Raw genomic sequence first — 115,343 nt, 5'->3', positions numbered from 1 at the left:
CCTCTCTTTAGATATGTTTGTCCTGATGTTAGGTCAGAAATTCTAACAGCTTCAATTTCTGCGATGACATCAATTAAGTTATCATACTCTTTGCTATCAGGTAGTATTTTATTGTAAACCTCTACAAATCCCTTTAATTGTTCAAAAGGGATGTCTAAGTGGCTTTTACTTTGTGTAAAATATCCTTTTAGACTTATTAATTCTTCAGAAACAGATGTTTCATTTTCTAATTTTACTCTGATTTGAAAAAATGCTAAATAAAATTTAGCAAGTAGAGATGTTGACGGTTTATTTTGATTTTGACTGCACTTCGTTAAAAAAGATAACAAATCTTGATCTTCTTTTTCATAATCGACTATAAGTGCATATTTAGCTTCTTCAACATTTGATATTGTTTTAAGAATATTGGATAGATTTAGATAAAATTCAATATTGTTAATGTTTGGTTCTAGGTTTACTAATTCCTTTACACTTAAGAATTCATTGTAAAATAATTTGTATTCGTCGTACCAATTGATTAGTGTCCATCCAAGTTGATAATGAACTCTAATTCTTAATTGAATATTATTGAGTTTGTTTGCAAACTTCAATGCACGTTCAAACTTACCAATTACTTCTGCTTTTGGAAGCTCTAGCATTCTAGAAATTATTGCACTTTCTAGGCAATCTTCGACTAATTGAAAGTCGATTTCAAAAAAACGATTTGGAGAATTAATTTGACTTTCTAATTCTTCTAGTTCTTTAATTCTTTCAGCATCCTTTGATCCAACGTTTTTTTCCTCTAAGTATGTTCTTGAAAGATTTAAGGATTCTATTACTATGTTTAATAATTGATTGCTGTAAACATTTTCTAAAATCCATTCCGCATCCAAGATAATTAATTCTATATCATAATCAATTTTAATTTGGTCTTGAACTGCTTTTTTATTCTTACTAGAAATTTTCTGATTAGTGAAAAAGAATATTTTAGTATAACCTCTATTAGTGTCGATTATTTTTTTCACATCAGATTTTACTTTTGGCTTCCAATCTTTTTTTGCACTTATTGCAAAAGCCCAATTTTCACTTTCATTCCATTTGTTATCACTTATGTACCATCTGTTTGAAATAAAGTTAGATACAGGATAAGTTTCAGAATCAGTTTTTCCATCTCCACCACCAGTTGGTCCAACTTGGGGAATTAAATTTGGAGAAATTAGTTTTTCGGCAAATTTTCTACATAGAGTTTCAAAACTATCATGCTTTTGATTTGTAGAAATTTGGCTTATTTCATAATCTAATTGTTCTCTTGGTAAAATAACTTTTGCAATAATTTTAGAATCAGAGAAGTATTCAGGTCTTAGATTTCTGTAAAATTGTGAAGGTGTCGGAAATTTTCGTTCATTCATTCTGATACGATTGTTGGTTAGTATGTCGCACAACGGGCCACGCATTGGCGATGGTGGCGGATTAGAAAGCCTAAACTTTCAATTTTGCACTAACCTATGCAGCAGCCTTTATTATTTTCTAAATTTATGAAAAAAGGAAATATAAAAGGCTGTTGCGACAAAAAAAGGAGAAACTTTCAATTTCTCCCTTAAATCGCCATTTCGCCAATACGATGGAACTGTTGCACAACCTCAATTTTATAGCAAAACACAAGATATCCGACCTCGTTTAAGCCTTTTTAAGCGAGATTTATTCTATTTTTGATTTAGTTCACATTTAAGCAAGCAAAAGTTAGGCATAGCCCTACTTTTCTTGTTATACGCCCTGTAAAGGGCATTTAAGGTATCCTCCAGGGATACCTTTGTTGTTTTATGTAGCAATTAATTGGCTTTTTAGTATACTTGAGAGTATACCTTTACAAGCAATTTGGACATTGAAGGCCAAATAGCGCCTTTAAGTCTCACTTTGAACAATTTCATATTTCTATGATATAGATTAGTTTAACTGATGCAATGTAGCATCAGGTTTAATACTAATTATTATGGAAATAAATCTAGTAACAAAGGAAGATTTAATCGTCTTCAAAGCAGAAATGTTAGTGGCAATTCAGGAAGCACTAAACAAAGCATCTGAAAATGGTTTAGCTAAAAAACAGTGGTTTCGCAGCGCTGATGTAAGAAAAATGTTAGGGATTTCTCCTGGCACATTACAAACCCTACGTATCAATGGCAAACTGTCCTATCGAAAAATTGGAGGTAGCATATTTTATCACGCCAGTGATATAGAAAAAATGTTGAAGGGAGGTCAGTATGGCTAGTAAAAAGATTTTAAGTAGACAGCTTTTTGAAGAGTTTTCAAAGCGTCTATCAGAAGATACAAGAATATTGCAGTCCCATGTTGCATTAGTATCGGCGCTGTTTTATTACCAGGATAAAAAACAACCATTAGCCGCTTTCCAGGGTAGCCGCAGTAAGTTAATGCGACATTCCCATATTCGATCTACCGCTACCTATCACAAACGACTATCGGATCTGGTGAAATATGGGTACCTGGAGTATACGCCATCGTGGCATCCAACTAGCGCGAGTAGATTCCGCTTTGTGATCGTGGATAAAAAAGGTAGTGATGTCAAGGGTAGATGAAAACAGGAAATCAGTCCGCTTTTCTAGTCAGACAGATGGCAAGCTTGGACGCACGAAACGTGATCTTATTGTACAGATGATAGATTACTTCTACAAAAGCAAGAAAGATCCAGCTGATCTAAACGACGAGTTATTGAAGAAAGAACTATCTAACGGAGTTGGGCGTATTCTAGCCTTTATTCGAAAACAAGAAAGTGATTTGCTCGCTCCTATGTTTAGATTATCAGATGAAGTTTCAAATCTTTTAAAGTTAGATGTAACCTTAACGAATAAGATACTAGAGAATCAGTCCAAGTTAGGAGCAATATCCAATGAACACAAGAATAAACTTATAGATCAAACAAAGCTACTAGAGCAGCTTGTCATTGGATTATCGAGCAAACAACAGCTCAAAAAAGAGTTTCGGAAAATCTTAGCGCATTATATCAGTAATCGATAAACCTTAGGCTGGCATAGCTCTGTGCAAAAGAAAGAAGAGCTCGTACAAGAAGTAAGGTTTGCACTCGACCAGCTGTAAACGAATAAGCTTTAATTGAGCTAATTATGCTTTTACGCTTTTATATACATATGTAAAAGTGTAAAAGCATTTTTATGTAAAAGCAAATAGCTAAATGTATGTACTTAAATATTACATCCTCGGAGGTAGGGAATAATAAAGGTAGTTGTGGCATCTTGGTTCATTACCTTGAAAAGGAAAATAGAGCAACCCCGAAACTTGATGAAAGATGGTTCAATGGAAGTCATCAAGGTATCTTTCCACATGAGGTACGCATGCAAATAGATGCTAATGTTGCAAAACTTTCAAAGGATGATAGTAAATTTTTTTAGTTAATATCAGTCCCAGTCAGAAAGGAATCCAGCATCTCATTAATATTTATGGTGAAGATGGTATTAAAGATGCACTTAAAGCCTATACTGCTAAGATGATGGATGCTTATGCAAAGAATTTTAAAAGAAAGGGAGTCGATGGACAGCAGGATTTACTATGGTTTGGCAAGCTGGAGCAGTTCCGATACTACAGTTATCAAGATAAAGAAGTTAAAAACGGACGTAAACAGCGTGGTGATAAAAAGGAGGGAGATCAGTTTGCAAGGTATATGTATTTTAAATCCCTAAATTAAGTATTTTTTCAATTTTCCCCAAGTATTCCGCTTGATCCCTTTTTTATGCGAATTTTCAAGAAAATGATAAAACCTGTAAAAAGCAAAAAAGCTGCAAATCATTGATTTGCAGCTTTTTGATAACATTTTTCGTAGCCCGTAGGGGAATCGAACCCCTGTTTCAAGAATGAAAATCTTGCGTCCTAACCCCTAGACGAACGGGCCTTATTGCTTTGGTGATGCAAATATAATGTCTAATCGTAATTATCCAAAATATTTTTAGCGCCAAAGCTATAAAGTCCTGTATATGAAAACAATATTTTTATATTAAATCAAAGCCAATATCTGTACGGAAGTATTTACCTGGATAAAATATGCGTCCAGCATCTGCTGTAGCCTGTTGCAAGGCCGTAAAAAGGTCATCCTGCAATGTTGTTACTGCAATAACACGGCCACCATTCGTAACCACCTGTCCATCGATTTCTTTTGTTCCCGCATGGAAAACAATAGATTCTTTAACATTTTCAATGTTCGATATTACCTTCCCATTTTCGTAATCCCCCGGGTACCCACCAGAAACCAACATAACCGTAACGGCAGTTTTCGGAGAAACGGTAAAAGAGCGATCCGCTAAATTACCCTGTGCTACCCCCTCAAGAAGGTCCACTAAATCCGATTCTATACGAGGCAGTACCGATTCCGTTTCAGGGTCACCCATACGAACATTATATTCAATAACAAAAGGTTCACCATCTACATTCATTAAGCCAATAAAGATAAACCCCTTATAAGGAATATTATCCTTTTTAAGACCCTCCACGGTAGGTTTAATAATACGCTCCTCAACCTTAGCAAGGAAAGTTTCATCGGCAAAAGGCACAGGCGATATAGAGCCCATTCCACCCGTATTTAGGCCCGTATCACCCTCACCAATACGTTTATAATCTTTAGCCGAAGGCAGAACCTTATACGACTCGCCATCCGTTAAAACAAAAACCGAAAGCTCAATACCTTTTAAGAACTCCTCGATTACCACCACACGGCTAGCGTCGCCAAATTTTGCATCCGCAATCATAGCCGTAAGCTCCGTCTTGGCATCCTCCAACGTTTCACAGATCAAAACACCCTTACCCGCCGCTAAACCATCAGCCTTCAGTACAATGGGTAATTTCTGTGTCTCCAGGTAAGCCAAGCCATCCGCGAGGTTAGTTTGGTCGAAAGATTTGTACGCCGCTGTAGGCACATTATGGCGGAACATAAACTCCTTAGAGAAGTCTTTGGAACCTTCCAGCTGCGCGCCTAATTGCTGCGGACCAACAACAGCGATATGCTTACAGTCTGCCCGGTTTAAGAAATAATCGTGGATACCTTTTACCAAAGGCTCTTCAGGGCCTACCAAAATAAGGTCCACAGCATGCGCCAAGGCGAAGCTTGCAATAGCATCAAAGTCGGTAACCTTAAGGTCTACATTTTTTCCATATTTCCCTGTTCCAGCATTGCCCGGAGCAATATACAGGTTCGAAAGTTTTGGGCTTTGTGCAATTTTATATGCAAAGGCAGACTCCCTTCCGCCTGATCCAACGATTAGAATGTTCATATTGCAAATATACAATGTGCAGCGTAAAACTTAAATTTTTACCATACGCAATCTATTATTGCTCAATATTTTTTATCTTTCAGCCTAAATTATGATGACATGTCTAAGCAACTACACCCTGTGTTTGCGACTTTATTGTTTTTGTTCGGAATTCAATGCACCATGGCGCAAGATGTACAAGCGCTATTAGCGCATATGGAACAACAAAGCCAACAATACCCACAGGAAAAAATCTATTTACAGCTCGACAAATATGCCTACAGCGCTGGCGAGTCTATATGGTTTAAAACCTATACTACGGTTGGCATAGGCAATCTTTTCTCCAATATAAGCGGTATTGCCTATGTCGACTTAATAGATGCGTCAAAAAAAGTGGTGCATACCATGACTATTCCCTTGGTAATGGGCTTAGGTATGGGCGACATTAAATTAAACGACACCATCACGGAGGGCTCCTATAGATTGCGCGCCTATACCAGCTGGATGCGCAATTTTGACGATACGTACTTCTATGACAGGACCCTACAGATTGCGAATGGGCGTAGTGATAATGTGCTGACAACAACTCGTTTGGAGTCGGTTGATAAGGACAACAACTACCGCATAACACTGCAGAGCCTGGCGGGGGTAGCCCTACAAAAGACGGATGTACGGTATGAGGTAATACAGCAAGGGAAGTCTGTAGAAAGGAAACGTGCAACAACCGATGCATCGGGGCAGCTACTTTTGCCGATTAATAAAAAATATGCCGATGCCTATATTCGTTTACAATTTGAAAATCTGGAAAAACGTATGGTCACCAAGCTGCTGAAGGCCCCAAGCCCTACGTTGCTGAATAGTGTACAGCTATTTCCTGAAGGGGGAAAGCTGTTACAAAATAAAATGAATACTATTGCGGCGAAGATTATCAACCCACAGGGTTTAGGTATTCCGGGGAAAGTGTATTTTATAGCCGGAAAAGATACAGTAACAGTTATTGAAACCAATGCCTTGGGGATGGGTGCCGGATATCTGTTCTTTGATGCTGCTAACCCGCTTACGGCAATAGCTAAGTTTGAAGATGGCACCTCCATGGATGTTCCTATGCCACCGGTGTATAGTAGTGGCTATTCGATGGCGGTAAACAGCCAAAGTGGGACTAAGCTGTTTGCTCAGGTAAGTGTATCCGACGATTTGCTAAGTGATAAAGACCTTTATTTTGTAGTGCACCATTTAGGAACGGTCATACATGTTTCCAAACAAAAGATGAATAAGGCTGAAATGATGTTTACTGTACCCAAAGATGCGCTGCCTACTGGAGTATTAACCCTTAGTGTCGTTGACGACCGGATGCTGCCGGTCATGGAAAGAGCAGTTTTTAATTTCCATGAAGCGTCTTTAGTGCCGGCAACAGTAAATTTAAATAAAGCTACCTATGGCACACGTGAAAAGGTTTCTGTGGATATAAAAGTCGGCAATGCAACCGATAGCTTGCGCATGGGCGCTTTTTCGGCTTCGGTTTTAGATCTGTCTAAGATTCAAGATGCCTCAGCAGATGAGCCCAATATTTTGTCTACACTACTGCTGAGTAATGATATCAGTGGGTATATTGAAACTCCAGGTTTCTATTTTCAGCAGGGAATGGTAAATATCAAAGACTTGGACCTGTTGATGCTTACGCAGGGCTGGCGAAAGTTAGATTGGACTACTTTGGATAAGCCTCATCCACCGAAGTATGCTGTCGAGAAGAACTTAAAAATTTCGGGGTATACCAAAAAATTGGGTCGTACAAAAGCGGAGCCTCATGCCCGTATGCAGCTGGTGTCTACGAAGAATTTTATGGATTTTATGGATACGACCTCCAATGCGGAGGGGTATTTCGAGTTTGATCTTTTGTACCCCGACTCGGTTAAGTTTTTAGTAACAGCAAAGGATAGCGTAAAGGGAAAGAATAATATTGATATTCTTATTAATCCATTGGAGCGTGCTGCTGTGGGCGATAATAGAAATCGTGGCGATGAACGCTGGGATATAAATAGCTTATATATTGATGAGATTCATAATGCGGCGCGTTATTTTTCGGAGTTGGAGAATAAGGGGCTTATGGATAAGGTTATCTCCATTGATGAGGTGGTTGTACGGGCTACACAAAAGAAAAAGATTGCCGAAAACTCGCGAAATCTGAATGGTCCTGGAAATGCAGATCAGGTGCTTACAGCCGAAGAGCTGTCGAGCTGCCCGACCTTAGATATTTGCTTAAATGGCCGCTTGGTGGGGGTAATGTTTCGCAATGGTGTGCCTTATAGCATGCGTGGAGGGGGGCCAATGCAGGTGGTGCTTGATGGCATGTATGTGGAGGCGGATCAGTTGTCTATGATTAATGTGCAGGATATTGAAAGTGTCGAGGTTTTGCGTAATGTCAATTATACGACGGTTTACGGCTCCTACGGCGCCAATGGTGTTATTATCATCACCTCAAAAACGGGGCAGGCATCGATGCATAGCTATGTGCCTAAGGGCATAATAACGGTGGAGCAGCAGGGGATTTATGTTAATAAAGTTTTCTACAAACCGATGTATGATGTAGCTGATGCGGTAAAATTAGCACAAGATTTAAGGACCACCATTCATTGGGAGCCTAGTATTGTGGCCGATAAAGATGGGCATGCAACCTTTGATTTCTTTACTTCGGATGGCACAGGAAAGTATAGCCTCATACTGGAGGGATTGGATCTTAACGGAAGAATTTTAAGAAAGGAAGTTATTATTGATGTTCAACCATAGCGATACCAGCGCTTAACAGCATATGTTCCCTGCTGCGGCATACCAATGGGGCCTGCCGCAGCTGGGCTTTTCCCGACCGGAAGGTCTGTTTATGGGGGTGTTTTTTCTCCGTTCTGGGTAGCGCGCTGTCGTTTCTTTTATACAGGCCTCTTCACCCGGTTTTTATTCTCTATATCCTATCCACCTTCTTTGGGTAGGTTCCTTGTTGTCGTTGTTTGCGGGAAAACACTTTTGAGTACCTGTTATAAATATGTTTTCTGCAGCTATTATCCCTAACCTACAGTATAATTTTCTTATATTGTAGTTCATAAATAAGAAGTTATGGAATTTTTAAAGACAAAAACCGAAGACCATATTTATCATATTCTATTGGATAGAGGGAAATCTAATGCCATGCATAGTGCCGTTATCGATGAACTGATCGAGGCCTTAAATTATGCCGAGTCTGATCCTGCAATTGAAGGTATTGTGCTATCTGGAAAAGAGGCATTTTTCTCCTCGGGTTTGGATTTGATAACGTTATATCAGTACGATGAACTGCAGATGCGCCAATTTTGGCAGCGTTTTATGCAGCTTGTCCTGCAATTGGCATCCTTTCCGAAACCCTCCGTTGCCGCCATTACCGGGCACAGCCCTGCAGGTGGCTGTGTGCTGGCCTTATGTTGCGATTATAGGGTTATGGCAGCGGGTGATTTTATTATCGGGTTAAATGAGGTGCCGGTAGGTATAATTGTTCCGCCGGGAATATTTTCATTGTATAGCTTCTGGATTGGACAGGCGCTGGCTTACCGAAGTCTGCTGGAGGGTAAACTTTTTAAGCCTGAGGAGGCTTTAAAAATAGGTCTTGTAGACGAGATTACGCCTTTCGATCGTATTCAAGGTGCCGCATTACGCCGTATAAAAGTGCTTACGCAATTTGAACGCAATGCCTGGTCGGCCACAAAACTTAACCTGCGGCAGCAGCTTATTCAGGCGCTGGCAGCTACGACCGACGATACCATTGAGCAGGTGCTGAAGCAGTGGTGGAGGCCGGAAACGCGCGCAATTTTAAAGACAATAATTGATAATTTAACAGCTAAAAAGTAGAGATTATGAGTATTCAGGGTGCTTTAAAGGAAAATGCTCTTCAGGGAAAAACTATTGTTGTTACTGGGGGTGGAACAGGTTTAGGGAAAGCTATGGCTTTATATTTTTCGCAGCTGGGGGCCAACCTGGTAATTAGCAGTCGCAAATTGGAGGTTCTGCAACATACCGCAGAAGAAATAGAGCAAAGTACTGGCAATCCGGTATTGGCGGTACGCTGCGATGTGCGCGATATTGAGTCGGTTGAGAATATGCTTAAAAGTAGTGAGGATCGTTTCGGAAGGGTAGATGTGTTGGTAAATAATGCCGCCGGGAATTTTATATCGCCAACAGAGCGTTTGTCGGCCAATGCCTTTGCTACAGTTATCGATATTGTACTGAAGGGTACGGCCAATTGTACGCTTACCTTTGGCAAAAACTGGATCGCCAAGAAACAGACGGCGAATGTGTTGAATATCGTTACAACCTACGCTTTTACGGGCTCGGCATATGTGGTTCCGTCGGCAGTGGCAAAGGGTGGAGTGCTCACCATGACGCGCTCCCTAGCCGTAGAATGGGGGAAGTATGGTATACGGCATAATGCTATTGCTCCGGGGCCTTTCCCTACAAAAGGAGCATGGGATAGGTTGTTTCCGGGGGAGCTCGCAGAAAAATTTGATTTTAAGAATAAAGTTCCGCTAAAAAGAGTAGGAGATCACCAAGAATTGGCTAATTTAGCGGCGTTTCTGGTATCTGATTTTGCCGGCTATATAAATGGCGAGGTGGTAACAATCGATGGTGGCGAATGGTTGCAGGGGGCTGGACAAATGAATGTACTGGAGGAGGTGCCTGCAGCGATGTGGGATTTGATTGAACAGACAATTCGTAAAAACAGTAAATAATACTATGTGTAGATTTTCTTTTCTCAGTTTAGCCGTGCTTTTGATGTTGGTGGGATGTAATACGCCTACAAAGAATAACGAACAAAAACAAAATACTATAGCTCAGGATACTTTATCTGTAAATGATATACAAAAAGTCGATTCTTTGACTACGGTTATTAAAGGATTTGTGAAGGCGTATAGTAGCAAGGATGCTAAAAAAGTGAATTCCTACGTGCATCCCGAATTAGGGCTTACTATAATTTACCGCCCTGGTGTAGCGGATCATTTTACCAAGGTCTCGGGAATAGATTTTGATAAGCCTGTGCCTGAAAATTTTCCATACCCTATTCTTACCAATAGCTATGCTTTGAAGTATGAAAAACTACCGGAGTACGACTGTGGAACAGAGAAGTGGGATAAATTTGGTTTTTTTTGTGATACAACTTCGCATCCGAACCAAGTGTCTACTATTGTAGCCTTTCAGAAAGAATTTAATGAGCAGGTAGTGAGTGCGAAGGAACTGCAGGATATCGAGGCCAATGAGGAGCATAGCTACCGCGTTATTATAACCCTGTCGGACCCCCTGGTGTTTCACGTGCAAAACTTTAATGGAAGGTGGTATATTACCACATTAGATAGAGCCTATGCAGGCTGCGATGCCTAAGGTTATCGCCGTTTTGCGGGTTGTTGTATAGTTAAAAGAATTGAAAATCAACTTAAATAACGATAATTAGAATAATAATAATGAGCCTGATAGATAAAGAAACTCAGTCAAGAATTGATCAGTGGTTAACAGCTGAATATGATGAAGATACGGTGGCTAAAGTTCAAGCACTAGTCGATGCGCATGAAGAAACGGAATTGTTAGACTCCTTTTATAAGGAACTAGAATTTGGTACAGGTGGGTTACGTGGTATTATGGGGGTAGGATCGAATCGTATGAATAAATATACTATCGGAAAGGCTACGCAAGGTTTAGCAAACTACCTGAAAAAGCAGTTTCCAGGGCAGCAGGTTAAGGTTGCGGTATCGTATGATAGCCGCAATAACTCGCAGGCTTTTGGGAAGCTGGTAGCGGATGTTTTTGCAGGTTCGGGAATTCAGGTGTTTTTATTTAAGGAATTGCGCCCGACACCTATGTTGTCGTTTGCGGTGCGCCATTTTGGCTGCCAGGGGGGCGTTATGCTTACGGCATCGCATAACCCTAAGGAGTATAATGGCTTTAAAGCTTATTGGAATGATGGCGGACAATTGGTTGCGCCGCATGATGAAAATGTAATCGCTGAGGTGAATGCTATAGCATCGGTTAAGGACATCCGTTTGGAAGGAAATGAGGCTAATATTACTTGGGTAGACAGTGATTTTGATGCCATCTATATCGACGCCAATAAGGGCTTAAGTATTCACCCGGAAGCGGTGCAGGCACAGAAAGATCTTAAGGTTGTGTTCTCACCGATCCACGGTACTGGCATTACGGTGGTTCCTAAAATATTGGAAACCTGGGGTTTTACAAATGTGCATGTGGTAGAAGAGCAGGCGCGTCCTGATGGGAACTTCCCTACAGTGGTATACCCTAATCCGGAGGAGGAAGAGGCTATGTCTATAGCTATGAAAACTGGACAGCGTTTGGATGCGGATGTTGTTATGGCGACAGACCCTGATGCTGACCGTGTTGGATTGGCGGTGAAAAATAATAAAGGCGAATTTCAGCTGTTAAACGGTAACCAGATTGGTAGCCTTTTGACCTATTATGTATTGTCGTCTAAAAAAGCTAAAGGGGAATTGAAAGACAATGATTTTATTGTGAAAACAATTGTTACCACAAATTTAATCGCAGATATTGGTGCTAGTTTTGGGGTTAAAAGCTATGAAACATTAACCGGATTTAAGTTTATCGGTGAGATTATTACTGCCCTGCAGGGTAAGGAAAATTATCTGGTTGGTGGCGAAGAGAGTTATGGCTTCTTGACGGGTGATTTAGTTCGCGATAAAGATGCTGTAAACTCCTGTGCTTTTATTGCGGAGATGGCAGCATACTTTAAAAATCAAGGCAAAACACTTTTTGAGGTGCTGTTAGATTTATATGCTCAATATGGTTTTTATCAGGAAAAACTGATTTCCTTAACGAAGAAAGGAAAAGCTGGAGCCGACGAAATTAAACAGATGATGGTGGACTTACGTGCTAATGCTCCTCAGGAATTGGGCGGTGTTGCCGTAAAGGAAATACGCGATTATGAAAACCAAATTGCCGTGGATTTGGCTACCGGTAATACGGAGAAAATTAATCTCCCAAAATCGGATGTCCTGCAGTTTATTACTGTAGATGGGGATGTGATCTCGGCACGCCCCTCTGGCACAGAGCCGAAGATTAAGTTTTACTGCTCGGTACGGGAGCTGCTGAAGGATGCTGCAGCCTATGAAACGGTGGCTGTATCGCTGGAGGATAAGGTGAAACGCATGATGGCAGATATTGTAAAAGATTAAACTTTAACTATGCAAACCTGGAAAATCTTAGATTCTAAATACATTATTCAGCGCCCATGGGCCACGTTGCGGGTAGACAAGCTGCAGATGCCTAATGGTAATATTAAAGATGAATATTATGTGTTAGAATACCCGACATGGGTCAACATGGTGGCTGTAACGGAAGAAAATAATATTCTTTTTGTAAGACAGTATAGGCATGGTGCCGAGCAAATTATGGTCGAGTTGCCTGCGGGTGTTGTCGAGGAGGGTGAAGATCCTGAAGAGGGGGCGCGCAGGGAGCTGTTGGAAGAAACGGGTTATGCTTTCGACGATATCAGCTATGTTTGTAAGTTATATGCCAATCCGGCAACGAGTGCAAACTTAACGTACACCTACCTCTTGACGGGAGGGAGGAAGGTGCAGGAGCAGGACTTGGATAGCTCTGAAGATATTGAGGTCGTTGTGATGAGTATAGAAGAGGCTAAAAATTTTCTCTTTGAAAATCAACTGGGACAGGCACTGCATAGTGCGGCACTGTTTTATGCCTTCAAAAAAATGGGACTGCTTTAAACAGTCCCATTTTTTTAATATAGAATAGTAAATTTAAAGGCTAAAGGGTCAAAATGCTTAATGAGCTCCTGCACGAGGCTATCGCCGTATTTTACATACAGGGTAGCGAAATTCTCAGAGCGTTCCTGAAGCCCACCATTAGGGAATAGTTTCTCCTTCACCCTTTCAATCTGCACCAACGCTTCCTGGTGGTTCTTTTTATCGGCCTTTAGTAGTTTTTTCTCCAGGTTGTTTATAGCCTTTTTAAGTCGTGCTTTAACCGCTTCGGCGCTAGCCCCCAGGCTGGGGTCAATTTTGTGTGAGCGTAGTTTTAATTTGCCGAATATGGCATTAAACTCCATCCACTCGTCGCGAAGGTTTAAGCGATGTGTTGTATGGCGGCGTACATATTCATTCTGTAGTGCCGTGGTCGACTTAAATATGCTTTTAAAGGTTAAATCCAGTCGGTATATTTTTCCGGCAATGCTGTCGTCGGTTATCATCGCAGAATTCCGAGGCACCAGTATTGGAAATGGGATTTTAAACTGATCAAAGTTGGCCTTAAACTGAAGCCAGTACACAATTTCAGCTCCTCCGCCGATGTAAGCAAGGTTAGGTAATATTACCTCTTGGTATAAGGGGCGCATAACCACATTGGGGCTAAAGCGTTCAGGTCTATTTTTGATCTCCCGTTTCAATTCGTCGGCCGTAAAAAAGATGCTTTGGTGTAGCACTTCATATAAGCCATCTTCATTTTTAACAATACGCTCACGGAACTCATCCGTAAGGTAAAAGAAGTTACATTCGCGCGCATGTACCTGCGTGGAGAACCCGAGCTCTTCTAAAGCTGTCGTTGTGGTAGATATCGCTCTCAGGCTTTTTTCGTTAAGGATATCGTCTTCGATTATTCCAGCGAAAAGCTTTTTAAGCTCCGGTTTATCCGCATCAACGATAACTAAGCCATAGTCCTTAAACAGTGCATTAACCAGCACACGGGTAGCATCGGCAAGCTTACGGTTTTGTAGGTAGGCATCTTGTACAATGGCTGTAAGTTTTGTGGAGTTGTCGGATAAGCCCAACATGCCGCAATATTCCTTAACCACCTGCCGCATGGTGTCGGTATCCATACGCCCGGTACCTGAAATACGGGGCACATCCCAGGATATCTTTTTACCAAATACGCGGGTATTGTTTATTTCTTCAAAGTCGTGGTCTTCGGTTGCCATCCAGTACACCGGAATAAACTCCTTGTCTGGAAATTTGGCTTTTAAATCCTGAGCCAGTCGTATTGTAGAGGCAATCTTAAAAATAAAATATAAAGGACCTGTAAAAATATTAAGCTGATGCCCGGTAGTTACGGTAAAGGTATTAGTATCGGCCAGCAGTTGAATATTGCGTTCTACCAGGGCAGCATCCTCCAGCAGGCCTGTGTACTGATGCGTTAACGCATCAACCAAGGGTTTACGGTGCTTAAAGGAAGCCTTTTGTTGCAGTTGTTTTTCGAAACCTGCCATGTCCGGACTGTTGCCATAAAACGGTTGAAGTGCTTTATCGCCAGCCAAATACGCCAATAATGTCTTCGAAAAGCTGTTGGTGTCTTTATAGTCTATGTAGGTTGCTTTCATCTATCGTTGTTAAATCCCAACAAATGTATAGTCTTTTGCTATACAAAGTACAGGTTTTGTAAAAAACCAGGCCTTAAGCACTAAATTATAGCGATTATCTGACAAAAAAAATAGCAGCCTAAAGATTTTTAGACTGCCTTATTTTTATTTTAAACCTTGGACCTTGGGGTTACATTAAACTGTTTTTACAAATCTCTCATCATACTCTTCAATATCAATAATATAGTGGTTCTGTATTAAAAAGTCGTATAATGGTTTAGCTTCCTCCGAAACTTTCAGGTTTTTCGTTGTAATAATCTCATTGCTTTTTCTATTCAGGTAAGGGTAGGCATAGAGCTTCACATCCTTACTGAACATGCCCGATATATAAGAAAGTAACTCGTTGGTATAATTGGCTTTATTATAATTCTCGGAGTTGAAGATATTGCGTAAGTTGGATATGTTTGTGGCAATACCCACATGCTTAGGCTTAAAGGTTTTAACAAACTCAGCCAAATGATTATTCCTTCTGAAGTTAGACACCATGATGTTGTTTCCTGTGGAACACAGCTCCTCCGCTCTTTGAGCAAAGTACTGTAAATCCTCGTGCGTTAAGTCCAACTCATCGTCGAGCACATTTCCCATCAACACCTCAATCAATACCACCGTATTTTCCGGGTCGGCATTGGTATTCTTTTTAAACTGTTCTACGGCAAGGTTAAACAGGTCAAAATTAGGCAGCGATTTTTGACGGTATTTTGTGCGGAGCACAATAATATCTTTTTTATACAAATAATCTTTAATCTGCGCGGCTTTACCATTGGGTTTAAAAATGGCGGCTTTAGCATAACCTTTGGCAATTAGGTATAAGTTTAATAGGCGCTCATTGGCATGTTCAAATACCGGCCCACTAACCTTTACCAGGTCAATCTCTACAGAACCTACAGCCAGGTTGTCTACCAATGATTCGATCATTACCTGCGGGTCATAGGAGTAATAATATGCAGCGAATACTAGGTTTACGCCTAGTATACCCAATACCTTAGCTTGTAGCTTACTATCGCTATCCAATAATCTTACGTGGATAATAATATCGTTCACCGGGCCCCCCACCTTATCTTGAAACCGTATGCCCAACCAGCCATGCGGGTCATTTGTCTTGGTAAAATTTAAGGTAGTCACCGTATCGGCAAAGGCAAAGAATTTCTTGTTTTCATACTTCTCCATATGCAAACGCTCGGTCAGTAAATCGAACTCGTGCGTCAACATCTTGGTTACTCTCGTACGGCTTACATAACGGCCATCTTCTTCAACACCATAGATGGCATCACTAAATGCCATATCGTATGCCGACATGGTCTTTGCTATAGTGCCTGAAGCTGCTCCTGCTTCAAAAAAATTGCGCGCTACCTCTTGGCCAGCACCAATTTCGGCGAAGGTGCCGTAAATTGCCGGGTCCAAATTAATTTTTAATGCTTTTCGTTTTGTTTCGAATATCTCTCTTGCCATGATACAAAGGTACAAAATTTTGTATTTAGATACCTCCAGCTAAGCTCTTGTTCATTTGCTTATAAATCGAATTAGGCCATACAAAATTCTGCTAGCAAAAGCTTCGGCACCAGGATAGGCATGGCTTGACAAAAAAAGGATCAATAAAAAATTTCTGCCATCATGCAGCGTGCACTACCGCCACCATATTTTTCAATGGTATATAAAGGGAAGTGCAGTATTTTGCCAAATGTTTCCAGCTGCTCGAGCTGGGCAGTGGTAAATGCCTTAAATGCCTGTTCGCTCATACAGATATAAGGCTTTCCCTCGCTGTTTGCTACTTCTAAAATATTGCCAGCAAAATGGTTCATCTGTGCTTCTGATATCGCAATTATTGTTTTTTTTGTCGCCTTCAATCGGGTAATAACCTCTGCTTTCTGTGTTTCATTGCGGATGCATTCTAAACAAATAACACAAAAATGTGTTCCTAAAGCCATTAATACGTTGGTATGATAGATCGGGTAGTAGCTATCGTTTATCTTTTGGGTGGCTTCAAAAACCACCGGTTTATAATTGTTCTCTTCACAATACACTAAAAGAAGCTCGTGGCTTGCTCTTTCCGACAGCGAACAATAGATGATGCGGTGTTGGTGGTCTATAATAAGTACGCCCGTACCCTCCAGATAAAGGTCCTGCGCTTCATACGTGCTGTAATCTTTTAGCGTGTTGAAATGAAGATTATTTTTTTCTAGTATTCCGATGACGTTTAATTGACGTTCCTTCCTGCGGTTGGGGGCATACATGGGGTATAAGATGGCCGTATTCGAATGAAAGGAGATCACATTATTCGGGAAGATACTGTCAGGGGTGTCGTTTATACCATTATCGTCGACTACAATAACACGAATATGTGCTTCCCGTAAAGCCGCCAGCATATGGTCAAATTCTGCCTGTGCCAGTCTGTTGGTATCGGCTGTTGCTGTCTCGTCACTTTGAAAAAGATTATCTACGGCCGTTTGCTCATTTTTTCTAAAAGCATTGGGGCGCACCATTAAAATAGTATCGGTATGTTGTTTTGTTGTCATTATTCACGTAATAAGGGTAATGTAGAGCAGCGTAATAATCCTTCCTGTTTACCAATTTCATGGTACGGTATCTCTTCGACCGTAAATCCCTGTAAGCGCAGCCAGCTGTTGAGACGTGTAAACTGCTGCTCCGAAACGACAATATCTTTGGCTATAGAAAATACATTGGAGTACATTGCGTACATTTCCTCTGCTGTAATATGGAAGAGGTTATCCATGCCAAAAAGATCAACCAAATACTGGTAGTCGGCAATATTTCTAAACCCTTCTTTAAGGATAATGCCCTTACGATCACCGACCGGTTGAAAACAGCAGTCCAAGTGTAATGCATTGGCGCGTGGGTCGTGCATAGACTTAATTAAGTCGAAGGCCTTAACCTCTTTATCTGGAAATAGCGTCCTTATAAAATCTACTCCTGCTTGATTTGTTCTTGCGGTATTGATTAGAGGGTAATCTTTGCCGGTATAGGTACCTACAAAAATATGATTGTTCCATAACATCACATCGCCACCTTCAATATGAACCTCCTCAGGCGGAAAAATTAATTGTTGGGCCGGTATTTGGTCTACAATATATTGTATGGCATTCCATTCCTCGGCCCTATCTGGGAGTATGTTGGCTTTTATAAAATACCGGTCGATAACAAAGCCAATATCGCGCGTGAATAGTTGGTTTAGGGAGGCGATAACCCTTGGCCGGAATACTTTGACCTCATATTTTTCCAATACCTTCAGAAAGGCGGTTGTTTCGGCAACCATATCCTTTTCTATCGGATAGGTTCCCGCCAAGATATGTGCTAATGATTTAGGGTCGTAGGCCTCTGCGGCCGTTGGCGTAGGTCCGTTATCTTGGGCAATTCCTAAAATGACTGATTTTAGTCTGCTGGTTTCATCTTTAATCTGTAGTTCTAGCATAAAAAAAGTTTTTGTTGGTGCCCTAAATTAGTAAACATTTTTAAGGCTTTCAGGTGCTTTATAATTATTGCAAATAATTAATTTATAAAGGTTTATAGGTAAAAATAATGAATAAAAACATAGGGTTAATAATAAAAATGTTAAACAAATGCATGTTCTCCTTATTGCCCTTATGGTTTACGTTATTAAGGCATGATTTGTTATTTTTGTTAACCTAAGTGGGGCTGGTTTAATTCTTTTTAATTCCTATTATTTAAGATTATGTAATCTGAAATAAAACACCTAAACATTTAATGTTTTTGTAAAAGTATTTGTGCGTTACTAACCCTTAAAAATATGCTGTAATAATCGTATATTTGCACATCAAAATTCAAACAATTGTTGTTAAGTAAATAAATTGTTTGTCAAAGAGTTAATTACTATAAGGTACTTGCAATTTTTAAGCCAAATGAGTAACGTATATTACCAAGAAAAATTTGAAGACCGTCACAACGGTCCTAGTTCTACTCAGGTAGATGAAATGTTGAAGTTTTTGGGCGTCGATTCTTTAGACGAATTAATCGAGCAAACTGTTCCTGCACAGATTCGTAGACCGTCTTTAAAATTGCCGAAAGCTTTGAGCGAAGTGGCATATTTAGAAAAGATTGCACAGATTTCTGATAAGAACAAGGTATTCAAATCTTTTATCGGACAGGGGTATTACAATGTTGTATTACCGGGTGTCATTCAGCGGAATGTTTTCGAAAATCCAGGATGGTATACCCAGTATACGCCTTACCAAGCCGAAATTGCACAAGGTCGTTTGCAGGCTTTATTGAATTTCCAAACCGTTGTTTGTGATTTCACGGGTTTGGAAATTGCCAATGCTTCGCTATTGGATGAGGCTACTGCGGCAGCGGAGGGTATGTTTATGTTGTTCAGCGCACGTAAAAATAAAAATGCCAATGTGTTTTTGGTAGCGCCGAGTATATTTCCACAGACCTTGGATGTTTTAAAAACTCGTGCCGTGCCTTTTGGTATTGAGCTGCGTATGGCCGATGTTGCCGAGGCGGAACTTACAGAGGATGTTTTTGCGGCTTTTATCCAGTATCCTGCGGCAAACGGTACAGTTGCCGATTATAAACAGGTTGCAGATGCAGCACACGCTAAGGGGATTACAATTTGTGTGGCTGCAGATTTAATGTCGCTGGCTTTGTTAACGCCTCCGGGTGAGTGGGGCGCTGATGTGGTCGTAGGTACCACACAACGTTTTGGTATTCCGATGGGCTTTGGTGGCCCACATGCGGCATACTTTGCTACTAAAGATAGCTACAAACGTAATATCCCGGGTCGTATTATCGGGGTTACCTCGGATGCGAATGGGGAGTATGCTTTACGTATGGCCTTACAAACACGTGAGCAGCATATCCGTAGGGATAAGGCTTCTTCAAATATCTGTACAGCACAGGCCTTATTGGCAATCATGGCCTCGTTCTATGCGGCATACCATGGTCCGCAAGGCATAAAAAATATCGCTACACGCATAAACGACCTGGCGAAATTAACGGCTAAGGGCGTTGAAGCATTCGGCTATACCCAACTGAATGAGACGTATTTTGATACCTTACGTTTTAAAGTTGGCGCCGAGGCTGCCGGTATTAAGTCGGAAGCCTTGAACAACGAAATGAACTTCTACTATGAAGATGATATCGTTGGTATTTCTATTGATGAGAGTACAACTTATGAGGATGTGCAGACTATCGTTAAGATTTTTGCCAAAATCAAAGGAAATGCTGTTGCTGATGTAGATTTGGCAGATTTTGTTAACAACTTGGATACTTCTATTCCAGCAGAGTTGTTGCGTACCTCGCCTTATCTTACCCACCCTAATTTTAACAGCTACCACTCGGAGCATGAGATGTTGCGTTATATTAAATCTTTAGAGGCGAAAGATCTTTCTTTATGCCATTCTATGATTCCTTTGGGTTCTTGTACCATGAAGTTAAATGCAACAACAGAGATGGTGCCGGTAACATGGGCTCGTTTTGGTGCTTTGCATCCTTTTGCTCCTGCAGATCAGACTTCAGGTTATATGCAAATGATCAATGAGCTTAACGATTGGTTAAGCGAGATCACGGGTTTTGCAAAGATGTCGTTCCAGCCTAATTCTGGTGCTCAAGGTGAGTATGCGGGTTTAATGGTAATTCGTGCTTACCACGAAAGCCGTGGTGAGAGCCACCGTAACGTATGTTTAATCCCCGCGTCGGCACATGGTACTAACCCAGCATCGGCTTCTATGGCCGGGTTGAAGGTGGTCGTTGTAAAATGCGATGAGCGTGGTAATATTGATGTGGAAGATTTAAGAGCAAAAGCTGTAGAACATGCGGCAAACTTAAACTCGTTAATGGTAACGTATCCATCCACACACGGTGTGTTTGAAGAGCCTATTATAGAGATCTGTAATATTATCCATGAAAATGGAGGTCAGGTGTATATGGATGGTGCGAATATGAATGCTCAGGTTGGTTTAACCAGTCCAGGTTTCATTGGTGCGGATGTGTGTCACCTTAACTTACATAAAACCTTCTGTATTCCACATGGTGGTGGTGGTCCAGGCATGGGTCCAATTGGTGTAGCGGCGCACTTGGTGCCTTTCTTACCAAACCATACGGTAGTTGATGTTTCGGGCGAGCAGGGTATTTCTGCTGTTTCCTCGGCTCCATTTGGTTCGGCTTCCATCTTATTGATCAGCTATGCATATATCGCAATGATGGGTGGGGAAGGGTTAACCAACGCGACACGTACAGCTATCTTAAATGCAAACTATATTAAAGCACGTTTAGAAGGTCACTATCCGGTTCTTTATGCTGGAGCAAATGGCCGCTGTGCGCACGAAATGATTTTGGATTGTCGTGGCTTTAAAAACGTAGGTATTGAGGTTGCGGATATTGCTAAACGTTTGATGGATTATGGTTTCCATGCACCAACCGTATCATTCCCGGTGGCCGGAACTTTAATGGTAGAGCCTACAGAATCGGAATCTAAAGTTGAGGTTGACCGTTTTTGTGATGCTTTAATCGCTATCCGTCAGGAAATTGCTGCGGTAGAAGCAGGGCAGGCGGACTCGGTGGAAAATGTATTGAAACATGCTCCGCATACGGCAGCTGTTGTTACGAGCGACGATTGGAATAGACCTTACTCGCGCGCTACGGCAGCCTATCCTTTACCGTACTTGAAAGACAGAAAATTTTGGCCTTCAGTTGGTCGTGTAAATGACTCGCAAGGGGATAGAACTTTAATATGTTCATGTCCTTCGATTGAAGCGTATGCAGAAGCATAATTTTTAGTCAATTTTATATTCGTGAAAAGCCAAAACTCGTCGAGTTTTGGCTTTTCATATTCATTTAATTAGGTTTGCAGTATGCAAAAAGGCAAATTATATCTTATTCCTGTACCCTTGGCCGAGGGTGCCGAGAGGGCTTCTTATACAAATTTACATCATGCTGTAATTGAACATATAGCGGAGTATGTCGTAGAAAATGAAAAAACGGCACGTCGGTTTTTGAAAGCTGCAGGTTTACCTATTCCACAGAGCCAGCTTATCATCCACGATTATGGCAAACATACGCGCGAAAAGATGGATTATAATGTGGTTTTTGCGAATGTAAATAAAGGCCACGATATCGGACTGATGTCGGAGGCCGGCTGCCCTGCTGTGGCTGACCCTGGCGCAGATGTGGTGTTGGAGGCGCATCGCCGGGGTATACAGGTGGTGCCTTTGGTAGGGCCTAGCTCTATTTTGCTGGCGCTTATGGCTTCGGGCTTTAATGGCCAGAAATTTACTTTTCAGGGGTATTTACCTATTGATAAAGTTGATAGGGGTAAGAAAATCAAGGACTTGGAAGGGCAGAGCCAGCGCGAAAAGATGACGCAGCTGTTTATTGAAACGCCGTTTCGTAATAATCAGCTTTTTAATGAAGTGCTGCGGGTATGTAAACCGACAACACGTTTGTGTATTGCGGCTAACTTAACGGCTACGGATGAGTTTGTGTATACTAAAACTATTGGCGAATGGAAGAAACATCCTGTTGACTTGCATAAAATTCCGGCCATCTTTGTCTTGTTTGCTTAGTTGTTTTACAGCTCAAATTTGCCCTTACTCTTTTCCGTTAAGGTTTTCAATTATGTAATGTGCTGTGCTATGGTGTTTTGTTGTTTATAGGCTACCTTTTGTGTGCGTATGGGTTTAGATAGGGTTGTGTTTGGGGTGGGCGGCTGTTGGTGGTTCTTTCTATATGTCGCGCTTCCCTGCATTTTAAGAGGTGTTAGCGCAACAAAATAGGCCCTCAGTACCGGTTGATTTGGTATAAAAAAATTATCTTTATGGCATTGTGAATTTTAGCGTTTAGTCGTAGCAAAATAATAGATATAATATGGATGATTTTTTGAATGCTGTTGATTTGGAAAAGGTGGAGTCAATAATTGTAGTCGCCTTTATTTTTCAGGTTATTATTAAACTGTTGTTTGCCAATACAATTCGTGTTACACTGAAGCGGGTGCGCAAAGCCAACCAATGTATTATGCCTAATCAGGCATGGTTTTTGGCCATTCCATTATTTGATATTTACTGGAATTTTGTGGTGGTACGGCGATTGGCAGACTCTTTGAATAATGAGTTTTATGACCGTAAAATTGCGGTAGAAGAGAACCCTACAGCCAAACAGGGGTATTGGTTTGCGGGCAGTAATTTAGCCGCCAACTTCCCTACACCGTTCTTTGTGCGGTACTTATTGTCGGTGCTTAGTCTGGTTAGTTTTGTTGTGTATTGGGTTAAAATAAATGAATATCGTAAACTGCTGAAGACTACATCCGCAAGTTTGGAGGTACCTCCTCTACCGGCTGATGATGCTAAAGCGCTAGAAAATAAAGATTAGTTAGTGTTTTATCGATTTAAAAATACGAGCGTATGAAAATTAAAGAACTTACCCAATATTTGGAGTCCATTGCGCCATTAGCTTACCAGGAGTCTTATGATAATGCTGGCCTTATTGTTGGCGATATGGAGACAGCCATAACCCAGGTTCTTATTTCTTTGGATTGTACGGAGGCTGTAGTGGATGAGGCTATCGCAAAAGGCTGTAACCTTATTGTTTCCCATCACCCTATTGTTTTTAAAGGCTTAAAGAAGTTTAATGGGGCTAATTATGTCGAGCGTACAATTATAAAAGCAATAAAACATGGTATTGCCTTATATGCGATACATACCAATCTTGATAATGTTACGGGGGGTGTTAATTCGAAGATTGCAGAAAAATTAAGCTTGGAAAATCAAGCTATCTTAAGTCCTAAGCCGGGCTTGTTAAAGAAGTTGGTTGTTTATGTGCCGCGTACGGATGTGGAGCAAGTGCGGCAGGCATTGTTCGATGCGGGGGCTGGTCGTGTAGGTGATTATGACCAATGTAGCTATAACACGGCGGGGTATGGTACCTTCCGCCCGCTGCCGGGAGCAAATCCTGCTATCGGACAGATAGGCGAGCAGGAGCGTGTGGAAGAGACAAAAATTGAGGTTGTTTTTCCAGCTTTGCTGCAACGCCAGATTGTGGTGGCCCTGTTGGCGGCTCATCCTTATGAGGAGGTTGCTTATCAGATTTATGCGCTGGAAAACTCCCTGCAGGATGTCGGTGCCGGTATTATTGGTAATCTGGCAGAACCTATGTCGGCGACAGCCTTTTTTGCTTATTTAAAGGATAGGCTTCATGTTAAGGTAATACGCCACAGCCAAATTTTGGATAAACCGATTTCGCGTGTTGCGGTTTGCGGTGGCTCGGGTGGTTTCTTGCTGAATGATGCCAAGCGCTCGGGCGCGGATATATTTATTACCGCCGATTATAAGTATCATGAATTTTTTGATGCCGAGGGGAAGCTGGTGATTGCTGATATTGGACATTTTGAATCTGAACAATTTACACAAGAATTATTGTTGGAGATTATTACGAAAAAATTTGTTAACTTTGCTGTCCTATTGACAGAAATAGACACAAATCCCATAAAATACTACAGTTAATGGAACAGACCGTAGAACAAAAACTAAAGGCACTGTGGTCCTTGCAATCGATCCACACAAAAATAGATAAGATCCGTCAGGTACGTGGCGAGCTTCCTATCGAAGTTGCTGACCTTGAGGATGAAATCGCAGGCTTAGAAACTCGTCTTGAAAAAATTCGCGTTGAGTTAGATGACTTTGAAGATTCAATTGTAAAACGTAAAAACATGATCAAAGATGCACAATCTGCGATCAAAAAATACGAAGGTCAGTTGAACGAGGTTAAAAACAACCGTGAGTATGATGCGATCTCTAAAGAAATTGAAATCCAAGGTTTGGAGATTCAAGTATGTGAGAAACGTATTAAAGAGTCGGAATTTGAAATAAAAAACAAATCCGAGTCTTACGAAAAGACACAAAAAAATCTGGACTTTTCTAAAGGAGAGTTAGAGATTAAAAAACAAGAATTAGATACCATCACTGCAGAGACTCAAATCGATGAAGAGGTTCTTTTGGCGAAAGCGGAAACGGCTTCTGAAAACATCGACGAACGTTTATTGAAAGTTTACAACAAATTGCGTGGCTCTTTCCGTAATGGTTTAGGTGTTGTTTCTATCGAGCGTGATAGCTGTTCTGGATGTCACAACAAGATTCCACCTCAGTTACAATCGGAGATCCGTCAACGTAAAAAAGTTATTATTTGCGAGCACTGTGGTCGTGTATTGGTAGATGAAGAAATAGCATCTGAAGATTAAAAAAAAACCTGCGTTAATTAACGCAGGTTTTTTTAATTTAACCTTGTGGGTTAATTAAGACCTCATCCGTAGGGATTGGAAATGTATAACGATTATCACTAAACGGAACTGTTCTACCCGTCCCAACGGCAGGCAGCGGCTGTAACCTACGCTGTAAATCTGGAGCTCTAAAACCCTCACCTAGTAACTCTATTCTTCGTTCTAACAAAATAGCATCAATAATCTTTTGCTTATCGGATAGATCTTTAAATTCATAACCTGGATTTGAACGATGGCGTATCGCTTCTAAAAGCGCGATAGCGCGTTTTTCATCCCCAACCTCTGCTTCCGCCTCTGCCACATTTAAAAGGACCTCAGCGTATCGTATTACAGGTACCCAATCTAAGAATGGTGCTATACCCCATTTTGTCAATAAATTCCATGTAGAGTTTGGATATAACGTCGTTAGCTGTGATTTTCTGCTGTCTTCACTCGGCCAGTTTGGATTGCTAAATATTCCTGTGCTTCCGGTATTTAAGTAATACTCAATATTTCCAGCATTGTAATAAAACCCCAATTGGTTCTGTGTTCCTGGCGCATTATTGGCTGCATAAGGAAAGGAGAAGATATTTTCTGCTGTTTTATAATTTTTGAATACGTCAACAATATTAGGTGCCAAAGCGTGTGTTATGCCTGATGGTGCTTGGAATGGAGCTGTAGCGGAAACCAGTTTTTTGCCTTCAACTAGCACTTGTTGGTAATTTGCCATCGCTAAGAATACCCTTGTTTTTAAGGCTATTACGGTGTTTTTATGCGCTCTAGTGAAAGCGTAATCCCCAGCACGTGGAGCTGAAATAAACTTTTCTGCATCCTCTAAATCTTTTAATATCTGCGCATAAATATCTTTTACCGGCGAACTAGGATGGCTATTGTTAGCAATTGTCGTCTCTGGATTCAATCGTAATGGTATACCCTTAGATGCCCCATTATCCAATGTGTACGGTTTAGCAAATAGTTGTATTAAGGCATAATAGGTTAAGGCTCGAATAAATTTTGCTTCACTAATAAATTCGGACTTTTCAACATCTGTAATAATCCCTTCTTTTACCAACTCAATATCATGCAGAAATTTGTTTATTCTATTAATGGTCAGATAGCCCTGAATCCAGAAGTTTGCAACATACGTGTCGCTGGGGTCGTTGGTAAACATATAAACACCAAAGCCCGTAACCACGTTATTGGTTCGATTTATAAATTCATCCCCTCGGATATCGTTGTAGATCTGATACCTGCCCGCATAAAAATTTCCATTTTTTAAAGAAGCATATAAACCAACCGTCTGTGCTTCGATACGCGCTTTAGTATCCATGGATACATCTTCAGGTAAATTTAAAATCGGTGGTGCATCTAAGAAATTTTTACCACAAGACCCTAAAAATATGGATGCTGTTAAAATCCCTAAAAAACAATATCTGCTGTATTTTCTATAAATTTTCATAATGTGCTAATTTTTTTAATTTAAAAAGTTACGTTTACACCAAAAGTGAAAGCCCTTCCGTTCGGCATTGCGTTACGCTCGATTCCAGACCCAATATTTGAATTTCCATTGGAGGAAATTTCAGGATCTACACCTGTATATTTAGTAATAATAAAGGCATTGTTTACAGAGGCGAAAACACGTAAATTGCTAATTCCTGATCGTCCTAATGCGGATGTTGGCAATTTGTAGCCCAAAGTGGCGGTCTGTAAACGTAGAAAATCTCCCTTTTCAACATTTTCTTGGATTAAGAAAGCTGAACCATTTGAAATATTGTCGCCATATATAGCCCTAGGGATATCACCATTTTTATTTGTTTCTGTCCATGAGCCTAGAACATCTGTTGAATTGTTCCAGATACGTTGGTCGCGAAGACCTGCACGTGAGCCATTATAAATGTAATTCCCTCCGGAGAAGGTAAAATTAAGTGCGGCATCAAAATTTTTATACGCAAAGGTATTATTGAAACCACCATACCATTTTGGAAGTGTATTCCCTAGCATAATCGCCTGATCTGAGATGCTATTTACAGGAGTACCATCTAATAATGTCCAAGTCGATTCACCGCCAAGATACTGAAACTGTACTTTACGCCCCTCTCTATCGACAAAAATACGCCTTCCGTTTTCAGGGTTTATTCCCGCGGTTTGTATGCCATAAATCTGAGCGGCCGACGAACCCACTTTTGTAATATTTGTTAACTCTAGGGTACTGGTGTAGCTTAATAATTGGTTTACACCATCAGCTAAGGCTGTAACTTCATTTTTATTAATCGAGAAATTTAATGAGCTATTCCATTGGAAGTTTTCCTTGCGTATAGGCGTAGCATTTAAGGTAAATTCCCATCCCCTGTTATACATAGATCCTACATTCATCAAGATACTATTATCTGGTATGCCTTTCGATGGTGTTTGCGGTACGTCGAGGATCAAGTTGTCAATATCTTTTCTATACCAATTTATTTCGGCAGAAAAGCGGTTGTTTGGTAAAGAAAATTCCAAGCCAATATTTTTCTGACTACTGGTTTCCCATTTCAGGTTATCGTTTCCTGCTTGGTTAAATACAAAAGCATTACCACCGCCATAAATTGTGGCTCCATAGGTGCTATAGGCCGCGTAAAGTGCGTTTAGGTTTCCATTTCCGACGCGTCCCCAGCTACCTTTAAGGCGCATCGTAGGGAAAATATCCCCTAGGCTAGAGTTTTTGAAGAAATCCTCTTCCGATAGGGTCCAACCTACCGATGCGCCACCAAAATTACCCCAACGGTGCTTTGGTGATAATGCGGAATTTCCGTCTCTCCGGTAATTACCACTAATAAAATACTTGCCTGCATAGTTATAGTTAATAGATCCTAAATACGCTTCGAAAGCTTGAAGTGTTAAATCATTACCTGCAGCAGCGTCAATGGTAAACGACCCTTGGAAATGTGTGAAAAAATCGTCTGCAATATTTTGGCGTTCTGCACCCCAGTTATCGGATTTTGTTTTCTGGGCATCATTACCAATAAGGATGTTAAAGTGGTGTTTGTCAAACGATTTTTTGTAATTTAAAGTATTGATAATGTTCCAGTTGTTGATTTTTGCTGCGTTATTGTAGGCCTGTCCCATAACACCAATACCATCTCCTTGTATAGGATTCCAGAATCGGTTGTTATCCGTATTCCGAAGGTCCCAGGTAAAGTTAGTATTAAAAGTTAATCCTTCAAGTAGTTTTAACTGCGCTCCAATTGTTGAAAATAAACGGTTTGTTTCTGATTTGTTTTTATCCAAGTCTATTAGTGGCATAGGGTTGGGAAAAGTGGGTTCTAAAACATTATTACCACTGCCAATTGCTGCCCCATTCAAATAATAAGATCCATCTTCGTTGTAAGCAGGTACATTAGGAGACTGTGCTATAGCAATACGTGCTAAACCGGAATAAGCAAACGCACCCCCCGTAAAGGAACCGCTATTAGGGGCATTATTCAAAGAGTTTGTATAGGCGAGGGTAGCGTTGAACTTCAGCCAGTCTGTAGCTTTATGTGCAATATTAAATCTTCCTGATTTACGGCTAAATTTATTTGCCCTAAGGATACCTTCCTGCTCAGATAGTCCTGCCGAGAAGTAGTATTGAGTTTTTTCAGTACCTCCAGATAGCGTTACATCATGATTATGAGAAAAACCAGACCTATAAACTTCTTTATACCAGTCTGTTTCAATCATGTTGCCCTTGTCGTCATACATCGGGAAGAAACCACCTTTGGAGGGATAACTGCTTTCAGGAAGCGAGGGGGAGAGCTCCCGTGCATTGGCAATGGCCTGGTTTTTATAGTCCATATACTGCTGAGCATTTAAAACTTTCGGCAGTCTTACAGCATGGGTTACCCCAACCCAACCATTATAGGTCAATTTAGTAGATCCAGATTTCCCTCTCTTTGTAGTCACGACCAATACCCCTGCGGCAGCCCGAGAACCATATAAGGCAGCCGATGCGGCGTCTTTTAAGATGTCAATAGATTCTATATCGGCTGGGTTAATATCTGCTAAAGGGTTGTTTGCAGCAGCATTTTCTGAAACATCATTAGTGGATACAGGAATGCCGTCTATAACAACCAAGGGAAAGGAACTTAATGAAATGGAGCTTAAACCCCTTACGCGGATCACAGGAGGGTTGTTTAATAATCCTGTGGCTTGCACAATGTTAACCCCCGCAGCTTGCCCAGTAAGTCCTTGACTAAAGCTTTGTAAGGGGCGCTGGGCTAATTTTTCGCCACCCACCCTTTGGGATGCGCCGGTAAATTCTTTTTTAGTTAATACCGAATAACCAGTTACAACGACCTCGTCTAAACTCTGATCAAGGGATAACAATCTTACGGTAAGATTGGACTGACTGCCAAGTTTTACCTCTTTACTTTTGAAATTTATGTAGGAAAAAATTAAGGTATTATTTTTGGATGCAGAAATGGAAAATTTACCAGAGGAATTAGTCTGTGTGGCGGTGTTTGTGCCTAAAATGGAAACAGTTACACCAGATAGCGGCCTGCCGTCGTCGTCTGCAATAACATGGCCTTGAAATAAAATTTCTTGTGCATAGGCGCTTATATTAAGCCCAAATAGCACCAATAAGATACTTAGAAGTTTTTGTTTCATATGTTTGTTTAGTTAGTGAATAAAAAAGCAATTATGGGGGAATAGCTTTTTTAATCTGGTTAGTATATTTTATTTAAAATATATTTGAGCAATTCTAGAGTTTGCACCTTAAAGAACTTTTTTTAATTGTAAAAACGGTAGTATTTATAATAAATAGCGTTTTATTAACAATAAGTCCTTTTTATTTCCTGCAAGATAACATTATATTTTCTTTATGTCAATATTTTTGACTCTTTAAATTAATTAATTAGCGGTATTTTGAGTGTATTTTGCTTTTTTTGTTCAATTTTTAATGCTTATTAATGCAATATTATTGTAAAATAGGGTGTTTTATCTCAAATTATTTATAGAATACAATATATTTGTATAGTTAACCTGAGAATTTCAATATATATGTTTCAAAAAGCAACCCGTTTATTAAGTTTTGCCTTGGCTCTAGGGTTTTTCGGCACTGCTGCAGCGCAGGAGGAGACACTTTTACTCCGTAGCCCTAGTATAAGTAAAGACCATATTAGTTTTGTGTATGGGGGTGATATATGGATCGCCGATAAGAATGGAAAAAATCCAAAGCGTTTAACGACAAATCCTGGGGTAGAAATGAACCCAATTTTCTCTCCTGATGGAAAACAGATTGCCTTCACGGGTAATTATGATGGTAATACGGATGTGTATACCATTCCGGTTTATGGCGGTGAACCCAAAAGGATTACTTACCATCCTGCTGCAGATTTGGTAAGAGGCTGGTTAAATAATTCTGAAGTGTACTTTCAGAGCACGCGGGAGTTTCAGTATTCCTTAGGTGCTCGTTTGTATAAAACAGGTTTACAGGCCGAAACTTCAACGCCATTATTGATGCCTGAGGCTTATCAGGGTTCGTCATCGGCCGATGGAAGGTATTGGGCATATATTAAAAACTCGGACCCTACGGAGCGTGATAGGGTGGCCTTCAAGCGGTACCGTGGTGGCGGTATGCCTTCTATTTGGATCTTTGATACCAAAACTAAAAATGTAGAGGTAATCCCGGGTGAGCGTTGCAACGATGTAAAACCGCTATGGTTGGGGGCTAAGGTTTACTTTCTTTCCGATAGGGATAAGATTGTAAATATCTTTAGTTATGATACCCAAACAAAAAAAGTAGAAAAGCTTACCAATTATACGGATTACGATGTTCGTACGTTACATGGTGTCGATAATGAGCTGACTTTTGAGTATGCAGGGCGTTTGCATATCTTAAACGTTGCCAATAAACAGGTTAATACCTTAAAAATTTCGGTGCATGCCGACCCGATGTTTAAGCGTACGAAGTACGAGGAGATGAAAAATGATATCCGCAATTTTGATATTTCGCCGACAGGGCAGCGGGCATTATTTGAAAGCCGTGGTGAGATATTTTCCGTTCCTAAGGAAAAGGGCGATGCCAGAAATATTTCTGCTTCTCCGGGTAGCCATGAGCGCTTTCCGGCATGGTCCCCTAATGGGAAATGGGTTTCTTACCTTTCGGATAAAAATGGTAAATATGAATTGGTATTGCGTGATCAGAAGGGAACAGAGGCGCCGACTTATATTAATTTAGGTACGGGTTTATTTTATTTCGAACCTGCATGGTCGCCAGACAGTAAGAAGTTGTTTTATAATGATGCGCACCTTAATTTATATTACGTAGATGTAACAACCAAGCAGGTGGTTTTGGTAGATTCCGATAAAATGGCTTCCATTACTGGGCGTACACGTAATCATTTTGAACCTTCCTGGGCATTTGACTCCAATTGGATAGCCTATGTAAAGAGCCTGAACAATGGTGTGCGTGCCGTGTTTATGTATAACCTTACCAGTAAACAAACGCATCAGATTACGGACGGTATGAGTGCCGTTGCGCAGCCGACTTTCAGTCGGGATGGCAAATACCTGTTCTTTACGGCTAGTACTAATACAGGGCTTACCAATTCGGGATTACATATGTCGGCCTATGAGCGCAACCCATCGTATAATGTGTATGCCTTTATTCTATCGAAGGCTACACCTTCACTCTTCAAAAATGAAAGCGATGAAGAGACTGTGAGGGAGGATAAAGCTGCCGATGAAAAAAAAGATCCTAAAACGGAAGACAAGAAAGATGCGCAGAAAAAATCTTCTTCTAAGGGGGGGGCTAAACCTGAAGAAAAACCAAAAGCTGTAGAAAAGAAGCTGGAGGTTGATTTCGATGGTATAAATAGACGTATTGTGGCTTTACCGTTACCAAGCGGCTATTACCGTCTGGATGGTTCGGTTGAAAATATATTGACCTATCAACGTGCTGGTACGATAGGTGCGTATGATTTAGCCAAAATGGAGGATAAATCTTTGGTCGAGGGGGCACGTGCGTTTCGTGTTAGTGCTGATGGTAAAAAAATGCTTTACGCCAGTGGGCGCGATTTTCATATTGTAAATGCCGGGCAGAAGCCTGCACCTGGTGCAGGCAAGCTAAATATCGATAATATTAAATTTGAGGTAGACCCTGCGGCAGAATGGGAGCAGATATTTAATGAGGTATGGGCTATGCAAAAGGAGTTTTTCTACGTAGAAAATATGCACGGCGCAAATTGGGAGGCTGTAAAGGCGAAGTATAAGAAGTTTCTGCCGTATGTAAACCACCGCTCTGATTTAGGATATTTGTTAAATGAGATGATGGGCGAGTTGGTTGTAGGGCATGCCTATATTTATCCTGGAGACCAGCCGTCGTCGCCATCGGTGAGTACGGGGGCGCTGGGTGCTGATCTTGAAGAGGTGAATGGGGTTTATAAAATTAATAAAATATTTACGCGCCTGGATTGGAACCCTTCCTTTAAAGCGCCTTTGGCAGAGCCTGGTGTTTCTATTTATGAGGGTAATTTTATTGTCGGCGTGGATGGTGTTAATCTTGCCTTGGGTAATAACCTTTATAAATTGTTGGAAAATAAGGTGGGTAAACAGGTGGTATTGCACCTAAACACAAAACCTAGTTTCGATGGCGCCCGCCTAGTGACGGTAAAACCAATTTCATTCGGCGATGAGATTGAGCTGCGCCGTATGGATTGGATCGAATCGAATCGTAAAAAAGTCGATGCGTTAAGTAAAGGGCAAATTGCTTATGTGTATATGCCAAATACCGCACAAGAGGGGTATACTAATTTTAATAGATACTACTTCTCGCAGATGGATAAAAAGGCCCTCTTAATCGATGAACGTAATAATGGCGGTGGCTCTGTTGCCGATTATGTAATCGATTTGCTTTCCCGCGAGCTTATCGCAGGGTGGGGGATTCGTGATGGCCGTTCATTCACGACACCAGGAAATGGCATTTTTGGCCCTAAGGCTATGATTATAAATGAAAATGCTGGCTCAGGAGGTGATATGATGCCTTATATGTTCCGCTACCGTGGTATAGGTAAGCTCGTTGGTCGTACAACGATGGGAATCTTAGTGGGTATTTCGGGGTATCCACCGTTATTGGATGGCGGTAGTATTACATCGCCGAATTTCGGCGTTTACGATCTTAAAGGCAATTACATTATCGAAAATGAAGGTGTGGCACCTGATATTTTTGTAGAGCAATTGCCAAAGGACCTTCTGGAGGGGCGCGATCCACAGTTGGAGCGTACGGTAAAATTACTTCTTGAAGAGATTAAAACTTATCCTTACCAAGAGGTGAAAAAACCTGCAGACCCGATTCGGGTAAACTAAAAAAAATAAAGTTAAGGGGTGGGCTTTCTGAAAAGATAGCCCATTTTCTTTTGATCGGTTTTTAATTTTTATTTTTAACACATGATTGAATATATGAAGGACGATAAATCCCCCTGGGCATCCTTGGGGTTGTTGTTAGTTTTAACGGTTATTTGTAGTGTAGCAGCACAGTTCGTGGTTATTCTGCTGGGGCTTTTAACTAGCGGCAGCTTGCATGCTGCGCAGCAGGATGGGGTTGCTGTGGCGGCATTTACGGAAAAACCATTTTTTATGTATGCCTTGTTGGTCGCCAGCTCATTCGGTACATTTTTACTCCCTGCCATAATATTGCAGCTGCGCGAGCCTTTCAGGTCGTATTTTCCGACAGAAAATAAGGGTAACCTGGGGTTTTATGTCTTAGCTGTATTGCTATTGGTGGCCTTTGGCCCCGTGATGCAGTGGGTAGGTGCGTTAAATAGCGAGATGTCGCTGCCTCCGGGTTTAGCAGGTATTGAAGCGTGGATGCGCGCGCAGGAGGATAAAATGGCTGTATTGACGGAGCAAATTGTGATGGTAGATCATGTCGGGCTTTTGCTGTCGAATATTTTAGTGATGGCGGTTGTGCCCGCAATTGCCGAGGAGTATTATTTCAGGGGCTCCTTAATGCAAATTATTCAGCGTTTAACGCATAACCATCATATTACGGTGTGGTTAACGGCCGTTATTTTTAGTGCAATACATGTGCAGTTTTTTGGTTTCTTTCCGCGGCTAATATTGGGTGTATTTTTTGGGTATATGTTTGTTTGGTCTCGAAATATATGGGTGCCCATATTGGGGCATTTCGTCAATAATGCTACCGTAACGGTTATTGCGTTTGTCTATACAAAGCAAGGAAAAACATTCGATGACCTACAACATAATGAGACCTATTCAATATTTGTGTATCTTGGCAGCTTAATTATTACGGGCGCTTTGGCGTTTTATTTTTATAAAAAATCAAAACAACAACAACAGATTATTCATGGAGAAAGGTTGGATTAAATTACGCACATATACCAATGCGTTGCAAGCAGAAATTGTAAAACAAATGCTGGAGGAAAATGGTGTTCCTGCCGTTTTATTGAATAAGCAAGATTCTTCCTATTTATTTGGCAAAATTGAACTCTTTGTCTCGGAAGAGGTAGAGCAGCAGGCTTTGGCTTTACTTGAGGACAGTGAAATAGAGACCGACGGAGGGGATGATGTTAACTAGAGCGATTACAGGTTTTTTCTTTATTGCCGTATTAATTGGCGCCTTACTTTTGGGGGAGTATTCTTTTGTCGCCTTTTTTAGTTTTGTCGGCATATGGAGTATGTATGAGTTTTATGGTATTGTTCGTTCAGACCAAGTGCAGCCCAATGTAGTTTTAGGTTTGTCGGCCGCTGTGACACTATCCGCCAGCATAGGGGCTTATTTTTTGTTGGATACCCCATTGCAGTTTATCTTTTTAACGGTACCTTTTGTATCTTTTATTTTTATACGTTCGTTATTTCAAAAACGAGCACTGCCATTTCATGACCTTGCCTATACCTTTGCAGGTGTTATCTATGCCTGTGTGCCCTTTTTATTTTTCGTGGCTTTAGGTTTTATTCAAGGTACCTACAATTTCCAAATCCCCTTAGGTTTTATGGTTATCCTGTGGGCCAACGATACTGGCGCCTACCTGTCGGGAAGAGCGCTGGGAAAACGCAAATTATTTGAGCGTATCTCTCCCAACAAAACATGGGAAGGCTTTATTGGAGGGGTGTTATTTGCGATAGCATTTGCCATGGGCTTAGCGTATTATTTTGATTCCTTACCGACATGGCAGTGGGCTACGGTTGCTTTATTAATTGCGGTGTTTGGAACCTTGGGCGACCTGGTGGAGTCTATGCTGAAGAGAAGCCTCGGCGTTAAAGATTCTGGCCATATTTTACCGGGGCATGGTGGTCTGTTGGATCGATTTGATGGTTTGTTGGTTGCAGCACCTTTGGTGTATGTATTTTTAATCCTCGTACAGTGTTATGGAAATTAAAACAGCGACATTTGATTTTTTAGCTCGCCTGAAGGAGAATAACAATAGGGAGTGGTTTCAGGAGCATAAGGCGGAGTATGATGCTGCGCATCAGAATGTTATTGCTTTTGTAGACGCAGCCATTGCCGAGTTGGCGCAGGTAGATCCTCATATAAATACCGATATTAAAGCCTCAAAATGTCTGTTTCGGATTTATCGCGATGTACGGTTTTCTAAAAATAAATCGCCCTACAAGAACTGGCTTGCAGCGGGTATATCTGTCGATGGCAGAAAGCTGGATGGCCCAGAATATTACCTGCATATCGAGCCGAATAGAAATATTATTGCGGTGGGGTATTGGATGCCCAAAAAGGAACATTTAGATGCCATCCGTCAAGAAATAGATTATAATTATAAGGCCTTTGAAGAAGCATTGCAGCAGGGCGGATGGACTGTTAAGGACTTATCTCAAGAGGATAAGCTAAAAAGGCCACCTGCTGGATACGCTGCCGATGACCCGCATATCGAAGTTTTGAAGTTAAAGAGTTTTATCCTGCAGAAGGAGCTCTCCAATGCGGAGATGTCTTCTCCTGACGCCATACAGCATGTTATGGCGATTTGTAACCGTGTGTTATCTTTTAAAAAGTTTATACATCAGGCTATCGATATATAGTGCTAGCAAGCACATGGCACAATCCATCTGCTTGCTCCTATATTTTTTATTGGGGCAGGCTGATTTTACCCATACATACAGCTGGCGCATTTTCCAATAACGCCACGTGTTCAATATTTCCTGCCAGTGTTTCATTGGCGAGTACCGAAAATAAACAAGCCTCTTTGGCGTCGGGGTTGATGCCTAATTTACTGATGCTACTTACTTTAATATGCGGTAATCCTGCCTTTATATTTTCCATCAGCAAGGGGTTATGTAGCCCCCCTCCACTAATATAAACAGCTATAGCGTCCAAATCTTTTACGGCAGCCTGTATACCTTGAATGATTGCTGTAGCGGCGAATGCATTTAAGGTTGCCATAACATCTGCATGGGAGAGTTGCGTAGTCTGTGTCAATTGTTGTTGCTTTTCGAGGTAGCTGAGGTTAAAAAGCTCTGGCCCCGTTGTTTTGGGGAATGGATAGCTTAAAAAGCGCTCCTGCAATAAGCCCGCTAGTAAAACAGGGCATACCTGTCCCTGTTTGGCCAGGGTGGCATCTTCGTCCATTTCTAAGCCAACATATTTTAACATATATTGGTTCATCAGGGTATTTCCAGGGCCTATGTCTGAAGCAAATGCCTGGTGTGCCGATTCTCTTTTCGGCAGGAAGGTAAAGTTGGCTATTCCGCCGATATTCAATAGAATACGGTTTTCTTCGTTGTCGCTAAAGAGCAAAAAATCGCCATAAGCAGCCAATGGTGCCCCCTCGCCGCCAGCAGCAATATGTTTCTGGCGGAAGTCTGATACCGTTATAATACCCGTCTTTACGGCAATATGATCGCCGTCGCCAATCTGCAGGGTACCATTTGGCAGCGAGAAATCTTGGGTTAAGATTTGTGGTGCATGGAATACCGTTTGCCCATGACTGGCAATGATATCAATCGTGTCCGGAGGTATTTTCCAGCGTTTTAACGCGTCCAAAACTAGCGATGCATGCACTAATCCAACGTAGGCATGTAAGCCTGTTAAAGTCTGCTGGTTGCAATTTTGTTTCGCAAATACCTGGCGTATTTGCGTTCGGAATGAGGCCGGGTAGGGCATAGTTACAAACTGTAAAACCTCTACTTTAGTATCCCTTCCTGCGCCTTGGATTTTACACAAGGCAATATCCAACCCATCCAGTGAGGTTCCCGACATGAGACCTATAATATATCGATGGTCTTGTTTTGCAATACGATAAAGCTGCTGTATATGCCTGTTCATAAGCTAAAATTACACATATATGCTTTTGGTAATGTCAATGGATAATGATATTTTTGGAAAAAAAGATAAATATGAATTTTCCAGCAGAATTGAAATACACGAAAGACCACGAATGGGTTCGTGTAGAGGGCGATGAAGCCGTAATTGGTATTACTGACTTTGCTCAGCGTGAGTTGGGCGACATTGTTTTTGTAGATATTAACACAGTCGGAGAAGAGGTAACAGCTAATGAGGTGTTTGGCACAATTGAAGCCGTAAAAACTGTTTCTGATTTGTTCATTCCAGCTACAGGTACTGTTTTGGCTGTAAATGAAGCAATCGATGCTTCTCCAGAATTGGTAAATGCCGATCCTTATGGGGAGGGATGGATTATTCGTGTTAAATTAGCAAATCCTGCGGATGTAGATACGTTATTGTCGGCAGAAGATTACAAAGCCGAAATTAATGCATAAATAAAAAACCCGTGTTTTTAGCACGGGTTTTTTTTATGTCTATGGTAGGGCTTAGACTTATTTAAGTTTAAACTCCGCCGTAGAAGATACTTTGTTACCTTGAACTTCAATAACAGTATTTACAGATGAAAATTTGGTAGAAAAGGTTTTAGGGTCTAAGATATAATATCCCTTAACATTTCCTAAACTGTTACCAGATTCGTCTGTATAGGTACCTTCGATATTGATTTTATAACCCTCAGCAGTTTTTTCTGCAAGGGTGTTTTTTGTATTTCCTTTCGCATTTAAAGCGGCCAATTCAACATTACTTTCCCAGGATTCGCCAATAGCAATAGGGTGCTCTGGAAATGATACCGTAATATTCTGCATGCTCGATTTATCAAATGCCTGTTCGGAAACATTAGGGAAATCAATCTGTGTAACCTTACCTTTTTTATCCATCGTTAGGGTAAGTGCATTTTCCAATAGAGGTTTCAACTGCGACGCCATCATTTCCTCCATTTGATTGGCAGGTTCTTTAGACGAATCGTAGGCCATATTAATTATTCCCGCATTTACATCCGCCGTAACCTTAGTATATTTTGTTTCATACTTAATGCTGTTGTCCGAAATATCAACCGCAGTCATATTCATGTTCATTTTCATGTCCATAATTAGACTTTGTGCACCTTCAATATCCGTCTTTAGCGTCATCTCATAAGGAATAACCTTTCCTTTTTCGGGGTTTAATTTAAAGTCAATTTTTTGCTGAGCCTGAGCCTGAACAAACACAGTAGATGCAATGAATAGGGTAGTAAAGAGTTTTCTCATTTTATGTTTTTTAGATTTATATAAATATCGAAAAAATAATAGCTAAGAGATTCAAAGCTTAAATCTCTTAGCTATTATCTTACTATATATTAAGCAACACCTAAAATAAAAAAAGCCAGCGAAATTTCGCTGGCTTTTTTTTTATTTTTTGATGTAAGTAACTTCTTTTACAGCTTTTATTACCTTTTCCACGCTAGGTAATGTCGCTTCAACTAAGGTTGGGGCATAGGCTAATGGCACATCCGCAGATGTAACGCGTGTAACCGGAGCATCCAAATAGTCAAATGCATTTTTCTGAATATGGAACGATATTTCCGAAGAGATAGAAGCCAAAGGCCACGCTTCTTCAACAATAACCAAACGGTTTGTTTTCTTAACCGACTCGATGATTGCCGGGAAGTCGATAGGGCGTACTGAACGAAGGTCGATAAGATCTACACTGATGCCTTCTTTTTCCAATTCTGCAACTGCAGGGATTACTACACGTGGAAGCATTTTCCCGAAAGATACCACCGTAACATCTGTACCTTGCTGTATGACGTTAGCCTTTCCGATCGGTAAGTAATACGGTTCTTCAGGAACTAAACCTTTATCTCCGTACATGACCTCAGACTCCATAAAAATAACTGGATCTGGATCGATAATCGCTGATTTCAATAAACCTTTAGCATCGTAAGGGTTTGATGGAACAACAACTTTTAATCCCGGCGTATTTGCATACCAGTTTTCAAAGTTCTGGGAGTGCTGTGCTGCAAGTTGTCCCGCATTTCCAGTAGGGCCACGGAATACGATAGGGCAAGAAAACTGACCACCCGACATTTGACGAATCTTAGCTGCAGAGTTGATCACCTGGTCAATAGCAACTAATGAGAAGTTAAAAGTCATGAATTCAACAATAGGTTTTAAACCGTTCATTGCTGATCCGATAGCGATACCTGCAAAACCTAACTCGGCAATTGGTGTATCGATAACGCGTTTAGCGCCGAACTCATCAAGCATACCTTGACTTACCTTATAAGCTCCGTTATACTCGGCAACTTCCTCGCCTAATAAAAATATAGTTTCATCTTTACGCATTTCTTCGTTCATAGCTTCACGAAGCGCTTCTCTGAATTGTATTTCTCTCATCAGTTTTAAAATAGTGTCTTTTCAAAGTGAATATGCAAAACTAATATTATTTAACGACATTTCGCAATCTAAAAAGCAGTTAAATGGCTATTGGTTTGTCATTTGAAATTAAGGATTTAGCACCTTTTTTAAAAAGCTTTGTATCCAAATGTTCAGATTTTTTATGGACAGTGGAATGTTCCATGTCGATTTATCACGTTTTTCAACATAGTTTGAAAGGGCACGTATCTGAAGACAAGGAAGGTTTTCCTGCTGGCACACATAAAAGACAGCAGCACCCTCCATGGTTTCAATCTGTATATTTTGAAATATAGATTTTACGGCTTCAATAGAAGCCTCCTTACCATGCACCTTATTTACCGTTATGCCCTGGCATGGGGGTAAGCCCGTGTCCAAGCCTGCATACTGTTTTGGGGTGTAGGTCGATTCGCCAAACCCTAACTGCACTAATGTTAAGAAGCTGTCGCCGTCTTCCGCTCCCAATTCAGCAAAGGTATCCTTCGTAATTTCTACGACAGTACCTAAAGGAAAATCCTTATTAAAGGAGCCTGCTATACCTACATTGATAACAATATCGGGTTTGTAAAGCGCTAAATATCGGCCTAAACTATAGGCAGTGGCGGTCATTCCTACGCCGGTAATAAGGAAAGGAATTTGCACACGTTCTAAAAAAGGGATGCTACTGGCTATTTCTTCGCGTGTAGCGGCAACAATCAAAGGCTTCATTTTCTTTAGTTTTCAGCTGCTAAATTATAGTTTTTTAAGGTATATTTGCCATTATGATACATATAACCCGACGTGAACGATTTTGCGCAGCACATAAACTTTACCGTGCCGATTGGTCGGTATCGAAGAATGAGGCTGTATTTGGCTCTTGTTCCAATCCAAATTGGCACGGGCATAATTATGAATTGTTTGTAACTGTTAAAGGTAATATAGACCCTGAAACGGGTTTTGTAATAGACCTGAAAACAATGAAACATATCATAAATGAACAGGTTATTGTAAAGGTAGATCATAAAAATTTAAACCTCGATGTAGATTTTATGCAGGGGAAAATGGCATCAACGGAAGTGATTGCTGTGGAGATTTTTCATGTGCTGAAACCATTTTTTGATAAGGAAGGTGTCCTCTTGCATAGCGTAAAGCTGCACGAAACGGAAAACAACGCTGTCGAATATTTCGGCGATTAATCACAACATATAACATATAAAAATGAGTAATCCTACGGATTTCAATGAAGAAGTGGATGGTTATAAAAAAATAGACCTCTATAATAGTGCTCAAGTTGAACGTATTGGTGCACACTATACAGACATCCTGGCGGCTATTGGTGAAGATCCACAGCGGGAAGGGCTTTTAAAAACGCCCGAGCGCGTTGCTAAGGCCTTGCAGTTTTTAACCCATGGGTATAAAATTGACCCTTCGGAAGTCTTAAAAAGTGCGATGTTTGAAGAAGACTACAGTCAAATGGTCGTGGTGAAGGATATTGAGGTATATTCTATGTGCGAGCATCATATGTTGCCTTTCTTTGGAAAAGCGCATATCGCTTATATCCCGAACGGTCATATTGTTGGGTTAAGTAAGATTCCGCGTGTCGTGGATATTTTTGCCCGCAGGTTACAGGTGCAGGAGCGGTTAACAAACGAAATTCGCGATTGTATACAAGAAACCTTGAACCCGGCAGGAGTTGCCGTTGTCATCGAATGTAAGCATATGTGTATGGCGATGCGTGGTGTACAGAAGCAAAATTCGGTAACCACAACCTCAGCATTCACGGGTGAATTTCAGAATGATGTTACAAGATCTGAATTTTTAAGGCTTATAACCGCCTCGTTACATTAAAAAAAATATACCCTAAAAATGGGCTGTTTTGCTAGCAAAACAGCCCATTTTTTATTTTTATACGCCTACTTTTCCGAGTCTGCGTAACAAATCTTTGAAAGAAAAGTTTGATTTTTTAAAAATAAGTTCTGTAGATTCGCAGTTATGTTTCAAAATGAGGAAAAGGTAAACGTCTATTTAGAAGAGACTTGTGATGCAGAGGGTGCTTTGTTAAAGTCCATAAACAGAGAGACTTATCTTCGGGAGACAATGCCACATATGATGTCTGGGCATTATCAAGGCAGAGCTTTGGCAATGTTTAGCAAAATGGTTGCGCCAAAAAAAATTCTAGAGATAGGTACTTTTACCGGTTATGCAACGTTATGTTTGGCGGAAGGTTTACAAACTGATGGGGTATTGCATACCATTGATATCAACGAGGAACAGTACGAGCGTGTATCGGGTTACTTCGAGCGTTCGGCATATGCCGGGAATATTCGTTATCATATTGGGGATGCCTTTGAAATTATACCCACACTAACAGGTGATTTTGATTTGGTCTTTATTGACGCAGATAAAAAAAGAAACTTGGTTTATTACGATATGTTGATAGATCGGGTTCCTTCAGGTGGAATTATTTTAATCGATAATGTGCTGTGGAAAGGAAAGGTGTTTGACGATAAACACGACAGCCAGACTAAGCAGGTTATCGAATTAAATAAAACTTTGGCAAATGACAGTCGTGTAGAAAAACTGATTTTGCCAATTCGAGACGGGCTTTTTGTGTTACGCAAAAAGTAATTGTTGAACTAAAAAATAGATTATGCAAAAGTCATTAGTAAGCAGAATGTTGCTTATACTAGTATTGTGCATCGTATCGATATCATTAGCTTTGGGACAAAAGAAATTTACCCCTAGCAGCTATATCGAGAAGCACAAGACCGTTGCTCAGCAACTAATGCGAGAAACCGGTGTCCCAGCATCGGTGATTTTAGCAGTCGCTATTCATGAAAGCGCTTACGGCAACAGTCGAATTGCCACATACTTAAACAACCACTTCGGCATCAAAGGTAAAAACAACAGCAAACAAATTCGTTCGGCGTACAAGGGTTATGGATCTGTTATGGCCTCCTACAACGACTTTGTTGATTTCTTAAAAAGACGTAAATCTACGCAAACACTTTTCGACGATTATCCTGCACAAAATTCTTCCGCTTGGGTCAAAGGGATTGCCCGCTCGGGGTATTCCGCAACTAAGGGCTGGAGTACGCAGGTATTAAGTACAATCGATCGCTACAATCTAAATGATTTTGATGTAATTTAGTGCTCAACATATAATTTATTTGAATTGTAATGAGAGCGCTAGTTGTATTTTTTATGGTTATAGCATTGCTATCTTCTTGTAGTAGCAAGAAGCGTACGGTATTAGCTAATCCGAAACATTCTTCTTCAACCTGGAAAAAGCCGGATAATAGACCTGCTGGTGGCGGTAGAGCTGGAGGGACAATCTCGGGGCAGCATTATATTGAACGCTATAAGGATATTGCAATTCGCGAAATGAACCAGTATGGTATTCCTGCCAGTATAAAATTGGCACAGGCCCTGCTGGAGTCTGGAAACGGAAATTCCTATCTTGCGAAGGAAGCGAACAATCATTTTGGTATTAAATGTGGTGGTACATGGCGGGGCAAATCTGTGTCGCGAGCCGATGATAGCCCTAATGATTGTTTTAGGGTGTATGATAATCCTGAGCAGTCTTTCAAGGATCACTCTCAATTTTTATTGCGTAAACGGTATGAGAAGCTTTTCTCCTTAGCCAAGAACGATTATAAAGGTTGGGCTCGCGGGTTAAAGGATGCAGGCTATGCGACAAACCCACGATATCCGGAGCTACTTGTCGATCTTATCGAACGGTACCAATTATACCAATATGACCGGGCAGAGAGCTTTGTGGAACGCGAGGTGCGCGAGCATAAAGTTGAAACCGTTATTGAACAAAAGATAGAAACAGAACCTCCTGTGGCTGCAGAACAGATAAAATCGCCTGTAGCTATGGTAATTCATCAGGTAAAAAACAATGACACCTTATTTAGTTTGGCGCGTCAGTATAATGTTACAATAGATCAAATTAAGCAGTTGAACGGCATGTCGAACGATAATTTGGCTCTCGGTCAGCTTTTAGTGATTAGTAAATAAGCGTGAAAAGTTGTTAAACCGTATATAGTTAGCGTGTAAAAATGTAGTTTTACATTTATAATGACTAAACATTCGGTATTTTTTTTTACTGTTTTATTTTATTTACTATCACTATCTGTTTATGCGCAGGAAGCCGTGGAGGGTATTGTCTTCGATAAAGACAACAAACTACGGGTCGCTCATGTATTATTAACCAACATTAATTCGGGGGTTACGGTATATAACAATTTGCGGGGCGAGTTTTCCTTGCCTATGCATATAGGTGATCGTATTGTTATTAGTAAAGATACTTACCATAAGGATACCATTGAATATAATGGGGATAAAATTTTAATTATACAGTTAAAAAAGACCGCCATACATATTGCTCCTGTAACGATTATAGCGAAAGAGAGCCCTGAAAGAATATTTGAACAAAGACGTGACGAATATAATACCGCCTTTCGTTTAGCAAATCCAGGAGACTACCTTAGCGTTGGGCCTACAGGTGTAGGGCTTAGTATCGGTGCTATATATAATTATTTCAGTAAATCGGGGCGGAATGCCCGCCGACTGACGCAATACTTTCAACGGGAATATGAAGAAAATGTAGTGGATTTACATTTTTCAAAACCCCTGGTGAACTCAGTTACAGGCCTCGAGGGGCAAGCTTTAGACAATTTTATGGTCCGTTACCGGCCCTCTTATGCTTTTGTTATGCAGGCGACAACCTATCAAGTGATAAGTTATATAAAATCTAACTACGAATTTTTTAAATTTGTGCCATATATAAAACCGTTGCCCGATTTAAATAAGTTTAATATTGAGCCTTAATACTAGCATTTCTATGAATAAAATTTTACTTTTTTTTATGACTGCTGCTGTAGCGTTGTCTGTGGGGACTGCTGTGGCGCAGGAAAATTTAAAGGAACTCCGTGAAAAACCGGATACCCGTATCCTTAATCAAGATACAACAAAAGATATCCGTATTAAACAGATAGTTATTCCTATTCCTAAATTAGGCCTGGAAGTTAACTATTGGAAACACTGGTCAAAATTTGGTATTAATGCCAACCAGGCTACCTTTAGTGACAACTGGAGCGCCGGTGGGGTAAACTCCATTGCAGTGGGTGGAACAATTTGGCATAAGTCGGAATATAATAAGGATCGCTTTAACTTTACCTCAGAAATCGATTTAAGGTATGGTAAACAGCAGGTTTGGGATAATAAAAAAGAAGAAAAAAGAAAGTTTTTAGCTAAAAAGAATAATGACCGTATCTTCTTTGATAATAAGCTTGCCTATAAATTTACAGATAGATGGGCGGTTTATTTTGCCCTAACGATTGAGTCGCAATTTGATGTGGGTTATAAATACGATATCGATAAAGAAACACGCGAAGAAATAATTGTGGATACGATATCTGCATTTATGGCTCCCGGATATTTTACCGAATCCCTGGGTTTGGAGTATAAACCCGATAATACATTCTCCTTACGCTTGGGTACGGGTACAGCGCGGCAGACCTTATTGGCAGATAGCCGAATTGCACCCAAAGAAAATGAAAAAGAAGTGTATGGTGTGCAGCCGGGAAAAAAATTCAGAAATGACCTCGCCTTTCAGATAACAGCAAATTTGGATAGAAATCTGTCTAAAAATTTGAACCTTAAAGCGCGTTACAACCTATTTGCTGATTATAAAGATATCACTGATCCCGATCATCGTTTAGATGCTACATTAACCGCGAAAGTTACAAGCCTGGTAAACGTTACCCTTACAGGGATATTGGTATATAGATCGCAAGAATCAAAACGCATTCAGTATAGCCAGGCGTTGGCATTGGGCTTAATCTATGCATTGCCAAGATAATAAAGAAAATTGATAGACTAAATATAGGGGGAAACGATGGGAAGAACGTCGCTATGCTGGGTATTGTTGCTGCTTTTAGGAAGCAGCTGTGGAACATCAAGAAAAACATTGGTAGCGCCAAAGGCGATTCCGATGAAAGATGAGGCTAGGGTAGAAGAGCTATCGAATGCTAAGCTTACCACAGAGCCGGTTGCTGAGGTTAAAAGTCCTTTACTGCAGGAAGCTGCGGCAATCAAGGCCGAAATGACGCCCGAAGAAAAGGTCGCTGAACAAAGGCGCACAGGGGTTAATAAAAATGCCGATTGGGCCAGTGCCGTCCATTATGACCTGCGCAAGCCTAATTTTGTTATTATTCATCATACGTCGCAGAACAGCACCGCGCAAACTATACGTACCTTTCAAGTGCCCCACTCGAAGGTTAGTGCGCATTATGTTATCGGCCGTGATGGGCAGCTCGTACAAATGTTAAACGATTACGAACGTGGTTGGCATGCAGGACGTTCAAAATGGGGGACTGTTACTGATATAAATTCCGTGTCTATCGGTATAGAGCTCGATAACAATGGTCGAGAGCCATTTCCAGATGCGCAGATTAATACCCTGTTGGTATTACTGGAAACCCTAAAGAGCAAATACCTTATTCCGCAGTTAAATTTTATTGGTCACGGTGATATTGCCCCGACGCGTAAAGACGACCCTTCTGTATTGTTTCCATGGAAAAGATTGGCGCAAAAAGGTTTTGGAATCTGGTACAACGAAGAATTTCTGGTAGACCCTCCTGCAACGTTCAACCCGATCGATGCCCTAAAGATTATAGGCTACGACATGAGTAATCCAGATGCCGCTATACGCGCCTTTAAGCGTAAATATATCGTGACTGAGGTAAATGGTACGCTTACCACACGTGATAAAGCCGTACTATACGATTTATATAGGAAATATTATTAATCGTAAGACGATGCACCATATGTAAGGTCCGCAGTCTCGAGGCGGGCCTTTTTTATGTAGTTGTATTTTATCTTAGTGGTTACTGCTGAGCGGCTGTTTCGATTATGTTGAGGAGATGAAGCGTGGTTTTAAAAGTTTTTGTATGCCCATAGCGATCACAATAACGGCAAAACAACCGATTGGATTTAACCACAAGAAGGGAATAAGATCCGCCTTAAAAATCCATAATGCAAAAACTATAACCTCCGCTAAAAGGGCCGCCATAAATACCGCCTTGCCACCGATTTTCTTAAAATAAAAAGCAATTAAAAATACGCCCAGTATAGTGCCGTAAAATAAGGAGCCTAAAATATTCACCGCTTCCAGTAAGTTGCCGAGTTTATTCGCATATAAGGCTACGACTACCGTAAAAATACCCCAACCTAAGGTAAATAATCGAGAAGCCTGTAGGTAGTTTTTATCGCTGCCATCGGTATGGATAAAGCGTTTGTAAATATCAATTACCGACGTTGATGCCAGCGAATTAATGGCACTAGCTGTAGCCCCCATCGAAGCCAGCATAATAATGGCGATAAGTAAACCAATAAAACCTTTTGGGAAAGTGGAGGTAACAAAGGATAAAAAAATGTAGTTGTTGTCGTTGGTATCTGCATGAGGGTCATTTTCCTTGATCAGGGTAATAACCGCTGTACGAAGTTTATCGTTTTCTTTGTTTATAGCTGCAAGCTGCTCGCGTTTACTATCGATTAATACCGTATTGTCGGCAGTGATAGCCTGTTTTAGTTCGTCAACGGTGTTATTTCTATGCAGCGTTAACTGCTCTTGCTGCTTCAGGATCTGATGATAAGCATCCTTATGAAGGCTATTTTCCAGCTTTTGTATTTCTACACGATTAAAGAATAAGGGAGACGTATTAAATTGGTAATAAGAAAATACGAAAACACCAATCAGCAGGATACAAAATTGCATCGGAATTTTAAGTAAGCCATTCATCAATAAACCCAATCGGCTATCTCGAACCGAGGAGCCCGTGAGGTAACGTCCTACTTGGCTTTGGTCTGTACCGAAGTACGATAGCTGCAAGAAGAAGCCACCAATTAACCCGGTCCATACCGTGTATTGGTTGTCTAAATCCAAGCTGAAATCAATCGCCTTCGTTTTACCCGATTTGCCGGCAATATGCAGTGCTTCGGAGAATCCAATTTCCTGTGGGAGTAGGTGTAGCACCATAAAACCTGCCCCTAACAATCCGGCAAAGATAATGGCCATCTGTAAAAGTTGGGTGTAGGAAACGGCTTTTGTGCCACCATAAACGGTATACAATATAACAACAGTTCCGATTACCAAGGTGGTGTAGCTGGTGTCAATCTGCAATATTGTCGATAATATGATGGAGGGAGCGAAGATGGTAATCCCCGTTGATACGCCGCGTTGTATAAGAAAGAGTGCTGCCGTTAAAGCCCTTGTTTTGATGTCGAAACGTTTCTCTAAAAACTCATAAGCAGTAAATATTTTTAACTTATGAAAGATGGGGACAAAGGTTATGCACAGCACAATCATGGCTAAAGGGAGCCCAAAATAAAACTGCACAAAACTCATACCCGAAGTAAAAGCCAATCCCGGTGCCGCTAAAAATGTGATCGCACTGGCCTGCGTTGCCATAACCGATAAACCGACATTATACCAGGGGAGGGATCGATTGCCGAGTAGGTAGCCATCGATATTATGGATATTCCTGCTCTTGAATACGCCGTAGGCGACAATCAAAAGCAGGGTTATAAAAAGTACTAGCCAATCTGCAGTACTCATGCGTAGTATTTCGTGAATAAATACATGAAAAGGATGCATACCAGCAGCCAAACGATGAGCAGTATATAAAACTGTCGCCAGCTGCGAATATATGGAGGCAATCCCTTATCTGTCATGTGATTTTTGAGGTAAAAGAACATTAACGAAGAAAATAGCTAGAATTAATCCACCTACTAATCCACCTACAATACTTAAAAAAGTGCCTTTTACAGCGAAAGAGATAATTGCGCCAAAGATAGTTCCGATTAATATAATCAGACCTTTTGCGTTGATTTCTTGTGATTCGTTTACTTGATTTGCCATGATTGAGTTTTATATTACTTTTCTTTTGTCAACAAATTTACAAATAATCTATAAGCTCCGGGCACTCCAGCAGGTAATTGTCTAAAAAAGGATAACGAGGTATAAACAAATTTACCCTTACCGTAATTCGCTATCAGCAAAGCTCCATTATGGTAAGGCTCCCCTTTGTCGTGTATTTGTAAAGGGCTGCGGTAGTTTTTATCTATTTGCTCGGCAAAGTAAAGTCCACGCTCCTGAATCCATCCCTCAAAATCCTGTGCGGTGATTTTATTCGGATAATTAAATGCCACATCCTTAGCGTCGAAGGTTAGCGGCGAATTTTCTTCGGTTACCCGTTCGCGACCTATCGCAAACGGATAGGGGCCAATTTTTTGGGCGTTTATCCCCCCGTTTACGTTATATTGATACAGGACTACGCCCCCCTGTTTCACGTAATCCAGCAACAGCGCTATTATCGCCTCGCTCTGGGGCTGTACATTAAGAAAACGTACCCCTACAAGTATAGCGTCATACTGCTGTAAACTATTAAAGTCTATTTTTTGAGGGTCTAAAATAGTCGTTGTAATGCCTATATGTGTTAACGTATTTGGCAACAAGTCGCCCGCCCCCATCAGGTAAGCTACTTTTTTTACGGGGTTGTTAAGCTGCACATTTTGACAAGTTATGGTTGCAGCAGGAAACCAGGTTATAGCAGGGATATGGTCATAGGCCAAGGTATGCATAGCAGGTAAAGGCATGCTGTCTAACATTAAGCTTACAACAGCCTTTGTACTGGTATCGGCAGACGGTTTAACCTGTATTTCTTTAGTCAGCGTATTATGCTCGGAAAAGTCAAGCGCCAGAACTGCAGGCGTAACCGTCCAACCCTCAGGCTGTGAAACCTTAATTTGGTATCTTTTAGTGCTCCTGCTGTTATTGGTAAAGTTGACGGTGACCGTTTTTGCTGTCGCGTTTGTATTTAGCAGCATAGTCGATGACAAGGATACGGTTACAGGCGGAACGATTGCCAGAGGCTGATAAACCTCTCCTCGAACAGGATCTACAAAACGATAATGAACATCGAATTGACGGGTTATCTCCTCGCCGTTAATGCGGAAAGTAAATGCTACGGCAGGCTTATCCGGATTGGTTGGGTAGCCAATATTTTTATCGTCGATAACAAATTTACCCTTTGCAAGTGGTTTTTCTAACCAATAAGGCTGTGTGCTTTTGGCCCATAGCTGCTGTACCTGGTCTTTCCATAGGTTGTTTGTCGACAGCCTGCGGTTTACGGGTGTTTTATCTACCGTTAAGAGCTCTACCTCAATATTAGGGTTTCTTACAATTGCTTCTAGCTCTACTGTAAAAGGCGTATTTAAAGGGTAGTAAGCCGCGTCCGTCGTGGCGTCGACCCATATTCCAGCACAGGCAAATATAATAGCGTCTATTTCTACTGTTTTTTGCTTTTTCCAATACGCATCATCTATATTTTGAATTAATTTGCGTAAGGCAAATAAATCGTTTATACTATGCTGCGGACTGCTGGGGTTGTATTCATTGCCTATTTTCGTTATTAAATCGCTGATAGGCTGGCTATTTTTAATCCTTTTCCAGGAGGTTTCGATACCCTCCATAATATCCACTGTGGCTTTATCGCCATCCACATCGGCAAAATATTCAATGCTCGAGCCCCGGGTACTGGCGCTACCAAAACCCTGACTTTTATGTTGGGAGCGGCTATGAGCCGCAATTTCACCATACGATTGTCCTAAAAGGCTGTTGTAACCGCCAATGTCTACCTTAAGTTGATCTTCTGCGGTATTGTTCATTCCGCCGTAGTTGGCGGTATTCCACAAAAGCCTTTTAGCCTTCCATGGCTTTACCCACTGTAGTTGTTCCTTAAATCTCGTTGGGTCTGCGGCAGCAATAAAGGCCTCATGCGACAGTATCGCCGATGCCTGGTGATGGCCATGCCCCCCTCTTTTATCGGGCGGAAAGCGATTAATAATAATATCAGGTTGAAAGTTCCGGATTATCCATACCGCCTCCCGCAAGGTATTTTCTTTATTCCAGAAGTCGAAGGTTTCGTCATAAGTTTTGCTAAATCCAAAATCGTAGGCTGAAGTAAAAAACTGCTCCCCTTTGTCCAAAGAGCGTGCGGCAAGCAGCTCCTGTGTGCGTATTAAACCAAGCGCTACACCCTGTTGAGTACCTATTAAATTCTGCCCCCCATCGCCACGCGTTAAAGAAAGATAAGCCGTACGGTAATTGCGTTCCTGTGCCAGCCATGCTATTAAACGTGTGTTCTCATCGTCGGGGTGTGCTGCGAAATATAATACAGAACCTAAGGTATTCAGTTTACGGATACGCAGTAGTATTTCGCTGGAGCTGAGTGCAGCCTGCTGGGCAAACGATGGAAACAGGAAAAGTACATATAGAATAGCGGTGAAGATAGATTTTTTAACCATTTTATAAAGTTAGTAATTAGGCAAGATAAAAATTAACAAAAGAAGCTGTCCATTTCGGGGCAGCTTCCTTATCAACAATTAAAAATCTTTTAGTCTTAAAACTGGGCTTGGTTCGGCTATTTACTTCGTATAACTTTTTTCAAACACAGCTGAATTAAAGTGTAACATTCAACTTTAGTAAAAATACTATTAATACAGGTAATTAAGACTATATTGCTGCAAAATAATTTTCCACATTTTTTCAGTTCTGCACATTGCTAAGGTCTGCAGAAACCACTATTTATCTATAGAGCCAAGCACACGTTGCATAAATACATTTAATGCTTCTTTTTTCGGTGTTCCCGATTTAATCAGCGCATTCACTTCAATTGCACCGTACATATTTGAAATCAATTCACCAATAACATCTAGCTCTTCATCTTTTAAAGAGGGAACTTCCGTCAATGCTTCCAAAGTTTCAATGGTTTCCAATACAAAATCAGCATCATTCTGCTCAATAAAGTCGGTTAAGTGTTTAATTACTGGTAACTTCATTTAATAAATCTATTAATCCATCAATCTTATTCGTTTGAACCTGATTCACCAATTTGCCATCTTTAAAGGCAGCAAAAGTTGGCAGGTTGTTTACATTCGCCAATTTTCTAGACTCCGGAAATTTCTCGGCGTCTACAAGTACAAAAGAAACATTTTCATTTTCGCCAGCTAATTTTTTGAATTTTGGTTTCATAATGCGGCAATTTCCGCACCACGAAGCTGAAAATTGTACTAATACGGTATCGTTGTTGCTAACAACCTCCTGCAAGGTGTCGCTTTCTAATTCTTGTAACATAGTATTGTTTTTTTGAAAGAGGCGGAAGGATTCCGCCTCTGCGTAAGGTGTAAAAAAATATTAGTTCATCGATAGGTATGAAGCTACACCATCGCGTGTTGCATTCATAGCTTCTTTTCCTTCTTCCCAGTTTGCCGGACATACCTCACCGTGCTGTTGTACGTGTGTGTATGCGTCTATCAAGCGGATATATTCTTTAACGTTACGGCCCAATGGCATATCGTTTACCGATTCGTGGAATACACGACCCGTTTCATCGATAAGGTAAGTTGCACGGTACGTTACCGCTTCACCTTCAACCAATGTACCATATTCAGGGTGTTCCACTTCTTGGATATCCAAGATGCCTAACACGCTAGATAAGTTACGGTTTGTGTCTGCAATAATAGGGTATTCTACACCTTCGATACCCCCATTTTCTTTTGCTGTATTCAACCACGCAAAGTGTACCTCATTAGAGTCTACAGAAGCACCAATTACAATAGTGTTACGTTTTTCGAACTCAGGAAGAGCCTCTTGAAACGCGTGTAACTCTGTAGGACATACGAAAGTAAAGTCTTTAGGGTACCAAAACAATAAAACTTTTTTGTTCTCTTGTTGTGCTTTTTCGAATACATTTAAAGCAATGTAGTCGCCTAAATGGTCAATAGCATTAACGGTAATGTTTGGAAATTTTTTGCCTGTAAAGCTCATAATATCTTTCTTTTTGTGTGATACAAATGTACGTTTATTATTGTTAATTAAACATCAAATTTACCTATGACATATCTACAAAATCTATATAATATTGCTACCTGCTATAGTGCATATCTATATGCAAGCTGTTTTATAAAAGAAGTTTTGGTAAGCTGCAGTCAGAATAATACATTTGTGCTTAGGATGGCCCCGTAGTTCAACGGATAGAATAGATGTTTCCTAAACATTTGATAGCAGTTCGATTCTGCTCGGGGCTACATGAATCATAAAACGGTCGAAATCTTAAGGATTTTGGCCGTTATTGATTTTATAGATAGGCATTAAAAGCCTGAGATGTTTAGCTACTCCGCATAGGGGTATTGCCGACCGTCGAAAAGTCTTTCCAAAGCCTTCGGTTCAATCAGTTGTCCTTTAAAAGATGGGTTTACATCCTCTATAGCTTCCGCAAAGTCTAATATACCCATTATTGCCATTTGCATATCAATTTCCGAGGGGTAAGGAGGAGGCAAAATGGCATTTTTCATTTTTATATTACGACAATTATGTATGGCAACAAGGTCAAAGTAAATATCAATTATTCGCGTAAAGTTGCTTTTAATTATAATTGCTGCATGTATTGTTTCTTTCCCTTCTTGTGGTTCTCCAGCTTTCTCCCAGGCATAGGTAGAAGTTATAGTTTCGTTGATAAGCCTTTCAATTTCAAAGTGTTTTGAGAAGAGGACGTCAGGGTTCCAAGAGTTTGTTGCTGTCGACATAGGTAATAAACGTATTTATTGTATTAAAAGTACTATTTTTTGTAATGTAATAAATACGGTAAACCGTAAAGACGCATTGTTTTTTGATTTACTAATATTATTTGCAATATCTTTTTTAGTAATTTAGCCCCGTTGCAGCTGTAATGCTGTATTTATATTTAATATATAGAAGGAGAGAATGTATTACATAAGATTTAATAGCTTTCTGCTAGGTTTACTTGTGATGTTGTTTTTGGCTTGCAATCCACAGCCTAAAGCTGTAGTTGTAGATAATGAGATAGAGGATAGTGTCGTGGTTCAGGAACCTGCACCGAAGGATGCCATTTACGATAGTTTGGGAGACCTGCTGTCGGAGATAAAGATAAATTTAAAGGCTAATGCAGAGCAGCAAAAAGACTTCGTTGATGGCAATATACCATGGATCAGTATTGCTCATCCGCAGAAAGAAATCGCCCAATTAAAAGATCCTGATGAGGTAGTTATAAGCGATAAGAAAGTAACGCTAGTAGTCGATTACCCGCTAAATACCCCAGCAATTCTAGAGCTTTCAAGCGAAACAGGGTTTACCCGAAAGAGCTTGATAGAGGAAATTAGCAAACATTACCACGAAATATACCGTATAGAAGAGGAGACTGCCACAACCAAAACGGTACCTATTGATCAACGCACTGGCTTAACAAACCGTAATCATACCGACGGCAAATATGGAATCTATGGCCATGATTTGGTCGATTTAGAGCTTAGCGCAATCGAAGTTTATAAAAATAAAGAAGGAAAAACTATTCTGCTGCTGGTTGTAGAATCGTAAAAAAATACACCGCAAAGGAGCACTACCAAAAGTGCTCTTTTTTTATAGCTGCTTATTACATGGAGGCTGTAATAGTCCTTTTTTTGTAAGGTTTTGTGGAAAGGTTATAATTTCTTCTTTTAGGTATAGATTTTGTGGTGTTAGGATGCGTAAAACGAACCTGTTACAGGTTAAAATCGTATTAAAATTGCCTGATATGAAAAAGATATGCTGCACAATAAGTTTAATTTTTTTAATGATCACTGCCTTTGGGCAGCATAAAAACTCGGATAAGCTGAGCTTTATATATGGTCCATCCATCGGCTATCAATACCAAAAGACGAGTTTCTTAAAAACCTCGTTTTATGCGCTTACTGAAGTGAACAGTACGGATTTTCTCGCGCTAAACGGGGGTGTAAACTGGACTTGGCAAAATCGTAAAACCCATGTTATCCCAGAGCTTGCTCTGACCTACTACTACAAGCCTATGCTACTATGGCCATCGCTAAAGGCGGAGGTGACACCCTATACCCTTACTCCTAAGGTAGGGATTGGGATCTTTAATATTCTAGAAATTGCTGCTGGTTATGGTTTTGAGCTGCAGCAGAAGAAAAATTTGGAACCTATAAAAGGCTTTAATTTTTCCGTAGGCTTAAGTGTGCCGCTTAATTTTCATTTTAAATAGTCCTTTTCGTCTCCAAAAAATCTAGTTTTTCCCCGGCGCTGTTATTTGCGGGCGGTTGCTTTGTTATTACACATCATTCTAGCCCTAATTTATAGGTTGCGCTGCTTATGTTTGCGCTGCTGTGAGGGCATTGGATGCGGACAAGGGTGTTCGGTAAGAAATAATTATCTCGAAGGCGGCGCGCTAAAATGAAGCGCTACATCGCTTCTTTTAGTCCGCAAAGCCATTACTCCATGGAGGCGAAAACGGTTTAAGATGCGCTTTAGGGCATTAAAAATCAATTGTCATAGCCTTATTACTTCAGGTTCTTTTATAAGTCGTTTGTGGGTCAGCTTTTTGGTTTAATGCTATTAATTCTTTGAAAATCAGCAAAATAATGCTAAATTTGCCTCCTGTTTTGGGTCTGCTAAAATTTATGCAAAGCTAATTGTTTGAAAATGAAAAAAATATGTTTAACAAATGCGTTAAAATATTTTTAAACTTCATTTAAAAACAATAATTTTGCAACCCCAAATATATGGTTGAGGAGAAATTATATTAAGAGTAATTAGATATGACTAAAGCAGAAATTATTGCAGAGATCTCTAACAAGACTGGTTTAGAGAAGGTTGATGTTCAAGAAACAGTAGAGGCGTTCTTCAAAGTTGTAAAAAATGCAATGATAGAAGGAGAAAATGTGTATGTTAGAGGGTTCGGAAGCTTTGTAGTGAAGAAAAGAGCGGAAAAAACAGCGCGTAACATTTCGAAAAATACAGCTATTATTATCCCTGAGCACTTCGTGCCTAGCTTTAAACCTGCAAAAGTTTTTGTAGAAAAAGTTAAAAATGGCAATAAAGTAAAAAAATAATTTAATTTCGCCTTATGGTTAATACCAAGCAAATACTTGTCGTAGGTTTAGTTATCGTTTTAATGGGTGCACTGTTGGCGCAGCCTATTAAAGGTTTGGTAGACAAAAACAAGGGGGAAACTTCAGCTACGGCAGAAAGTTCTTCTTCGTCTAAATATAATTTAGAATCTGTATCCGCCATGGCTAAGCAGGGTGTTAACGCTTCTTTAGCACAGGATATTTCGGCAATAGAGGCACAGGTGGCAAAAGCCGAGGGCGAAGCTAAAGTTACTTTATTACAGCAGTTGGCAGCCAAGTGGGACGATGTGGCAAAACCTATTCCTCAGGGTTTCATTTATGAAGAAATGGCAAACATTTCTCCGAAGCTGGAATACTGGTTGAAAGCGGGGGATGCTTTTCGTGCTGGTTATACCAATTTGCAAGACACAGCAATGGCATCCGTATTAAATACAAAGGCTATTGAAACGTATGAAAAGGCTATTGCGTTGGACGGCAATAGCTTAGCTGCGAAAACGGGTTTAGGCGCTGCCTTGGTTACAGGATCTAACAATCCAATGTCGGGTATTGCCCTATTACGCGAGGTAGTGGCAGCAGATCCAAAGAATGTTGAAGCAAATAAAACCTTAGGTCTATTCTCTTTACAATCACAACAGTACGATAAAGCTATTGATCGCTTTAAAACTGTTGTTGAAGTTAAGCCAGATGCCGAAGCTTACTTTTATTTGGCAACAGGTTATGAAAAAATCGGTCAGAACAATGAAGCCATTGCTGCATACAAAAAAAGCAAAGAAATGGCTGCAGATCCGACTTTATCTCAATACATCGATCGTCAGATTGAAGGGTTGAGCAAAAAATAATTAACAAAATTTATTCATTTTAAAAACATTAAAGCTATGCCAAGCGGAAAAAAAAGAAAAAGACACAAAATGGCTACTCACAAACGTAAAAAACGTTTAAGAAAAAATAGACACAAGAAAAAATAGTTCTTGTGGATAGGCTAAAGGGGTTTTTTACCCAAAAGGCATAATACAATCTATGGAAAATATTTATTTTTCCATAGATTGTATTTTTTTCATTAAACAAGGTTTTTATGTTTCATAGGGATAAGGTAGGCTGATGCGCGAGGCATCACGATTATCCCCTAATTTTGTAGCTGTTGGTAAAGGAATTAATTATCGATTCTACCCCTGAGAATGGGGTAACTATTGCTTTACTACAAGATAAGCAGCTTGTTGAACTAAATAAAGAACAGGTAGGTAATAATTTTTCTGTAGGGGATATTTATCTTGGCAGAATAAAAAAAATTATGCCTGGTTTGAATGCAGCTTTCGTAGATGTAGGTTACGATAAAGACGCCTTCTTACATTACCTCGATTTAGGACCACAGGTACAATCCTTACTTAAGCTTACACGTGTAGTAAAAAATGGCAGCCATCAAGAGAGTCTGCTCAATAGTTTAAAGCTTGAAAAAGACATCGATAAAGCAGGAAAGATTTCTGAGGTTTTAAGCCGGAATGTCCTTCTGCCAGTACAGATTGCTAAAGAACCTATATCCACCAAAGGCCCGCGATTAAGCTCGGATCTTTCTATTGCAGGACGCTTTGTGGTGTTGGTTCCTTTTTCAAGTTCGGTTTCCATTTCCAAAAAAATTAAAGGTAGCGCAGAACGTACACGCCTTAAAAAGATTGTAGAGAGTATAAAACCTGCAAACTTTGGCGTAATAATTCGTACAGTTTCTGAAGGTAAGGGAGTTGATGAACTCCAGAAAGACCTGCTAGACTTAATTGCTAAATGGGAGCTATTTACCAAGCGCCTTAAAAATGCTGAACCGCCACAGAAAGTATTGGGTGAAATGGATAGAGCATCTACTATTTTGCGCGATATATTGACAGACGAGTTCACTCATATACATGTAAATGACCCTGTTATATACGAAGAGACAAAAGCGTATGTGCAGGAGATATCGCCAGAACTGGAGAAAATTGTAAAGCTCTATAAACACAAAGAGCCTATATTTGATCATTTTGGTGTTGAAAAGCAGATAAAGGCGTCTTTCGGTAAGACGGTTAACCTACAGGGAGGTGCATACCTGGTAATAGAACATACCGAGGCATTGCACGTTATCGATGTTAATAGTGGCAACCGTATTGCGAGTAAGGAAAATCAAGAAGATAATGCACTCTTAGTAAACAAAGAAGCGGCGCGAGAAATTGCACGACAATTGCGTTTACGTGATATGGGGGGTATAGTTGTAATCGACTTTATCGATATGCACAAACCTCAGAACAGAAAAGAGCTGTATACGTATTTAAAAGAATGTATGGGCGAAGACCGAGCGCGACATACTATTCTTCCGCCAAGTAAATTTGGCTTGGTACAAATCACACGTCAGCGTGTGCGTCCAGAGATGAGTGTAGTGACATCCGAGAAATGTCCGACTTGTGATGGTACGGGAGAAATTAGATCTAGCATTGTATTGTTAGATGATATTGAAAGTAATTTAAGTTTTATTCTGGAGGAACAAAACGAAAAGGGAATCTCCTTATGTGTGCATCCCTATATCGACGCCTACATTAAGTCGGGTTTGTTGTCAAAACGAGTAAAATGGTTTTTTAAATATGGCAAGTGGATAAAGGTAAAGCCTGTTCCATCTTACCATTTAACAGAATTTCATTTCTTCAACGCCAAAGATGAAGAGATTAAATTATAAAATAAAAGCCTGCGCAACATGCGCAGGCTTTTATTTTATACCTAATACTACTAAAAAAATCTCAAAAATGATGGCTTAGTCTAAGCTCAATTCTTTCTCTTTATTGATGAGGTTAGCAATACTTGTGTCGTTCAAAATCTGCAACATGGCATTGCGCACATCCACAAACGTATCGCGAATACCACAAGCATGTTCTTCATTACATTCGTCGCAAGATCTATAGAAGTTAAGACTTACACAAGGCAACAAAGCAATAGGGCCATCAATAAGACGCATTACCTGCGACAAGAAGATGTCTTCAGGTGCTTTGTTTAAGCTATAACCACCACCAGCACCTTTTTTAGAGTATAACATGCCTGCATTTCGCATCTCCAAAAGAATCTGTTCTAAAAACTTCTTTGGGATACGTTCTTCTTCGGCAATCTTTACAATCTGCATAGGCTCTTGGCCATAGTTTCTGCCAAGTACCATTAGCGCCTTAATAGCATATTTCGTTTTCTTAGAAAGCATATTTCTTATATTGTAATGTCAAAAATACGAAATATAAATTGAATTCACTATCGTTGCCCAAGAACCTCAGGGATAGGTTTTCCAATGTTTCCGTTCGGTTCCATAATATGCAATAATGCGGAGATTGTAGGTGCAATATCGACAATATGTACCTCTCGGTTGCTTACCCCGGGTTTGATACCCCAGCCCATAAATACCAATGGGATATGCGAGTCGTAGGCCGACCATACGCCGTGGGTTGTTCCTGTAGATCGTGGTGTACCTGCATACCATTGCGGCTCGGCAATAATTTGTATTGCGCCCGAGTTTTTGCGGTTATAACCATTTATAATTTTTTCACGAATCGGAGCTGGAAGAAACATATTCTCACCCCCCTCCATATCTACGACATAGGCAATGCCATCCGTAGCCTTCAAATTTCTGATGATAGTTTTTTTAACGGCGTCGATATCAAGTTTTAAAGAATCTATTTCTTGATAGTTTAAATGCACCTGATAATTCGCTAAACTACGCACAATTTTTCCGGAACCATATTTCTCTTTCAGCTCCGTGTTTAGGCTACGTTGAATTTCGCGGGTGAATAAGTAACCGCCATTACCACGCTGGTCGGTATAATATAAAGGGTTATAAGATGCTGCGTGGTCTGCAGTAAGAAAGAACGTATAGTTTCCTTTGCCCACAGTTTTATCCAAATAAGCCAAGAAATCGGCAATATCTTTATCCAAACGCAGGTAAGTATCTTCAATTTCAACAGCAGAAAGCGAGTATCGGTGTCCTACATAATCTGTCGAAGAAAGGCTAACACATAAAAAGTCGGTGTTATTACTCGGGTTTTTACCTAATTTTTCATGCGCTATAGCCGCTTTGGCAAAATCCAACGTCAACGTATTGCCCTGCGGCGTAGTTTTTATAAGTTCATAACCAATATCTTTCATCAACAGGGAGGTTTTTCTTGGGAATGTCGGTGATTCCTCTCCCTGCCATTTACCCTCATAAATATTGTCGTCGGCAATACTGTTGGTATAGGTTTCAATAGGATACAAAGTATTCCAATCTTGTTTTAGGTACTTGTCGGCCAGTTTTTGACGGTTAAACTGCTGCACCCATTCTGGCAGATTTTGCATGTAAAAAGTACTGGAAATCCAATCCCCAGATTTACCTTCAAACCAGTAAGCAGCATCTGCAAAGTGACCTGCAGGAAGAATGCCACCCCGGTCTTTAATAGCGATACCGATAACTTTAGATTTAAAATTGGTGCCCAATTTCAACTGATCGGTAACCGTCGAAGTCAATAAATTTCGTGGCGATTGTTTACCTTCTTTTTCTGTGGTACCAACACCTTCTACATTTTCGTCTTCCGTACAATACATTTCCTGGCCTGTAGCCTGAACGATCCAATCGTTGCCTGCAATACCATGAATCGATGGCACGGAACCTGTATAAACCGAGCTGTGCCCGATAGCGGTATAGGTAGGAATGTAATTAATGATGGTATTCTCGCAGGAGAAGCCCTCTTTCAGGAGACGTTTAAACCCATCATTTCCATAACGGTCAGCAAAGCGGTATAAGTAATCCCAACGCATTTGGTCTACCATCATGCCTACTACCAATTTGGGCCTTTCAACTTGTGCCATAGCCTGGTTTCCCAACAAAAGTGCCAGGGCTAAAGAGTACAGAAAGTGTTTTTTCATATTATAAATTATGCTAATTATGCGCTAAAACTACTTTTTTTCGAGGTGACTGCTTAAAAAATGTCCCGTAAAACTTTCTTTACAAGCAGCAACCTCCTCTGGAGTGCCCGTAACAACCACTTTACCACCTTTCTCACCCCCCTCAGGGCCTATATCGATAACCCAATCGGCAGATTTAATCATATCCATATTATGCTCGATGACCAAAATACTGTTGCCCAAATTTATTAAGGCCTCAAAAGATTTCAGCAGTTTTCGGATATCGTTAAAATGCAAACCTGTTGTAGGTTCGTCGAAGATAAATAAGGTTTTCTTCTGATTATTTCCCTTGATTAAAAAAGACGCTAGTTTAATGCGCTGTGCCTCACCACCCGAAAGGGTGCTTGAAGATTGTCCAAGTTTCACATAACCCAGACCTACATCCTGTAGGGGTTGTAGTTTTGCCAACACTTTGGGTTGGTCGGCAAAAAATAATAAGGCCTCATCTACCGATAAATCTAAAATATCGGCAACAGATTTCTCCTTGTACTGTACATCCAGTACATGTTGTTTAAAACGTTTGCCGCCACATGCTTCACAGGGTAAAACAATGTCGGCCATAAATTGCATTTCTATTTTTACCTCACCATCTCCTTGGCAGATATCACAGCGGCCACCTTCCACATTAAAAGAAAATGCGGCGGGTTTTAATCCACCGGCTTTGGCAGCCGGGAGATTGGCGTATAAAGCACGAATCTCGTCCCATGCTTTTACATAAGTAACAGGGTTTGAACGCGACGACCTTCCAATAGGGTTTTGATCGACCATTTCAACCTGCTCAATACGCTCCATATCCCCTTCAATACCATCAAACTGCCCCGTTTGTTCACCGTTGTAATTTCCTAGAAACTTCTGTAATGCAGGATAAAGAATACGTTTTACCAAGGATGTTTTTCCTGATCCAGAAACTCCTGTTACCACGGTAAAAACATGCAATGGAAAATCTACCGTTACCCCATGTAAATTATTCTCGCGTGCGCCCTTTAAGGTAATGTATTCCTTCCATTTACGGCGCTGCTGCGGCACCTCAATTTCCAGTGTGCCGCCTAAATATTTTCCGGTAATGGATTTTTCATCTTTAATAATCTCATCGTAGGTCCCCGCAAAAACCAGCTCGCCACCATGTATGCCAGCCTCCGGGCCAATATCTATCAAGTAGTCTGCAGCTTCCATCATCTCCTGTTCGTGCTCTACCACAATAACGGTATTACCGATGTCACGCAGTGATTTTAATACACCAATTAAGCGCTGTGTATCCCGTGGGTGCAAGCCGATGCTAGGCTCGTCCAACACATAAATCGAACCCACCAACGAACTACCTAAAGAGGTTGCCAAGTTGATGCGCTGTGACTCACCACCGGATAAGGTATTGCTTAAGCGGTTTAAGGTAAGATAACTCAAACCTACATCACATAAAAACTGAATACGATTGGTTATTTCTAATAGCAGACGTTTTGCAATAATACTTTCATTCTCCGTTAAAGAAAGCTGCTGGAAGAATGCCAATGCCTGATCGATTGGTAATAATACTAAATCGATAATAGACTTCCCATTAATCTTAACATATGCAGCATCCTTACGCAAGCGACTGCCTTTACATTCCGGGCAATCTGTTTTACCGCGGTAGCGAGACAACATCACCCGATACTGGATCTTATAGGTTTGTTCTTCCAGCTCAACGAAAAAATCGTTTAAGCCTTTAAAGTACTTGTTTCCGGTCCACAACAATTGCTGTTGTGCCTCGGTCAAATCGCTATAGGCACGGTGAATGGGGAAGTCAAATTTTAGGGACGAGTGCACTAAGGCCTCTAACCAAACCCCCATTTTTTCGCCCCTCCAGGGAGCTATTGCCCCTTCATAAACCGATTTACTTTTGTCGGGTATAACAAGGTCAGGGTCTATACCGATTACTTTTCCGTAACCTTCACATTTGCGACAAGCCCCAAATGGGTTGTTGAAACTGAAGAAATTTGGAGAGGGCTCCTCGAAAGTAATGCCATCTAATTCAAATTTTTCCGAGAAATGGAGACGTTTATCGTTAATGACCACAAAACATTCACTTTTTCCTTCGAAATAAGCGGTTTGTATCGAGTCGGCAATACGTGTTGCCGTATCTTCTTCACCATCCAGGCGTATCCTGTCGATAACGATTTCAAGTTCTCCGGCTTTAAAATTTTTATTGGCAACAGTTTTATCCTCCAATAAAGACTCAATCTTTTGTATACTGTCGTGGAAATTAACACGTACAAATCCTTTTTGCAAAAGTAAAGACAACTCCTCCTTAAGTTTTCGGCCGTTTATTGGCTGTAGCGGACTTAATAGTGTTAATGTCGTATCGATAGGGTAGTTTAATACACGATCTACAATAGACGATACCGAGTCTTTAGTAACGATATGGCCTGAAATTGGAGAATAGGTCTTTCCAATGCGTGCGAAAAGAAGCTTTAGATAATCATAAATCTCTGTCGAGGTACCAACGGTAGAACGCGGGTTGCTGGTAATGACTTTTTGTTCGATCGCGATGGCTGGTGCAATTCCTTTGATATAGTCTACCTCGGGTTTATTCATACGCCCCATAAACTGACGGGCATACGAAGATAAACTCTCGACATAACGGCGCTGACCTTCGGCATATAAGGTGTCGAAGGCCAAGGACGACTTGCCGGAACCCGACATCCCTGTTATTACAATAAGCTTGTTCGTTGGCAGGTTAACATCTATGTTTTTCAGATTGTTGACCCGAGCGCCTTTGATTTGAATGTAGGATTTTAAATCGTCTTCAGATTTCTTTTGCATAACTGCAAAATTAAGCATTTATTATGTCATTCATTTTTCAAGGTTTTAAATTTATGTTAAAAATGATGCTATTTGTAGCCATTCTTTTTTACCGAAAGATGTATACTCTAGGTATTCTATAAACGAAAGGCTGTTGTACGGAAATAGACCTTGTCTTTTCCAAAAGGATACCGCTTATGAATGGGGCTGCATACCTAAATCCAAGGGACAAAAAAAAATATAGTATTTATTATATTTTTTTTTATATCTTCATAATTGCTAACACGGTTTAGTTGCCTGTTAGTGTTAGAATTACAACCAATATTTATTAGCCCAACCACGTATTAATTTTATTCAGATCCTGAATGTAATGGCGTTTATATATGCTTGCATTTATAGCATAAAAAAAGAAAGGAGAACCATGAAAAAAAATTAACCTATAAACCTAGGATTCCATTTTTTAATGGAGTTGATATATATATCAACGCCTGCAGCAAACAAACAACACAACACACAACAATTAGATTAACCAAAGAATTAACTAACTAATTACACCATTATGTATGTATTTTTATTCCAGTGTCTTAAGAAGGCTTCCTTCTTAAGGAGACCTCCTGTGTACTCACATTGTTTTATCTTATTGATTAATAATTGCAATACAGTAATTAAGGTATAGTTAACTATCAATTATTAACTAGTGAGAATTACCTAAATTAACCTAAGACAAGAATTAAACGAACTAATTAACTAAAGTAACAGTCAGCATGCAATTGATATTTAATCGAAGCATTAAGAAATTATTTTTCTTAAGCATCGCCTTTGTTTGTAGTGGCATCACTCCCGGTTTGGCAGGTATACGGCTACCCGATGAGGTGAAATTATGGACAACGAAAGACTCTAATAGCAATAATTTAGACACTGTTTTCCGAGTAAATGGAGGAAGTATAAATCCCGTTCAAATACGCCACACGAGTTTGCTTCCTATAGTTTCTTTACAGCAACAGCTAAAAGCAAATAATACCGGCGTTATGGTAACGGAGCAAACCGGAGAACCAGGAACGAAGCAATACCTGTTTTTTCGTGGTATAAGCAGGCCGCTGTTGTCGGAGACGGAGGTCTACAAGAATCAACCCTTAATTGTGCTTGACGGTATACCCTTAGTAGGCGAGCACCCCTTTGCTTATACCGTACAAAATTATGATTTGCAACGTATCGGTCCAGCTACCAATCTATTCAACGGAATTAATATAGATATGATAGAATCCATTGAGGTGTTAAAGGATGTCGCAGCCACGGCATTGTATGGCCCTAATGCTGCTAATGGCGCTATTGTTATTAAATCAAAACCGTTTAAATCCAATCGTACAAATCGTATAGCCTTGAATGCCTATACGGGTTATGTTCAGCGCCCTCGGGTTACTACCATAAACGGAGCGTTTGAAAATAGTTTTCGACAGCAATTTTACGACCTCTATACTTCCAATGGTAAGAACGATAGTGGTGATCAATACCCAATTTATTTAAGTGATTCGTTGAATATGGATTATTATGGGAATTCAAATTGGTCGGATTTATATTATAACGATGGCTTTGTATACAATGTAAATGCAAACCTTTCGGGTGGGGGGCCACGAGCAAATTTTCAATTTGCCGCGGGCGTTACCAAAGACCTCGGCATCGCTGAACAGGTGAAACTGAATAAATACCATGCTACGTTTGGCTTAAATATGAAACCTATAAAATGGTTGACATTCTCTACCATGGTAAATTTCAATAAGATCGACAGGAATCGCAATAAGAGTTTAAGCGAAAGGTTTGCTCAAATGGCGTATTTTCCTGATTTATCTGCCCCGTTAGCCCCCAATAAAGAGATTTATAGTAATTACCGAAGTTTATATGATAGGGGTTTTGATAATAACCGGACGAATGTTATTCATGGTTTTGGAAAGCTGCAGATGGATTTTGGCGATTTTCATTTTGTGTCTAGCGCAATGGTCGATTACAATGAGGGCTACAGAGATCAGTTTTATCCGGAGCTTTTAATGGAAAAAAATAGTTTTGTGTCTAATTATTATGGATTTAACCAACGCGCCATACTCGAAAATAGCGCTTATTATACATGGAAACTGAACACAAAAAATGTCATAAATATTTACGGAGGGAGTACCCTTCAGTGGGAAACATTTCGGTATAATTATGCCTATGCTTATAAAGGTATAAATGACTTTATTAAAGTCAACCTTTTGGACGGGGGACTAAACCCTACGGCCTTCCAATCGGCTCTAGTTTTCAAATATTTAGATCGTACGCGCCATAATTTGGTCTCTTTTTTTGGTAAGATCGGATATGCACACGACAATAAGTTTGAAGCTAATGTGGTGTTGAGAAGTGATGGATCATCTAACGCGCAGCCGACACATCGTTGGTTGTTTACGCCTGCTATTTCTGCACGTTGGAATATTACCAATACCTACCTGAAGGATCAAAAAAGTGTGCAAGAACTTTCTGCTAGAATGAGTATCGGACGTATTGGTATTGTAAACCATTTCGATGATTTCGCCCAGGGTCCAAATTATATTTCGCAAATCGGCTTTACGGGGAACCAAACTATTGCGGGCTATAACGCTATTTCTGTGTTAGTACGACCCTACGAAACAGGATGGATAGGTTATGATATTCCATGGGCATATACGGATCAGGTAAATTTAGGCTTCGACTTTCGAGGCCATAAAATGGGGTTCTTCGCCTCTTTGGATTTGTATTTAAAAGAGTCTAAAAACCAAATTGTTAATATTCCTTCTTTTAGTGAGTTTGGCTATCGGTCGAGCTATAAGTCAGGAATGGATGTTCAAAATAGAGGTTTTGAATTGACACTGGGTATCGATCCGATTCATAAAAATAATTTTAAATGGTCAACGCGGTTAAATGTATCTCATAATGCCAATAAGCTTAAAGCTTTACCCGATGGGTTGCAGGAGTTGGTGCTCCATAATACGACCAAGCTGGTGGTAGGTAAGTCTTTAGATCATTTTTGGCTTTGGAAAAATGAAGGTAAGTACAATAGTATTGATGAAATACCCGTAGTAAACGGAAAAAGACTACAATTCAATGGTATCGCTTTAAGTCCGGGAGACCCACGCTGGGCAGATATTAACAACGATGGTACTATAAACGATGATGATCGCATACTTACGGGAAATAAATTGCCTAAGTTTTTTGGAAACTGGTACAACAATTTTACGTATGGTAAATGGGATTTAGGCCTAAATATTTACTACAATTTGGGGCGTAAAATTATTAACCAAGAGATGTCAAATCGCTTTGACTTTATCAATAAAGAAGGGGCTAGAGATATTTATGCCGTAAAAGAAATTACCTATTGGGAGAAAAGAGGCGATTACGATAAATACCCCTTATACAACCCCTGGAGCTCGGTTATTCCCTATCAGCCCAATCAGGATTTGTTCTTAGAGGATGGCTCATTTATGAAGCTACGCTCGGCTTCCCTGGGGTACAATCTTACCCATCTTATAAATGGTGAGGTGAACAACAAATACCTGAGCAATGCTTATGTCTATGTTACAGCGAGTAATATTTTCACCATTGCTTCTTATACGGGTGTTGACCCAGAGTTGGTGAACTATTCGGGCTATGATTATGGGCAAAATATGCGTTTACCACGGATCTATAGTTTAGGAGTAAAAATAGATTTTTAATTGTTAAGAGTATGAAAAATAAGTATATAGTTATAGCAGTTTTTCTTTTTCTTATCCGTTTTATATCCTCCTGTGAAAAGATGTTGGATATACATGCTACACGTTCGGTAAGGGAAGAGAATATGTGGAATACATTGGAAGATACGCGTGCTGGATTAATGGCTGTTTATGGGCTTACCAAAGCAGCATTAAATGATAATAATGCACATTGGCTGTATGGTGAATTGCGGGCCGGCGACTTTCTTAGTCCTGTCCGAAGAGATCTTAAGGCCATTATCAATAACGACCTTAATGCAAATTATGAATCGATAAATGCTTTATCCAATTGGCGCAGGTGGTTTGCTATTGTCAATGCGGCAAATTTATTTATGGAGCGCTCCCCAGAAGTTAGGGTTAAAGATAAACGGTATACGGAGAACAACTTTATTGTCGACAATGCTCAGGCTAGATTTTTGCGTGCATATGCCTATTTCTACATGGTGCGTATATGGGGGGATGTACCGCTAATTCTGCATGCACAGGATGGTTATTTTGAAAATAAACCGGTAGAAAATAAATTAAAGATTTATGCATTTATAGAACGCGAATTGTTGGAGGTAGCACAAATATTACCTTACAAATACAGCGCGGGCGACCCACAGCAAATCGGTGATTATTACAACGAAGGAGGAGCACGCTGGCAAGGTGGTTTAGCACGTAAGTTATCGGCCTATGCTATTTTAACACATTTAGCCGCCTGGCAGGGTAATTATGCTGATGCCGCATCTTATGCCCAATTTGTATTAGATAACTACAGTAAAGGCGATGCTGGATATTCATCTGCTGATTTCTTAACCAGTTCCAATGGTTTATTTTTCGAAAAAAGAAACACACAAATGTTTGCATTTCCTTATGTATGGTCGCAGGTGGAAGCTTCCTTCACCGGTCATATCGAAGAGTTGACCTTAGCCGCACCGGTTGTAAACAAGGCTATTCCAGATATCTATATTCCAAAGGATAAAATTCTAAGCACTTTTATGGAACGTAAAGATTTACGCTTTTCGGTAGACACCTTGGGAAGCCCAACTTCCGAGCGTTACTTTTCAAATTTTAACGGTCGCTACCCAATTTTTAGCAAAATAAAAGTTATCCAAAGTGGGAATCAAGACCCTACGTTTAGAATTTTTACGAGTGCTACCATATTAACGCGGTTGGAGGATATTACGCTTTTGCGTGCCGAAGCCTTGGCCATATTGGGTGAGAAAGATAAGGCCATTGAAATGCTGAATTTAATACGCCAGAATCGAGGGCTTGATGCTTTCTCTGAAGCAGCAAATGGGGATCTAATAGATGCCATCTTCTTGGAAAGAAAACGGGAGCTGATGGGAGAGGGGCATGTATGGTATGATATGATTCGGCAAGAAAAAATCAAACATAATAATTCTGAATTAGGCGAACTCATCGATAACGGAGGTATCTATTGGCCAATTGCTAAAGAAATATTAGCGCAAAACCCTTTGGTTAAACAAAATTCCTATTGGAAATAATAAGGAGGTATTAAGATGAAAAAATATAGTAGAAATGCCATTTATCTGGTTTTAACGGGGCTGTTTTTTCTTATCGCTGCATGTGCAAAAGATAAGGGGTATTATGCCAATGCTGAAGTTGATAAGCTGTATGAAGGCTCCATTTATGATTATTTAAAAAGTAAAAAAGGGATTTATGACTCCTTAATAAAGGTGATTGATCGTGTGGGTCTGCAGGAAACATTGCAGGATAGCACAATAACCTTATTCGCATTAACGAATTCAAATTTTCAATTAGCCGTAGAGAATTTGAATAATACCTTATCTACCTCAGATAAGCCTTTGCAATATTTAAATTCGGTAAAGTATGATATAATAGACTCTATTTTATGCCAGTATATTATACGCGGAATGTATCCTACCGATTCCTTACAGACTTTAGATGGAATTAAGTTATCAGCCATTAGATATGGCTACCCTATGCATGCGAGTGTACAGCAGTTGGCATCTTCGGGATATGTTGGCGGTGGGCCACGAGTAATCAAATTTTTTGATACTAAGGGCAGCATATTTACGCGGAATTGGGTGTCTACAGAAACCGGTGCCGTAAATTTAAAAGCTAAGAATGGTTTTGTCCATGTTGTAAATCCAGATCATGTTTTTGGTTTCGACAAGTTTGTGCGCCAAGTGGTATATATCCCGCCACCAGAAAACTTATTCCGAACTGTAGGAGGAACACCGTCTGTATCTAAGGATAATGAAAATGGGCCAGCTTCAAAAGAGGGTTCGCTCATGGCATTTGATGGTAATAGGGAAACAAAATTTTATATGCCTAATCCAGGACAATTCTGGATGCAGTTTGAGTTTGTAACGCCAACAATTGCGAACAGCTATACGTTAATGTCTGCCAACGATTCCCAAGAGCGTGACCCTACAGACTGGACTTTAATGGGCTCCAATGATTTATCTGAATGGATTTTGTTAGACCGTAGGTCGGATGAGAAATTCGATAATCGCTTTAGCTTAAATGTATATTATTATAAAAACACTACGCCTTATAAATACTATCGACTTAACATAGCGCGTATGCGTAATAGTGGTGCTTTTCAACTTGCTGAATGGACCATGGGTTATAGTAAACCTTAGGTTGTAACACTTTTAATGCTAATAAATTATGAATACAAATATAATAACCAATGTATTAAACCAGCGTAACCTATGCATACTAGCTTTTGTTGGTTTTTTATTAGGAATTTCTGGCTGTAGAGCGATCTACAACTTTCCAGAAGAGAAGGAGTTTTTAAGTACAAATATTAGTTATGCTACTAAATATTTCGAACCAGTTTTAGGTCGAACAAGTTATATGGGGGCTTTAAATGCCGATAACTCTTCCCATCCGATGACATTTGAAATTGTAAATGCTCGTTTTGGAGATGGTAGACCATGTACAGATTTGTTTCAGGTAAAACCTGTATATGTCTGGAAGGAGATTTATACGGCTAGAGAAAAATCGTTAGCTGAAATTGAAGCTAAGCGTAACGTGGAGCAACGACCAATTTTTGAAGTGGATGCGAGTGGTCGTTTTATTTTATGGAATTCTTCGTCCAATGAAAATGTTACGCCGCGCGCTAAGGACAGTGTTGATTTAACACAAAACAGAAGATTTTTCGATCTAAAAATATCAAATTCTGGGGGTAGCGTAATTCTCAAAGACTTTACCGTTATACCTTGGCGTGTGAGAGATTATGAACCTTCTTCTGATATTAATCCATATACAGGGGATGTTGCTCCGGATCCCAAAGAACCTAAAAATCCGCGCAAAAGAGATTATATCCGTCCATCGGAAATGACAGAATTGTATGGACAGGTATCCAATAAAAAATTGGTTACCAATGATGATCTTAAGGATCTTGTGGTTTATATCCGCCGGTTTGAAGGGGGGAATGGCAATAATCTACGTTTTGTTTTTTGGGATAAGAATGGTATGCCTATAAACCCGGATAATTTTAATGAAACGAAATGGAATAAACTCGTACATGGTTTCAATATGGTTAAAACCAATACTTATGTTCAGTATGATGTGGCCTATCCGGTACCCTTGTCTAATAATGATTCTTCTAGGGAGCCTAGCTTTAATTCGGAGTATACATCTGGTGAAAATGCTCGGGTGCGTTTTGCGTATACGAGAAAAGGTTTTGGAGGTAATATTATCCTCGCCAGGTTTGGACTTGACTTTAAAATATTTACGAAAGGCGACTGGGAAATAATATTCCACTTCAGAAATGATAACCCAAGGTTTGATAATGAATAATTGACATGGATATGCAAAATAAAAATTTGGTTACAGCAATTTTATTGATTGTAGGTATGTTCCTGTCTATAATCGTTAATGCGCAGACCCTAACAATGGCTGGAAAAGTCGTGGACGAAAAGGGGAGGCCTTTAAGTGGGGTAAATATAAAGTTCGGAAAATCTAATAAAGAGGTGAGCTCCTCGAATGCAGCGGGAACTTTTCGGATTACACCGGCAACAGGAGCTAATGTTATATTTTCCTTGGTTGGCTATGATACGCAGACGATATCGGCACAAAATAATACCAATATTACGATACGTTTACTGGAGTCTAATCATGATGTGGGCGAGGTTGTAGTGCGTGGGTATCAGAATCGATCCCGTGAAGAATCGACGGGGTCTTCGGTAAAGATTGCCTCTCCACAAGATCGCCCAGCAGCAAACTTGGAAAGTTTACTGCAGGGAAGAGTTCCTGGATTAAATATTCAGGTGAATACGGGGGCACCCGGGTTTCGGGGGTCTACGCAGATACGGGGTTTAAGTACGTTGACCGTTACGGGTTCTGGAGATCAGTCATTTTTAACGCCCACTTCTCCACTCTACGTAATCGATGGCGTCCCTATGGATGCCGATAGAGCATCGGAAATGGGGCTAACCCAGCAAGGACCAGGCATTAGCCCTTTGTCTTTGATCCCGCCTGAGGATGTGGAAAGCATTGAGGTGTTAAAAGATGCCCAGGCGACATCTATGTATGGTTCCTTGGCAGCCTACGGCGTGATAATAATTACCACGAAAAGGGGGAACTCTGAAGTGCCTCGTGTGCGGTATACTTCTAACTTCTTTATGCGCTCGATTCCTAAATTACGAGAAACATTAGGCGGAAACTTGGAACGTAGGCTTAAGTTAGAGCAAATCTTTGGTAATGCCCGTTCACAGGCTGATATTGACAGGATATTAGACTCCCCTTGGTTGTTGGATAGCTTAAATGCTTTTTATAATAATTCTACAGACTGGCAATCCTTATATTTTAGGAATACCTATAACCAAACGCATAATTTAGCCATTGATGGGGGCAATCCACAACTTAATTATAAGGCTAATATAAACTACTATAATGAATCGGGTATTGTTCGTAACACAGGCTTCGATCGGGTAGTAACGAATTTAAGAATGGAATATAGCCCCAATAATAAATTCAAGTTTATCGCTCAAGTTCAAGGTTCGTTGGGTAAAAAAAGTAAAGGTGATGGTATTGGAATTCTTCAAAATGGGGTGGCTACAGGTGGAGAGTCTTCTACGTTATTGCCTGGACCTTCATTTTTCTTGGCCTCGTCGGGTTATAGCTCGGCAATGAAGACCAAGAATGATAACAGTTCAAAAAGTATTAAGCCTTATTTAGAGGTCTCTTATGCATTTCTGGATGGATTCAGATGGATTTCTAGTTTGAATTATGAATTGACTTCGGATACAGAGGATACTTTTACGCCTGCTATTGCTAACAATCAGTTTTCTAAGACTTTTTCGTATTATTCGCGGTATAATACCCTGTATAATAGGAATGTTCTAACCTATAGCAAATCGATAAAGGATAAGCATAATTTCTTTATCAATGTGTTTAATGAGATTCGTACGTTAGATAAACAGGCAGGGGCAATTTTGCAGCAGCGTACGCCAAACGATCAGTTTCAAGGGCCCTTTGGTTTTGATGGTTTCTATTCGCGTGGTGGTGGTATCCTATCCGATGGTTTAGGAGAAGAGCGCGCTGTATCTTTCGCCGCTTCAGCATCTTATAACTATAAAAAACGTTATGTTATGGATTTGGCATATCGTATGGATGGGTCTTCGCGTAATGGCTTCGGTGACCTGTACACGCGTAACCCCTCCATAGGTCTGCGTTGGAATGGGCACCAGGAGGAATTTCTGAAAGACGTAAATTGGATTGACATGCTCTCCGTTCGCGGTAGCTGGGGTATGAATGTAATGCCGAATAGTACTTTGGAACGTGTTTATGGTAAGTATGATATCACCGGCAGGTACAACAATAAAACAGGTATAGGTATTAATTATAGTCAAATTCCTAATCCAAATCTTAAACCTACAACAACGACACAATATAATGTAGGTGTAGATTTAACCTTGTTTAAGAATAAATTTCAATTCACCTATGATACTTATTATAAGAAGGTAGATAATATTCTGTTTGCAGAAAGGCTATCTTCTTCTTTGGGTTTCGAACAAATTAATAGCAACTCCTCTGCTATTGGAAACTATGGTCACGAGTTAATGCTGTCTTATAGGCCTTTTGTTAACAATAAATGGAACTTTAATATCGGTGCTAATGGGGCTTATAATAGGGATGTATTGTTAAAACTTCCGGCTCATTACCGCGGGCAGTATGTACGTTGGGAAGATGGGGGGCAAAATACGGTGTTTCGTGTAGGTACTTCTACCATGTCTAATTACTTACTGTTGTACCAGGGGGTATATGCTACAGACAATGATGTGCCTATAAACCCGGCTACTGGCAAAAGGTATAGTATGGCCGATGGTACGCCTTTTAAGGGTGGAGATCCAATTTTTGCAGACTTAAATGGGGATTTTATTTTGGATGGCAATGATTTTGCCAGAACGGGCAATTCGCAACCTTTATTTACGGGTGGTATACAGCTTAATTTGGATTATTCTTCGGAGACATGGGGAACCATTCAATTTAATATGGGGGCCTCTTATACCGCTAAACGTACCGTATTAAATAATGCTTTAGCACAACGATTAGGCCTTATGTCGGATCCTTTCGGACAGAAGGTTGTTGTTCCTTTGGATGATATAGATATGTGGCGTAATCCTGGTGATCAGGCGAGGTATCCGTATGCTTTTGATTATACCCGGTATAATAATATTAAGCCGTTCCGTATGGACCAAACGTTATGGGCCGAAGATGGCTCCTATCTAAAAATCAACAATATTGTGTTGGCTTATATGTTTACAAAAGATTTCGCTAGGCGTTTGGGCTTACAACGTTTTCGGGTGTATGTGTCGGCGGATAATGTGTACACCTTTTCAAAGTATAGCGGCCCTAACCCTGAAAATGTGACTACAATGGGGCGCGACGTTTCTACAGGGTACCCGGTTCCTAGGCAGTATAACCTGGGGTTGAATATTGATTTTTAAGAATTTAAAGCGTTTAAGAAATGAAATTACTGAAAATATTTTTGCTGTTAAGCCTCGTGTTTGGGGCATTTACAGGCTGTAAAAAATTCTTGACCATAGAACCCATTGACCGTTTAACGGGTAATAATTTCTATAAAAATAAAGATGATGTGGAGGCTAATATCGCTCGAATATATAGCAAATTTTTTGATAAGCTAAATGAGAGCTGGGTCATCGGTGGCGTGGGCGAAGCGCGAACGGGCGAGATTTTACCATCGCCAAAACAGTCGGATAATCGAATGGTAATGGCCGCTTTAGGAAAGAACCTGATGCTGGACGTAATTAATAATAGCAAGTACGATTCTTATGCTTTAAAAAGAGTTACGTATTGGGATGGATATTACGACCAGATTCAGGATTGTAATATTTTAATTGCCAAGTTAAACGAGGGGATTCCCGGTTTATCCGACACAGATAAAAACCGCTACATTGCCGAAGCAACTTTTATGCGCTGCTTTACTTATTTCTGGATGGTGCGCTTATATGGTGATGTGGTGTATTATACCGTTCCTTATTTTGCTACGGAGTTGCCGCGGGCGGATATGGTATCGGTTGTCAATGCATGTATCGAAGAGCTGATGTCGGTTAAGAATCTGGCACCTTGGCGGTTTGCTGACGTTGCAGAAAGGGGAGCTCGTGCGGGTAGGGGTAGTATTATAGGTCTTTTGATGAATATGCATATGTGGAATGCGGGCTTTGATGCTCCTCATGCTAAAAAACATTATGAAGAGACGGCGAAATTGGGTAAGGAGCTAAGGGATAGTAAGGTGCACAAACTATATCCTTTAACAGAGGAGGCTTGGGCAGAGGTTGTAAAAGGAAAAACGGAAGAGTCTTTATTTGAATTTTATCGGTCTATCAACTATAATGATCAGAATAGTCCTTACGCTCCTTTTTGGGATCACTTTTTAAAGTGGCCTTACAAGTTTCCGCGCCATAATAATGAGTTTAGTATTGCTTATTTTACTGCTGTATTCCTTAAACGGATATATCCAGAAAATGGCCCCTCCGATAAACGTAAGGAATTGTGGTATGAGAATATGTATATGGAGGATGGATCTTTTGTATTGAAAAAATATGCAACGAATGTCTATGCTTCGGGAAATGAAGATGCCAACCCGGATAACTCTTTTATTATGATTCGTTATGCTGATGCCATCTTGCTAGAAGCCGAAGCTTTAGCAAATTTGGATCGCGATGAGGAGGCTATACCCGTATTGAATTTAATTTTAGACCGAGCAAACTCGCCAACATATAGTGGTGAAAAAGGTACTGCTTTAAAGGATTTTATCTTTGAGGAGCGCTGCCGTGAACTTATAGGTGAAGGGGTTCGATTCTTTGACTTGATTCGTACAAAACGCATTTTAAATCCAAAATGGAGTTCTAACCCCATGACCTTGGATCAGTTTAATCGTAGAGCATGGACTTGGCCTCTTGATGCTAGTGCACGAAATTATAACCCTAAAATTAAGTTAAATGAGTATTGGTCTGGTTTAAATTAATTCGAGTAACAATGAAAAAAATTCTAACAATAGTACAGGTTTTGCTAGGTTCTTGGTTGGTCTTGCAATTCTTTTCTTGTAGTAAAGATAGTTACTACGTAGATGGTGGCCGTGCAAATGCAAGCTTTGATGGCTCTATGATGGATTATTTAGATGCTAATCCTCGACAGTTTGATACCATTGCCCAGATCGTTCGTTTAGCAGGTTTGGAGGATGAATTTAAAAATCAGGAGATGACATTTTTTGCGCCTAGTGACATCAATATAAAGAAATTGATTGGTAGGGTTGGTACAGGAGGTATAAATAATCAGTTATTTACGCTTGGCAGAGATACCATACGCGATCTTGCTGATGTTAATGCTGCTATTTGGCGCAAATATGTATTACGCCATCTGTTTCTAGGCAAGAAAAAACTTGCCGATTATTCACAGATAGATTACGATCTGTTACATGTTTTTGGGGGCCAAAATTACATCTCTCTTGGAAATACAGTCTGTAAAATAGGTGTCGTTTTTAACGATGTTAAAGATGGTACGGCAGTTTTAAAATACATGGGGTATCGCCAATTGAACGTATCTTATATCGCTGATATTACCAGACCAAACTCTTTTACCAGTATAGCAATCTCCTCCTCGGATCAACAGCCGAAAAATGGTGTTATTCATATACTCGATTATAGAAAAGGTCAGCTGGGGTATAGGGATAATGAAATTACAGACGACATTATTGAAAGTAAAAGGTAAGAATTATTAATATGGATAATTATGCGAAAAAATAAGTTTTTTATAAAATATATACTGTTATGCACAGTTTCTATAGTATCTCTTCTTTGTGCTTGCAACAAGGACCCAAAACAGTTTTCTGCACCTTATGAATCTGGTATTGCGCCACTGGATGTGGAGCTAAATCCAACAAATAAGCTTATGCCCGAAGAGGGGGCTGCAGGCATAGAAACGGTATTGAAGGTAAAGGGATTGGATAGGTATAAGGATAAGGTGGTCTTTAGGTTTAATGGTCAGGTCGCTCAGATTGTGGAAATTACTGCGGATCAAATTAAAGTAAAGGTGCCGCCTTTTGCTAGTACTGGAGTGACATCTATTACTATTGATGATATTATTTTCTTTGGTCCAATCTTTAAAGTAGACGGTTTTGTGGACCTAGATCCCACATTTCAGGTGGGTGTTGGTACCAACGGTACAGTATTCAATAGTTTGTCTTTAGAGGATGGGCGGGTTATTTATGTGGGTGATTTTACGAATTATAATCGTAAGGGGACCGTTAGACCTATTAATAGAATTGTACGAACTTATATGGATGGAACCTATGACGCTAGTTTTAGAACTGGAAAAGGGGCCAATGGTGGTTTAGCATCTGTATTAAGAATCGGCAATAATTATTTTGTGGGTGGCAGCTTTTCCGGTTATGACCAGCGGGGGGATAATATTAATAATATGACAAGTCTGCTGTTAACGGGTTCCATTGACACCATGGGTATACGTCCATTTCGTAGGCCTGATCAGAAAGATACACTAAAATATTATCCGCGATTTAACGGTGGTTTCAACTCCGCTGTATCGCAAATGTACGATGCTGGTGGTAAAATTATTGCTTCTGGAAATTTCCGTTATTATATTTCTAGAAGATACGATAAGCCTAATAAATTGGAAACACGTGATTCTGTGATTTTAGATAGCGTGGAAATACGCCATATTGCTCGTTTAAATTTAGATGGTTCCCTGGACAAAAGCTATCGCTTTAAACCTGATGGAACACCGTTCGTTGGCGCAAATGGCTATGTTAATACCATGCGCCATCAGGAGGGTACTATGGCTGGAAAAATTATTGTATTTGGAACTTTTACATCTTTCGATGGCCAGAAAGTTGGTAATATTACCCGGTTAAATCCCGATGGCACCATCGATCCTACATTTAATCCTGATGCTGCCGGCGCCGATTATACCATTTATGAGGTTACTTATAATTCCGTAACCGATAAATATATTGTTGTGGGAGATTTTAATAATTTCAATGGTATCTCTACGCCTCGGATGGTGGTATTGAATGCTAATGGTTCGGTATATCAGGGGTTTAAGCCTTTCGTGTTTGAGGGTGGAAATCCAAATTTCGCACAGCAATTGAAGGATGGGCTTATTGTTGTTTCCGGAAGTTTTTTAAGGTACAATGGCATTGTTAGAAGTGGTTTTATGATCCTTAATCCCGATGGCTCGTTACACCCTAATTATAATAACACAGGATTATTTGATGGCAGCATTTATAAAATTGTCGAAACAGAAACAGAAGATCGGAAACGTGCTCTACTTATAATGGGCCGCATTCGTTTGTTCAACAATGAACAGGTTGGCAATTTAATTCGTATTAAATTATAAAATTATTACCTAGAATTATGAAGATTATAACGTATAAAATATGGAACGCTGGTATAATGCGTGTGGGCATTTGGCTGTGTTGTATGGGTCTGATGACTTCGTGTAAGCAGGATTTTGGTCGTCTTTTAACAGATACTCGTGGAGAATCAGATTCCCTAGATATTGTGTACGGTACGCCAAAGGTATTGTTATTAATTGCCGATGGTGCCCGTGGAGAATCTGTGCGTACGGCTGAGATTCCTAATATGAGTAGTTTATTGAGCCACGCTATCTATTCCTGGGTTTCTTTAAGTGATGAGGATGCTATTGGTACAGCTACGGATTTAGCCGATATTGTTACGGGGGTAGGTGCCGGTAAACATCAGGTTGTAAATAATAATTACAGCAGTAATAACTTTAATGTTTATCCTTTGCTCTTTACGCGTATTGCGGAAGCAAAAAAAGAGGCTAACTTTTTTACCTATAGCAGTTCTTCGGATTTTATAAATTACTTGGCTCCTAAAGAAAATAGTGAATTTAGAAATTCAGATCAGGGTGTGACAGATGGTATCATTGAAGGGTTAGCAAAGGATGAAGTAACTTTAATAACAGGACATTTTACCGAAATTAATGAAGCGGGAGCAAATGGAGGATATGATCATATAAACCCTGCATACCAGCAAGCGATACAGGTGTTTGATGGACAGGTTGGGGAGGTGATGAAGGCACTCCGAAAGCGTAAAAATTTTAAAAGTGAAAATTGGCTTGTTATTATTGCTTCGAGTAAGGGAGGGCCTTTTACACTTCCCGAAAACCTTAATGATAATACTATTTTTAGTAATACCATGGTCAATACATTTACGATAATGTATGCTCCAAAATATTTCCCTCGTTATGTGAATAAGCCATTTATGGGGAGTAGGTTTACGGGTGATTTCCTTCGTTTCAACGGAAATAAATACGCGGAACTTGTAGATGGTGATAATGCGGTTTTTAATATTGATGATAAAACAGATTTTACCATTGAATTGAAGGTGAAGAAGAACCGCGGGGTAAATAATACCTATAAATTTCCAGATCAGCCTTCGTTTTTTGGCAAAAGAAATACTTGGGAAAATGGTGCCCCTGGCATGGGTTGGACTTTGTTTTTTAAGGATAATTACTGGTCTTTTAATGGGCGTGGTACTACGGGTACAGGTGAAGTGGAGGGCACGCGCCTAAACGATGCTACCTGGAATACGCTAACGGTGGTGGGTTACCTCGATATTGCATCTAAAAAACGATATATACGTACGTATACAAACGGTACGCTAAGTAAGGAAATCGATGTTACTGCCTGGGGATCTATGAGCAATGCGACACGCCTGCGGTTGGGAACGCTGCCTTTAGGTGGTAGTAATTGGACACAAGCAGATTATTATATTTCTGATGTACGCTTTTGGAAGACAGCCTTGTCGGAGGAGCTTGTGAAGAAGTATAGCTGTGACATTGGTGTTACTCCAGATCATCCTTATTATGAATATTTAGCTGCAAACTGGTTAGTATTTGGCGCGGCAAACGATCATCCTCTGCGCGACGATGGGCCTTTGGGTTATGACTTAACTTTAAATACCAGTTTTACAATTACCAAATTGTCGGATTATTTATGCTCTCCATCTAATGCGTCGCTACGTAGTTTGGTCCCTAAAAATACAGACTTAGCGGCTCAAATTTATAGTTGGTTACAGATTCCGCGGCAGGAAAGCTGGCAGTTGGATGGTCGGGTTTGGGTGGATAGATAAAAATAAATAGATCATATGAAAAAGATATTTAATATATGCATTGCGGGTTTATTTGTCCTGCAATTTATAGGCTGTAAAGATCGAGCACTGGAAGACTTTGCTTTGGTCGATAATAACCCGGTTCAGGTTATCGCTGGCGACGGTACGGATGAGATTATTAAAACAAATGACTATGTGGAGGTACCTATAACGGTTATGTTAAGTGCGCCTGCAAGCAAGGCTTTTGATGTTGAATTGGTTTTAAGTAACGATACAATTCATACGTTGTTGGCTTCGAATATTTTAAAAGATGTAACAACTTTACCGAATACGGCGTATGTATTTCCTAATGTAGTCAAGTTCGATTACGGTACACGAACAGCATCTTTTCATATGCGTATTGGCCGTACAGCGATAGAGAAGGTGTATGGAGAAAAGTTTGCATTTGCTTATAAATTAGTAACACCAGGTAAGGGTAATATTTTGGGAAACCCCAGTACAGCGATACTTACTATAGATAGTAAAGATTTATTGTCTGCCGAGGATATACATTTTCTATCGTTTAAAAGTGGCGGGGGAGAGGTTTGGCCAATTGCTAACCATATAAATTATAATCCGACTACGGTCGGCATTACAATTCCGTTAACGGTATCGTTGGCTTCATTTCCGGGGAAAGCGTTTACGCTGGATTTGGCAACGACAGCAGATTCTATTCCGCAATTAATTGCGCAAGGAAAAGTACCTGTTAATACGGTTGCTTTAAAATCGGAAATGTATACTATATCCAATAAATTGCAGTTTCCAAGTAATAAGTCGGCGGTTTCTTTCGATGTCAGTGTACCTTGGTCTGTTATCAATGCCAATAAAGATAAATTCTTAGCGCTAACTGTAAATCTTAAAAATCCAACTTTGCATGTTGTAGATAAAGCGAAAGATTATACCACTTTACTGATAGACTGTAATGGCGTATTAGAAAATGATATCACTTCACAGGCAACAATTTCGGTAAGCAGAGACAACAATAATGGTCAGACTTCTGCAGAAGGTAGTTTGAAGTTAATAGACAACAGCCATAATACGAAGTTTTTACAGCAGAATTATAATGGAGACCTTTGGCTAATGTTGACCTTTCAAAAACCGGTAAGAGTGGGTGCCTATACCCTGACGTCAGGTAATGATGCTATTGATCGCGATCCAAAGGATTGGACTTTGGAGGGGTCTCTGGATGGTACAAATTGGGTAAAAATTGATGAACGTTCGAACGAAGCTTTTCCTACCAGGATTTTGACAAGACGCTTTACTATTCAAAAACCAGGATCGTATTTGTATTATAGATTAAATGTTTTGAATAATGTAGGTAGTAGTATATTCCAGCTTACAGAATGGAGAATGATTGAATTTCAATAAAGAATTGATTAAAACTGAAAATATGAATTTTAAATCTTTTAATTATATCATACTTGTCCTCTCGTTGGTGTTTCTTGCGGGATGTGCTAAGAAAGAAAGTGAGCCCTTAGAAGTAAACCAATTGCCGAATCCTGAAGCTGGTTTTAGCTTTAAGCAAGTGTCTGAAGACGATCCGTTTACGTTTCAATTTGTCAACGAATCTGCTAAATACAAAGATACGCGTTGGAGTTTTGGTGACGATAGCACTTCGGTTCAAAACTCCCCGATACATACTTTCTTAAAGACGGGGAAGTTTAATGTGAAGCTGTTGGTGTTGAATGAAAATGGCGATTGGGCTCAGAAAGAAATTCCCATTGTTATTGATGCGGAAAAACTCGTTACCTTTAAAGCTACTTCTATTGGTGTTGGGAAGCTTAAACTGGGCTATGAGGCTGATCTAGCCATTAATAAGGTGTCGTGGCATAAGGGTACTGATGGTGGCGTATCGTTATCCAATGAGGCTATAGCAACGATTGATCTGCCCGTAGGGTCTTTTGCGGAATATAGCTTGGTGCTCTTTACTCCGAAGGGATCTCGGATTTCGATTACAAAAAATTTAACGGATCTTGGTATTGTTGTCGATTGGACTAATATTGATAATACTTTTAGTGTATCTCAGGAAAATTCGGGAGGTGCCGATGCGAGTGAAGGTTCTAAGAAGTTAATTAATAACAACTTGAAAGATAAGTTTTTGGTGTTCGATTATAAGCAGGGTATGTTTTGGCAGTTTGCTTTTTATGCGCCTAAAATTGTGAATGCTTATACGATTACTACGGGCAATGATGCGCCATCTCGTGATCCTAAGAATTGGAAATTCCAAGGTTCGGATGATGAAACGAATTGGGTCGACTTGGACGTGCATACAGACTATTCCTTTGGTGAGGGAAGGAACAAATCCAGCACCTTTACTTTCTTTAACCCTAAAAAATACTTTTATTATAGGTTTGTATTGGATGCTGTAGGTTCTGGTAGCTTATTTCAAATGAGTGAATTTAGATGTTTAGAGCTGCCTCAGTAGTGTTTAATAGGGCTTATGGAGGAGGGTGCCCCATGCACGAGTGGGGCACCTTCTTTAGTGCCCACCTGCGCGCATAATGGCGTTGCTGTTGCCGTCTGATCGAGATACTGTCTTTAATTTTACTGCTTATACCTTGATTTTATTATCTTTATCAGGTATATTTTTATGTAACCAATTTGTTGTTCTTGGATGGAATGTCGTGGAAAAGAATTCTTTTTTATACTTTTACTAATACGTTTTAGTTTAAAATAATACACCAATTGATGAAAACAAAGTTAAACCTATTTTTGACAGCTGTGGTTTCCTTGGGTCTCTCCGCACTGCAGCCGGCATCGGCGCAGAAATTCAACGGAAAGAAACTGGAAGCTGTTGATTTAGTAAACCCCTTAATGGGGACACAATCTAAGTATGAAATGTCCAACGGGAATACCTATCCCGCTGTAGCACGCCCTTGGGGTATGAACATGTGGACACCACAAACCAACAAAAATGGCGATGGCTGGCAATACCAGTACACTGCCGATAAAATCCGTGGCTTAAAGCAAACGCACCAGCCGTCGCCGTGGATGAACGATTATGGCGTATTTTCTATTATGCCGGTAACTGGAAAACCTGTTTTTGACCAAGATGAAAGACAGAGCTGGTTTTCGCATAAAGCAGAAATTGCTAAGCCTTACTATTATTCGGTTTATTTGGCAGATCACGATGTTACGGCTGAGGTAACACCAACGGAACGTGCTGCCATGTTTCGGATAAACTTTAATAAAACCGACAATGCTTATATTGTATTGGATGCCTTTGATAAAAATTCGGAAGTACAGATTATTCCCGAAAAAAATATGATTATCGGCTACTCTACAAAGTACGCTCGTGGTCCATTGCCGAGTAATTTTAAAAATTATTTCGTGTTGGTATTTGACCAACCCTTTGCTAATGTAGCTACCTGGGAGGGTAAAGAAAAGCACGACAATCAATTAAAGATTAACGGTAACCATACGGGGGCTATTGTAGGTTTTAAGATAAAAGATAAGAATAAACCGGTTCATATTAAGGTGGCTTCCTCGTTTATCAGTGCCGAGCAGGCTGAAATTAACCTGAAAGAATTGGGGCAGAAAAATTTTGATCAGATCAAAGAAGAAGGGCGCCAGGTGTGGAATAATACGCTAGGTAAAATTCAGGTTGAAGGTGATGATATTGATCAATTGCGCACTTTCTATTCGACGATGTACCGCACTGTATTTTTCCCTAATAAACTGTATGAGATTGATGCCCATGGGAAAGTGGTGCATTGGAGCCCATACAACGGGAAGGTGTTGCCGGGTTATTTATTTGGCGGTACAGGGTTTTGGGATACGTTCCGTGCTTTATACCCATTCCTTAACTTAATGTATCCTTCCATAAATAAAGAAATGCAGGAGGGTTTATTGAATGCTTACTTGGAGGGTGGTTTCTTACCTGAGTGGAGTAGCCCTGGCTATGCTAATATTATGATTGGCAATAACTCGGCATCTGTAGTTTCGGATGCGTATATGAAAGGCCTTCGCGGTTATGATATTAATAAATTGTACGAGGCTTTATTGCATGGCGCCAATAACGAGGGGCCTATGGATGCTGTAGGGCGTAAAGGTGCAGCCTATTATAATGATTTGGGTTATGTGCCTTATGATGTTGGAATAAACGAAAATGCAGCGCGTACCTTGGAGTATGCGTATGACGATTTTACAATTTATCAATTGGCGAAAGCGCTGAAACGCCCTCAAGCCGAAATTGACTTGTATGCAAAACGCGCACAGAACTACCGTAATTTATTCGATCCTTCAACAAACTTAATGCGTGGAAAAAACAAAGACGGTAAATTCCAGTCGCCATTTAACCCGCTAAAATGGGGGGATGCCTTTACCGAAGGGAACAGCTGGCATTACTCCTGGAGTGTGTTTCATGATGTTCAGGGTTTAATCGACTTAATGGGCGGAAATAAAAACTTTGTTCATATGTTGGACTCTGTGTTTGTTCAAGCACCAGACTTTGACGATACTTATTATGGCGGTGTGATACACGAAATTCGTGAAATGCAGGTGGCTAATATGGGGCAGTATGCACATGGCAACCAGCCTATACAGCATATGATTTACTTATATAACTATGCTGGCGAGCCTTGGAAGGCACAGTACTGGGTTCGGGAGGTCTTAAACCGCATGTATTCGCCAAATCCGGATGGCTACTGTGGGGATGAAGATAATGGACAGACATCGGCATGGTATGTGTTTTCGGCATTAGGGTTCTATCCCGTATGTCCGGCTACCGACGAGTATGTGCTGGGGGCACCTTTATTCCAAAAAGCAACGTTAACGTTTGAAAATGGTAAAACATTGACTATCGATGCTAAGAATAATTCGAATACAAATGTGTATGTTAATGCACTGCAGGTGAATGGAAAACCGTATACCAAAAACTGGTTAAGCCATAGTGCACTTTTACAGGGCGGAAACTTAAACTTTGATATGCGTGCTACACCTAACAAACAACGTGGAACGACCAAAGCGGCAGCACCGTACTCGATGAGCGACGAAATTAAATTGAACACGAAAAAATAATATTATAGTACTACCGAAATGAAAGCAATTAAAATAGGATTATGTATGTTGGGGTTGGCGTTATCGTCGACATCTTTTGCACAAGATAACTGGAGTCATACACGCGATGACCGTAAAGTGGCTGTCGATACCGATAGTATTACAAAAAAAGGCTATACTTTAATCTGGATAAATAAGGACAAGGATTTTAATCCGGCACTGAAAAAAAGACTTATTGATACGTATTTTGTAAACTACCCGAAGCTGGCGAAAACGTATAATAAGGATACCCGAAAAAAAGTGACTTTTGTTATCGATCCTGACTATAAAGGCGTTGCTGCAACAGCAGGCGGGATTGTGCGGTATAGTCCGGAATGGTTTGCCAAAAATCCTGGCGATATTGATGTCGTTACGCATGAGGTGATGCATATTGTGCAGGCCTATCCTAATGGCGCTGGTCCATGGTGGATTACTGAAGGTGTTGCCGATTATGCACGGTTTGTCTTTGGCGTTGATAATGCAGCTGCGAATTGGACTTTGCCAGCCTTTGATGCCAAGCATAAGTATACAGACTCGTATCGTATTACGGCTCGCTTCTTCTTCTGGCTGGATAAAAAGGTGAAAAAAGGACTTGTAAAGAATTTGGATGCCGCTATGCGTAGCAAAACCTTTACAGAGGCTTTCTGGAAAGACCAAACGGGGAAAACAATCGATGAGTTATGGGATATGTACAGTAAAAATCCAGCGATCTAAACCTAAAAATGAAAATAAGTTCGATAGTATATTTTTGTCTCGCTATGCTGCCTCTTTCTGGGGCGGCACAGCAGGGCAATCTGACACAATATGTAAAACCTATTATCGGTACAGCCCGCATGGGGCATACCTTTCCTGGAGCTACCGTGCCGTTTGGTGCTGTGCAGCTGAGCCCCGATACAGATACGATTCCGTATGCGGTAAATGGCCGTTATAATGGCGACGTCTATAAATATTGTGCTGGCTACCAATACGACGACCCTACGATTGTAGGCTTTAGTCATACCCACTTCAGTGGTACTGGACATGCGGATTTAGGCGATATTTTAGTAATGCCAACGCAGGGTAAGGTGCAGTTAAACCCTGGCACGGCCGATAGGCCACAAGATGGTTACCGATCGCCGTATGCGCATGCTAATGAAACTGCCGCAGCAAACTATTACAGCGTATTGCTTGATAAGCATAAAATAAAAGCCGAGCTTACTACTACTACGCGTGTAGGGATACATCGGTATACTTTTCCGAAGTCGGATGCCTCACATCTTATCGTAGATCTTACTGCTGGAATTTATAACTACGACGGAAAAAATGTATGGACTGTCGTGCGGGTATTGAACGACAGCACCTTGGTGGGGTACAAACAAACCAATGGATGGGCGCGTACCAAAACGGTATATTTTGCCATAAAAACTTCAAAGCCTTTTAAAAATTATGGCTCAAAGTATGAAGATGGAAAAGCCGTTTATGGTGGTTTCTGGCGTAAGTTTGATCAAACCGATAATTTTCCTGACTTAGCTGCACATAATATTAAAATGCACCTGGATTTTGAAACTTCCGAAGGGGAGGATATTATCTTAAAAGTAGCGCTGAGTCCTGTAAGTATGAAAAATGCCTTGCAAAATATGGCGGTGGAAGCACCACATTGGGATTTCAATGGTTATGTAAAAGCTGGGCAGCAGGCTTGGGAACAGGAACTGCGTAAAATCCAGGTCGACATGTTAAACCAAGAGGATTTGGTAAACTTTTATACGGCGATGTATCACGCTAGTATGATGCCGACGATTTATATGGATACCAATGGAGAATATAAAGGATTAGACCAAGAGGTGCATAAAGCCGATGGATTTACAAACTATACCTCCTTCTCATTATGGGATACCTTTAGGGCTTTTCATCCTTTAATGAATCTGATAAACCCATCCCGCAATGCGGATATGGTCGCGTCTATGTTGGCGCACTATGATCAATCGGCATTGAAGATGCTACCAATATGGTCGCATTATGCCAACGATAACTGGTGTATGAGTGGTTACCACTCGGTATCGGTGGTGGTAGATGCGATTTTAAAAGGGGGTTATAAAGGTGATGCAGAAGCTGCTTTAGCCGCCTGTGTGCAGACGGCCAATGCTCGTAAATATGAGGGTATAGGGCCGTACATAGATTTGGGCTATGTTCCTGATGAGCTGTCGGGTACCTCGGTTTCGAATACATTGGAATATGCCTACGACGATTGGTGTATTGCGCAGCTGGCACAGAAATTAGGCAAGCAGGATATTTATGCTACCTTTAGCAAGCGGGCTGAAAATTGGAGAAATCTATACGATGCATCTATAGGTTTTATGCGCCCTAAGGATTCTAAGGGTGTATTTCGTGCCAAGTTTGATGTACTGGATACGCATGGCCAGGGATTTATTGAGGGTAATACTTGGAATTACAGTTTATATGTGCCACACCAGCCTGTAGAGATGATGCAGGTAATGGGCGGTGCTAAACGTTTAGAAAATTATTTGGATTCCTTATTTACTATGGAGCTTCCAGACAAGTATTTTGAACATACGGAGGATATTACCCGTGATGGAATTATTGGTAACTATGTGCATGGCAATGAGCCTTCACACCATGTCGCCTACTTATATAACATCACTAAAAGCCCTTATAAAACACAAGCGCGCGTGCGTCAGATTATTCGTAATCAATACCATAATGGTCACGATGGTTTAGGCGGTAACGACGATTGTGGGCAAATGTCGGCCTGGTATTTATTTAGTGCCTTAGGTTTTTATCCGGTAGCACCGGGTGAAGATGCATATTGGATTGGCAGTCCGCTGGTAAAATCGGCAAGCATAAACCTTGAAAATGGTCAGGTGTTACGTGTCGTGGCTAAAAACCAATCCGACAAGAATGTGTACGTAAAAAGTGTCTCGTTTAATGGAAAAGAAATTAACAATTTCCGTTTGTCGTATGAGGCTATAAAAAATGGTGGCGACCTTGTTTATGAAATGAGCAATAAGCCTAAAAAATAAAACGTTTACAAAAGGAGCCACATAGTATAGTGTGGCTCCTTTTATTTAAAGATAGACTAGGTGCTCTCTGTCTGTGATGATGCTTGGAGCTGCATGATAAGCTGCTCAACTTCCTTTTCTGATGCGGTAAGTTTGGCTTTACATACCTGAATTAATTCGGCCGCTCTTTTAATCTGTGCGGCAAGATCGTCTACATTACTATGCCCACTTTCTATAGCAGCGACAATCTGTTTTAGTTCCTGAAAAGCTTCTATATAGGTATATTTATTTTCCATGTTGTATTTCTTATTTCTTATTTCTTATTTCTGCGTGTTTAATTTGATAACGTTACACAAGATCCTGCCCTGCTGCCTGCAGGCGTTATACATTTTTTTTAACTACCACACTGCTTACCGACCCATCCAAGAGGCGCGTTTCGATGCTGTCGCCATCTTGCAACTGCTGTACTGAAGAAACAGCTCTCCCCTGAAAGGTGGTAATACTGAACCCCCGCTCTAAGAGGCGTTTGGGGTCGGCAAGTTTCAGTATACGCTCCAGGTTTTCCAATGTACTATGCTGATCTTTCAGAAGCTGTTGGCTAAAAAGCTGCATACGTTGCGACAGGATTTGGAGCTGATGCTGCTCCTGTGTGAATGTTTTTTTACTGTTCCACATCAAAGACTGGGCAAAGTCTTGCAGTAGTTTTTTTTCGCTGCTGAAGCGCTCCACAGCATGGCGAATTAAACGCTCCTGCAGTTGCTCTACAGGGATGGCGAAGTTATGATAGTGCTGGATCAGAAAATCAGCCAGTTCACTTGGTGTAATTGCATTTTTATAGGCCACCATTTCACTTACCGTTTCATTGGTCGAGTGGCCGATGCCTGTTAATACCGGAATGGGGAAGATAGCAATAGCACGTGCAAGCGCATAGTTGTTATAGCTGGAAAGGCCTACCTCGCCACCGCCACCACGAATAATCGCTACGGCATCGTATTTTTCGACCTGCTCCGCAATATTGGCTAACTGTGATAGGATAGAAGGTATAGATTTGTCGCCCTGAAGTAATGCCGGATAGAGGGTCGTTTCTATGCAATATCCCCAAGCGTTCTGCTGTATAATTTTATAAAAATCTGATAGTCCTTTACTTGTTTCAACCGATATAATTGCTAGGCGCTTCGGTACCAGCGGGAAGGACAGCTTTTTGTTGGCATCAAATAATCCCTCATGCTGCAACCGGGCTATATTTTCTTTTTTCTCGCGCTCCAATTCTCCCAGTACAAAGGTGGGGTCAATATCCACAATGCGTAGGCTTAAACCGTGCATGGGATCATAGGTTAGCCCTGCCTGAAAAAGTACCTGTATGCCATCGCGCAACGGCTCATTTAACAGCTTTATAAACTGGGTGTTTATACGTTCGTAGTCTGTTTTCCAAAGAATGGAACGCATCTCTGCAACAACCTTACCATTTGTCTTTTCTACAAGCTCGGGGTAGCAGTGCCCCGAATAGACATAGTGGTTTAGTTTATTCATTTCGGCCTTTATCCAATACAAACTCTTATACCTCTCGGCAATGGTTTTCTGTACACTTTTGGAAACCTCCAATAGCGAAAATATGGTTCTGTTGTTTACAACTTCGGGCATATCTCAAATATAGGCAAAACAGGGAATATTGAAAATGAAATCCATCACCTCCGTATTGTGTGTTTTCTTGCTATATTTAAGCCTTTAACCGCTACACGATGAAAGGTTTAAAAATCCTGATCTCTTTTTTCTTTGGATTCACAGGGCTGTACTGCGGCTGCGGCTGGGCGCAATTTATGCCTGCAGTAGCAAATAAAACATATTTATTGTCTCATGCAGGGCTGGGTGTACCTTTGAAGGACTTAGCTGACCTGCGCATGGCTGTGGTAACGGCTGACGCTAAAAAATATCAAGTGTTTATTGATCAGTTGAATCGATATGCCCACGTGGAGGTGCTTGATTTTACAGAACAGGGGCTGCATGCTAATCGGTTTAATACCTTCATTGTAACGGGCACAGTAGACGAATTGAAGGCGCAGCAATTGTACCTCCTGCAATGCGGGTTAGTGGATAAGAAAAATATGGTTTTATGTACCTTTTTAACGCAAGGACAGCAGGCATTCCTGCAGTTGGGGGGGCGTGTTACGGAGCTGCTGTATCCTGGTTTTTCCGCCGATGCACAGCGTAATATGGCGATGAGTATTTTCGGCGGCTTGGCTATAACGTCTGGTGACGTATCACAGCGTACCACACAAACACGTTTGCAGTATACCGTAGATTTAGGGGATACCTATGATTTAGGGAAGATGGCCAATCGTATTGACGGCATAGCCAATGAAGCGATCCGCGAACGCGCAACCCCTGGTATGGTGGTTATGGCGGTAAAAGATGGACAGGTTATTTTTGAGAAAAGTTATGGATGGCATACGTACAGTCGGGAGCAGCAGACACAGGTATCGGATATTTTTGATTTAGCCTCGGTCACTAAAGTTGTGGGAACGACGCCTGTGATTATGCACCTACAGGAAATTGGCGTGTTAAATTTGGATCGTACAATCGGAGACTATCTGCCTGCTGCTCGTACAACAAATAAAGCCTCCATACCCTTGCGTGCGGTGCTGCTGCACGAGGCGGGGTTTGTGCCTTTTATACCCTTTTATAAAAACCTTAAACCTGGAGATATGCAGGCCGATTCGTCGGCAACACATCAGGTAAAGGTTGCTGAGGGGGCCTACCTTCGTAATTTTTATTACCAAGATAGGATGTGGCCTGAAATGCTTATGACGGATGTTAAGCCCATGGGAAACTACCTTTATTCGGATATCAGCATGTATGTCATGCAGGAAATTGCCGAAACGCAAACACATACGCCAATAGATAAGTATGTGCAACAGTTGCTATTCGATCGTTTGGGCATGACGACTGCAGGCTACAACCCGTGGCAGCGTTTTGATAAAAGTAAAATTGTACCCACCGAAGTAGATAAGTCCTTCCGCAAGGGGCTCTTGCAGGGCTATGTACACGATCAAGGTGCCGCTATGGCAGGCGGTGTTGCTGGGCATGCCGGTTTGTTTGCTACGGCCAATGATCTTGCTATCTATGGGCAGCTGTTATTAAATAGAGGGCATTATGGTGGGCTGCAGTTTTTTAAGGCCCAAACAGTGGATTTATTTACGAGTAGACAGTCTAAAACAAGTCGACGTGGGTTGGGCTTTGACCGCTACGACATGGATACAAAAAAAGAGTATCCGTCGAAATTAGCCAATGCCAGCGTGTATGGCCATACCGGTTACACTGGAACCTGCTTTTGGGTCGATCCCGAAAACCAGCTTGTTTATATCTTTTTATCCAATAGAGTGCACCCCGATGTAAGTCCGAAGCTATTGGAATTAAATATTCGTGGGCGTATTTTAGATACGATTTACGAAGCTATACGGCAACCAAAGTCATCATTAATAACGCTCTAACTTGGTTAACTCTTCATAGTTGTTGTTTAACTTCTTCAAAAAGAAGCCATATACCATGCGGTAGTAAAACTTAATGACCAGCACCAATACAACGGCAAACAAGCTAAACAGGGCCGTGAATATAAAGATCAACAAAATAATGTAACTCCAATCTTTTACGGCGTCGTCGTGGTATTTCAGGTATATCTCATCCACCAAAACATGCACAAAGGTTATCAATATGGTCAGGTAAATACACCATAGGTTAAACTGTATATAGCGGTCGGCATTTTTGCGTACATCTAAAATGCTTTCCATCAGCGACTTCGTGTTTTGTGTGTTGTTGATTTTACGTAGGTTGATGAAAAATTTAAACATAAAATAAAGGACTACCACATAAAATACCAAGTCGTATACATAACCCAAAACGGCGAAGGCAAAAAACTTTTCTTTCTCCACCGGAATGCTGAACGATAGCGACAAGCCAATAATCAACTCCAGGCAGCAAATTATAAAAATCCATTTTACAATGGAGGAAGAGCTCTTCCGCAGCATGGTATGGATCTCATCTCCATTAACCTTAGGGAAGTCCTGATCTTTATTCCAATGTTTTTTTAATAAGTCTAACCCATCCATTACATTTCTCCGTTTTGATTTATCAACGTCCTTAACTTATTTTTTATACGGTTCATTTTTACACGGGCATTAACCTCCGAGATGCCCAGTGTTTCGGCAATCTCTGTATACTCTTTATCTTCCAGATACATGTACACCAGTGCTTTTTCAATATCATTGAGCCTGCGTACAGCAGCATAAAGGCTTTTTAACTGCTCCTCTTGCTGGGTATCGTACTCCTCATAACGTATATTTTGTAAAGAATTGTCCCAATCTACTGTCGTAATTTTACGTTTACTGCCACGGTACAACGAAATTGCAGTATTTAAAGCAACCCGATAAGCCCAAGTTGTAAATTTAGACTCCCCCTTAAAGGAAGGGTAGGCTTTCCACAGTTGAATTACCATCTCTTGAAATAAATCTTTGTGGCTATCCATATCCGCCGTATAGAGCTTACAGATCTTATGCAGGATATTTTGATTATCCTCTAGAAGATGTACAAATTCTATTTCTTTGGTCCTTATCATTCCTTACGTTAATAGGTCGAAAATAAGCATAAGATGTTACAGAATAATTTAATTTTATACACAGGTATTAAAAATTAGTAATTTAGCCCAATGGCGAAGTCAAAATCAGCATATTTTTGTCAGTCTTGTGGTTACGAGTCACCGAAGTGGCTGGGGCAGTGCCCCTCCTGCAAGCAATGGAATACCTTTGTAGAAGAAGTGGTGGAGAAGGCATCATCACGTGTTCCAGAATGGCGCAGCACAACACAGAACTTGCCGCAAGGCAATAAGCGACAAAATAAAGCAGCACAGATTCATGAAATAGTATATACCGAAGAGCAGCGTCTGCAGAGCCCCGATAAGGAGTTCAACCGTGTTTTGGGAGGTGGCATTGTATCCGGATCTTTAGTGCTTATAGGCGGGGAACCTGGTATAGGAAAATCAACTTTAATGTTGCAACTGGCGCTGTCAATGCCACATATTAAAGTACTCTATATATCGGGAGAGGAAAGCGAGCAGCAGATAAAAATGCGCGCCGAGCGACTGTCTCAAAATTCAAAGGCGAATTGTTATATTCTCACCGAAACATCCACACAGCATATTTTTAAACAGATAGAGGTCGTCGAACCTACGTTGGTGGTCATCGACTCCATACAAACGTTACATTCCTCGCAAATAGAATCGGCACCGGGTTCGGTGTCGCAGGTGCGGGAGTGTACCGCAGAGCTGTTGCGCTTTGCCAAGGAAACAAATACGCCGGTGTTTATTGTCGGGCATATCACCAAAGATGGGTCTATTGCAGGACCTAAGGTGCTGGAGCATATGGTGGATACTGTATTACAGTTTGAGGGCGATAGAAATCATGTGTACCGTATCTTAAGAGCGGTAAAAAACAGGTTTGGGTCGGCATCAGAACTTGGTATTTATGAGATGCAGGGTGCGGGGCTACGGGAGGTGTCTAACCCATCGGAAATTATGATCTCCCAGCGAGATGAACCGGTTAGCGGTGTCGCTATAGCGGCCATGCTGGAGGGGCTGCGCCCGTTGATGATTGAGGTGCAGGCACTCGTAAGCAACTCGGCATTCGGTACCCCACAGCGTAGCTCTACGGGCTTTGATACGAAAAGGCTCAATATGTTGCTGGCCGTATTGGAGAAAAAATTTGGTTTCCGCCTGAGTGCACAGGATGTATTTTTAAATATTGCCGGCGGCTTGCGTGTAGAAGATCCAGCCATAGATTTAGCCGTTATTGCGGCAATAATATCCTCACAGCAGGATATTGCCCTGCCAGCAAAGGTAGCCTTTTGCGGAGAGGTAGGTCTCTCCGGGGAGATCCGCGCTGTAAACCGTATAGATCAGCGTATTGCTGAAGCAGCAAAATTGGGTTTTGATGTTATCTTTATATCGAAGTATAACACAAAAGGGCTCGAGGCAAAAAAGTATGCTATTGCTATTCGGCCCATAGCGACATTAGAGGATCTGTTTAGGGCCGTGTTTGCTTAGTTTGCTTAATTTAATCCGGGAAAGCATATGTGGCATACGCTTTCCCGGAATATTTTATTTCAGTATAGCTCTAAGCTTTTCCTTTAAAGCATCTCCATGAAGGTTACGCGCTATAATAATGCCATTTGGGTCTACCAGGACATTCTGCGGTATCGCTTTAATACCATAAGGTATTGCCGCACCATTATTCCAGAATTGTAAATCTGAGATATGTTTCCAGGTCAAGTTATCATCTTCAATAGCCTTTTTCCACGGCCCTAATTCCTTGTCGAAAGAAACCCCTAAAATTTCAAAGTTTTTGTCTTTAAATTCGGCGTAGGTAGCCACAAGATTCGGATTTTCAGCACGGCATGGTGGGCACCATGAAGCCCAGAAGTCGACCAGCACATATTTACCTTTTAAATCTTGTAAGGAGTACGGGTTGCCATCCAGGTCAAACTGCGTAATACCTGGCGCTTTTTTTCCGACAGCAACTTGCTCCAAATTTTTTAGATAGCGTTCAAACATTTTGCCTTCCGTAGATTTGCGTACCGTTTTATCTAAAGTTTTAAATAGTTCGCGCATTTCTTTGAAATCGGGATCATAACCGCCTACACGCTGTATGGCGCGGATGGAGGTTTTTTCTTTGGGATTTGCCTTTACCTCATTTATCAATTCTTCCTTGGTCTGCGCTTGCAGAAAAAAGGGTAGAACAGCCAACAGCATTATCCATATCTTTTTCATAGTATTCCATTTTTTTATTTATCCAAATATATAAGAATCTCCTATTTTAGTGGTATAGCAATATTAAATATGACACAAATCGACCTTCCTTCATTATTTTCCTCCAAATTACCCGATACAGGTATAAGCATATTCACACAGATGTCGGCATTGGCGGCCCATCATCAAGCCATCAACCTATCCCAGGGATTCCCGGATTTTGATACCGATTCGCATTTAATTGAACTGGTCGATAAGTATATGCGAGCGGGTTTCAACCAATATGCACCTATGACAGGATTTCATGGCCTACGTGAATGTATAGCGCACAAGTATGCCAAACAGTATGGCGTGGATGTCGATGCAAATGCTGAGGTTACGATTACCGCTGGCGGCACGCAGGGTTTGTTTGACGTTATTGCGGCTGTGGTACGTGCCGACGATGAGGTTATTATTTTCGAGCCGGCTTACGATTCCTATCGGCCCGCGGTAGCGCTTTTTGGAGGCAAGGTCAAGGCTGTACAGTTGTTAGCGCCAGATTTTTCCATAAACTGGGACGAGGTAGCACAGCTTATCACGCAAAAAACACGATTGATTATTGTAAACAACCCTTCCAATCCTACAGGTAGGATATGGTCTGCGGAGGATATTTTGCAATTGGAAAGGCTGGTTAAAGATTCCGGCATTTTTGTGCTTAGCGACGAGGTTTATGAGCATATCGTTTTTGATGGCCGTCAACATCATACCCTGTTGAAGTCTGCTGTATTGCGCTCGCGTACTTTTGTGGTTTGCTCGTTTGGAAAACTGCTGCATACAACCGGCTGGAAAATAGGATATGTCATTGCGCCAGCTGCTTTAAGCCAAGAGTTTCGAAAGGTACACCAGTTTAATGTTTTTTCGGTTAATCTTCCGATACAGATGGCAATTGCTGCGTATTTAGGAGAAAACACCGACTACTACGCGGGTTTGCCCTTGTTCTTTCAAAAGAAACGGGAGTATTTAGTGCAGGGTTTAACAGCGAGTCGCTTTAAGGTATTGCCCTGTGAGGGCACCTATTTTTTGCTGCTCGATTATAGCGCTATATCCGACAAGTCGGAATTAGACTTTGCTCAACAGCTTACGCACGAGGCGGGGGTAGCGATGATTCCGGTGAGTGCTTTTTATAGCGATTCTAAAAATCAGCAGCTCTTGCGGATCTGCTTTGCTAAAAAGGAAGATACCTTACAGGAGGCTATAACGAGGTTAAAATTAGTGTAGCTAACGCAATGGTTTGCAGTGTTTTTTTAAAGGAATTAATTTTCTTTTTTACTGTTTTGCTTTCTAATTATTATTAGATTTGCTATTCACGATAATCATATTTATAAAACCTCTTAAATGGCAAGATTAAATTTATTAGAGGAAACGCGTTTTGAAAAGGTGCCGGTAACGGTGTATCCTAATCAAGATGTCGCTTCCGTACGTGTTGCAAATCGTATTGCTACAATCATCCGGGAAAAACAGGCCAAAGGTGAACATGCAGTGTTGGGGCTGGCTACAGGCGCTACTCCGGTAAAGGTTTATAAAGAGCTGGTACGTTTGCATAAGGAAGAAGGGTTAAGTTTTCAAAATGTCGTAACCTTTAATTTGGACGAGTATTTTCCAATGCTGCCTACAGCAGATCAGAGTTATGTAACGTTCATGAAAAAACACCTGTTTGATCATGTCGATATTATTCCTGGAAATATTAATATTCCGGATGGCACAATTGCACCGGAGGCTGTACAGGCTTATTGTGAACGGTTTGAACAGAAAATATCCGATTATGGGGGCTTAGATATTCAGCTATTGGGTATTGGTCGTACAGGCCATATAGGTTTCAATGAACCGGGTTCGGCGCCAAACTCTGGGACACGCTTGGTAACCTTAGACGATTTAACACGTCGGGATGCGTCTAGGGATTTTGGGGGTAAAGAAAATGTCCCTTCTAAAGCCATAACAATGGGGGTAGGAACAATTTTCAAAGCCAAAGATATTATACTAATGGCCTGGAATGAGAAAAAAGCAGCTATCGTCAAGAAAGCTGTAGAGGGAGAGATTTCTCCGGATATTCCGGCTACTTACCTTCAGCTTTCTGACCATGTCGAGTTTATCTTAGATCAGGATGCAGCATCATTACTCACACGCTTCGATACCCCCTGGTTGGCGCGGGATGTGGTATGGTCGGATAGCTTGACCACAAAGGCTGTAGTATGGTTGTCGCTAAAATTAGGAAAAGCGATTCTGAAACTTACAGACGACGATTATAACAACAATGGTATGGCCGATCTGGTCACTAAACAGGGGCCGGCGTATAGTATAAATATCAATATTTTTAATGATTTACAACGCACCATTACGGGCTGGCCTGGTGGCAAACCTAATGTCGATGATACCAATAGACCCGAACGAGCGGAGCCAGCACAAAAGAATGTGATTTTATTCTCGCCACACCCCGACGACGATGTGATTTCTATGGGGGGGACCTTTATACGTCTTGCTGATCAGGGGCATAATGTGCATGTTGCTTACCAAACATCGGGAAATACAGCCGTGTGGGACGATGATGTGTTGCGGTACTTGGAGTTTGTGCAGGATTTTGCCATCGCTATCGATGATGATCAGGGGGTGACCACAAAAATATATAACGACGCACGTGAGTTTTTCGGTACGAAGAAACCGAACCAGGTGGATCCCGAAATTATCCGAAAGGTGAAGGGCTTAATCCGTAAAGGTGAGGCGATTGCCGGAGCACGTTTTGTAGGGCTGCCAGATGAGCATATCCATTTTCAAAACTTACCGTTTTATGATCGCATGAAGTTTGCAAAGGAGGTTTCTTTTGAAGATGATATTCAACAGACGATGGAGCTATTGAGACAGGTAAAACCACATCAGGTGTTTGCTGCCGGAGATTTTGCTGATCCACATGGCACGCATAAGGTGTGTTTCGATATTATTCTGGAAGCGTTATTAAGGCTGCGCAGAACCGACGAATGGACGAAAGATTGTTGGTTATGGTTATATCGCGGCGCATGGCATGAGTACCCAATCCATGAAATTGAAATGGCTATTCCGCTATCTCCACAGGAGGTGAAAAGGAAACGTCTGGCCATTTTTAAACATCAGTCTCAAAAGGATGTACCTGTATTTCCGGGCGATGATCCGCGCGAGTTTTGGGTGCGTGCTGAAGATCGTACCAGCGAAACTGCTGCCTTATACCATAGATTGGGCCTTGCTGATTATGAAGCTATCGAGGCTTTTGTAAAATGGAAGTTTACGTAAACCTTATAATTTGTTACAAAGGAAAAAAGAGACTATTTCGATAGTCTCTTTTTTTTGTGGCATCTTTTGGCGTTAAATCTTTTTTTTCGTTGCACAATATCGTTTTACTATCTCGGCGCCTTAGAAATGGTGTGATTTATTTGTACGGTTTATTTTTTTATCTGTAAACGCTATTGTTTTACCTTTATTTTTAATTAAACTAAATTAAAATTATGAAGGCGAAATTTTTATTAACTGTAGCGGCAGTGCTTGGCTTTGCTGCTGTAGTGCATGCCCAAACAACAATTAAGGGTAAAGTAATAAATGCGCAAGGACAGCATATTCCGGATATCAATGTGTCTGCACTGAATAGAACTACAAAAACAGATCGACATGGTTTTTTTAAATTATATATTCCTGGTAAGGCGAGTTTTGATGTAGTATTTACGGGTGTTGGATACCGAAATTATCGCGTCAAAATCAAGCGTAAAACGGACAAGATCGATTTGAAAAATGTGTTGATGGAAAAGGTTGAACAGCCTATTGATCAGGTGCGTGTTATGGGGTATAACTCTGTAAATAAGCAAACCATAGCCTTGGGAAAGGGCGCAATTGTATCTAAAGATCTGCCACAGGCTGTTCAAATTATAAATGCGCAGGTGATTGCAGATCAGCAGGTGAATACTTTAGGCGATGCATTAAAAAATGCAAATGGCATCGCTATAGGTACTAACCGTGGGTCTGTAGGCGAGTCTTTTTTTGCTCGTGGTATGCGTATGAGCGATAATGATGTGCTTAAGAATGGCGCAACTAATAATATTGATGCCAATATTGAGGCGAGTACCCTGGAATCTGTTGAGATTTTAAAGGGCTCGGCTGCCTTATTATATGGTGGGGTATCGGGGGGTGCGGTCGTAAATTTGATTACCAAGAAGCCTAAATTTGAACTCGGTAGTGAGCTGTCTTTGCGTTACGGTAGTTGGGGGCGTTATAAGCCTATGCTGGATGTTTATGGGCCATTATCGAAACGTATAGCCTTTAGGTTGGTGAGTACGGGCGAATCTGCCGGTAGCTTCCGGGATTATGTAAAAACAAAACGTGCTTATATTAATCCTTCACTTTTGTATAAGTTATCGGAGCATACATCGATCAATTTTATGTTCGATTACCTGAAGGCTAATTTTACGCCAGATTTTGGGATAGGTACGCTTGATGGAAAAATCAATAAGGCGCTCAGTCGCAGTACGTATTTAAATGTGCCCTGGGCGTTTAACCGAACAAATTCTACCAACATACAGGTATCTTTGGATCATTCCTTTTCTAAAGACTGGAAAATGAGTGTGTTGCTTAGTCAGCACCATTATGGTAGAAATTACTATAGTTCGGAGCGTATTAGACCGGGGGTGGATTCAATGGCTGCGCTAACATTAAGGCGCATGAGGTGGGATGAAACTAGCCGTAATCAGCAGGTTAATATTACGGGAAGGTTTACTACTGCACGTTTTACACATCAGGTGCTAATCGGCGGAGACATGGATCAGGCAACGTATAAGGTGTATGCCTATGATATTTTTGGTAACCCGGAGCAGCCAACGGTGCCTACAGCAGAAATTGGCGCGATCAATGTGTTTAAGCCGGATATTGAATCCTTTGGTCGGATTCCGGAGGTTTCCTTAAAAACCCGATCGACAACAAGAGTATATCGGTATGGTGCTTTTGTTCAGGATTTAATCGGTATTACGGAAAAGTTTAAAGTTTTGGCAGGGCTGCGTTTTACCTACCATTTTACTCCGGCGACGGATCTGTGGGACTATCAAGCGGGTAAGACCCAACCTGCTGCTTTAAAGTTTAACGATAAGGCCTGGTCTCCTAAGGTCGCATTCATCTACCAACCATTACATGATTTAAGTCTGTACACAAGTTATACGAATAGCTTTATATCGAATAAAACGGCTATAGATAGTAATAATGTGCCATTAGGACCATCACTACTGGATCAATATGAGATCGGTGTAAAAAAGGATCTTCTACAAGGTAAGCTGTCTGTTAACGTTACGGCCTATAAAATTTTAAACCATAATTTGGCGCAAAATATCATTAAAGCCGACGGAAAGGTTGATGATCTCCATAAGGAGTTTTCTGGACAGACAACGAACGATGGGTTTGAGCTGGATATTAATGGTGACCTTTGTAAAGGTCTCCATGTTATTGCGGGCTATTCCTATAGCTTCAACCGTTTTACGAAAACCAATGATAAGGGCATGGTGGAGGGCGTCCGTATAGTGCGAAGTACCGCAAATACGGCAAACGCTACTGTGTTTTATACCGTTCAGTCTGGCCAACTAAAGGGATTAAAGCTGGGGGGGTCTGCTTTTTATACCGGCAAGCGCTTCGCTGGCTGGAATAATACCAAAGTAAATATTCTTAATAATACGAATAGACTTATTCCTTTGTCGGGATATACCACACTAGATTTATCTGTGGGCTACAGCATAGGCAAATTAAAAATCCTCGCTAAAGTGGGTAATGTGACGGATGTATTCAATTATGTTGTGCACGAAAATTACAGTGTTAATCCGATTACGCCACGTGATTTTACGACAACATGTAGTTACACCTTTTAATAGTAATATTTTGTAAAATATGGACAAAAAATATGGCCGAAAGGCCGTATTTTTTACAGCATTTGTACAGGCTGTTTCAACAAAACTAAATCTTGTCGCCTATGGCAAGCAAAAAATTTTCAATCTCTGATACTATACTGACGCCTTCGCTTGCTATTAAGAACGTGTAGCGTAGTGAGTTAGGGATAAATCCGAAATATTTCTTAAAAGCGGTAGTAAAATGTGTAGCATGTTTATAACCTGTTAAACGTGCAACATCTGAAACCCGGTACTCGCCCGTCATAATCAGCTTTCTGGCGTGTTCCATTTTAACATCTGTCATGTAATTCATTACAGTTTTTCCAAAATACTGTTTGAAATATTTCTTTAAATACTGCTCATTAGTACCTATTTTTTTTGCAATTTCTTGTATGGTATACGATTGGGTAAAGTCTTTTTCAATCAGAGCTTTGGCAAGTAGTATCTTGTCGTAATGGTTTTTATTTATAATGATTTCATGTTTCTCATTTTCAGCATAAAGACCCTCTATCTGATGCACAATGGCTTCAATAATATGTGCTTGTATACGTAACTTGTTGAGAGGTGTTACAATGGAGTTAAGATCTAAAATTTGATTGATAATAAGGCGTATACGGTTGTCACTTTTTGTCATCATACCGTTTTTGAAACGGCTGTTATGACTGTCAAATTTAACCTTAAAATCGTGTAACATTTCTTGAGGTACAAAAATCGCTATCGCAATATTCCCTTCATAGATATTTTTCCATTCTAAGACCTCGCCTTTTTGCACGCTATGTATAATATTTTCACCGCCGCGCACAATAAAGGATTGTTGGCGAAATACATAGGGACAAATACAGGTATTACCAGCGCTAGGGAGCAGAATATTTAAAAAACCAGTAATGGGGCTGCATACTTTTTTTGTCTCGGTACTATCTAAAATAATATAATGTCCTATAAACCTGGTGTTTATTAATTCTTCTACGCTAAGAGCTTCCATTTCAGGTAAGTTATTTTCCGAATATGAAACTATTTTTTCTGATTGCGTCATTTTTATGCCTTATTAAGCGATAGATTTGCGTTACCAAATTTTATTTAGACTTGTTCTAAAATGCAGGCCTAAGTTAGGGTATTAAACGCAAATAATGAAAAAATTCTATTTATCGATATTTTTTGTCGTATTCGTATTACAAGTCTTTGCACAACAATTTTTTACCATTAAGGGGAAGGTACATAGCGATAACGGTGTCCCACTGTCACATGTTACTTTAAAAATCGAAGGAACACCTTTCGTAGCGATAACCGATGCGAATGGAAATTATAGTTTTTCCCAATTAAAGGGGGGTAGATATACGCTTATTGTATCATCCATAGAAATAAAACCTAAAAAGTTAACACTGCACGTTACAAAAGACCAGCCGGATTTGCATATACATATTGATGCGAAGGGGCATATGGCGCTGGATGAGGTGCTGGTAGAACGTACATCCGTTAAAAAGGAAATTGAAACCAGTGGCTTTGCTGTTAATGTTATCGAAACAAAAGAGGCGGCATTGCAGAATATACAGACTACTGAACTATTAGACCGTTCGGCGGGGGTTAAGATCCGTCAAGATGGTGGCCTGGGGTCTTCTATGGTGCTTAATTTAAATGGTTTAAGTGGAAATGCGGTTAAGGTTTTTATTGATGGGGTACCCATGTCAAACTATGGACGTTCGTTTTCTATAAACAGTATTCCTCCGGCACTTATTGAAAGAATTGAGGTCTATAAAGGCGTTGTTCCGGGGTATCTTTCGGAAGATGCGCTTGGTGGAGCGATTAATATTGTTTTAAAGAAGAATATAAAAAATGTAATTAATACTTCTTATTCATTTGGTTCTTTTAATACCCACCAGTGGCAAGGTAATGGAAGTTATAAACTTAAGGAGGATTTAGCCGTACGATTTTCGGGTTTTCATAATTATTCTGACAACAATTATGAGGTATGGGGAGAGGATATTAACTATTATGATTATTTAGGCTCTTCAACGCCCGCTAATAAGCGAGTAAAACGCTTTAATGATGCTTATCGTTCGTCGGGTGGTCGTATTGAGCTTGGAATAACCAATAAAAAATGGGCGGATCAGTTGTTTTTGGGGGCTTTATTGTCGGGGCAAATGCGCGAAATGCAACACGGCGTCTCGATGAAAATGGTGTATGGAAATAGGCATAACCGACAAAAATCACAGGTTTATACGTTAAACTATAAAAAACAAAACCTTTTCGTTGATGGCTTATCCCTTAGTGTAGATGGTAGTATTTCTTTGTTGGAGCGCAATAATATTGATACCATTGGTGATTATTACGATTGGAGTGGTAAACCTATTTTGGATAATAATGGTAACGTGGTGCAGTGGGCTAAAGGTGCTGAACAATCTAGGTTGGGGAAATCCTATTCTATAAACGATGAAACCGCATTTGTTGTGCGTACGAATTTGAGTTACCGTATCACGCCTAATAATAGTATTCATGCTAATATTTTGTATAATAGTTTTAAACGTGGCGTGGATGATAAAAGAAGAGATCAAACGTGGCGTGATTTTCAAAATACAAGGGATTTATCTAAAGGTATCCTAAGTTTGACCTACGAGAACTTAGCCTTTAACAACAGGTTGAGGACCAATGCTTTCTTTAAACATTATCTTCAAACGGTGAGATCGCACGAGCCAAAGCGGGTTTCGGGTGTATGGGAAAAGGAGCAGATCGATAAAAAAATCGATGCTAGTGGATATGGTGTAGCCTTGTCTTACCAGCTGTTGCCTAAGTTTTTTATTCTCGCCTCTGGCGAACGTGCTATTCGCTTACCTAGCGAAGGGGAGACTTTTGGAAATGATTTGGAAAATGAGGTGCCCAATTATGGCTTAAACCCCGAACGAAGTGTGAATATAAACCTAGGTTTTAACCTCGGCCCTTATCGTATTGAACAGCATAGCATCAATTTAAATACCTCTTTATTCCGTAGAAATGTTAAAGGAATGATTCGCAAAGGTATTTCTGCTGACTCGCAAGATATTGCTTTTTTTGAAAATTTAGATAATGTGGAAGCGCGTGGTTTTGATGCGGAACTAACGTATCGCTACTCGGATAAACTGCAGTTTTTATTTACGACATCGAAATTTAATGCCTTGTTTAATACGGAATTTAATGAAAATGGAGCGCGTTATTCTTATTATAGACAGCAGATTAGGAATGAACCTTCTTATAAATTTAGCGGGTCGCTAACCTACTATGTGCCGAATTTGTTCCAAAAAGGATCTAGGGCGAGTGTAACCTATGGCGTAAATTATGTGAATCGCTTTCTTCGGGATTGGGCTGGTTTAGGTGGCAGTGGGTTGAATTGGATTCCTCAACAGTTTGTAAATGATATTGGTCTTACCTATACTTTGGCCAACCAACGTTGGACTTTAGGTTTGGATGCGAAAAATATTGCAGATAGGCAGGTGTTCGATAATTTCAAAATCCAACGTCCGGGTAGGGCTTTCTATGCGAAATTAACATACAACTTATTTTATAATTAAAATTTAATATTATGAAGTTCAATTTTTTAAATTCAGTTCTTGCCGTTGGTATGGGATTGATGATGTTTACCTCTTGTAGTAAAAGTGATAACGCTGGCGGTGAAGAGCCAGGTGGACAGCAGGGTGTTAAGGGGGATTTTCAATTGGCCTACTTTTCTAAGGGTTCTGATGCGGAAGCTACTTATGTGCAAGGTTTAAAAGATCTTAATACTGGCGATATATCCTTTAAAAATTTTGGTTTCCGCTTACCTGCAACGGTTACAACGCGTTTTTACTCTTCTACTGATGGCTCTTTGGTATATGCATTGGACTATCCGGTAGGAACCTTAGCTAAATATATGTATTTGGGCGGGCAGAATTATGCGCGTGTTGGTGGCGAATTAAATGCTTCTATTCCTTTAGGTGTTAATGCTTTACGTCTTACAAAAATTGATGATAGTTTCGCTATGGTACATGCTGTAGGTGCTACTGCGGGCCCTTCACAGATATCAGAGTCGGTTGTTACTATGAAGCCAGATACGGCACAGATTGGGGTTATTAATCTTCAAAATATGCGTATCGATGTAGCGGATAGAGCTGTTATCATGGATTTAGGCGATGATATTCGTAAACTGGGCTACCGTATTTTCCGTATCGATGCTCCTGTTGTTGCTAATGGTAAAGCATTTTATGGATGTGGTTTGCAGCGCTATAATCTTGAAACTGGGAAAAATGACAATACCTTACCTCGCGAATATGCTGCAGTATTACAAGTGGATTACCCGTCGTTAAAAAATCCAAAAGTTGTCGTTACACAGCATATAAAAGGAAATACGAACGGCTATAGAACGCCAAATTTACATAAAGATGAGGATGGAAATATTTTAGTGTTGGCCTCTTCCTCAGGCAAAAATATTAGTATTGGTAAAATTGTTAACGGCAATTTTGATACCTCTTTCAAATTGGATATAACAGCACAACTTCCTACAGCAGTTTCTTCTAACGGTTGGTTTTATGTAGGTAACGGTATTGCCTATGTTCCATATTCTGACTCGGGTTCTAAAGATTGGAGAGTAGCGCGTGTCAATGTGAAAGATGGTTCTGTGGTTAAGTTGGATGTACCTGCAGGTTTGGATTTGTCGGATTACCAATATTCGGTAGCTCGTAATGGCAAATTCTATATGGCGCTTTCTCCAAAAGAAGGAAAGGGCAACGTCTATATTTTTGATGTTAATAATGCTGCTCCAACAGCCTTTACGAAAGGGGCTAATATTACGTCTGCTGCGGGTCAATATTATATTGGTATTTTTTAAGCTGTACACTTACTGTTATAGTTAACAGCTAAAGGGGCTATCTTTTTTGAAAGATAGCCCCTTTTTAATGGATAGGATTTTGAAGTCTTTATGTTTTAAATTCTATTTTATTCTAATATTTTACTTTTTAGGCTTTTGTGCCCCTGTAATAATCATTTCTAATACAGCAACAGCTAAGGCAAAAAATGCCGCGCTCCAGAAGCCATTAACCTCGAATTTACTGCCCATTATATTATCCGTCAGCATAACCATAAGTACGGTAATAATAAAGGATATCAAACCGAATGTAAGCCAATTTAAGGGGAAGGTAAATAGCCTCAGTATGCCACCAATGAAAGCGTTTACAAAGCCGATAACTAATCCGGTAACAATGGCCCAGCCAAATCCCGCTACATAAACTCCGGGGATTATATAGGATGCAATTGCAACAACAGCACCCGTCAATAGTAGTGATACAATAAATCTCATGTGATATGAAGCTAAAATTTAAGATTGATACGCTAAAACGAGTTCAAAATATGTGCCAAAGCTTTTGTAGGGTATGGCTTTTTAGGCTTGATTTTTTGAATAACTATGCAGGCATAGGAATTTTACGTATATTTAATCTATTATAAACTACAATTTTATGAAAAAGCTAACAATAATTTTTATGGCAATGCTATGTACTATACTAGTATTTGCGCAAGGGAACGATCCTATTTTAGGAAAATGGGAGAACCCAAGTGGTGAGGGTAGGGTAGAAATTACTAAACGCGGAGACCAGTATTTCGGTAAATTGTACTGGATTAAAGATGCTTCCAAGAAAGATGAGAAAAATCCAGACGAGGCCTTACGCAGCCGTCATATTCAAGGGCTGGAGATTCTTAAAAATTTTAGTAAAAAGGGTAAGGGATATGAGGGGGGAGAGATTTACGATCCAAAGTCCGGAAAAACGTATAGCTGCAAAATGACTTTAAAGGGCGACGATCTGCTGGATATCAGGGGATTTATAGGCATTAGTTTGCTGGGGCGAACCGAAACCTGGAAACGTATTAAGTAATTTCTTGTGCTTGGGTATATTATATAATTAATACACAATCGTTTTCCTGATTTTGTGTAAAGGAAATCTAGTATCTTTGCTGTTGCCTTTAGTAGGTTAAATATTAGATCATTTTTATAAAAATATATTCGCATGTATAAAACGCTAAAACCTGCCTTAGAAAAAGAGCTTGCCGCCATTAAAGAGGCTGGCCTTTATAAGCAGGAACGTATTATTATTACGCCGCAGGGTGCTGATATTAAAGTGAGTACCGGACAAGAGGTAATCAACTTCTGTGCAAACAATTACTTGGGCTTGTCTTCGCACCCTAAAGTTGTTGAAGCAGCAAAAAATGCTATCGATAGCCATGGTTATGGTATGTCGTCGGTACGCTTTATCTGCGGAACACAGGATGTTCACAAAGAGCTGGAAGCGAAGCTTTCTACATTCTTAGGAATGGAAGACACTATCCTTTATGCCGCAGCTTTTGATGCCAATGGAGGGGTTTTTGAACCTTTGTTTACCGCTGAGGATGCTATTATCTCGGACGAGCTGAATCATGCTTCTATTATCGATGGTGTACGCCTATGTAAGGCGCAGCGCTTCCGGTATAAAAACTGTGATATGGCTGACCTCGAGACTCAATTACAGGCTGCCGCAGGTGCGCGCCATAGAATTATTGTAACGGATGGTGCATTCTCTATGGATGGCTCGGTAGCGCCCCTGGATAAAATCTGCGATTTAGCGGATAAGTATGAGGCCTTGGTTATGATCGACGAGTCGCATTGCTCTGGTTTTATCGGTAAAACTGGCCGTGGTACCCACGAGTTGTTTGATGTTATCGACCGTGTTGATATTATTACAGGCACCTTAGGGAAAGCTTTGGGTGGTGCATCGGGTGGTTTTACCGCGGGAAAAAAAGAAATCATTGCGATGTTGCGCCAGCGCTCTCGTCCTTACTTATTTTCGAATACATTGGCTCCTGCTATTGCTGGGGCATCGGTAGCGGTATTGGATATGCTCAGCGAGACCACAGCACTACGCGATAAACTGGAGGAAAATACGCTGTATTTCCGGGAACAGATGACGGCTGCAGGTTTTGATATAAAACCGGGTTTTCACCCTATTGTGCCTGTCATGCTGTACGATGCAAAATTGGCGCAGGAATTTGCCGCTAAGATGCTGGAAGAGGGTATTTATGTTATTGGTTTCTATTACCCGGTAGTGCCGCAAGGAAAAGCACGTATTCGTGTACAAATCTCTGCAGGGCATGATAAATCGCATTTGGACAAGGCTATAGCGGCTTTTACAAAGGTAGGTAAAGAATTGAACGTTATTTCTTAACGTAAAAAGTAGTTAAGCTTTAAACTAAAAGCTTATTGTCAGAGGCTTATCTGTATTTTTTATATAAATATAATATAATATATGCAGAAAGTGAGGTGCAAATTATATATCTTTGCACCTCTAAATTTTTATAACACATTATTGCTCAATGCAGAATATTAGAAATATCGCGATTATCGCGCACGTAGACCACGGTAAAACAACATTAGTTGATAAAATCCTTTATTTCACGAATCAGTTCAGAGAAAATGAAACTGCGGGTGAATTAATTTTGGATAACAATGATTTGGAGCGCGAGCGCGGAATCACTATTGTATCAAAAAACGTATCTGTTAAATACAAAGACACCAAAATCAATATTATTGATACACCTGGTCACGCCGATTTCGGTGGTGAGGTTGAACGTGTATTGAAAATGGCGGATGGGGTTGTTTTATTGGTGGATGCTTTTGAAGGACCAATGCCACAAACGCGTTTCGTTACGGGTAAAGCTTTAGGTTTAGGAATTAAACCTATTGTGGTGGTAAATAAGGTAGACAAAGAAAACTGTCGTCCAGAGGAGGTATACGAAAGTGTGTTCGATTTATTCTTTAATTTGGGTGCAAACGAAGAACAATTGGATTTCCCTGTTCTTTACGGTTCATCTAAACAAGGATGGATGTCTACAGACTGGAAAAAACCTACGGAAGATTTTACGGATCTTTTAGATGCAATTATTGCGCATATTCCTGCTCCTGCTGTAGCAGAGGGTACTTTGCAGATGCAGGTAACTTCTTTAGATTATTCTACATTCGTAGGCCGTATTGCTATTGGTCGTGTGGCACGTGGTGTTATTAAAGAGAACCAACCGGTATCTTTGGTTAAACGTGATGGTAAGATTGTAAAATCTCGCGTGAAAGAGCTACAGGTGTTTGAAGGTTTAGGACGTATTAAAGTTGCTGAAGTTCATGCAGGTGATATTTGTGCGGTTGTAGGTATCGATGGTTTTGAAATTGGTGATACTATTGCTGACTTCGAAAATCCGGAACAATTGGAGGTAATGCACATTGATGAGCCTACCATGAATATGTTGTTCACGATTAATAACTCTCCATTCTTTGGTAAAGAGGGTAAATTTGTTACTTCGCGTCATATTTATGATCGTTTACAAAAAGAATTAGAGAAAAACTTGGCTTTACGTGTTGTGCCTACAGAATCTCCGGATGCTTGGTTGGTATATGGTCGTGGTATTCTTCACTTATCGGTATTAATCGAAACTATGCGTCGTGAAGGCTACGAGTTACAGGTAGGGCAGCCACAGGTTATCGTTAAAGAAATTGATGGCGTAAAATGTGAGCCTATTGAAGAATTGGTGGTTGATGTACCGGGCGAGGTATCGGGTAAAGTTATCGAGTTGGTAACGCAACGTAAAGGTGAGTTGTTGATTATGGAGTCTAAAGGCGAAATGCAACACTTAGAGTTCTCTATCCCTTCTCGTGGTATCATCGGTTTACGTAATAACGTACTAACGGCTACTGCGGGTGAGGCTGTAATGGCGCACCGCTTGAAAGGTTATGAGCCTTGGAAAGGTACTATCCCTGGTCGTTTAGCTGGTGTATTGATTTCTTTAGATACGGGCTCTACGACTGCATACTCTATCGACAAACTACAAGATCGTGGACGCTTCTTCGTAGATCCAGGAGTGGATATTTATGAAGGACAGATTTTAGGGGAGCATATCCGTGATAACGATTTAACAATTAACGTAACTAAAGGTAAGCAGTTAACAAATATGCGTGCTTCGGGTTCGGATGATAATACACGTATTGCTCCGGCAATAAAATTCTCTTTGGAGGAGTGTATGGAGTATATTCAGGCGGATGAGTATATCGAAGTAACGCCGCAATCGATGCGTTTACGTAAGATTTACTTAACTGAAAACGAACGTAAAATCAATAGTAAAAAGTTTCAATAAGCCATAAACGTATTGACTTAACCCATAAAAAATAAGGTGTGCTTGCAAAAGCACACCTTATTTTTTATGGGTTTATGGTATTAACCTTGTCTTATTTTTTGTTATGTACAGGTTTTGATTCTTCTGCAGCGATATAGGTATCCTCCTCCGCTTTATAGATTTTGAAATGTACATCGTATCCTTCGGGAACATAAATTACAATCGGCAATTTTCCGTTGTAATTGACGATAGTAGGTGTTGCCGTGACAAATAGATTTCTTTTTTTATTGTCTAAGCAGCCTATTTGTGTTGAAACTACATCTCCTTTTGTATGAAAAACATAGTAGTTATAGCCCCATCCTGATAGATCTTTTTGTGTAATTTCGCCCATAAGATTAAAGTAGTTGCAGGCATCTACTTCCATCCATTTACCGACACTAAATTCAATTTTTTTGTTCTCATCCTTACTGGAATGTGGTACCTCAATAATTAATTTCTTGTACCCTTTTTCAGGTGCAGGAAAAATATCGGTATTTTGTTTCATAATGTTTTGCGCCATCGCAATCGATGTAAATCCGAGTAGGGTTACAAATAACGTTAACGTTTTCCAAATTGATTTATTCATTTTCTAGTAAATTATGTTTTAGCGTATAACTCTTTTATAAGCTTTGCTTAATTTGATAAATTTTAGACTAAAAGGTTTAATCAATGTGAATATAAATTTAGTATTACCTTATTTATTTCCTTTGAGTTACTGTTTTATAGTGTCCTCAGGGCTACGGTCCAGTTTCGCTAACCGACGTTGTATGGCTGTATCTGTACGTTGGGGAATAATCTGGTTTAATGCATTTTTTTCGATATCAACATCCGAATCTGATTCCAAAATATGTACTGTGCGTTGATTTTTCATGGCTATATCGTAAACATCCTTGGCACTCATCAGTTTTACGAATACGGGTAGGCATTCAAATAACACAAATAATAAGGCAATAAAAACAACGGCATATTCGGTTGCCGTGTTTGTTGTACCATCTGGTTTTTTATGGAGGTTGCTTAGGGCCGCATTTCTATCGGCAAAACCGCTAATATTGATGACACTATCCAAACTCTTGTCTGCAAAAATTCGTTGGTTTAATATACCTTCTTTACTTTTTCGATCCAACAGCTGCTTTTCTGCATCTTGAGCACGGTTGCGGAGGGTATCTAAGTAGATTTCATCTTTTTTTAAAGCCTCTTCTTTCATTTTTGCATAGGGACCATACCCTAAAACGCCCGATGTTTCCTCGGTTTTTGTCCCGAAAATTTCATGGTTTAATTTCTGACGGTCTTCTTTAATACGGGATTCTAGCGAGTCGGCCTGCGTTTTTAAGGCTTTAAGTTGCTCATACTCGCTCAGGTATTTTTTTTCAAAGGTTTTATTTAGGGTATCCACCGTAGCACGTTGCTGTTTTAGGTATTCTACTTTAAGGTGCTCCCGGATTTCTTTGTCAAATATTTTAAGCTCTAAGGGTCGCGAGATTACCAAACCTATAATAATGGCCAGTATTATACGTGGTAATGCCTGTAGGAATTGTTTAAACCCTCCTTTGGTTTTATCCATGCTTAACACAATATACCGGTCTAAATTAAAGATGGCGAGCCCCCAGAGTAGGCCAAACAGGGCAGCATACAGTACGGCCATGATGCTACCGCTGAACACAAAATATAAAGCGTATCCGCCAGCAAGCGCAGCAAATAAACCCGTGAAAAATATCGTTGCACCAATACTTACATACTTATTATGCTCTTCAGGATATCGGTCTAGGGTTTCTGTATGCACACCTGCGCACCACCAGAAGAAATTTTTTATTGAATTCATTTCAATCTTTTTCAAGTTAGACGCTTAAGTTTATTAAAAGTAACAACAAATTTTTAAAAACTTATTGGTATTGAATTACTGCATGTTAGCCTTATGGGCTGTTCATGTGCCTAGGATTCCCTATCTTTGTAAAAAAAACACAACGATTCATAAAATTTTATTTGATAATGAATAAAAAAAGTTTTATCCCTTTGCTAGTAGTTGCCTCTATGTTTGTAGGCTGTGGTAGTGATGAAAAAAACCTAAATGCTGAAAACCCGCTTTTAGCTCCATACGAAACCCCATTTGATGTTCCGCCGTTTGATAAAATTAAGGACGAGCATTTTAGACCTGCTTTTGAACAGGCTTTGAAGCAACACAACAGGGAGATTGATAGCATTGTTACGAATACCGATGTGCCTACATTCGCGAATACTGTCGTTGCTTTGGAGCGTGCAGGATCTTTGTTGTCGAAAGTATCGACTATTTTTTATAACCTTAAATCGGCCAATACTAACGATACTATACAAGCTATAGCTAAGGATATGGCGCCTGTATTATCCGCGCATGCAGATGAGATTAAACTGAATGCAAAATTGTTTGACCGCGTAAAAGCGGTGTATAACAACAAAGCTACTTTAGGTTTAGACGCTGAGGATCAGAGATTATTAGAGGAAACGTATAAAGGTTTTATACGTGCGGGCGCAAATTTGTCGGATGCCAATAAAATAAAATTAAAAGATATTAATGCGAAGCTTTCGGTATTAACGACGCAGTTTGACCAAAATTTATTGGTTGATAATAACGCCTACGAATTGGTGATTGATAACCATGCCGATCTTGCAGGTTTGCCGGATGCTGTGATTGCTGCCGCTGCTGAAACAGCAAAGAGCAAAGGTAAGGAAGGGAAATGGGTGTTCACATTATCAAACCCTTCGGTAATGCCATTTTTGCAGTATGCCGATAAACGTTCTTTACGTCAGCAAATTTGGAACGCTTACCAGTTACGTGGTAATAACGATAACGAGTTCGACAATAAGACCGTTCTGGTAGATATCGCTAACCTTCGCCTAGAAAAGGCTAAGTTATTAGGTTACCCTTCTCATGCGGCCTATGTTCTGGAAGAGTCTATGGCACAAAATCCAACGCATGTGTATGACCTGTTAAATAAATTATGGGCTCCAGCAATCGCCAAAGCGAAGGCTGAAGAAGCGGATATAAGGAAGGAAATTGAAGCTGCAAAAGATACTTTCCGCGTTGCTCCTTACGATTGGAGATATTATGAGGAGAAAATCCGCGTGAAACGTTTTGCCTTAAATGAAGAAGAAATAAAACCTTATTTCAGTCTTTCGGCTGTGCGTGAAGGGGCTTTTGCTACAGCACATAACTTGTATGGCTTGTCTTTTGTGGCTTTAAATAATGTGCCAGCTTATCACCCAGAGGTAGAGGTTTATGAGGTTAAAGATAAAGATGGCTCCCATTTAGGCTTGTTGTATGCCGACTTTTTCCCTCGTGAATCCAAACGTGGGGGTGCTTGGATGACTTCCTACCGTAGCCAGTATACCAAAGATGGTAAACGTGTTGCTCCCGTGATTAGTATAGTGTGTAACTTTACGAAGCCTGTAGGCGATCAGCCTGCGTTATTGACTTTCGATGAGGCTACAACCTTATTCCATGAATTTGGACATGCTTTGCATGGTTTACTTTCAAATGTGAAATATAAATCGTTGTCTGGAACGTCGGTTTCCCGTGACTTTGTTGAACTCCCTTCTCAAGTTATGGAAAACTGGGCTGCAGATCCGGCGGTGTTAAAAACGTATGCTAAACACTATAAAACGGGTGAGGCTATTCCGGATTCTTTAATTGCTAAAATGGAAAAAGCGGGTACTTTTGGTCAAGGCTTTGCAACTACAGAATACTTGGCGGCTTCATTTTTGGACTTAAACTACCATGCTGCAACGGCACCTATCGGTAAAGATATGAATGCATTCGAAAAGCAAGGGTTAACAAAATTAGGACTTATTGATGCTATCTTGCCGCGTTACAGAAGTACGTATTTCCAGCATATCTTTTCTGGTGGATATTCGGCAGGGTATTATGCTTATATCTGGGCTGAAGTGTTGGATGCCGATGCTTTTGCTGCATTTAAGGAAAAGGGTTTATTCGATCAACCTACAGCAGCATCTTTCCGTAGAAATATCCTAGAAAAGGGCGCTACAGGCAATCCTGCTGATTTATATAAGGCGTTTCGGGGAAAAGACCCAGACCCGGTTTATTTAATGAACAAAAGAGGATTAAATTAAAATACTACAACAAAAAAAGGTGGCCATAAGGTCACCTTTTTTTGTTATACACCTAGGTTTTGTAAAATAATGTAAAATAAATATTGTAGAAGAGATATTTCCTTCTATCTTTGAATTGTTTTTAATCAGTCTAAATAAATACTTGAAATGGAGTAACCATTATGTTTAGTTTAGTTTATATCACTGGTTAGTATAGACTGCTTAAAAACAAAGGAGCGCCATGCAAAAGACGGCAATCTTTGCATGACGCGATTGCTACAATCAGCGGCAACTGATGTAGCCGTTTGTTTCAGCTAGGCTGTAACAGACGCTCCCGATACCGTAAAATATGGAAGGCAAAGCAAGATAGGAAAAAAAACGTTCTCTCTCTAATGCTACGCAATAACTGTCTTGCTTTCCTTTCATAATCGGTAGACTATTTGTGTTTATTCGACAATTCAAAATATTATGAAAGTAAAAATTGGTGCCCTGTTTAATAAAGCACCGAAACCTTGTACCTTTATTTCCTCCTCCCCACAGGAATTCTTACGTATGACCTTCTTTTATCCCCTGTTTTCGCTTTCAAGAATTTATTCATTTTCAATTATTAATACATACATATGAAACAGATTTTAAAATCCACATTATTTATCGTGCTATTGTTAACTGGGAAATTATCTTTCGCGCATGCCCTTTGGGTCGAGACAAATGCGGTAGGTGTAAAAAACCAAACCCAAACGGTTAGGGTATATTACGGGGAATATGCCACGAAAGAATTAGAACCTGTAGACAAATGGTATTCGGATGTCCAATCTTTTACCTTATGGCTTACCACCCCCAGTAAACAACGTATTGAACTGAAAAAAACGGCCGGGGCAGACTTCTTTACGGCAAATTTTACCCCTACAGAAGATGGAACCTATAGCCTTTCGGTAGAGCATGCTGCCAAGGACTTAGGGGGGACAACAAAGTATGTGTTTTCATCGTTGGCACTGGTCAATGTCGGCAAACCTTCAGAATGGTCTGTACAAGCTCCATTGGCTGTGCTGGTAACACCAGCGGTCTATAAAGTAGGTGCTAAGGTTCGTGTGGCTGTGGTAGCTGCTGGTAAACCCTTGGCCGATGCTGAGGTGTTGGTAATGAGTGGTGAGGGCTGGACTAAAGCTTTTAAAACTGACGCTAAAGGGATGGTAACGTTTCCGGCTTTATGGAAAGGAAACTATGTTATTGAGGCTTCAAATATTATCGAACAGGATGGTTTATGGCATAATAACGCCTTTAAGAAAACCTGGCATGGAACAACAACATTTGTTAACGTAAAATAAAATCGCAGTAAAGCTTACCACTTGGCGGCAACCTAAGATGGGCTTTAACAGGTAATAATTCACCTAAAACATTTAAAATTTAAGCGCTCGATACCGTAATTATTCTATAAAATGCAAATTATAAAATTTTGTGCCCTGTATCTCTTTTTGGGATTAGTTTGGACTGCACAGGCACAACAAAACGAAACGTCCATATTAGGAAAGGTACTTTCTGCTCAGGGCGAAGCCGTTCATAATCCCAGCGTAAAGCTAAATGGGAAAAGTATTCCCGCCGACGCTGCAGGAAATTTTGTTTACTTAAATAGTAAGGAAGGTACCGTTACCCTGAATGTATCCGCTGTGGGGTACCAGACGTATTCGAAAACCTTAACCGTGAGGCCTGGAAAGAATGCGGTGGAGGTAAGGCTACTACCCGATGAAAA

91 protein-coding genes, 2 tRNA genes and 1 pseudogene (2 of these 94 running past the window's edge) are annotated in these 115,343 nt (G+C 40.4%); 62 read left to right on the top strand and 32 right to left on the bottom strand.

Annotated elements, in window-relative coordinates; genetic code table 11:
• On the bottom strand, positions 1-1,388 hold the beginning of the coding sequence (locus ACL9RF_RS09645; RefSeq protein ID WP_422800403.1) for a hypothetical protein. 1,852 nt of this gene lie to the left of the window's left edge; 1,388 of the gene's 3,240 nt are visible here — the first part of the coding sequence; it begins with the start codon at positions 1,386-1,388; its stop codon lies beyond the left edge, outside the window.
• Between the two features lie 581 nt (positions 1,389-1,969).
• Between ACL9RF_RS09645 and ACL9RF_RS09640 the strand changes: the two genes are divergently transcribed.
• The 4 genes and pseudogenes from ACL9RF_RS09640 to ACL9RF_RS09625 all read left to right on the top strand — a co-directional run bounded on the left by ACL9RF_RS09640 (position 1,970) and on the right by ACL9RF_RS09625 (position 3,691).
• Entirely contained in the window at positions 1,970-2,245 is a 276-nt protein-coding gene (locus ACL9RF_RS09640) for a helix-turn-helix domain-containing protein (RefSeq protein WP_422800402.1), read from the top strand.
• Positions 2,238-2,570, top strand: coding sequence for a hypothetical protein (locus ACL9RF_RS09635; RefSeq protein ID WP_422800401.1), 333 nt, complete (start codon positions 2,238-2,240; stop codon positions 2,568-2,570). The genes ACL9RF_RS09640 and ACL9RF_RS09635 overlap by 8 nt, the downstream gene beginning before the upstream one ends.
• The gene (locus tag ACL9RF_RS09630) at positions 2,554-3,009 is read left to right on the top strand and encodes a BfmA/BtgA family mobilization protein (RefSeq protein WP_422800400.1); all 456 of its coding nucleotides are present in this window, start codon (positions 2,554-2,556) and stop codon (positions 3,007-3,009) included. Before ACL9RF_RS09635 ends, ACL9RF_RS09630 begins: the two co-directional genes overlap by 17 nt.
• Positions 3,010-3,185: 176 nt before the next feature.
• Positions 3,186-3,691 (top strand): annotated as a pseudogene (locus ACL9RF_RS09625) (DUF5712 family protein).
• Between the two features lie 132 nt (positions 3,692-3,823).
• Here the strand turns inward: ACL9RF_RS09625 and ACL9RF_RS09620 are convergent.
• Together ACL9RF_RS09620 and purD are read right to left on the bottom strand one after the other, a co-directional pair.
• Positions 3,824-3,895, bottom strand: a tRNA-Glu gene (locus ACL9RF_RS09620).
• A 97-nt stretch (positions 3,896-3,992) separates the two neighbouring features.
• Entirely contained in the window at positions 3,993-5,267 is a 1,275-nt protein-coding gene (gene purD, locus ACL9RF_RS09615) for a phosphoribosylamine--glycine ligase (RefSeq protein ID WP_422800399.1), read from the bottom strand.
• A 99-nt stretch (positions 5,268-5,366) separates the two neighbouring features.
• Here purD and ACL9RF_RS09610 point away from each other — a divergent pair, with 99 nt between their 5' ends.
• The 6 genes from ACL9RF_RS09610 (at position 5,367) to ACL9RF_RS09585 (ending at position 13,012) form a co-directional block, all read left to right on the top strand.
• Positions 5,367-8,030 carry a TonB-dependent receptor plug domain-containing protein gene (locus ACL9RF_RS09610; protein ID WP_422800398.1) on the top strand — a complete coding sequence of 888 codons (2,664 nt, stop codon included), beginning with the start codon at positions 5,367-5,369 and terminating at the stop codon, positions 8,028-8,030.
• Positions 8,031-8,351: 321 nt separating this feature from the next.
• A complete protein-coding gene (locus tag ACL9RF_RS09605) occupies positions 8,352-9,116 on the top strand; it encodes an enoyl-CoA hydratase/isomerase family protein (protein ID WP_422800397.1) in 765 nt (254 codons plus the stop codon).
• A 5-nt stretch (positions 9,117-9,121) separates the two neighbouring features.
• A complete protein-coding gene (locus ACL9RF_RS09600; RefSeq protein WP_422800396.1) occupies positions 9,122-9,994 on the top strand; it encodes an SDR family oxidoreductase in 873 nt (290 codons plus the stop codon).
• A 4-nt stretch (positions 9,995-9,998) separates the two neighbouring features.
• Complete coding sequence (locus tag ACL9RF_RS09595) at positions 9,999-10,640, top strand: hypothetical protein (protein ID WP_422800395.1); 642 nt, start codon at positions 9,999-10,001, stop codon at positions 10,638-10,640.
• Between the two features lie 80 nt (positions 10,641-10,720).
• Positions 10,721-12,460, top strand: coding sequence for a phospho-sugar mutase (locus ACL9RF_RS09590; RefSeq protein ID WP_422800394.1), 1,740 nt, complete (start codon positions 10,721-10,723; stop codon positions 12,458-12,460).
• A gap of 9 nt (positions 12,461-12,469) precedes the next feature.
• Positions 12,470-13,012, top strand: a complete 543-nt coding sequence (locus ACL9RF_RS09585) for an NUDIX hydrolase (RefSeq protein WP_422800393.1) — start codon at positions 12,470-12,472, stop codon at positions 13,010-13,012.
• Between the two features lie 14 nt (positions 13,013-13,026).
• Here ACL9RF_RS09585 and bshC read toward each other — a convergent pair whose 3' ends face one another.
• The 4 genes from bshC to ACL9RF_RS09565 all read right to left on the bottom strand — a co-directional run bounded on the left by bshC (position 13,027) and on the right by ACL9RF_RS09565 (position 18,082).
• The gene (gene bshC / locus ACL9RF_RS09580; RefSeq protein WP_422800392.1) at positions 13,027-14,616 is read right to left on the bottom strand and encodes a bacillithiol biosynthesis cysteine-adding enzyme BshC; all 1,590 of its coding nucleotides are present in this window, start codon (positions 14,614-14,616) and stop codon (positions 13,027-13,029) included.
• 174 nt (positions 14,617-14,790) lie between these two features.
• Positions 14,791-16,104 carry a nicotinamide mononucleotide adenylyltransferase gene (locus tag ACL9RF_RS09575; RefSeq protein ID WP_422800391.1) on the bottom strand — a complete coding sequence of 438 codons (1,314 nt, stop codon included), beginning with the start codon at positions 16,102-16,104 and terminating at the stop codon, positions 14,791-14,793.
• 140 nt (positions 16,105-16,244) lie between these two features.
• On the bottom strand, positions 16,245-17,168 hold the full coding sequence (gene ctlX, locus ACL9RF_RS09570) for a citrulline utilization hydrolase CtlX (protein ID WP_422800390.1): 924 nt from the start codon (positions 17,166-17,168) through the stop codon (positions 16,245-16,247).
• On the bottom strand, positions 17,168-18,082 hold the full coding sequence (locus tag ACL9RF_RS09565) for a dimethylarginine dimethylaminohydrolase family protein (protein WP_422800389.1): 915 nt from the start codon (positions 18,080-18,082) through the stop codon (positions 17,168-17,170). Before ACL9RF_RS09565 ends, ctlX begins: the two co-directional genes overlap by 1 nt.
• A gap of 448 nt (positions 18,083-18,530) precedes the next feature.
• Here ACL9RF_RS09565 and gcvP point away from each other — a divergent pair, with 448 nt between their 5' ends.
• The 5 genes from gcvP (at position 18,531) to ACL9RF_RS09540 (ending at position 24,859) form a co-directional block, all read left to right on the top strand.
• Complete coding sequence (gene gcvP / locus ACL9RF_RS09560) at positions 18,531-21,401, top strand: aminomethyl-transferring glycine dehydrogenase (RefSeq protein ID WP_422800388.1); 2,871 nt, start codon at positions 18,531-18,533, stop codon at positions 21,399-21,401.
• A gap of 81 nt (positions 21,402-21,482) precedes the next feature.
• Entirely contained in the window at positions 21,483-22,193 is a 711-nt protein-coding gene (locus tag ACL9RF_RS09555; protein WP_422800387.1) for an SAM-dependent methyltransferase, read from the top strand.
• 301 nt (positions 22,194-22,494) lie between these two features.
• A complete protein-coding gene (locus ACL9RF_RS09550; protein ID WP_422800386.1) occupies positions 22,495-22,995 on the top strand; it encodes a hypothetical protein in 501 nt (166 codons plus the stop codon).
• A gap of 32 nt (positions 22,996-23,027) precedes the next feature.
• Entirely contained in the window at positions 23,028-24,125 is a 1,098-nt protein-coding gene (locus tag ACL9RF_RS09545) for a Nif3-like dinuclear metal center hexameric protein (protein WP_422800385.1), read from the top strand.
• Positions 24,125-24,859, top strand: coding sequence for a zinc ribbon domain-containing protein (locus ACL9RF_RS09540; RefSeq protein WP_422800384.1), 735 nt, complete (start codon positions 24,125-24,127; stop codon positions 24,857-24,859). Before ACL9RF_RS09545 ends, ACL9RF_RS09540 begins: the two co-directional genes overlap by 1 nt.
• Positions 24,860-24,896: 37 nt before the next feature.
• On the opposite strand, the gene ACL9RF_RS09535 is transcribed toward ACL9RF_RS09540, so the two are convergent.
• Both ACL9RF_RS09535 and ACL9RF_RS09530 read right to left on the bottom strand, forming a co-directional pair.
• Positions 24,897-26,336, bottom strand: coding sequence for a RagB/SusD family nutrient uptake outer membrane protein (locus ACL9RF_RS09535; RefSeq protein WP_422800383.1), 1,440 nt, complete (start codon positions 26,334-26,336; stop codon positions 24,897-24,899).
• A gap of 20 nt (positions 26,337-26,356) precedes the next feature.
• The gene (locus ACL9RF_RS09530) at positions 26,357-29,503 is read right to left on the bottom strand and encodes a SusC/RagA family TonB-linked outer membrane protein (RefSeq protein ID WP_422800382.1); all 3,147 of its coding nucleotides are present in this window, start codon (positions 29,501-29,503) and stop codon (positions 26,357-26,359) included.
• A 393-nt stretch (positions 29,504-29,896) separates the two neighbouring features.
• Between ACL9RF_RS09530 and ACL9RF_RS09525 the strand changes: the two genes are divergently transcribed.
• From ACL9RF_RS09525 to ACL9RF_RS09505, 5 genes are all read left to right on the top strand, one after another.
• Entirely contained in the window at positions 29,897-33,202 is a 3,306-nt protein-coding gene (locus tag ACL9RF_RS09525) for a S41 family peptidase (protein ID WP_422800381.1), read from the top strand.
• An 81-nt stretch (positions 33,203-33,283) separates the two neighbouring features.
• Positions 33,284-34,222, top strand: a complete 939-nt coding sequence (locus ACL9RF_RS09520; protein WP_422800380.1) for a lysostaphin resistance A-like protein — start codon at positions 33,284-33,286, stop codon at positions 34,220-34,222.
• Positions 34,203-34,433, top strand: a complete 231-nt coding sequence (locus ACL9RF_RS09515; RefSeq protein WP_422800379.1) for a DUF2007 domain-containing protein — start codon at positions 34,203-34,205, stop codon at positions 34,431-34,433. The genes ACL9RF_RS09520 and ACL9RF_RS09515 overlap by 20 nt, the downstream gene beginning before the upstream one ends.
• Entirely contained in the window at positions 34,420-35,235 is an 816-nt protein-coding gene (locus tag ACL9RF_RS09510) for a phosphatidate cytidylyltransferase (protein ID WP_422800378.1), read from the top strand. Before ACL9RF_RS09515 ends, ACL9RF_RS09510 begins: the two co-directional genes overlap by 14 nt.
• Complete coding sequence (locus tag ACL9RF_RS09505) at positions 35,225-35,887, top strand: DUF2461 domain-containing protein (RefSeq protein WP_422800377.1); 663 nt, start codon at positions 35,225-35,227, stop codon at positions 35,885-35,887. Before ACL9RF_RS09510 ends, ACL9RF_RS09505 begins: the two co-directional genes overlap by 11 nt.
• A gap of 46 nt (positions 35,888-35,933) precedes the next feature.
• Here the strand turns inward: ACL9RF_RS09505 and ACL9RF_RS09500 are convergent, their stop codons facing one another.
• Entirely contained in the window at positions 35,934-37,130 is a 1,197-nt protein-coding gene (locus tag ACL9RF_RS09500; RefSeq protein ID WP_422800376.1) for an anhydro-N-acetylmuramic acid kinase, read from the bottom strand.
• 71 nt (positions 37,131-37,201) lie between these two features.
• Between ACL9RF_RS09500 and gcvH the strand changes: the two genes are divergently transcribed.
• Complete coding sequence (gene gcvH / locus ACL9RF_RS09495) at positions 37,202-37,582, top strand: glycine cleavage system protein GcvH (protein ID WP_422800375.1); 381 nt, start codon at positions 37,202-37,204, stop codon at positions 37,580-37,582.
• 57 nt (positions 37,583-37,639) lie between these two features.
• Here the strand turns inward: gcvH and ACL9RF_RS09490 are convergent, their stop codons facing one another.
• The 3 genes from ACL9RF_RS09490 to mqnB all read right to left on the bottom strand — a co-directional run bounded on the left by ACL9RF_RS09490 (position 37,640) and on the right by mqnB (position 40,246).
• Positions 37,640-38,392 (bottom strand): DUF6263 family protein, encoded by a 753-nt coding sequence (locus ACL9RF_RS09490; RefSeq protein ID WP_422800374.1) that lies wholly within the window; start codon positions 38,390-38,392, stop codon positions 37,640-37,642.
• 141 nt (positions 38,393-38,533) lie between these two features.
• Positions 38,534-39,520 carry a pyruvate dehydrogenase complex E1 component subunit beta gene (locus ACL9RF_RS09485; protein ID WP_422800373.1) on the bottom strand — a complete coding sequence of 329 codons (987 nt, stop codon included), beginning with the start codon at positions 39,518-39,520 and terminating at the stop codon, positions 38,534-38,536.
• Positions 39,521-39,628: 108 nt separating this feature from the next.
• Positions 39,629-40,246, bottom strand: a complete 618-nt coding sequence (gene mqnB, locus ACL9RF_RS09480) for a futalosine hydrolase (protein ID WP_422800372.1) — start codon at positions 40,244-40,246, stop codon at positions 39,629-39,631.
• A 53-nt stretch (positions 40,247-40,299) separates the two neighbouring features.
• Here mqnB and ACL9RF_RS09475 point away from each other — a divergent pair, with 53 nt between their 5' ends.
• The 8 genes from ACL9RF_RS09475 (at position 40,300) to ACL9RF_RS09440 (ending at position 46,334) form a co-directional block, all read left to right on the top strand.
• The gene (locus ACL9RF_RS09475; protein ID WP_422800371.1) at positions 40,300-40,713 is read left to right on the top strand and encodes a 6-pyruvoyl trahydropterin synthase family protein; all 414 of its coding nucleotides are present in this window, start codon (positions 40,300-40,302) and stop codon (positions 40,711-40,713) included.
• A 22-nt stretch (positions 40,714-40,735) separates the two neighbouring features.
• Positions 40,736-41,365 carry a GTP cyclohydrolase I FolE gene (gene folE, locus ACL9RF_RS09470; protein WP_422800370.1) on the top strand — a complete coding sequence of 210 codons (630 nt, stop codon included), beginning with the start codon at positions 40,736-40,738 and terminating at the stop codon, positions 41,363-41,365.
• 144 nt (positions 41,366-41,509) lie between these two features.
• Entirely contained in the window at positions 41,510-42,145 is a 636-nt protein-coding gene (locus tag ACL9RF_RS09465) for an O-methyltransferase (RefSeq protein WP_422800369.1), read from the top strand.
• A 22-nt stretch (positions 42,146-42,167) separates the two neighbouring features.
• Positions 42,168-42,668, top strand: a complete 501-nt coding sequence (locus tag ACL9RF_RS09460; protein ID WP_422800368.1) for a glucosaminidase domain-containing protein — start codon at positions 42,168-42,170, stop codon at positions 42,666-42,668.
• A gap of 29 nt (positions 42,669-42,697) precedes the next feature.
• Complete coding sequence (locus tag ACL9RF_RS09455) at positions 42,698-43,540, top strand: glucosaminidase domain-containing protein (RefSeq protein WP_422800367.1); 843 nt, start codon at positions 42,698-42,700, stop codon at positions 43,538-43,540.
• 60 nt (positions 43,541-43,600) lie between these two features.
• The gene (locus tag ACL9RF_RS09450) at positions 43,601-44,353 is read left to right on the top strand and encodes a hypothetical protein (RefSeq protein ID WP_422800366.1); all 753 of its coding nucleotides are present in this window, start codon (positions 43,601-43,603) and stop codon (positions 44,351-44,353) included.
• A 13-nt stretch (positions 44,354-44,366) separates the two neighbouring features.
• Entirely contained in the window at positions 44,367-45,386 is a 1,020-nt protein-coding gene (locus tag ACL9RF_RS09445) for a DUF3078 domain-containing protein (protein WP_422800365.1), read from the top strand.
• Between the two features lie 36 nt (positions 45,387-45,422).
• Positions 45,423-46,334, top strand: coding sequence for an N-acetylmuramoyl-L-alanine amidase (locus tag ACL9RF_RS09440; RefSeq protein WP_422800364.1), 912 nt, complete (start codon positions 45,423-45,425; stop codon positions 46,332-46,334).
• Between the two features lie 102 nt (positions 46,335-46,436).
• On the opposite strand, the gene ACL9RF_RS09435 is transcribed toward ACL9RF_RS09440, so the two are convergent.
• The 6 genes from ACL9RF_RS09435 to ACL9RF_RS09410 form a co-directional block, all read right to left on the bottom strand.
• Entirely contained in the window at positions 46,437-48,143 is a 1,707-nt protein-coding gene (locus ACL9RF_RS09435) for a sodium:solute symporter (RefSeq protein WP_422800363.1), read from the bottom strand.
• A 105-nt stretch (positions 48,144-48,248) separates the two neighbouring features.
• Positions 48,249-48,446 carry a hypothetical protein gene (locus ACL9RF_RS09430; RefSeq protein ID WP_422800362.1) on the bottom strand — a complete coding sequence of 66 codons (198 nt, stop codon included), beginning with the start codon at positions 48,444-48,446 and terminating at the stop codon, positions 48,249-48,251.
• Between the two features lie 14 nt (positions 48,447-48,460).
• The gene (locus tag ACL9RF_RS09425; RefSeq protein ID WP_422800361.1) at positions 48,461-50,893 is read right to left on the bottom strand and encodes a PIG-L family deacetylase; all 2,433 of its coding nucleotides are present in this window, start codon (positions 50,891-50,893) and stop codon (positions 48,461-48,463) included.
• Between the two features lie 276 nt (positions 50,894-51,169).
• Positions 51,170-51,427, bottom strand: coding sequence for a DUF6952 family protein (locus ACL9RF_RS09420; RefSeq protein ID WP_422800360.1), 258 nt, complete (start codon positions 51,425-51,427; stop codon positions 51,170-51,172).
• Positions 51,408-51,722, bottom strand: a complete 315-nt coding sequence (locus tag ACL9RF_RS09415) for a thioredoxin family protein (protein ID WP_422800359.1) — start codon at positions 51,720-51,722, stop codon at positions 51,408-51,410. The genes ACL9RF_RS09420 and ACL9RF_RS09415 overlap by 20 nt, the downstream gene beginning before the upstream one ends.
• Before the next feature lie 60 nt (positions 51,723-51,782).
• Positions 51,783-52,415 (bottom strand): peroxiredoxin, encoded by a 633-nt coding sequence (locus ACL9RF_RS09410; protein WP_422800358.1) that lies wholly within the window; start codon positions 52,413-52,415, stop codon positions 51,783-51,785.
• A gap of 188 nt (positions 52,416-52,603) precedes the next feature.
• Here ACL9RF_RS09410 and ACL9RF_RS09405 point away from each other — a divergent pair.
• A tRNA-Arg gene (locus tag ACL9RF_RS09405) sits at positions 52,604-52,675 on the top strand.
• An 84-nt stretch (positions 52,676-52,759) separates the two neighbouring features.
• Here the strand turns inward: ACL9RF_RS09405 and ACL9RF_RS09400 are convergent.
• The gene (locus ACL9RF_RS09400) at positions 52,760-53,173 is read right to left on the bottom strand and encodes a hypothetical protein (RefSeq protein WP_422800357.1); all 414 of its coding nucleotides are present in this window, start codon (positions 53,171-53,173) and stop codon (positions 52,760-52,762) included.
• 178 nt (positions 53,174-53,351) lie between these two features.
• Here ACL9RF_RS09400 and ACL9RF_RS09395 point away from each other — a divergent pair, with 178 nt between their 5' ends.
• From ACL9RF_RS09395 to ACL9RF_RS09375, 5 genes are all read left to right on the top strand, one after another.
• Positions 53,352-53,981 carry a hypothetical protein gene (locus ACL9RF_RS09395; RefSeq protein ID WP_422800356.1) on the top strand — a complete coding sequence of 210 codons (630 nt, stop codon included), beginning with the start codon at positions 53,352-53,354 and terminating at the stop codon, positions 53,979-53,981.
• A gap of 196 nt (positions 53,982-54,177) precedes the next feature.
• Positions 54,178-54,645, top strand: a complete 468-nt coding sequence (locus tag ACL9RF_RS09390; protein ID WP_422800355.1) for a hypothetical protein — start codon at positions 54,178-54,180, stop codon at positions 54,643-54,645.
• 553 nt (positions 54,646-55,198) lie between these two features.
• Entirely contained in the window at positions 55,199-55,492 is a 294-nt protein-coding gene (locus ACL9RF_RS09385) for an HU family DNA-binding protein (RefSeq protein ID WP_079645487.1), read from the top strand.
• A 14-nt stretch (positions 55,493-55,506) separates the two neighbouring features.
• Positions 55,507-56,349 carry a tetratricopeptide repeat protein gene (locus ACL9RF_RS09380; protein WP_422800354.1) on the top strand — a complete coding sequence of 281 codons (843 nt, stop codon included), beginning with the start codon at positions 55,507-55,509 and terminating at the stop codon, positions 56,347-56,349.
• A gap of 299 nt (positions 56,350-56,648) precedes the next feature.
• Positions 56,649-58,202, top strand: a complete 1,554-nt coding sequence (locus tag ACL9RF_RS09375) for an Rne/Rng family ribonuclease (RefSeq protein ID WP_422800353.1) — start codon at positions 56,649-56,651, stop codon at positions 58,200-58,202.
• A 75-nt stretch (positions 58,203-58,277) separates the two neighbouring features.
• On the opposite strand, the gene ACL9RF_RS09370 is transcribed toward ACL9RF_RS09375, so the two are convergent.
• Genes ACL9RF_RS09370 through uvrA form a run of 3 tightly spaced genes read right to left on the bottom strand, consistent with a single transcriptional unit; the run spans position 58,278 to position 63,238 of the window.
• A complete protein-coding gene (locus ACL9RF_RS09370; RefSeq protein WP_422800352.1) occupies positions 58,278-58,712 on the bottom strand; it encodes an RrF2 family transcriptional regulator in 435 nt (144 codons plus the stop codon).
• A gap of 47 nt (positions 58,713-58,759) precedes the next feature.
• Positions 58,760-60,403 carry an alkaline phosphatase PafA gene (pafA, locus tag ACL9RF_RS09365; protein ID WP_422800351.1) on the bottom strand — a complete coding sequence of 548 codons (1,644 nt, stop codon included), beginning with the start codon at positions 60,401-60,403 and terminating at the stop codon, positions 58,760-58,762.
• A 30-nt stretch (positions 60,404-60,433) separates the two neighbouring features.
• Positions 60,434-63,238 (bottom strand): excinuclease ABC subunit UvrA, encoded by a 2,805-nt coding sequence (gene uvrA / locus ACL9RF_RS09360; RefSeq protein ID WP_422800350.1) that lies wholly within the window; start codon positions 63,236-63,238, stop codon positions 60,434-60,436.
• 743 nt (positions 63,239-63,981) lie between these two features.
• On the opposite strand from uvrA, the gene ACL9RF_RS09355 reads away from it, so the two are divergent.
• The 14 genes from ACL9RF_RS09355 to ACL9RF_RS09290 all read left to right on the top strand — a co-directional run bounded on the left by ACL9RF_RS09355 (position 63,982) and on the right by ACL9RF_RS09290 (position 87,661).
• Positions 63,982-66,933: a SusC/RagA family TonB-linked outer membrane protein gene (locus ACL9RF_RS09355; RefSeq protein ID WP_422800349.1), complete on the top strand. Its 2,952-nt coding sequence runs from the start codon at positions 63,982-63,984 to the stop codon at positions 66,931-66,933.
• Positions 66,934-66,944: 11 nt separating this feature from the next.
• Positions 66,945-68,459, top strand: a complete 1,515-nt coding sequence (locus ACL9RF_RS09350) for a RagB/SusD family nutrient uptake outer membrane protein (protein WP_422800348.1) — start codon at positions 66,945-66,947, stop codon at positions 68,457-68,459.
• Between the two features lie 15 nt (positions 68,460-68,474).
• Positions 68,475-69,584: an ATP/GTP-binding protein gene (locus ACL9RF_RS09345; RefSeq protein WP_422800347.1), complete on the top strand. Its 1,110-nt coding sequence runs from the start codon at positions 68,475-68,477 to the stop codon at positions 69,582-69,584.
• Positions 69,585-69,612: 28 nt separating this feature from the next.
• Positions 69,613-70,749: a DUF5007 domain-containing protein gene (locus tag ACL9RF_RS09340; protein WP_422800346.1), complete on the top strand. Its 1,137-nt coding sequence runs from the start codon at positions 69,613-69,615 to the stop codon at positions 70,747-70,749.
• A gap of 11 nt (positions 70,750-70,760) precedes the next feature.
• Entirely contained in the window at positions 70,761-73,901 is a 3,141-nt protein-coding gene (locus ACL9RF_RS09335) for a SusC/RagA family TonB-linked outer membrane protein (protein WP_422800345.1), read from the top strand.
• 20 nt (positions 73,902-73,921) lie between these two features.
• Positions 73,922-75,442 carry a RagB/SusD family nutrient uptake outer membrane protein gene (locus tag ACL9RF_RS09330; protein ID WP_422800344.1) on the top strand — a complete coding sequence of 507 codons (1,521 nt, stop codon included), beginning with the start codon at positions 73,922-73,924 and terminating at the stop codon, positions 75,440-75,442.
• 11 nt (positions 75,443-75,453) lie between these two features.
• On the top strand, positions 75,454-76,185 hold the full coding sequence (locus tag ACL9RF_RS09325; RefSeq protein ID WP_422800343.1) for a hypothetical protein: 732 nt from the start codon (positions 75,454-75,456) through the stop codon (positions 76,183-76,185).
• A gap of 21 nt (positions 76,186-76,206) precedes the next feature.
• The gene (locus tag ACL9RF_RS09320; protein WP_422800342.1) at positions 76,207-77,829 is read left to right on the top strand and encodes a DUF5008 domain-containing protein; all 1,623 of its coding nucleotides are present in this window, start codon (positions 76,207-76,209) and stop codon (positions 77,827-77,829) included.
• Positions 77,830-77,846: 17 nt separating this feature from the next.
• Positions 77,847-79,589: an alkaline phosphatase family protein gene (locus tag ACL9RF_RS09315; protein ID WP_422800341.1), complete on the top strand. Its 1,743-nt coding sequence runs from the start codon at positions 77,847-77,849 to the stop codon at positions 79,587-79,589.
• 15 nt (positions 79,590-79,604) lie between these two features.
• The gene (locus ACL9RF_RS09310) at positions 79,605-80,975 is read left to right on the top strand and encodes a discoidin domain-containing protein (protein ID WP_422800340.1); all 1,371 of its coding nucleotides are present in this window, start codon (positions 79,605-79,607) and stop codon (positions 80,973-80,975) included.
• A gap of 22 nt (positions 80,976-80,997) precedes the next feature.
• The gene (locus ACL9RF_RS09305; RefSeq protein ID WP_422800339.1) at positions 80,998-82,032 is read left to right on the top strand and encodes a PKD domain-containing protein; all 1,035 of its coding nucleotides are present in this window, start codon (positions 80,998-81,000) and stop codon (positions 82,030-82,032) included.
• A gap of 263 nt (positions 82,033-82,295) precedes the next feature.
• Positions 82,296-84,626 (top strand): GH92 family glycosyl hydrolase, encoded by a 2,331-nt coding sequence (locus tag ACL9RF_RS09300; protein WP_422800338.1) that lies wholly within the window; start codon positions 82,296-82,298, stop codon positions 84,624-84,626.
• A gap of 18 nt (positions 84,627-84,644) precedes the next feature.
• The gene (locus ACL9RF_RS09295; RefSeq protein ID WP_422800337.1) at positions 84,645-85,358 is read left to right on the top strand and encodes a basic secretory protein-like protein; all 714 of its coding nucleotides are present in this window, start codon (positions 84,645-84,647) and stop codon (positions 85,356-85,358) included.
• An 8-nt stretch (positions 85,359-85,366) separates the two neighbouring features.
• Positions 85,367-87,661 carry a GH92 family glycosyl hydrolase gene (locus ACL9RF_RS09290; protein ID WP_422800336.1) on the top strand — a complete coding sequence of 765 codons (2,295 nt, stop codon included), beginning with the start codon at positions 85,367-85,369 and terminating at the stop codon, positions 87,659-87,661.
• 56 nt (positions 87,662-87,717) lie between these two features.
• Here ACL9RF_RS09290 and xseB read toward each other — a convergent pair whose 3' ends face one another.
• Together xseB and xseA are read right to left on the bottom strand one after the other, a co-directional pair.
• Positions 87,718-87,936: an exodeoxyribonuclease VII small subunit gene (gene xseB, locus ACL9RF_RS09285; protein WP_422800335.1), complete on the bottom strand. Its 219-nt coding sequence runs from the start codon at positions 87,934-87,936 to the stop codon at positions 87,718-87,720.
• A gap of 85 nt (positions 87,937-88,021) precedes the next feature.
• On the bottom strand, positions 88,022-89,281 hold the full coding sequence (xseA, locus tag ACL9RF_RS09280) for an exodeoxyribonuclease VII large subunit (protein ID WP_422800334.1): 1,260 nt from the start codon (positions 89,279-89,281) through the stop codon (positions 88,022-88,024).
• Between the two features lie 98 nt (positions 89,282-89,379).
• On the opposite strand from xseA, the gene ACL9RF_RS09275 reads away from it, so the two are divergent.
• Complete coding sequence (locus tag ACL9RF_RS09275; protein ID WP_422800333.1) at positions 89,380-91,128, top strand: serine hydrolase domain-containing protein; 1,749 nt, start codon at positions 89,380-89,382, stop codon at positions 91,126-91,128.
• Here ACL9RF_RS09275 and ACL9RF_RS09270 read toward each other — a convergent pair.
• Positions 91,114-91,743 carry a hypothetical protein gene (locus ACL9RF_RS09270; RefSeq protein WP_422800332.1) on the bottom strand — a complete coding sequence of 210 codons (630 nt, stop codon included), beginning with the start codon at positions 91,741-91,743 and terminating at the stop codon, positions 91,114-91,116. The two genes, ACL9RF_RS09275 and ACL9RF_RS09270, sit on opposite strands and share 15 nt — an antisense overlap.
• Positions 91,743-92,249, bottom strand: coding sequence for an RNA polymerase sigma factor (locus tag ACL9RF_RS09265; RefSeq protein ID WP_422800331.1), 507 nt, complete (start codon positions 92,247-92,249; stop codon positions 91,743-91,745). Before ACL9RF_RS09265 ends, ACL9RF_RS09270 begins: the two co-directional genes overlap by 1 nt.
• A gap of 90 nt (positions 92,250-92,339) precedes the next feature.
• Here ACL9RF_RS09265 and radA point away from each other — a divergent pair, with 90 nt between their 5' ends.
• A complete protein-coding gene (radA, locus tag ACL9RF_RS09260; protein WP_422800330.1) occupies positions 92,340-93,731 on the top strand; it encodes a DNA repair protein RadA in 1,392 nt (463 codons plus the stop codon).
• 54 nt (positions 93,732-93,785) lie between these two features.
• On the opposite strand, the gene ACL9RF_RS09255 is transcribed toward radA, so the two are convergent.
• Positions 93,786-94,454, bottom strand: coding sequence for a TlpA family protein disulfide reductase (locus ACL9RF_RS09255; RefSeq protein ID WP_422800329.1), 669 nt, complete (start codon positions 94,452-94,454; stop codon positions 93,786-93,788).
• 69 nt (positions 94,455-94,523) lie between these two features.
• Between ACL9RF_RS09255 and ACL9RF_RS09250 the strand changes: the two genes are divergently transcribed.
• From ACL9RF_RS09250 to ACL9RF_RS09240, 3 genes are all read left to right on the top strand, one after another.
• Positions 94,524-95,690 carry a methionine aminotransferase gene (locus ACL9RF_RS09250; protein WP_422800328.1) on the top strand — a complete coding sequence of 389 codons (1,167 nt, stop codon included), beginning with the start codon at positions 94,524-94,526 and terminating at the stop codon, positions 95,688-95,690.
• Between the two features lie 117 nt (positions 95,691-95,807).
• Complete coding sequence (gene nagB / locus ACL9RF_RS09245) at positions 95,808-97,730, top strand: glucosamine-6-phosphate deaminase (RefSeq protein WP_422800327.1); 1,923 nt, start codon at positions 95,808-95,810, stop codon at positions 97,728-97,730.
• 212 nt (positions 97,731-97,942) lie between these two features.
• On the top strand, positions 97,943-100,333 hold the full coding sequence (locus ACL9RF_RS09240) for a TonB-dependent siderophore receptor (RefSeq protein ID WP_422800326.1): 2,391 nt from the start codon (positions 97,943-97,945) through the stop codon (positions 100,331-100,333).
• Between the two features lie 85 nt (positions 100,334-100,418).
• On the opposite strand, the gene ACL9RF_RS09235 is transcribed toward ACL9RF_RS09240, so the two are convergent.
• Positions 100,419-101,384 (bottom strand): helix-turn-helix transcriptional regulator, encoded by a 966-nt coding sequence (locus ACL9RF_RS09235; RefSeq protein WP_422800325.1) that lies wholly within the window; start codon positions 101,382-101,384, stop codon positions 100,419-100,421.
• A 94-nt stretch (positions 101,385-101,478) separates the two neighbouring features.
• Between ACL9RF_RS09235 and ACL9RF_RS09230 the strand changes: the two genes are divergently transcribed.
• Both ACL9RF_RS09230 and ACL9RF_RS09225 read left to right on the top strand, forming a co-directional pair.
• A complete protein-coding gene (locus tag ACL9RF_RS09230) occupies positions 101,479-103,890 on the top strand; it encodes a TonB-dependent receptor (protein WP_422800324.1) in 2,412 nt (803 codons plus the stop codon).
• Between the two features lie 11 nt (positions 103,891-103,901).
• Positions 103,902-105,182 (top strand): hypothetical protein, encoded by a 1,281-nt coding sequence (locus ACL9RF_RS09225; protein ID WP_422800323.1) that lies wholly within the window; start codon positions 103,902-103,904, stop codon positions 105,180-105,182.
• Between the two features lie 120 nt (positions 105,183-105,302).
• Here the strand turns inward: ACL9RF_RS09225 and ACL9RF_RS09220 are convergent, their stop codons facing one another.
• Complete coding sequence (locus tag ACL9RF_RS09220) at positions 105,303-105,650, bottom strand: phage holin family protein (protein WP_422800322.1); 348 nt, start codon at positions 105,648-105,650, stop codon at positions 105,303-105,305.
• Positions 105,651-105,807: 157 nt separating this feature from the next.
• Here ACL9RF_RS09220 and ACL9RF_RS09215 point away from each other — a divergent pair, with 157 nt between their 5' ends.
• The 3 genes from ACL9RF_RS09215 (at position 105,808) to typA (ending at position 109,498) form a co-directional block, all read left to right on the top strand.
• Positions 105,808-106,221, top strand: a complete 414-nt coding sequence (locus ACL9RF_RS09215) for a DUF2147 domain-containing protein (protein ID WP_422800321.1) — start codon at positions 105,808-105,810, stop codon at positions 106,219-106,221.
• A 132-nt stretch (positions 106,222-106,353) separates the two neighbouring features.
• On the top strand, positions 106,354-107,544 hold the full coding sequence (kbl, locus tag ACL9RF_RS09210) for a glycine C-acetyltransferase (RefSeq protein ID WP_422800320.1): 1,191 nt from the start codon (positions 106,354-106,356) through the stop codon (positions 107,542-107,544).
• 148 nt (positions 107,545-107,692) lie between these two features.
• Positions 107,693-109,498, top strand: a complete 1,806-nt coding sequence (gene typA, locus ACL9RF_RS09205; RefSeq protein WP_422800319.1) for a translational GTPase TypA — start codon at positions 107,693-107,695, stop codon at positions 109,496-109,498.
• 91 nt (positions 109,499-109,589) lie between these two features.
• Here typA and ACL9RF_RS09200 read toward each other — a convergent pair whose 3' ends face one another.
• Both ACL9RF_RS09200 and ACL9RF_RS09195 read right to left on the bottom strand, forming a co-directional pair.
• Positions 109,590-110,102: an ecotin family protein gene (locus ACL9RF_RS09200; protein WP_422800318.1), complete on the bottom strand. Its 513-nt coding sequence runs from the start codon at positions 110,100-110,102 to the stop codon at positions 109,590-109,592.
• Between the two features lie 126 nt (positions 110,103-110,228).
• A complete protein-coding gene (locus ACL9RF_RS09195; protein WP_422800317.1) occupies positions 110,229-111,335 on the bottom strand; it encodes a DUF4407 domain-containing protein in 1,107 nt (368 codons plus the stop codon).
• 167 nt (positions 111,336-111,502) lie between these two features.
• Here ACL9RF_RS09195 and ACL9RF_RS09190 point away from each other — a divergent pair, with 167 nt between their 5' ends.
• The 3 genes from ACL9RF_RS09190 to ACL9RF_RS09180 form a co-directional block, all read left to right on the top strand.
• Positions 111,503-113,617, top strand: a complete 2,115-nt coding sequence (locus ACL9RF_RS09190; RefSeq protein WP_422800316.1) for a M3 family metallopeptidase — start codon at positions 111,503-111,505, stop codon at positions 113,615-113,617.
• 599 nt (positions 113,618-114,216) lie between these two features.
• Positions 114,217-114,921, top strand: coding sequence for a DUF4198 domain-containing protein (locus ACL9RF_RS09185; RefSeq protein WP_422800315.1), 705 nt, complete (start codon positions 114,217-114,219; stop codon positions 114,919-114,921).
• 111 nt (positions 114,922-115,032) lie between these two features.
• Positions 115,033-115,343, top strand: partial view of a TonB-dependent receptor plug domain-containing protein gene (locus ACL9RF_RS09180; protein ID WP_422800314.1) — the start only. It continues 2,032 nt past the right edge of the window; 311 of the gene's 2,343 nt are visible here — the first part of the coding sequence; the start codon lies at positions 115,033-115,035; its stop codon lies off the right edge, out of view.

Origin of the sequence: Sphingobacterium sp. Mn56C (genome assembly GCF_049319645.1) — a bacterium.
GTDB lineage: Bacteria > Bacteroidota > Bacteroidia > Sphingobacteriales > Sphingobacteriaceae > Sphingobacterium.
The sequence above is the reverse complement of the archived record's forward strand: the minus strand, read 5'-3'. Positions and strand labels throughout refer to the sequence as shown.

Excerpts from the sequence above, each read along its gene's own strand:
- nagB (WP_422800327.1), top strand. The coding sequence starts at position 95,808 with ATGGCAAGATTAAATTTATTAGAGGAAACGCGTTTTGAAAAGGTGCCG.
- ACL9RF_RS09335 (WP_422800345.1), top strand. The coding sequence starts at position 70,761 with ATGCAAAATAAAAATTTGGTTACAGCAATTTTATTGATTGTAGGTATG.
- ctlX (WP_422800390.1), bottom strand. The coding sequence starts at position 17,168 with ATGACAACAAAACAACATACCGATACTATTTTAATGGTGCGCCCCAAT.
- ACL9RF_RS09465 (WP_422800369.1), top strand. The coding sequence starts at position 41,510 with ATGTTTCAAAATGAGGAAAAGGTAAACGTCTATTTAGAAGAGACTTGT.
- ACL9RF_RS09275 (WP_422800333.1), top strand. The coding sequence starts at position 89,380 with ATGAAAGGTTTAAAAATCCTGATCTCTTTTTTCTTTGGATTCACAGGG.
- ACL9RF_RS09265 (WP_422800331.1), bottom strand. The coding sequence starts at position 92,249 with ATGATAAGGACCAAAGAAATAGAATTTGTACATCTTCTAGAGGATAAT.
- purD (WP_422800399.1), bottom strand. The coding sequence starts at position 5,267 with ATGAACATTCTAATCGTTGGATCAGGCGGAAGGGAGTCTGCCTTTGCA.
- ACL9RF_RS09330 (WP_422800344.1), top strand. The coding sequence starts at position 73,922 with ATGAAATTACTGAAAATATTTTTGCTGTTAAGCCTCGTGTTTGGGGCA.
- ACL9RF_RS09505 (WP_422800377.1), top strand. The coding sequence starts at position 35,225 with ATGGAAATTAAAACAGCGACATTTGATTTTTTAGCTCGCCTGAAGGAG.
- ACL9RF_RS09595 (WP_422800395.1), top strand. The coding sequence starts at position 9,999 with ATGTGTAGATTTTCTTTTCTCAGTTTAGCCGTGCTTTTGATGTTGGTG.
- ACL9RF_RS09520 (WP_422800380.1), top strand. The coding sequence starts at position 33,284 with ATGATTGAATATATGAAGGACGATAAATCCCCCTGGGCATCCTTGGGG.
- ACL9RF_RS09540 (WP_422800384.1), top strand. The coding sequence starts at position 24,125 with ATGGAACAGACCGTAGAACAAAAACTAAAGGCACTGTGGTCCTTGCAA.
- gcvH (WP_422800375.1), top strand. The coding sequence starts at position 37,202 with ATGAATTTTCCAGCAGAATTGAAATACACGAAAGACCACGAATGGGTT.
- ACL9RF_RS09385 (WP_079645487.1), top strand. The coding sequence starts at position 55,199 with ATGACTAAAGCAGAAATTATTGCAGAGATCTCTAACAAGACTGGTTTA.
- ACL9RF_RS09320 (WP_422800342.1), top strand. The coding sequence starts at position 76,207 with ATGCGAAAAAATAAGTTTTTTATAAAATATATACTGTTATGCACAGTT.
- ACL9RF_RS09435 (WP_422800363.1), bottom strand. The coding sequence starts at position 48,143 with ATGAGTACTGCAGATTGGCTAGTACTTTTTATAACCCTGCTTTTGATT.
- ACL9RF_RS09610 (WP_422800398.1), top strand. The coding sequence starts at position 5,367 with ATGTCTAAGCAACTACACCCTGTGTTTGCGACTTTATTGTTTTTGTTC.
- uvrA (WP_422800350.1), bottom strand. The coding sequence starts at position 63,238 with ATGCAAAAGAAATCTGAAGACGATTTAAAATCCTACATTCAAATCAAA.
- ACL9RF_RS09445 (WP_422800365.1), top strand. The coding sequence starts at position 44,367 with ATGAATAAAATTTTACTTTTTTTTATGACTGCTGCTGTAGCGTTGTCT.
- kbl (WP_422800320.1), top strand. The coding sequence starts at position 106,354 with ATGTATAAAACGCTAAAACCTGCCTTAGAAAAAGAGCTTGCCGCCATT.
- ACL9RF_RS09485 (WP_422800373.1), bottom strand. The coding sequence starts at position 39,520 with ATGAGAGAAATACAATTCAGAGAAGCGCTTCGTGAAGCTATGAACGAA.
- ACL9RF_RS09200 (WP_422800318.1), bottom strand. The coding sequence starts at position 110,102 with ATGAATAAATCAATTTGGAAAACGTTAACGTTATTTGTAACCCTACTC.
- ACL9RF_RS09370 (WP_422800352.1), bottom strand. The coding sequence starts at position 58,712 with ATGCTTTCTAAGAAAACGAAATATGCTATTAAGGCGCTAATGGTACTT.
- ACL9RF_RS09305 (WP_422800339.1), top strand. The coding sequence starts at position 80,998 with ATGAATTTTAAATCTTTTAATTATATCATACTTGTCCTCTCGTTGGTG.
- ACL9RF_RS09240 (WP_422800326.1), top strand. The coding sequence starts at position 97,943 with ATGAAGGCGAAATTTTTATTAACTGTAGCGGCAGTGCTTGGCTTTGCT.
- ACL9RF_RS09300 (WP_422800338.1), top strand. The coding sequence starts at position 82,296 with ATGAAAACAAAGTTAAACCTATTTTTGACAGCTGTGGTTTCCTTGGGT.
- ACL9RF_RS09510 (WP_422800378.1), top strand. The coding sequence starts at position 34,420 with ATGATGTTAACTAGAGCGATTACAGGTTTTTTCTTTATTGCCGTATTA.
- xseA (WP_422800334.1), bottom strand. The coding sequence starts at position 89,281 with ATGCCCGAAGTTGTAAACAACAGAACCATATTTTCGCTATTGGAGGTT.
- ACL9RF_RS09400 (WP_422800357.1), bottom strand. The coding sequence starts at position 53,173 with ATGTCGACAGCAACAAACTCTTGGAACCCTGACGTCCTCTTCTCAAAA.
- ACL9RF_RS09345 (WP_422800347.1), top strand. The coding sequence starts at position 68,475 with ATGAAAAAATATAGTAGAAATGCCATTTATCTGGTTTTAACGGGGCTG.
- ACL9RF_RS09590 (WP_422800394.1), top strand. The coding sequence starts at position 10,721 with ATGAGCCTGATAGATAAAGAAACTCAGTCAAGAATTGATCAGTGGTTA.
- ACL9RF_RS09500 (WP_422800376.1), bottom strand. The coding sequence starts at position 37,130 with ATGAACAGGCATATACAGCAGCTTTATCGTATTGCAAAACAAGACCAT.
- ACL9RF_RS09585 (WP_422800393.1), top strand. The coding sequence starts at position 12,470 with ATGCAAACCTGGAAAATCTTAGATTCTAAATACATTATTCAGCGCCCA.
- ACL9RF_RS09215 (WP_422800321.1), top strand. The coding sequence starts at position 105,808 with ATGAAAAAGCTAACAATAATTTTTATGGCAATGCTATGTACTATACTA.
- pafA (WP_422800351.1), bottom strand. The coding sequence starts at position 60,403 with ATGAAAAAACACTTTCTGTACTCTTTAGCCCTGGCACTTTTGTTGGGA.
- ACL9RF_RS09230 (WP_422800324.1), top strand. The coding sequence starts at position 101,479 with ATGAAAAAATTCTATTTATCGATATTTTTTGTCGTATTCGTATTACAA.
- ACL9RF_RS09460 (WP_422800368.1), top strand. The coding sequence starts at position 42,168 with ATGCAAAAGTCATTAGTAAGCAGAATGTTGCTTATACTAGTATTGTGC.
- ACL9RF_RS09390 (WP_422800355.1), top strand. The coding sequence starts at position 54,178 with ATGAAAAAGATATGCTGCACAATAAGTTTAATTTTTTTAATGATCACT.
- ACL9RF_RS09530 (WP_422800382.1), bottom strand. The coding sequence starts at position 29,503 with ATGAAACAAAAACTTCTAAGTATCTTATTGGTGCTATTTGGGCTTAAT.
- ACL9RF_RS09565 (WP_422800389.1), bottom strand. The coding sequence starts at position 18,082 with ATGCTAGAACTACAGATTAAAGATGAAACCAGCAGACTAAAATCAGTC.
- ACL9RF_RS09415 (WP_422800359.1), bottom strand. The coding sequence starts at position 51,722 with ATGTTACAAGAATTAGAAAGCGACACCTTGCAGGAGGTTGTTAGCAAC.
- ACL9RF_RS09225 (WP_422800323.1), top strand. The coding sequence starts at position 103,902 with ATGAAGTTCAATTTTTTAAATTCAGTTCTTGCCGTTGGTATGGGATTG.
- folE (WP_422800370.1), top strand. The coding sequence starts at position 40,736 with ATGAGTAATCCTACGGATTTCAATGAAGAAGTGGATGGTTATAAAAAA.
- radA (WP_422800330.1), top strand. The coding sequence starts at position 92,340 with ATGGCGAAGTCAAAATCAGCATATTTTTGTCAGTCTTGTGGTTACGAG.
- ACL9RF_RS09220 (WP_422800322.1), bottom strand. The coding sequence starts at position 105,650 with ATGAGATTTATTGTATCACTACTATTGACGGGTGCTGTTGTTGCAATT.
- ACL9RF_RS09450 (WP_422800366.1), top strand. The coding sequence starts at position 43,601 with ATGACTAAACATTCGGTATTTTTTTTTACTGTTTTATTTTATTTACTA.
- xseB (WP_422800335.1), bottom strand. The coding sequence starts at position 87,936 with ATGGAAAATAAATATACCTATATAGAAGCTTTTCAGGAACTAAAACAG.
- ACL9RF_RS09235 (WP_422800325.1), bottom strand. The coding sequence starts at position 101,384 with ATGACGCAATCAGAAAAAATAGTTTCATATTCGGAAAATAACTTACCT.
- ACL9RF_RS09425 (WP_422800361.1), bottom strand. The coding sequence starts at position 50,893 with ATGGTTAAAAAATCTATCTTCACCGCTATTCTATATGTACTTTTCCTG.
- ACL9RF_RS09395 (WP_422800356.1), top strand. The coding sequence starts at position 53,352 with ATGTATTACATAAGATTTAATAGCTTTCTGCTAGGTTTACTTGTGATG.
- ACL9RF_RS09515 (WP_422800379.1), top strand. The coding sequence starts at position 34,203 with ATGGAGAAAGGTTGGATTAAATTACGCACATATACCAATGCGTTGCAA.
- ACL9RF_RS09340 (WP_422800346.1), top strand. The coding sequence starts at position 69,613 with ATGAATACAAATATAATAACCAATGTATTAAACCAGCGTAACCTATGC.
- ACL9RF_RS09575 (WP_422800391.1), bottom strand. The coding sequence starts at position 16,104 with ATGGCAAGAGAGATATTCGAAACAAAACGAAAAGCATTAAAAATTAAT.
- ACL9RF_RS09420 (WP_422800360.1), bottom strand. The coding sequence starts at position 51,427 with ATGAAGTTACCAGTAATTAAACACTTAACCGACTTTATTGAGCAGAAT.
- gcvP (WP_422800388.1), top strand. The coding sequence starts at position 18,531 with ATGAGTAACGTATATTACCAAGAAAAATTTGAAGACCGTCACAACGGT.
- ACL9RF_RS09355 (WP_422800349.1), top strand. The coding sequence starts at position 63,982 with ATGCAATTGATATTTAATCGAAGCATTAAGAAATTATTTTTCTTAAGC.
- ACL9RF_RS09315 (WP_422800341.1), top strand. The coding sequence starts at position 77,847 with ATGAAGATTATAACGTATAAAATATGGAACGCTGGTATAATGCGTGTG.
- ACL9RF_RS09605 (WP_422800397.1), top strand. The coding sequence starts at position 8,352 with ATGGAATTTTTAAAGACAAAAACCGAAGACCATATTTATCATATTCTA.
- ACL9RF_RS09295 (WP_422800337.1), top strand. The coding sequence starts at position 84,645 with ATGAAAGCAATTAAAATAGGATTATGTATGTTGGGGTTGGCGTTATCG.
- ACL9RF_RS09535 (WP_422800383.1), bottom strand. The coding sequence starts at position 26,336 with ATGAAAATTTATAGAAAATACAGCAGATATTGTTTTTTAGGGATTTTA.
- ACL9RF_RS09490 (WP_422800374.1), bottom strand. The coding sequence starts at position 38,392 with ATGAGAAAACTCTTTACTACCCTATTCATTGCATCTACTGTGTTTGTT.
- ACL9RF_RS09310 (WP_422800340.1), top strand. The coding sequence starts at position 79,605 with ATGAAAAAGATATTTAATATATGCATTGCGGGTTTATTTGTCCTGCAA.
- mqnB (WP_422800372.1), bottom strand. The coding sequence starts at position 40,246 with ATGAAGCCTTTGATTGTTGCCGCTACACGCGAAGAAATAGCCAGTAGC.
- ACL9RF_RS09630 (WP_422800400.1), top strand. The coding sequence starts at position 2,554 with ATGTCAAGGGTAGATGAAAACAGGAAATCAGTCCGCTTTTCTAGTCAG.
- ACL9RF_RS09325 (WP_422800343.1), top strand. The coding sequence starts at position 75,454 with ATGAAAAAAATTCTAACAATAGTACAGGTTTTGCTAGGTTCTTGGTTG.
- ACL9RF_RS09430 (WP_422800362.1), bottom strand. The coding sequence starts at position 48,446 with ATGGCAAATCAAGTAAACGAATCACAAGAAATCAACGCAAAAGGTCTG.
- ACL9RF_RS09640 (WP_422800402.1), top strand. The coding sequence starts at position 1,970 with ATGGAAATAAATCTAGTAACAAAGGAAGATTTAATCGTCTTCAAAGCA.
- ACL9RF_RS09550 (WP_422800386.1), top strand. The coding sequence starts at position 22,495 with ATGGATGATTTTTTGAATGCTGTTGATTTGGAAAAGGTGGAGTCAATA.
- ACL9RF_RS09250 (WP_422800328.1), top strand. The coding sequence starts at position 94,524 with ATGACACAAATCGACCTTCCTTCATTATTTTCCTCCAAATTACCCGAT.
- ACL9RF_RS09455 (WP_422800367.1), top strand. The coding sequence starts at position 42,698 with ATGAGAGCGCTAGTTGTATTTTTTATGGTTATAGCATTGCTATCTTCT.
- ACL9RF_RS09635 (WP_422800401.1), top strand. The coding sequence starts at position 2,238 with ATGGCTAGTAAAAAGATTTTAAGTAGACAGCTTTTTGAAGAGTTTTCA.
- ACL9RF_RS09350 (WP_422800348.1), top strand. The coding sequence starts at position 66,945 with ATGAAAAATAAGTATATAGTTATAGCAGTTTTTCTTTTTCTTATCCGT.
- typA (WP_422800319.1), top strand. The coding sequence starts at position 107,693 with ATGCAGAATATTAGAAATATCGCGATTATCGCGCACGTAGACCACGGT.
- ACL9RF_RS09380 (WP_422800354.1), top strand. The coding sequence starts at position 55,507 with ATGGTTAATACCAAGCAAATACTTGTCGTAGGTTTAGTTATCGTTTTA.
- ACL9RF_RS09195 (WP_422800317.1), bottom strand. The coding sequence starts at position 111,335 with ATGAATTCAATAAAAAATTTCTTCTGGTGGTGCGCAGGTGTGCATACA.
- ACL9RF_RS09255 (WP_422800329.1), bottom strand. The coding sequence starts at position 94,454 with ATGAAAAAGATATGGATAATGCTGTTGGCTGTTCTACCCTTTTTTCTG.
- ACL9RF_RS09545 (WP_422800385.1), top strand. The coding sequence starts at position 23,028 with ATGAAAATTAAAGAACTTACCCAATATTTGGAGTCCATTGCGCCATTA.
- ACL9RF_RS09290 (WP_422800336.1), top strand. The coding sequence starts at position 85,367 with ATGAAAATAAGTTCGATAGTATATTTTTGTCTCGCTATGCTGCCTCTT.
- ACL9RF_RS09555 (WP_422800387.1), top strand. The coding sequence starts at position 21,483 with ATGCAAAAAGGCAAATTATATCTTATTCCTGTACCCTTGGCCGAGGGT.
- ACL9RF_RS09440 (WP_422800364.1), top strand. The coding sequence starts at position 45,423 with ATGGGAAGAACGTCGCTATGCTGGGTATTGTTGCTGCTTTTAGGAAGC.
- ACL9RF_RS09525 (WP_422800381.1), top strand. The coding sequence starts at position 29,897 with ATGTTTCAAAAAGCAACCCGTTTATTAAGTTTTGCCTTGGCTCTAGGG.
- ACL9RF_RS09475 (WP_422800371.1), top strand. The coding sequence starts at position 40,300 with ATGATACATATAACCCGACGTGAACGATTTTGCGCAGCACATAAACTT.
- ACL9RF_RS09190 (WP_422800316.1), top strand. The coding sequence starts at position 111,503 with ATGAATAAAAAAAGTTTTATCCCTTTGCTAGTAGTTGCCTCTATGTTT.
- ACL9RF_RS09270 (WP_422800332.1), bottom strand. The coding sequence starts at position 91,743 with ATGGATGGGTTAGACTTATTAAAAAAACATTGGAATAAAGATCAGGAC.
- ACL9RF_RS09410 (WP_422800358.1), bottom strand. The coding sequence starts at position 52,415 with ATGAGCTTTACAGGCAAAAAATTTCCAAACATTACCGTTAATGCTATT.
- bshC (WP_422800392.1), bottom strand. The coding sequence starts at position 14,616 with ATGAAAGCAACCTACATAGACTATAAAGACACCAACAGCTTTTCGAAG.
- ACL9RF_RS09600 (WP_422800396.1), top strand. The coding sequence starts at position 9,122 with ATGAGTATTCAGGGTGCTTTAAAGGAAAATGCTCTTCAGGGAAAAACT.
- ACL9RF_RS09185 (WP_422800315.1), top strand. The coding sequence starts at position 114,217 with ATGAAACAGATTTTAAAATCCACATTATTTATCGTGCTATTGTTAACT.